The sequence below is a fragment of the Pseudoalteromonas sp. SG44-8 genome, from assembly GCF_014164125.1.
GTDB classification, from domain to species: domain Bacteria; phylum Pseudomonadota; class Gammaproteobacteria; order Enterobacterales; family Alteromonadaceae; genus Pseudoalteromonas; species Pseudoalteromonas rhizosphaerae.
Map to the genome: position 1 here is coordinate 1 of NZ_JACJEQ010000002.1, position 115,343 is coordinate 115,343.

The 115,343-nt window shown below is 40.3% G+C and carries 97 protein-coding genes, 1 tRNA gene and 2 pseudogenes (1 of these 100 running past the window's edge); 32 read left to right on the forward strand and 68 right to left on the reverse strand.

Translation table 11 applies throughout. The features are described 5' to 3' along the window. Positions 1–237 precede the first annotated feature (237 nt). Complete coding sequence (locus tag H5163_RS02325; RefSeq protein WP_182734213.1) at positions 238–1,092, forward strand: NaeI family type II restriction endonuclease; 855 nt, start codon at positions 238–240, stop codon at positions 1,090–1,092. Here H5163_RS02325 and H5163_RS02330 read toward each other — a convergent pair. The 10 genes from H5163_RS02330 to gyrA form a co-directional block, all read right to left on the reverse strand. Further along, positions 1,089–2,093: a DNA cytosine methyltransferase gene (locus H5163_RS02330; protein WP_182734215.1), complete on the reverse strand. Its 1,005-nt coding sequence runs from the start codon at positions 2,091–2,093 to the stop codon at positions 1,089–1,091. The two genes, H5163_RS02325 and H5163_RS02330, sit on opposite strands and share 4 nt — an antisense overlap. A gap of 485 nt (positions 2,094–2,578) precedes the next feature. Beyond that, positions 2,579–3,283, reverse strand: coding sequence for an orotidine-5'-phosphate decarboxylase (gene pyrF / locus H5163_RS02335; protein ID WP_182734217.1), 705 nt, complete (start codon positions 3,281–3,283; stop codon positions 2,579–2,581). 49 nt (positions 3,284–3,332) lie between these two features. Next, entirely contained in the window at positions 3,333–4,469 is a 1,137-nt protein-coding gene (gene lapB / locus H5163_RS02340) for a lipopolysaccharide assembly protein LapB (RefSeq protein WP_182734219.1), read from the reverse strand. Positions 4,470–4,471: 2 nt separating this feature from the next. Next, positions 4,472–4,753: a lipopolysaccharide assembly protein LapA domain-containing protein gene (locus H5163_RS02345; protein WP_016707217.1), complete on the reverse strand. Its 282-nt coding sequence runs from the start codon at positions 4,751–4,753 to the stop codon at positions 4,472–4,474. A 21-nt stretch (positions 4,754–4,774) separates the two neighbouring features. Further along, on the reverse strand, positions 4,775–5,062 hold the full coding sequence (gene ihfB / locus H5163_RS02350; protein ID WP_182734221.1) for an integration host factor subunit beta: 288 nt from the start codon (positions 5,060–5,062) through the stop codon (positions 4,775–4,777). A gap of 62 nt (positions 5,063–5,124) precedes the next feature. Further along, positions 5,125–6,792 carry a 30S ribosomal protein S1 gene (gene rpsA, locus H5163_RS02355; RefSeq protein WP_029216020.1) on the reverse strand — a complete coding sequence of 556 codons (1,668 nt, stop codon included), beginning with the start codon at positions 6,790–6,792 and terminating at the stop codon, positions 5,125–5,127. A 93-nt stretch (positions 6,793–6,885) separates the two neighbouring features. Next, positions 6,886–7,596, reverse strand: coding sequence for a (d)CMP kinase (cmk, locus tag H5163_RS02360; protein WP_182734223.1), 711 nt, complete (start codon positions 7,594–7,596; stop codon positions 6,886–6,888). A 107-nt stretch (positions 7,597–7,703) separates the two neighbouring features. Then, positions 7,704–8,981, reverse strand: a complete 1,278-nt coding sequence (aroA, locus tag H5163_RS02365) for a 3-phosphoshikimate 1-carboxyvinyltransferase (RefSeq protein ID WP_182717452.1) — start codon at positions 8,979–8,981, stop codon at positions 7,704–7,706. Further along, positions 8,981–10,063, reverse strand: a complete 1,083-nt coding sequence (serC, locus tag H5163_RS02370) for a 3-phosphoserine/phosphohydroxythreonine transaminase (RefSeq protein ID WP_182730601.1) — start codon at positions 10,061–10,063, stop codon at positions 8,981–8,983. Before serC ends, aroA begins: the two co-directional genes overlap by 1 nt. A 113-nt stretch (positions 10,064–10,176) precedes the next feature. Beyond that, positions 10,177–12,876 (reverse strand): DNA topoisomerase (ATP-hydrolyzing) subunit A, encoded by a 2,700-nt coding sequence (gene gyrA / locus H5163_RS02375; RefSeq protein ID WP_182734225.1) that lies wholly within the window; start codon positions 12,874–12,876, stop codon positions 10,177–10,179. Between the two features lie 179 nt (positions 12,877–13,055). Between gyrA and ubiG the strand changes: the two genes are divergently transcribed. The 5 genes from ubiG (at position 13,056) to yfaE (ending at position 18,605) form a co-directional block, all read left to right on the forward strand. After that, complete coding sequence (gene ubiG / locus H5163_RS02380; protein ID WP_145233215.1) at positions 13,056–13,766, forward strand: bifunctional 2-polyprenyl-6-hydroxyphenol methylase/3-demethylubiquinol 3-O-methyltransferase UbiG; 711 nt, start codon at positions 13,056–13,058, stop codon at positions 13,764–13,766. Beyond that, positions 13,766–14,449, forward strand: a complete 684-nt coding sequence (locus H5163_RS02385; RefSeq protein WP_182730603.1) for an HAD family hydrolase — start codon at positions 13,766–13,768, stop codon at positions 14,447–14,449. Before ubiG ends, H5163_RS02385 begins: the two co-directional genes overlap by 1 nt. A gap of 401 nt (positions 14,450–14,850) precedes the next feature. Beyond that, positions 14,851–17,133 carry a class 1a ribonucleoside-diphosphate reductase subunit alpha gene (gene nrdA / locus H5163_RS02390; protein ID WP_145233211.1) on the forward strand — a complete coding sequence of 761 codons (2,283 nt, stop codon included), beginning with the start codon at positions 14,851–14,853 and terminating at the stop codon, positions 17,131–17,133. 69 nt (positions 17,134–17,202) lie between these two features. Beyond that, on the forward strand, positions 17,203–18,333 hold the full coding sequence (gene nrdB / locus H5163_RS02395) for a class Ia ribonucleoside-diphosphate reductase subunit beta (RefSeq protein ID WP_145233209.1): 1,131 nt from the start codon (positions 17,203–17,205) through the stop codon (positions 18,331–18,333). Beyond that, positions 18,333–18,605 carry a class I ribonucleotide reductase maintenance protein YfaE gene (yfaE, locus tag H5163_RS02400; protein WP_145233207.1) on the forward strand — a complete coding sequence of 91 codons (273 nt, stop codon included), beginning with the start codon at positions 18,333–18,335 and terminating at the stop codon, positions 18,603–18,605. The genes nrdB and yfaE overlap by 1 nt, the downstream gene beginning before the upstream one ends. 4 nt (positions 18,606–18,609) lie before the next feature. Here yfaE and H5163_RS02405 read toward each other — a convergent pair whose 3' ends face one another. Next, positions 18,610–19,137 (reverse strand): YaeQ family protein, encoded by a 528-nt coding sequence (locus tag H5163_RS02405; protein ID WP_182717449.1) that lies wholly within the window; start codon positions 19,135–19,137, stop codon positions 18,610–18,612. Between the two features lie 150 nt (positions 19,138–19,287). Between H5163_RS02405 and H5163_RS02410 the strand changes: the two genes are divergently transcribed. Beyond that, the gene (locus H5163_RS02410; protein WP_182734227.1) at positions 19,288–21,672 is read left to right on the forward strand and encodes a TonB-dependent receptor domain-containing protein; all 2,385 of its coding nucleotides are present in this window, start codon (positions 19,288–19,290) and stop codon (positions 21,670–21,672) included. Between the two features lie 70 nt (positions 21,673–21,742). On the opposite strand, the gene H5163_RS02415 is transcribed toward H5163_RS02410, so the two are convergent. The 7 genes from H5163_RS02415 to H5163_RS02445 all read right to left on the reverse strand — a co-directional run bounded on the left by H5163_RS02415 (position 21,743) and on the right by H5163_RS02445 (position 27,039). Continuing rightward, complete coding sequence (locus H5163_RS02415; protein ID WP_149982493.1) at positions 21,743–22,360, reverse strand: FKBP-type peptidyl-prolyl cis-trans isomerase; 618 nt, start codon at positions 22,358–22,360, stop codon at positions 21,743–21,745. 104 nt (positions 22,361–22,464) lie between these two features. Further along, positions 22,465–22,851: a hypothetical protein gene (locus H5163_RS02420; protein ID WP_179959208.1), complete on the reverse strand. Its 387-nt coding sequence runs from the start codon at positions 22,849–22,851 to the stop codon at positions 22,465–22,467. A 49-nt stretch (positions 22,852–22,900) separates the two neighbouring features. Next, positions 22,901–22,991, reverse strand: a tRNA-Ser gene (locus H5163_RS02425). Positions 22,992–23,092: 101 nt separating this feature from the next. Continuing rightward, positions 23,093–23,470, reverse strand: coding sequence for a hypothetical protein (locus H5163_RS02430; protein ID WP_145233198.1), 378 nt, complete (start codon positions 23,468–23,470; stop codon positions 23,093–23,095). Positions 23,471–23,672: 202 nt separating this feature from the next. Continuing rightward, the gene (locus tag H5163_RS02435; protein ID WP_145233196.1) at positions 23,673–24,221 is read right to left on the reverse strand and encodes an NAD(P)H nitroreductase; all 549 of its coding nucleotides are present in this window, start codon (positions 24,219–24,221) and stop codon (positions 23,673–23,675) included. A gap of 114 nt (positions 24,222–24,335) precedes the next feature. After that, complete coding sequence (locus H5163_RS02440; protein ID WP_149982495.1) at positions 24,336–25,013, reverse strand: DoxX family protein; 678 nt, start codon at positions 25,011–25,013, stop codon at positions 24,336–24,338. Positions 25,014–25,077: 64 nt separating this feature from the next. Then, positions 25,078–27,039: an FAD-dependent oxidoreductase gene (locus tag H5163_RS02445; RefSeq protein ID WP_145233192.1), complete on the reverse strand. Its 1,962-nt coding sequence runs from the start codon at positions 27,037–27,039 to the stop codon at positions 25,078–25,080. 218 nt (positions 27,040–27,257) lie between these two features. Here H5163_RS02445 and sppA point away from each other — a divergent pair, with 218 nt between their 5' ends. Continuing rightward, the gene (gene sppA, locus H5163_RS02450) at positions 27,258–29,123 is read left to right on the forward strand and encodes a signal peptide peptidase SppA (RefSeq protein WP_145233189.1); all 1,866 of its coding nucleotides are present in this window, start codon (positions 27,258–27,260) and stop codon (positions 29,121–29,123) included. A gap of 70 nt (positions 29,124–29,193) precedes the next feature. Then, on the forward strand, positions 29,194–30,204 hold the full coding sequence (gene ansA, locus H5163_RS02455; protein WP_182730605.1) for an asparaginase: 1,011 nt from the start codon (positions 29,194–29,196) through the stop codon (positions 30,202–30,204). Positions 30,205–30,290: 86 nt separating this feature from the next. On the opposite strand, the gene gndA is transcribed toward ansA, so the two are convergent. Beyond that, on the reverse strand, positions 30,291–31,664 hold the full coding sequence (gene gndA / locus H5163_RS02460) for an NADP-dependent phosphogluconate dehydrogenase (RefSeq protein ID WP_145233185.1): 1,374 nt from the start codon (positions 31,662–31,664) through the stop codon (positions 30,291–30,293). A 404-nt stretch (positions 31,665–32,068) separates the two neighbouring features. On the opposite strand from gndA, the gene pyk reads away from it, so the two are divergent. After that, entirely contained in the window at positions 32,069–33,505 is a 1,437-nt protein-coding gene (pyk, locus tag H5163_RS02465) for a pyruvate kinase (protein WP_182730606.1), read from the forward strand. A 105-nt stretch (positions 33,506–33,610) separates the two neighbouring features. Here pyk and H5163_RS02470 read toward each other — a convergent pair whose 3' ends face one another. From H5163_RS02470 to thrS, 6 genes are all read right to left on the reverse strand, one after another. Continuing rightward, positions 33,611–34,435 (reverse strand): LytTR family DNA-binding domain-containing protein, encoded by an 825-nt coding sequence (locus H5163_RS02470; protein ID WP_145233180.1) that lies wholly within the window; start codon positions 34,433–34,435, stop codon positions 33,611–33,613. Beyond that, the gene (locus H5163_RS02475; RefSeq protein WP_145233178.1) at positions 34,432–35,505 is read right to left on the reverse strand and encodes a sensor histidine kinase; all 1,074 of its coding nucleotides are present in this window, start codon (positions 35,503–35,505) and stop codon (positions 34,432–34,434) included. Before H5163_RS02475 ends, H5163_RS02470 begins: the two co-directional genes overlap by 4 nt. Before the next feature lie 173 nt (positions 35,506–35,678). Next, on the reverse strand, positions 35,679–36,041 hold the full coding sequence (gene rplT, locus H5163_RS02480; RefSeq protein ID WP_008110477.1) for a 50S ribosomal protein L20: 363 nt from the start codon (positions 36,039–36,041) through the stop codon (positions 35,679–35,681). Positions 36,042–36,056: 15 nt separating this feature from the next. Further along, positions 36,057–36,257, reverse strand: coding sequence for a 50S ribosomal protein L35 (gene rpmI / locus H5163_RS02485; protein ID WP_004587840.1), 201 nt, complete (start codon positions 36,255–36,257; stop codon positions 36,057–36,059). Positions 36,258–36,465: 208 nt separating this feature from the next. Continuing rightward, a complete protein-coding gene (infC, locus tag H5163_RS02490; protein WP_145233176.1) occupies positions 36,466–37,029 on the reverse strand; it encodes a translation initiation factor IF-3 in 564 nt (187 codons plus the stop codon). 59 nt (positions 37,030–37,088) lie between these two features. Next, positions 37,089–38,999, reverse strand: a complete 1,911-nt coding sequence (gene thrS, locus H5163_RS02495) for a threonine--tRNA ligase (protein ID WP_182734229.1) — start codon at positions 38,997–38,999, stop codon at positions 37,089–37,091. 258 nt (positions 39,000–39,257) lie between these two features. On the opposite strand from thrS, the gene H5163_RS02500 reads away from it, so the two are divergent. The 3 genes from H5163_RS02500 to H5163_RS02510 all read left to right on the forward strand — a co-directional run bounded on the left by H5163_RS02500 (position 39,258) and on the right by H5163_RS02510 (position 42,730). Next, positions 39,258–40,271 (forward strand): endonuclease/exonuclease/phosphatase family protein, encoded by a 1,014-nt coding sequence (locus tag H5163_RS02500; RefSeq protein WP_182734231.1) that lies wholly within the window; start codon positions 39,258–39,260, stop codon positions 40,269–40,271. Between the two features lie 66 nt (positions 40,272–40,337). Further along, complete coding sequence (locus tag H5163_RS02505; RefSeq protein WP_145233170.1) at positions 40,338–40,784, forward strand: DUF3010 family protein; 447 nt, start codon at positions 40,338–40,340, stop codon at positions 40,782–40,784. Between the two features lie 200 nt (positions 40,785–40,984). After that, complete coding sequence (locus H5163_RS02510) at positions 40,985–42,730, forward strand: AMP-binding protein (protein ID WP_182730608.1); 1,746 nt, start codon at positions 40,985–40,987, stop codon at positions 42,728–42,730. A gap of 82 nt (positions 42,731–42,812) precedes the next feature. Here H5163_RS02510 and H5163_RS02515 read toward each other — a convergent pair whose 3' ends face one another. From H5163_RS02515 to H5163_RS02535, 5 genes are all read right to left on the reverse strand, one after another. Beyond that, the gene (locus H5163_RS02515; protein WP_182730609.1) at positions 42,813–43,742 is read right to left on the reverse strand and encodes an alpha-E domain-containing protein; all 930 of its coding nucleotides are present in this window, start codon (positions 43,740–43,742) and stop codon (positions 42,813–42,815) included. 1 nt (position 43,743) lies between these two features. After that, on the reverse strand, positions 43,744–45,198 hold the full coding sequence (locus H5163_RS02520) for a circularly permuted type 2 ATP-grasp protein (RefSeq protein ID WP_145233167.1): 1,455 nt from the start codon (positions 45,196–45,198) through the stop codon (positions 43,744–43,746). A gap of 43 nt (positions 45,199–45,241) precedes the next feature. After that, on the reverse strand, positions 45,242–46,120 hold the full coding sequence (locus H5163_RS02525; RefSeq protein WP_145233166.1) for a transglutaminase family protein: 879 nt from the start codon (positions 46,118–46,120) through the stop codon (positions 45,242–45,244). Further along, a complete protein-coding gene (locus tag H5163_RS02530) occupies positions 46,117–48,636 on the reverse strand; it encodes a circularly permuted type 2 ATP-grasp protein (RefSeq protein ID WP_182734233.1) in 2,520 nt (839 codons plus the stop codon). Before H5163_RS02530 ends, H5163_RS02525 begins: the two co-directional genes overlap by 4 nt. A gap of 146 nt (positions 48,637–48,782) precedes the next feature. Next, complete coding sequence (locus tag H5163_RS02535) at positions 48,783–52,094, reverse strand: DUF2126 domain-containing protein (protein ID WP_145233164.1); 3,312 nt, start codon at positions 52,092–52,094, stop codon at positions 48,783–48,785. Between the two features lie 575 nt (positions 52,095–52,669). Between H5163_RS02535 and H5163_RS02540 the strand changes: the two genes are divergently transcribed. Together H5163_RS02540 and H5163_RS02545 are read left to right on the forward strand one after the other, a co-directional pair. Further along, a complete protein-coding gene (locus H5163_RS02540) occupies positions 52,670–53,470 on the forward strand; it encodes an SHOCT domain-containing protein (protein ID WP_149982508.1) in 801 nt (266 codons plus the stop codon). Positions 53,471–53,598: 128 nt separating this feature from the next. Then, the gene (locus H5163_RS02545; protein ID WP_182734235.1) at positions 53,599–54,774 is read left to right on the forward strand and encodes a putative zinc-binding metallopeptidase; all 1,176 of its coding nucleotides are present in this window, start codon (positions 53,599–53,601) and stop codon (positions 54,772–54,774) included. A gap of 147 nt (positions 54,775–54,921) precedes the next feature. Here the strand turns inward: H5163_RS02545 and H5163_RS02550 are convergent, their stop codons facing one another. The 5 genes from H5163_RS02550 to H5163_RS02570 form a co-directional block, all read right to left on the reverse strand. Then, positions 54,922–55,392 (reverse strand): hypothetical protein, encoded by a 471-nt coding sequence (locus tag H5163_RS02550; protein WP_182717431.1) that lies wholly within the window; start codon positions 55,390–55,392, stop codon positions 54,922–54,924. Between the two features lie 14 nt (positions 55,393–55,406). Then, positions 55,407–55,838, reverse strand: a complete 432-nt coding sequence (locus tag H5163_RS02555; protein WP_149982511.1) for a hypothetical protein — start codon at positions 55,836–55,838, stop codon at positions 55,407–55,409. Between the two features lie 216 nt (positions 55,839–56,054). Then, a complete protein-coding gene (locus H5163_RS02560; RefSeq protein WP_182734237.1) occupies positions 56,055–57,452 on the reverse strand; it encodes a M28 family peptidase in 1,398 nt (465 codons plus the stop codon). A gap of 203 nt (positions 57,453–57,655) precedes the next feature. Beyond that, positions 57,656–59,008, reverse strand: a complete 1,353-nt coding sequence (gene gdhA / locus H5163_RS02565) for an NADP-specific glutamate dehydrogenase (RefSeq protein WP_182734238.1) — start codon at positions 59,006–59,008, stop codon at positions 57,656–57,658. Between the two features lie 334 nt (positions 59,009–59,342). Next, positions 59,343–59,816 (reverse strand): DUF1456 family protein, encoded by a 474-nt coding sequence (locus H5163_RS02570; protein WP_182734358.1) that lies wholly within the window; start codon positions 59,814–59,816, stop codon positions 59,343–59,345. Positions 59,817–59,951: 135 nt separating this feature from the next. On the opposite strand from H5163_RS02570, the gene H5163_RS02575 reads away from it, so the two are divergent. Next, positions 59,952–60,716: a spermidine synthase gene (locus tag H5163_RS02575; protein WP_182734240.1), complete on the forward strand. Its 765-nt coding sequence runs from the start codon at positions 59,952–59,954 to the stop codon at positions 60,714–60,716. Here the strand turns inward: H5163_RS02575 and H5163_RS02580 are convergent. The 5 genes from H5163_RS02580 to H5163_RS02600 all read right to left on the reverse strand — a co-directional run bounded on the left by H5163_RS02580 (position 60,713) and on the right by H5163_RS02600 (position 65,405). Further along, entirely contained in the window at positions 60,713–61,246 is a 534-nt protein-coding gene (locus H5163_RS02580; protein ID WP_182717426.1) for a DUF924 family protein, read from the reverse strand. The two genes, H5163_RS02575 and H5163_RS02580, sit on opposite strands and share 4 nt — an antisense overlap. 9 nt (positions 61,247–61,255) lie before the next feature. After that, positions 61,256–62,500 (reverse strand): lipoprotein-releasing ABC transporter permease subunit, encoded by a 1,245-nt coding sequence (locus H5163_RS02585; protein ID WP_145233155.1) that lies wholly within the window; start codon positions 62,498–62,500, stop codon positions 61,256–61,258. Then, positions 62,490–63,188, reverse strand: coding sequence for a lipoprotein-releasing ABC transporter ATP-binding protein LolD (gene lolD / locus H5163_RS02590; RefSeq protein WP_145233154.1), 699 nt, complete (start codon positions 63,186–63,188; stop codon positions 62,490–62,492). Before lolD ends, H5163_RS02585 begins: the two co-directional genes overlap by 11 nt. After that, the gene (locus tag H5163_RS02595; RefSeq protein WP_145233153.1) at positions 63,181–64,398 is read right to left on the reverse strand and encodes a lipoprotein-releasing ABC transporter permease subunit; all 1,218 of its coding nucleotides are present in this window, start codon (positions 64,396–64,398) and stop codon (positions 63,181–63,183) included. The genes lolD and H5163_RS02595 overlap by 8 nt, the downstream gene beginning before the upstream one ends. 137 nt (positions 64,399–64,535) lie before the next feature. Next, on the reverse strand, positions 64,536–65,405 hold the full coding sequence (locus H5163_RS02600) for a LysR family transcriptional regulator (protein WP_182734242.1): 870 nt from the start codon (positions 65,403–65,405) through the stop codon (positions 64,536–64,538). Between the two features lie 117 nt (positions 65,406–65,522). Between H5163_RS02600 and H5163_RS02605 the strand changes: the two genes are divergently transcribed. Both H5163_RS02605 and fghA read left to right on the forward strand, forming a co-directional pair. Beyond that, positions 65,523–66,644 carry an S-(hydroxymethyl)glutathione dehydrogenase/class III alcohol dehydrogenase gene (locus H5163_RS02605; protein WP_182734244.1) on the forward strand — a complete coding sequence of 374 codons (1,122 nt, stop codon included), beginning with the start codon at positions 65,523–65,525 and terminating at the stop codon, positions 66,642–66,644. A gap of 59 nt (positions 66,645–66,703) precedes the next feature. After that, a complete protein-coding gene (fghA, locus tag H5163_RS02610; protein ID WP_182730618.1) occupies positions 66,704–67,546 on the forward strand; it encodes an S-formylglutathione hydrolase in 843 nt (280 codons plus the stop codon). On the opposite strand, the gene H5163_RS02615 is transcribed toward fghA, so the two are convergent. From H5163_RS02615 to H5163_RS02650, 8 genes are all read right to left on the reverse strand, one after another. Continuing rightward, positions 67,500–67,883 (reverse strand): hypothetical protein, encoded by a 384-nt coding sequence (locus H5163_RS02615; protein WP_182734246.1) that lies wholly within the window; start codon positions 67,881–67,883, stop codon positions 67,500–67,502. The genes fghA and H5163_RS02615 overlap by 47 nt on opposite strands. A 210-nt stretch (positions 67,884–68,093) precedes the next feature. Then, the gene (locus tag H5163_RS02620) at positions 68,094–69,605 is read right to left on the reverse strand and encodes a BCCT family transporter (protein WP_257326090.1); all 1,512 of its coding nucleotides are present in this window, start codon (positions 69,603–69,605) and stop codon (positions 68,094–68,096) included. A gap of 222 nt (positions 69,606–69,827) precedes the next feature. After that, a complete protein-coding gene (locus tag H5163_RS02625; RefSeq protein WP_145233148.1) occupies positions 69,828–71,441 on the reverse strand; it encodes an ABC-F family ATPase in 1,614 nt (537 codons plus the stop codon). A gap of 268 nt (positions 71,442–71,709) precedes the next feature. Next, positions 71,710–73,266, reverse strand: coding sequence for a SulP family inorganic anion transporter (locus tag H5163_RS02630; protein ID WP_145233147.1), 1,557 nt, complete (start codon positions 73,264–73,266; stop codon positions 71,710–71,712). 123 nt (positions 73,267–73,389) lie between these two features. Beyond that, positions 73,390–73,848 carry an Lrp/AsnC family transcriptional regulator gene (locus tag H5163_RS02635; protein ID WP_016707271.1) on the reverse strand — a complete coding sequence of 153 codons (459 nt, stop codon included), beginning with the start codon at positions 73,846–73,848 and terminating at the stop codon, positions 73,390–73,392. An 89-nt stretch (positions 73,849–73,937) separates the two neighbouring features. Continuing rightward, entirely contained in the window at positions 73,938–74,579 is a 642-nt protein-coding gene (locus H5163_RS02640) for an MBL fold metallo-hydrolase (protein ID WP_182734248.1), read from the reverse strand. Positions 74,580–74,582: 3 nt separating this feature from the next. Beyond that, on the reverse strand, positions 74,583–76,385 hold the full coding sequence (locus H5163_RS02645; protein WP_182734250.1) for a M14 family metallopeptidase: 1,803 nt from the start codon (positions 76,383–76,385) through the stop codon (positions 74,583–74,585). Positions 76,386–76,570: 185 nt separating this feature from the next. Further along, complete coding sequence (locus H5163_RS02650) at positions 76,571–78,478, reverse strand: beta-ketoacyl synthase (protein ID WP_182734252.1); 1,908 nt, start codon at positions 78,476–78,478, stop codon at positions 76,571–76,573. 126 nt (positions 78,479–78,604) lie between these two features. On the opposite strand from H5163_RS02650, the gene H5163_RS02655 reads away from it, so the two are divergent. Next, positions 78,605–79,615 (forward strand): GlxA family transcriptional regulator, encoded by a 1,011-nt coding sequence (locus tag H5163_RS02655; RefSeq protein ID WP_145233143.1) that lies wholly within the window; start codon positions 78,605–78,607, stop codon positions 79,613–79,615. A gap of 665 nt (positions 79,616–80,280) precedes the next feature. Here the strand turns inward: H5163_RS02655 and H5163_RS02660 are convergent. Next, positions 80,281–80,520: a hypothetical protein gene (locus H5163_RS02660; RefSeq protein WP_182734253.1), complete on the reverse strand. Its 240-nt coding sequence runs from the start codon at positions 80,518–80,520 to the stop codon at positions 80,281–80,283. 363 nt (positions 80,521–80,883) lie between these two features. Here H5163_RS02660 and H5163_RS02665 point away from each other — a divergent pair, with 363 nt between their 5' ends. Next, positions 80,884–82,116 carry an EAL domain-containing protein gene (locus H5163_RS02665; RefSeq protein WP_182734255.1) on the forward strand — a complete coding sequence of 411 codons (1,233 nt, stop codon included), beginning with the start codon at positions 80,884–80,886 and terminating at the stop codon, positions 82,114–82,116. An 11-nt stretch (positions 82,117–82,127) separates the two neighbouring features. Here the strand turns inward: H5163_RS02665 and H5163_RS02670 are convergent, their stop codons facing one another. The 6 genes from H5163_RS02670 to H5163_RS02695 all read right to left on the reverse strand — a co-directional run bounded on the left by H5163_RS02670 (position 82,128) and on the right by H5163_RS02695 (position 87,562). Continuing rightward, complete coding sequence (locus tag H5163_RS02670; protein ID WP_145233140.1) at positions 82,128–82,640, reverse strand: MgtC/SapB family protein; 513 nt, start codon at positions 82,638–82,640, stop codon at positions 82,128–82,130. A 14-nt stretch (positions 82,641–82,654) separates the two neighbouring features. Continuing rightward, positions 82,655–83,761 (reverse strand): ribosomal protein S18-alanine N-acetyltransferase, encoded by a 1,107-nt coding sequence (rimI, locus tag H5163_RS02675; protein ID WP_145233139.1) that lies wholly within the window; start codon positions 83,759–83,761, stop codon positions 82,655–82,657. Continuing rightward, positions 83,761–85,155: a RimK family protein gene (locus H5163_RS02680; RefSeq protein WP_145233138.1), complete on the reverse strand. Its 1,395-nt coding sequence runs from the start codon at positions 85,153–85,155 to the stop codon at positions 83,761–83,763. Before H5163_RS02680 ends, rimI begins: the two co-directional genes overlap by 1 nt. 257 nt (positions 85,156–85,412) lie before the next feature. Beyond that, positions 85,413–85,889: a GreA/GreB family elongation factor gene (locus H5163_RS02685; protein WP_145233137.1), complete on the reverse strand. Its 477-nt coding sequence runs from the start codon at positions 85,887–85,889 to the stop codon at positions 85,413–85,415. A 205-nt stretch (positions 85,890–86,094) separates the two neighbouring features. Beyond that, entirely contained in the window at positions 86,095–86,763 is a 669-nt protein-coding gene (locus H5163_RS02690) for a DUF2987 domain-containing protein (protein ID WP_145233136.1), read from the reverse strand. Further along, positions 86,756–87,562, reverse strand: a complete 807-nt coding sequence (locus tag H5163_RS02695) for a glucosaminidase domain-containing protein (protein ID WP_182734257.1) — start codon at positions 87,560–87,562, stop codon at positions 86,756–86,758. The genes H5163_RS02690 and H5163_RS02695 overlap by 8 nt, the downstream gene beginning before the upstream one ends. A 176-nt stretch (positions 87,563–87,738) precedes the next feature. On the opposite strand from H5163_RS02695, the gene H5163_RS02700 reads away from it, so the two are divergent. Further along, positions 87,739–89,028: an anti-phage deoxyguanosine triphosphatase gene (locus tag H5163_RS02700; protein WP_145233134.1), complete on the forward strand. Its 1,290-nt coding sequence runs from the start codon at positions 87,739–87,741 to the stop codon at positions 89,026–89,028. 85 nt (positions 89,029–89,113) lie between these two features. Here H5163_RS02700 and H5163_RS02705 read toward each other — a convergent pair whose 3' ends face one another. Then, positions 89,114–91,276 (reverse strand): prolyl oligopeptidase family protein, encoded by a 2,163-nt coding sequence (locus H5163_RS02705; RefSeq protein WP_182734259.1) that lies wholly within the window; start codon positions 91,274–91,276, stop codon positions 89,114–89,116. 152 nt (positions 91,277–91,428) lie between these two features. Between H5163_RS02705 and H5163_RS02710 the strand changes: the two genes are divergently transcribed. The 7 genes from H5163_RS02710 (at position 91,429) to H5163_RS02740 (ending at position 99,081) form a co-directional block, all read left to right on the forward strand. Further along, a complete protein-coding gene (locus tag H5163_RS02710; protein WP_145233132.1) occupies positions 91,429–91,740 on the forward strand; it encodes a DUF962 domain-containing protein in 312 nt (103 codons plus the stop codon). A gap of 113 nt (positions 91,741–91,853) precedes the next feature. Then, a complete protein-coding gene (locus H5163_RS02715) occupies positions 91,854–93,701 on the forward strand; it encodes an ABC transporter ATP-binding protein (RefSeq protein WP_182734261.1) in 1,848 nt (615 codons plus the stop codon). Positions 93,702–94,276: 575 nt separating this feature from the next. Continuing rightward, positions 94,277–95,377 carry a tRNA 2-thiouridine(34) synthase MnmA gene (gene mnmA, locus H5163_RS02720; protein ID WP_145233130.1) on the forward strand — a complete coding sequence of 367 codons (1,101 nt, stop codon included), beginning with the start codon at positions 94,277–94,279 and terminating at the stop codon, positions 95,375–95,377. Further along, complete coding sequence (hflD, locus tag H5163_RS02725; protein ID WP_149982535.1) at positions 95,377–95,979, forward strand: high frequency lysogenization protein HflD; 603 nt, start codon at positions 95,377–95,379, stop codon at positions 95,977–95,979. The genes mnmA and hflD overlap by 1 nt, the downstream gene beginning before the upstream one ends. A 32-nt stretch (positions 95,980–96,011) precedes the next feature. Further along, positions 96,012–97,382, forward strand: a complete 1,371-nt coding sequence (gene purB, locus H5163_RS02730; RefSeq protein ID WP_145233128.1) for an adenylosuccinate lyase — start codon at positions 96,012–96,014, stop codon at positions 97,380–97,382. An 82-nt stretch (positions 97,383–97,464) separates the two neighbouring features. Further along, a complete protein-coding gene (locus H5163_RS02735) occupies positions 97,465–98,610 on the forward strand; it encodes a cupin domain-containing protein (protein WP_182730630.1) in 1,146 nt (381 codons plus the stop codon). Positions 98,611–98,622: 12 nt separating this feature from the next. Then, on the forward strand, positions 98,623–99,081 hold the full coding sequence (locus tag H5163_RS02740) for a GNAT family N-acetyltransferase (RefSeq protein ID WP_145233126.1): 459 nt from the start codon (positions 98,623–98,625) through the stop codon (positions 99,079–99,081). Between the two features lie 178 nt (positions 99,082–99,259). On the opposite strand, the gene H5163_RS02745 is transcribed toward H5163_RS02740, so the two are convergent. From H5163_RS02745 to H5163_RS02765, 5 genes are all read right to left on the reverse strand, one after another. Next, positions 99,260–99,715 carry a DUF4826 family protein gene (locus tag H5163_RS02745; protein WP_220493027.1) on the reverse strand — a complete coding sequence of 152 codons (456 nt, stop codon included), beginning with the start codon at positions 99,713–99,715 and terminating at the stop codon, positions 99,260–99,262. Positions 99,716–99,942: 227 nt separating this feature from the next. Continuing rightward, complete coding sequence (locus H5163_RS02750; protein ID WP_145233125.1) at positions 99,943–100,734, reverse strand: SDR family oxidoreductase; 792 nt, start codon at positions 100,732–100,734, stop codon at positions 99,943–99,945. Positions 100,735–100,753: 19 nt separating this feature from the next. Further along, the gene (locus H5163_RS02755; RefSeq protein WP_145233124.1) at positions 100,754–101,257 is read right to left on the reverse strand and encodes a DUF962 domain-containing protein; all 504 of its coding nucleotides are present in this window, start codon (positions 101,255–101,257) and stop codon (positions 100,754–100,756) included. A gap of 89 nt (positions 101,258–101,346) precedes the next feature. Beyond that, positions 101,347–101,766, reverse strand: a complete 420-nt coding sequence (locus tag H5163_RS02760; RefSeq protein WP_145233123.1) for a hypothetical protein — start codon at positions 101,764–101,766, stop codon at positions 101,347–101,349. A gap of 82 nt (positions 101,767–101,848) precedes the next feature. Beyond that, positions 101,849–102,523, reverse strand: a complete 675-nt coding sequence (locus H5163_RS02765) for a Crp/Fnr family transcriptional regulator (protein WP_182734263.1) — start codon at positions 102,521–102,523, stop codon at positions 101,849–101,851. Between the two features lie 51 nt (positions 102,524–102,574). Between H5163_RS02765 and H5163_RS02770 the strand changes: the two genes are divergently transcribed. Further along, positions 102,575–103,885 carry an amidohydrolase gene (locus H5163_RS02770; protein WP_145233121.1) on the forward strand — a complete coding sequence of 437 codons (1,311 nt, stop codon included), beginning with the start codon at positions 102,575–102,577 and terminating at the stop codon, positions 103,883–103,885. Positions 103,886–103,992: 107 nt separating this feature from the next. Here H5163_RS02770 and H5163_RS02775 read toward each other — a convergent pair whose 3' ends face one another. Continuing rightward, positions 103,993–105,879, reverse strand: a complete 1,887-nt coding sequence (locus tag H5163_RS02775; protein WP_182734265.1) for a M61 family metallopeptidase — start codon at positions 105,877–105,879, stop codon at positions 103,993–103,995. A gap of 386 nt (positions 105,880–106,265) precedes the next feature. On the opposite strand from H5163_RS02775, the gene H5163_RS02780 reads away from it, so the two are divergent. After that, on the forward strand, positions 106,266–106,895 hold the full coding sequence (locus tag H5163_RS02780) for a trimeric intracellular cation channel family protein (protein WP_149982542.1): 630 nt from the start codon (positions 106,266–106,268) through the stop codon (positions 106,893–106,895). 4 nt (positions 106,896–106,899) lie between these two features. Here the strand turns inward: H5163_RS02780 and H5163_RS02785 are convergent. Then, a pseudogene (locus H5163_RS02785) lies at positions 106,900–107,117 on the reverse strand (ClbS/DfsB family four-helix bundle protein); the annotation flags it as partial. Here H5163_RS02785 and H5163_RS21220 point away from each other — a divergent pair. Beyond that, positions 107,114–107,344: pseudogene (locus tag H5163_RS21220) on the forward strand (EamA family transporter); the annotation flags it as partial. The pseudogenes H5163_RS02785 and H5163_RS21220 overlap by 4 nt on opposite strands. A gap of 47 nt (positions 107,345–107,391) precedes the next feature. Here the strand turns inward: H5163_RS21220 and H5163_RS02790 are convergent. Further along, positions 107,392–107,811: an MAPEG family protein gene (locus H5163_RS02790; RefSeq protein WP_182734267.1), complete on the reverse strand. Its 420-nt coding sequence runs from the start codon at positions 107,809–107,811 to the stop codon at positions 107,392–107,394. Between the two features lie 279 nt (positions 107,812–108,090). Between H5163_RS02790 and H5163_RS02795 the strand changes: the two genes are divergently transcribed. After that, entirely contained in the window at positions 108,091–109,257 is a 1,167-nt protein-coding gene (locus tag H5163_RS02795; protein ID WP_182734269.1) for a DUF3103 family protein, read from the forward strand. A 130-nt stretch (positions 109,258–109,387) separates the two neighbouring features. Here H5163_RS02795 and H5163_RS02800 read toward each other — a convergent pair whose 3' ends face one another. The 4 genes from H5163_RS02800 to H5163_RS02815 form a co-directional block, all read right to left on the reverse strand. Further along, the gene (locus H5163_RS02800; protein ID WP_182734271.1) at positions 109,388–110,509 is read right to left on the reverse strand and encodes an ABC transporter permease; all 1,122 of its coding nucleotides are present in this window, start codon (positions 110,507–110,509) and stop codon (positions 109,388–109,390) included. A gap of 2 nt (positions 110,510–110,511) precedes the next feature. Continuing rightward, complete coding sequence (gene rbbA, locus H5163_RS02805; RefSeq protein ID WP_182734272.1) at positions 110,512–113,313, reverse strand: ribosome-associated ATPase/putative transporter RbbA; 2,802 nt, start codon at positions 113,311–113,313, stop codon at positions 110,512–110,514. Further along, a complete protein-coding gene (locus tag H5163_RS02810; protein WP_182734274.1) occupies positions 113,313–114,317 on the reverse strand; it encodes an HlyD family secretion protein in 1,005 nt (334 codons plus the stop codon). Before H5163_RS02810 ends, rbbA begins: the two co-directional genes overlap by 1 nt. A 356-nt stretch (positions 114,318–114,673) precedes the next feature. Beyond that, positions 114,674–115,343 carry the 3' portion of an endonuclease/exonuclease/phosphatase family protein gene (locus H5163_RS02815; RefSeq protein ID WP_182734276.1) on the reverse strand. The gene runs 344 nt beyond the window's last position, so only the last 670 of its 1,014 coding nucleotides appear in the window; its start codon lies beyond the right edge, outside the window; it ends in the stop codon at positions 114,674–114,676.

The window sequence follows — 115,343 nt, forward strand, 5'->3', positions numbered from 1 at the left end:
TCCTCCAGACTATCTCTCGCGATTTAGCCCTTGCCATTCGCTAGTAGTTATCGTTTAATAACAGTATGTTATTTAAACGGTGATCTTCCTACAGAGGACTTTCACCTCATAAGTCAATGCCCATGTCGGGCGTACACAAGGCGCTGCTACGGAAAATTTACTCGCTAGCGCTCCTAAATTTCCGCAGAGCGCGGCGTTAAGTGCTATGAGCATATTAATCATTTATGAGGCCATTTTTTGTTAAGTTTAAATGAAAAATCATATCTAGAAGGGTATTTAGCTAATTATCCTGATAACTCAATTTTAAAAAATATTTACAGTTTCTTCGTAAGTTTTCCAAATGATGATTCAGATTTAGAAGTTATTATAGGTGACATTCTCCGAAGCTCTCTTGATGAGGTTATCGATATGCCTCGTACAAACAGATTTAGTCTTCAGGAGTTAGAAAAGACAGAAAAAACATATATTGGAACAAAAGTTGAAATCGTTTTTCGTGATACTTTTTTGCTTAATAAAGGGAAAAAACTAGATCTTTTAGTAGAAGGCAAAGAAGTAGATGTAAAAAATACGATTGGCACAAATTGGACTATACCAAGTGAAGCCGTTGACGAAATATGTGTTTTGTTGCAAACAAACGACGATAAATCATCCTTTTGCATTGGACTCATTATTTGTCGTGACCGAGTTCTAAATCAAGGAAGAAATAGAGATGGAAAGCGCACAATTTCAAAGAGTGGGAAAAATGAAATACTCTGGCTAGTGGAAAATGGAAAGTTACCGAAGAACTTTTTTTTACACATGGATGAAGGACTACGAGAAGAGGTATTACAGCCAAAAGGTGGTGCTACAAGATTAGCAAATCTATTTAGAAGTTTTCAAAATGAAATTATTACTCGAAGGTTGGTTGAGTGCGTAGCGCGACAAAAAGACTATATGAAAAGAATTAGGGGAAATGGTGGAGCTAGAGATATATTAGCCCCTGAGGAGCTAATGATTCTATGGGGTGGGAATCTCGAAGATAAAGAAAAATTAAAGTCGCTTGGCTTTAAAGGACTGACCAAAGAACATTTTGTCTGTATAAAAAAGAGCTAAGCAACTTTTTTGCAAGCTGCGCTTTGAAGTGCATCCAATATTGACTTCCCAATATGCTCAGCAACTGGAGGGGGAAACGCATTGCCAACCTGCCTGTATGCAGGGGTTTTTTTACCGACAAATTCCCACCAATCTGGAAAGCCTTGAATGCGGGCAGCCATTCTAACTGTCAGTAAAGGCATATTTTCGTAACCTTCTTTATTTTTGTACCCTGTAAAACCTTTTTCAGGTGGCTCATTGCCAACAATATGCCCATTAACATGCAACTCTTGCCAAGCTTTCTTGGCTCTTGAAGGGCCAAGATCCGGTCCACCGTGCTTTTTAGAGCCACCAACTAAAGTTGGGGCGATCTTATTTGCTTTTTTCTTCCATTCATTTGCACCTTCCCAACCTTTAGAAGCCATTAAATCATACAAAGCTTCACCTACGGTTGGAGGTGTAATTATTTTAGTAGGCCATTTGAAAAAATCTGCATATTGCGTCTTTAAGGCAACTAACGTCACTCTAGGTCTTAATTGAGGAACGCCATAATCAGAAGAGTTGTGTAATTTCCAAAATGTTTTATACCCTAATTCTTTTAATTTTTGATTTAAACTGCTTCGGTATTCGTCAAATTTAGGATCTAAAAGTCCAGAAACATTTTCAATCATGACTGCTTTAGGATCTGTTTTCTCAACAATTTTCATTGCTGCCGGAAATAAATCTCTTTCATCATCTTTTCCTAATTGCTTACCTGCCTTAGAAAATGGCGGGCAAGGTACTCCTCCGGCGACTAGATCAATTCCCTTATATTTGTCAGCTTCATGTTCTGCAAAGTGTTCAACACATCCTTCAATAATATTTTCCCAACCTAATGAGTGTGTTAAGTTGTTATACTCCAAGGTTTTACAGGCAGCCTTTTCAATCTCAATCAGCAACTTATGCTTGAAGCCAGCATTGTGTAGACCTAAAGCTTGACCGCCAGCTCCAGCGCATATTTCTAATGATGTGTATTGATACATAAAACAAACTTCTCGACCACTGATTTTATATACAGTATAGGTGTGTTATTTAAATTTTGGAAACATTATTTTAAGTGATTTATATAAATTAGTATATGAATAGTGCGCACTTAATCGGGTAGCCGGAGGTCTCTAAGCTCCAGCACTCATACCACCCTTCATGCGCTTTTTATTAGTAGGAAGTGCCATGGGCGGTTCATCTCCCGTAATGAATATTGATCCAAATATCTCTCAATGACACTAAACCTTGTGACGCTAAATAGTCATTGCCTAGCGCAATGTTAATTCCTTTTGTTTTTGAATGGGAAATGGGGTCGCGTCTTGCCTTTTGACACATTGTGTTTTGAATGACCGCAACTGACATATTTCAGCCTATTCATCGCCAAGTTATTAAGTTTGTATACCTAGAAACAAAAAGAGCAAAGTAAATACTTTGCTCTTTGTTCTTTGTTCTTTGTATTAGTACTAATTAAAATAACGCTTGTTTATTTTATCGAGTCATTAATTTCTTTAAGAATCGCGACTGGGTCTGCGGCTTGCGTAATTGGGCGGCCAACAACTAAATAATCGCTGCCATCTTCAATTGCTTGCTTTGGTGTCATGATACGTTTTTGATCTCCTGCATCACTGCCTGCTGGGCGAATGCCTGGGGTCACTAGTTTAAAATCTTCACCTAGCTCTGCTTTTAATTTTTTTGCTTCTTGCGCTGAGCACACGACCCCGTCAAGGCCTGACTCTTTTGCAAGTTTTGCTAAATAAATCACTTGCTCTTCTGGTGTTTTATCAACACCTAAACGCTTTAGCTCGTTATCATCCATACTGGTTAAAACGGTAACGGCAATTAATAATGGCGCTTTATCACCAAATTGCTCAAGCGCTTGTTTGGCTTTAGTCATCATTTCAACACCGCCACTGGCGTGAACATTAACCATCCAAACACCCATTTTGGCCGCGGCAGTAACCGCTTTGGCAACCGTATTTGGAATATCATGAAACTTTAAATCTAAGAATACGTCAAAGCCAAGGTCAATTAATTCTTTTACAAAAGCAGGTCCAAAATAGGTAAACATTTCTTTGCCTACTTTTAAACGACATGTATCAGGCGATAATTGCTTTACAAAGTTTAAAGCGGTTTGCTGATCATCGTAATCGAGGGCGATAAGAACTTTTTTTGAATGTTCGAGAGACATAACTTTCCTAAAACTGATTGTAGAAGTAAGTGAATATTTTTATAGAAAACTAAAAACCGTCTAAACCACGGCTCGGTACTATGGTTTCCCAATGTTTGCACGAAGGACAAACCCAATAAATTGTATGACTGGTAAAGCCACAGTGTTGGCACTGAAAATCTGGCTTGGTCGCAATATAAGATGTGACCAGTTTATCTATTTGGTCTAGTACATCTTTAATATCATTATTTTGTTTTGCTAATAGCTGTAATAAAAAACTAAAGCCACGAATTGTCGGCTGACGTTTTAAACTATCAGTTAAAAATTTAATTGCTTGTTCGATATGCCCTTGCTCAAGTAATGCTTGGCAATGTTTTATTTTTATTAGCACCCCACCCTTATCAAGTAGCTGCTGTAATAATTCATGAAATTGGTGGGTTAGGTTTAATTGCTCATAACTGTGAGCTAAATCATCTATAAACAAGGGGGCAAAAAAAGTGAAACTACAGATCAGCTCACGCCAATAATAAATTGCTTTTACGTAATCTTCTTTTGCAAATGCTGATTTACCTAATTCATATAATGGGCGGATCGCTTTATGATTTAGGCTAATGGCTTTGCGCATAATTTGCGGATCATTGCTAAGCAATGCAGCTTCACAATAAAAGTTAGCAATGGCTTTGAAATGTTGCGGCTTTGAAAATAAATCACTGTGTGCTTCGAACATATTGATACCCTTTTCCCATTCGCGTGTTTGCGAATATAAATTAAGTATCGGCTCTAATGCATCACTGTGGTTGGCTTTTACTAACCACACTAAATGTTCTTCGGCGCCATCAAGCAAACCCGCCATAATATAATCTTCAGCAAGTTCAAGGCGACTAGCAGCAGCTTGTTGTTCATTAAGGCTTGGGTGTTTGAGCAGTAATTCGTGGATTTTTATTGCACGATCTAATTCACCTCGGCGGCGAAACATCGTTGCTAATGTAGAATAATGTTCAACAGAGTCAGCGGCGACTTCAAGCAAGTTGATTAAGTGCTCAAGGCCTTGATCTTCCTCTCTGTCGAGTAAAAACTTTAAGCCTTTACTGTATTCAGATGTGATCTGACGATTAAGTTGATGAGCTTGGTTTTTAGCGCTATTTTTACCCATGATCCAGCCATAACCAGCCGCAACAGGTAAAAGTAAAAACAAAAGCTCAATCATAGTTAGGTGTCTTTATTAGCAACAAGCTTATTATTATCTTTTTCAGGCGCTAATTTTTTTTTCAAACGATAGTTTTGCCACTTTAATTGCGAAAACAATTTAAAGCTAATAAAACAACCAATTGCTACACCTAAAGCAAAGCAGATACTTATTATCATTGCGAGGGGTAAAGTATTGCTGGCAATAATATAATTTATTTGCACTAACTGTGGATTTTGCGAACCAAGTACAAATGCAAAAATTAAGCATATTGCTACCAGGATAATTTTTAATACCCTAAACAAGTAACTACTCCAACTAAGTAACTAGGCAATGATCGCGTTTACGCGATCTCGTAACTCTTTGCCTGGTTTAAAATGTGGTACGTGCTTACCTTCTAACTCAACCGTGTCGCCAGTCTTTGGATTACGACCTGTGCGAGGTGAACGAAAGTGTAATGAGAAACTACCAAAGCCACGGATTTCAATACGATCTGAGCTTGATAATGAGCCGGCCATTTGTTCAAGAATTTCTTTAACAGCATTCTCAACATCTTTCACAGGTACATGCGCGTGTTGCTCGGCTAATTGTTCTATCAATTCTGACTTAGTCATAACGTTTCCTTAAAAAGAGATAAAGGAAGGGCAACACTGCCCTTCCAATTAAGACTGATTAATTAGTCTTTTTGTGCATTTGCGAATGCAGCTGCCATTGCGTTTTCGAACACTGGCTCTTCTTTCTTAAGCTTTTCTAGTACTTCTTTCTCTTCTGCTTCGAAAAGAGCTTTAACTGAAAGGCTTAAAGTGCGGTTCTTACGATCAACACCAACATATTTCACTTCAATTTCGTCGCCTACAGAAACAACAGTAGTTGCATCTTCAACGCGCTCTTGAGCGATATCAGCTACACGGATGTAACCTTCAACGCCTTCGATAAGTTCAACAGTTGCGCCTTTCGCATCAACTTCTGTCACTTTACCTTTAACAATAGCACCTTTTTTGTTTGCATCAAGGTAGTTATTGAATGGGTCAGCTTCGATTTGCTTAACACCTAGAGAGATACGTTCACGCTCTGGGTCAACTTGCAATACGATAGCAGTGATTTCGTCGCCTTTCTTGAATTCACGTACAGCGTCTTCGCCAGGTGTATTCCAAGAAATGTCTGAAAGGTGTACAAGACCGTCAATACCACCGTCAAGACCGATAAAGATACCGAAGTCAGTGATTGATTTGATCTTACCAGTAACTTGATCGCCTTTGTTTTGTAGACGAGCAAATTCTTGCCAAGGATTAGCAATACATTGCTTAAGACCAAGTGAAATACGACGACGTTCTTCGTCGATTTCAAGAACCATAACTTCAACAGTGTCGCCTAAGCTAACAACTTTAGAAGGATGGATGTTCTTGTTAGTCCAATCCATTTCAGAAACGTGTACTAGACCTTCTACGCCTTCTTCGATTTCTACGAAGCAACCGTAATCTGTAAGGTTAGTTACACGACCAGAAAGTTTAGAACCTTCTGGGTAACGACCAGCGATAGCTGCCCATGGATCTTCACCAAGCTGTTTAAGGCCTAGAGATACACGAGTTTTATCTTTGTCGAATTTAAGAACTTTAACTGCGATTTCGTCGCCAACATTAACGATTTCTGAAGGGTGCTTAACACGCTTCCACGCCATATCAGTAATGTGTAGTAGACCATCAACACCACCAAGGTCAACGAACGCACCGTAGTCAGTAAGGTTCTTAACGATACCTTTAACTTCTTGACCTTCAACAAGGTTAGCAAGAAGCTCTTCACGTTCTTGTGAGTTTTCAGATTCGATAACTGCACGACGTGAAACAACAACGTTGTTACGTTTTTGATCAAGCTTGATTACTTTAAATTCAAGCTCTTTGCCTTCAAGGTGAGTTGTGTCACGTACTGGACGAACATCAACAAGTGAACCAGGTAGGAAAGCACGGATTGAATCAACTTCAACAGTGAAACCGCCTTTAACTTTACCGTTGATAACACCAGTAACAGTCTCTTGCTCTTCACATGCTTTCTCAAGACGGATCCACGCTTCGTGACGCTTCGCTTTCTCACGAGAAAGGATAGTTTCACCGAAACCGTCTTCAATTGCATCTAGTGCAACATCTACTTCGTCGCCAACAGCAACTTCTAGTTCACCAGCAGCATTTTTGAACTGCTCTGCAGGGATAGCACTTTCTGATTTAAGACCAGCATCTACAAGTACAATGTTGTTCTCGATAGAGATAACTGTACCTTTAACGATAGAGCCTTGCTCTGCTTCAAAACCCTTTAAGCTTTCTTCAAATAACTGCGCAAAATTTTCTGACATACGAATATACGTCTCATATATTATTACCAATAAGCAACCATGCTGCATGGGGTTGTTAAAATAGCACTGGCATCCTGCTGGCGCATAAATAGTTTATCGTCGCTTTGGAAGTTTACCTTCGACAATCGCTGCATCTAATAAAGTCATAACCTTATCAAACACTTGCTGTGCATTAAGCTCGCTAGTATCGAGTTCAATAGCATCGTCAGCTGGTACAAGCGGCGCAACAGCACGATTCATATCGCGGTCATCACGTGCTTGAATATCTTCTAATAGACCACTTAGTGTAACATCAAGACCGCGTTCATTCAACTCAACAAAACGTCGGCGCGCGCGTTCATCTGCACTAGCGGTTAAATAAATTTTTAATGGAGCATCTTGGAACACCACAGTGCCCATATCGCGGCCATCGGCTATTAGCCCATTTTCAGTTCGAAATGCACGTTGGCGCCGTAATAATGCTTCTCTTACGCGCGGTAAAGCTGCTACTTTTGAAGCGGCAGCTCCTACTTCTTCATTTCGAATTGTTGTTGATACATCTTCACCTTCCAGAATAACCTTTCCAGCGTTAGTTTGACTATCAACTAAAAACTGCACATCTAAGTTAGCAGCTAAAGGCACCAATGCCTCTTCGTTGTCTAGTGCAATTTGGTGATGAAGTGCTGCTAGTGCTAATACGCGATAAATCGCGCCACTATCCAGTACATCCCACCCTAATTTATCGGCTAACAAGCGACAAACAGTTCCTTTACCTGAACCACTTGGGCCATCAACGGTGATCACGGGCATTAATAACGCCTGCATTTAAACCTCCTGCAATGCACACCAAAATAAAACTGCGACATTATACGTTACTTAATTAAATATATCCGCTTTTTGTATGTAACTTTTTATATTTCAACTTTAGTCATTTATTGACTAACTGATGCTAGTACATTGAAAAATGTTGGAAATGTCTTGTATGTACACTTAGGATCATTGATAGTTATTGGCTTGCCGCCTACCGCTACCATGGCAAAACACATCGCAATACGGTGGTCGTCATAGGTATCAATAGCCACATCGTTAAAGTGTTTTGGCGGTGTTATTTCGATGAAATCTTCACCTTCAATAACCTCTGCACCGACTTTACGCAGCTCCGTCGCCATTGCATGTAAGCGATCAGTTTCTTTTACGCGCCAGTTATAGATATTACGAATAGCGGTTGGACCATCTGCAAATAACGCCACTGTCGCAAGGGTCATCGCCGCATCAGGAATAGCATTGGCATCGATATCAACACCTTTTAATTCGCCTTTACGTACCACTAAGCGCTCGTCATACCAATCTATTTTAGCACCGACCTGCTCCATCACTTTTGCAAAGCCGATATCGCCTTGCACAGATTTTGCACCTACACCTTTGATCTCGATTTCACCACCGGCAATTGCCGCCGCAGCGACAAAGTAAGATGCACTTGATGCATCCCCTTCAACCATAATACGCTCAACAGCTTGGTATTGCTGCGCACCTTTTACAGTAAAGGTTTTATAGTTATCGTGAGTTACCGATATGCCAAAGCGAGCCATTACATCTAAGGTAATATCAATATACGGTTTAGATACCAGCGTACCCTTAATTGTAATGCACGTATCGCCATTAAATAACGGCGCAGCCATTAATAATGCGGTAAGAAATTGGCTCGAAATACTGCCATCAATTGCAACGTTGCCGCCATTAATTTGCCCACCAACAATTTTAAGTGGCGGATAGTCTTTATTTTTTAAATAACTAACATCCCCACCGAGCGCTTGTAATGCATCAACTAGGTGACCAATTGGACGTTCCTCCATACGTGGCTCGCCAATTAGTTCATAGTTTCCCTTCACCGCTGCTAATACCGCAGTCAGTGGACGATACGCGGTGCCTGCATTACCTAAAAACAATGGCTCAGCTGGAGTTAAAAACTGCCCGCCAACACCTTTTACAGTGGCTACAGTTTTATCATCATTAAGACTGACATCAACGCCCAATAATTTTAATGCACCAAGCATATGGCGAATATCATCACTGTCTAATAAATTTTCTACAACCGTTGTGCCTTGCGCAAGTGCCGCTAACAGTAAAATACGATTTGATAAACTTTTTGAGCCAGGTAAGGTAACACTGCCATTTACTAGATTGATTGGCTCTAAGCGTAACTGCTCCATTAACTGTGCTCCTTGGCAAATTTCGCCATAAAGTCAACTAACGCTTGTACACCGGCAAGTGGCATGGCGTTGTAAATACTCGCACGCATACCGCCAACAATACGGTGACCTTCAAGTGCAAGTAAGCCAGCTTCTTTTGCTTGGGCTAAAAACTGTGCATTTAAGCTTTCATCATTGAGCCAAAAAGGCACATTCATACGTGAACGACAATGCTTAGCAACCTTATTACTATAAAACGGTGATTCATCAATAAAGCCATATAGCAGTTCGGCTTTTGCTATATTTTGCTGTTCCATGGCTTTAACACCACCGTTTTGCTCAAGCCAGTCAAATACTTCTGCCGCTAAATACCAAGCAAAAGTAGGTGGCGTGTTATACATGCTGCCTTGTTTTACTTCGAGTGCGTAATCAAATATACCTGGCTTTGCAACCCCTTCACGCTCAAGCAACGTTTTACGAATGATCACAATGGCAAGGCCTGATGGACCAATATTCTTTTGTGCACCAGCGTAAATTAAATCAAACTGATCAACATCAAATTCACGCGATAAAATAGTTGATGACATGTCTGCAACGATCGGCGCTGTTGGGTGACTTGGTACATCAAACACTTCAATGCCATCAATGGTTTCATTTGGGCAATAGTGGATGTATGAAGGATCGGCTGGAAATTGCCACTCACTAACTGGTTTGATAGAAAATTGCTCATTTGTGTCATTACGGACATCAAGCTCAGTGACGGTAGTAAATTTGACCGCTTCGTCAACCGCACCTTTAGACCACACACCATTTTCACAATATACGGCGTCTTTACCTGCTTGGTGCAAGTTCAGTGGCACTGCAGCAAATTGGCCTCGACCACCGCCATGCATAAACAGCACTTCAAATTCATCGCTGATATTCATTAACCGGCGCAAGCTTGCTTCACATTGTGCCGTTAATGCTAAAAATTCTTTACTACGGTGACTGATCTCCATCACCGATACACCTAAATCTTGCCAATCAAGAAATTCTTTTTGTGCTTTTTCCATCACAGCTGGCGGTAACATTGCAGGCCCAGCACAAAAATTATATATACTCATTACCTTTCCTCATTCCAGTAATTTAACAATTGTTTTTAATTGCTAATTTTAACAATTAATTTTTTGATTTTTATAGTAAAAAAAAGCGGCCGAAGCCGCTTTAATGATTAATGTTATGCCTCTGGAGGATTATCCCCAGCGTCATCATTAACAGTGTCGACTAGTTCAACGCTTTCACCTTCGATAATAGCGTTAAGCTCATCGATTTCGATCTCTTCGATACGTTGTAAACCAACTACTTGCTCTTCGTCAATAGTTCTTATCAAAATAACACCTTGGGTATTTCGCCCAACGGTAGAAACTTCATTAACGCGAGTTCGCACTAGAGTACCTCTATTAGAGATAATCATGATTTCATCGTTATCGTCAACTTGTACAGCACCAACTACAGCACCGTTACGCTCACTTACTTTGATTGATACCACACCTTGAGTCGCACGACTCTTAGCAGGGTAGTCACTGAGCAATGTACGCTTACCGTAGCCGTTTTCTGTCACGGTTAAGATAGCACCATTCGTCTTAGGTACAATTAATGATACAACACGTTGCCCTTCAGGCATCTTAATACCACGAACACCTGTTGCAGTTCGGCCCATCTGACGAACACCCTTGAACTTGATTTCCGGGTTACCGTTTTCATCAAGTACTGGGTTGCCATTTTCATCTAAAACAGGTGATTCTTCTGCTTCTTTAAAGCGAACAACTTTACCAGCATCAGTAAACAACATGATTTCGTTGCTACCATCAGTGATATCGACACCAATCAAGCTATCACCGTCGTTTAAGTTAACGGCAATAATACCGCTAGCACGTTGACGGCTATACGCAGTCAATGGTGTTTTCTTCACGGTACCGAATGCAGTTGCCATAAAGATGTATTTATTTTCTTCATACTCACGTACTGGCAAGATAGCCGTAATACGTTCGTCTGCTTCAAGCGGCAATAAGTTTACAATTGGCTTACCACGGGCTGCACGACTGGCAAGTGGTAATTGATACACTTTAAGCCAATATAAGCGACCCGCCGTTGAGAAACAAAGAATCGTGTCGTGAGTATTAGCAACTAGTAGACGTTCAATGAAATCTTCATCTTTCATCTTGGTTGCTGATTTACCTTTACCACCACGGCGCTGTGCTTCGTAGTCAGACAATGGCTGATACTTCACATACCCTTCGTGAGATAGGGTTACTACTACGTCTTCTTCTGTGATCAAGTCTTCAAGACTAATATCATGAGCCGCGGCATTAATTTCAGTACGACGTTCGTCGCCGTATTGCTCTTTAATTTCAACTAACTCATCGCGGATAACTTCCATTAAACGCTCAGGATTAGCAAGAATATATAAAAGCTCGGCAATTAAATCTAATAACGTTTGGTATTCGCTTAGAATCTTTTCATGTTCAAGACCAGTAAGCTTGTGTAAGCGTAAATCTAGAATTGCTTGGGCTTGTTGCTCAGAAATATAATACTGACCATCACGAATGCCTAAGTCATCCGCTAACCAATCTGGACGGGCAACATTTGCTTCACCGGCTTTTTCAAGCATGGCTTTTACATTACCTAATTCCCACGGGCGGCTAGCAAGTGCTACTTTAGCTTCAGCTGGCGTTGGTGAGTTACGAATAAGCTCGATAATTGGGTCAATGTTAGCAAGTGCAATTGCTAAGCCTTCAAGCATGTGTGCACGATCGCGGGCTTTACGTAGGTCAAATACCGTACGACGGGTCACTACTTCACGGCGGTGAATGATGAATTCTTCAAGCATTTCTTTTAAGTTGAAACACTTAGGCTGGTTATTGATCAACGCAACCATGTTCATACCAAACACAGTTTGTAACTGAGTTTGTGCATAAAGGTTGTTTAAGATCACTTCGCCTACGTCACCACGTTTGATCTCGATAACGATACGCATACCGTCTTTATCTGATTCATCACGTAATGCACTAATGCCTTCAATCTTCTTATCTTTAACAAGCTCAGCAATCTTTTCGATTAAGCGGGCTTTATTTACTTGATAAGGGATCTCGTGAACGATGATCGTTTCACGATGGGTTTTTTCGTCAACTTCAATTTCCGCACGTGCACGCATGTACACTTTGCCACGGCCAGTTAAATAGGCTTGTTCAATGCCTTTTTTACCGTTGATAATTGCCGCAGTTGGAAAATCTGGGCCCGGAATATAATCCATTAGTTCATGAATGGTTAATTCAGGGTTTTGAATAAGTGCTAAACAGCCATTCACAACTTCAGTTAAGTTATGAGGAGGAATGTTCGTCGCCATACCTACCGCAATACCCGATGAACCGTTCACTAATAAGTTAGGAACTTTGGTCGGTAATACGTCAGGAATTTGCTCTGTACCATCATAGTTAGGTACAAAATCAACAGTCTCTTTTTCAAGATCAGCCAAAAGCTCATGAGACATTTTCGCCATACGGACTTCGGTATAACGCATTGCTGCTGCTGAGTCACCATCAACTGAACCAAAGTTACCTTGGCCGTCAACTAACATATAACGTAAAGAGAATGGCTGGGCCATACGTACGATTGTGTCATACACCGCACTGTCGCCATGGGGATGGTATTTACCAATTACATCACCAACCACACGGGCTGATTTTTTGTAAGGCTTATTCCAATCATTATTAAGCTCGTTCATAGCAAACAAAACGCGGCGGTGAACAGGTTTTAAACCATCACGTACGTCTGGTAGTGCTCGTCCTACAATTACGCTCATTGCGTAATCTAAATAGGAGTTTTTTAACTCGTCTTCAATATTGACTGGCAGAATTTCATTGGCGAAATCAGTCATTTGATATCACATTCCTTCAGTATTGACCCACGAAAGTGCCACATATGGGCGCTTGCGGGGATTTAGTTATTATTACCAAGTCATGCTACCACAATTAATTTAGATTTACAGGCGCTAAATCTTTGCGATTTATTAATTTACCCCTATATAATGGCCTGAGATTGACGAGGAAGTTTTTTATGACCGAACATCAGAATGTAGATAGTGCAGAAATTGCAAAGTTTGAAGCCATCGCTGAGCGTTGGTGGGATCGTGAAGGCGAATTTAAACCCCTTCATGAAATTAATCCATTAAGATTAGATTTTATTGCCGACAAGGCCAAAGGCTTATTCGACAAAGAGACTCTCGATGTCGGCTGTGGTGGCGGTATATTGAGTGAAAGTATGGCGCGAATGGGCGCACATGTGACTGGTATTGATATGGGTCAAGAGCCGTTAACCGTTGCGAAACTACACAGTTTAGAAACCGGTGTAAACGTTGACTATATAAAAATACCTGCCGAACAGTATGCCAGCGAACACCCTGCCCGCTTTGATACTATTACTTGTATGGAAATGTTAGAGCATGTGCCAGACCCTGCATCTATCATTCATGCAGTAGCAGAATTAGCGAAACCTGGTGCCGATGTATTTTTCTCCACATTAAACAAAACCCCAAAAGCATATTTGTACGCAATTATCGGGGCGGAAAAATTATTGAAGATGGTGCCTGATGGAACCCATGATCACAAAAAGTTTATCAAACCAGCACAACTCATTGCATGGGCAGAACAAGCAGGCCTCAAAGTACGTGCTAGTGCGGGATTGAGTTATAACCCTTTATCAAAGCAGTACAGCTTAAATACCGATGTAAGCGTTAATTATATTCTGCATTTTGAGAAACTAGCGTAATGGCTGGTTTTAACACAGCAACCCCCGCAATTGATTACGACGCCTTTATTTTTGATTTAGACGGTACATTACTCGATACCGCAGATGATTTAGGGGCTGCGCTAAATTACGTACTCGCTGATCATAACCAACCATCAGTAACCGCTGATATATATCGTCCTGCAGCTTCTAACGGTGCAATGGCGCTGCTTGCAGCTGGATTTGGTCAGCAATGGCACGATCACCCAAATCAAGCTGACTTACGCCAGCAGCTATTAACGGCCTACGCAGATAATATTGCCACCCATAGTCAATGCTTTACTGGAATTGCACAATTATTGATCGCGCTTGATCAACAACAGATCAAATGGGGGATCATGACTAATAAACCTGAGTTTTTGACTATTCCATTAGTTGCTGCAATTGCTGAACTCAAAGATGCACAGGCAATTGTCAGTGGTGACACCCTCGATATCGCTAAACCATCCCCTTTACCTTTACTGCATACAGCCCAACTGTTAGATGTTGATCCGAATCGTTGTTTGTATATCGGTGATGCGCAGCGTGACATAATTGCAGCCAAGGCTGCAAACATGCACAGCGCTGCTGCGTTGTGGGGCTACATCCCTAGTGAAGCTGAGGCATTGAGTTGGCAAGCCGATTTTAATTGGCAATCACCTATTGATGCATTTAACCATATATAGTGCCATGTTAAATTTTAACCACTACATATTGTGATCGTGTTACTTTTTGCACATTGTTTGTTGATAAAAAAAGCAGCCAAAATTTATTTTTAAAATGCGTAAATTTAATCGATCATCAGTTGATTTTTATAAATTTCATTTTAATCAGATGGTCAAAGGTTAATGGCTACTAACACAAGCGTGTTATCCCAACGTTATCCACAATTAGGGGCGTTTATGCCCCTTGCAAATGATCGCATACCACACTATCTTGTGATCTAGAATTTGATGAACACCAGATGTTGTGGCTAAATGTTATTCAATTAAATTCGCGCTAATACAATTTTATTGCAATAAAAAATTTATTTTAAGAAAAATGTGTCACTAAAAAATATTATATCCCAAGGAATACAGGCAAAACTATGAACCAACAGCTATCTGTAAGCAAACGTGACGGCCGTAAAGAGTCACTTGATTTAGATAAGATCCATCGCGTTATTGCTTGGGCCGCCGAAGGTCTAAATAATGTGTCTGTCTCACAAGTTGAGCTGAAATCGCACATCCAGTTTTATGATGGTATTCGTACTGAAGACATCCATGAAACCATCATCAAAGCGGCCGCTGATCAGATCTCTAAAGAGTCGCCTGATTATCAATATTTATCAGCCCGCTTAGCTGTATTCCATTTGCGTAAAAAAGCCTATGGTCAATTTGAGCCACCGCGCTTGTATGATCATATCGTTAAGTTAGTTGAAGATAAGCGTTACGATGCACACTTACTAGCTGACTACACAGAGCAAGAAATTGATCAACTGGATGAATACCTTGATCATGGACGTGATTTAAACTTCAGCTATGCTGCTGTTAAACAGCTTGAAGGTAAATATTTAGTACAAAACCGTGTTACGGGTGAAATTTATGAAAGCGCACAGTTTTTATATATTTTAGTTGCAGCAAGCTTGTTCTCTGATTACCCAAAAGAAACGCGTTTAGACTACATAAAGCGTTTTTACGATGCAGTGTCATTGTTCAAAATTTCATTACCTACGCCTATTATGGCGGGAGTTCGTACCCCTACGCGTCAATTCAGTTCATGTGTACTGATTGAATGCGGTGACAGCCTAGATTCAATTAATGCAACCTCATCAGCGATTGTAAAATACGTATCGCAACGTGCAGGTATTGGTATTAATGCTGGTCGTATTCGCGCACTAGGTAGCCCTATTCGCAATGGTGAAGCATACCACACTGGTTGTATCCCGTTTTATAAGCACTTTCAAACGGCCGTTAAAAGTTGTTCGCAAGGTGGTGTCCGTGGTGGCGCAGCAACCCTGTTCTATCCACTTTGGCATCTAGAAGTTGAAAACTTATTAGTGCTTAAAAACAACCGTGGTGTTGATGATAACCGCGTTCGTCACTTAGATTACGGTGTACAGTTTAATAAACTAATGTACTCACGTTTGATCAAAGATGATTACATCACATTATTCAGCCCGTCTGATGTGCCTGGTTTATATGATGCATTTTTTGAAGATCAAGATGAATTTGATCGTCTTTACGTACAATATGAACAAGACGAGTCAATTCGTAAAAAACGTATTAAAGCTATTGAGCTGTTTTCAATGTTTGCACAAGAGCGTGCTAGCACTGGCCGCATCTATTTACAAAACGTTGACCACTGTAATACACACAGCCCGTTCATTGCTAAAGTGGCACCAATTCGCCAATCTAACTTATGTTTAGAAATTGCATTGCCAACTAAACCACTTAACAATGTTAATGATGAAGAAGGTGAAATTGCACTGTGTACGCTGTCGGCCTTTAACTTAGGTGCGATTGAGTCACTGGATGAACTTGAAGAGCTTGCAGAACTTGCGGTACGTGCACTTGATAACTTACTGGATTTCCAAGACTACCCGGTGCCAGCAGCACATAATGCAACTATGGGCCGTCGTACACTAGGAATAGGCGTAATCAACTACGCATATTACCTTGCTAAAAATGGCAAACGTTATTCTGATGGCAGTGCCAATGCATTGACTCACAAAACATTTGAAGCAATTCAGTATTACCTAATGAAAGCCTCAAATGAACTGGCTAAAGAACGTGGTGCATGTCCTAAATTTAACGAAACAACGTATTCGCAAGGTATTATGCCAACCGATACGTACAAACGTGATTTGGATAAAATTTGTGATGAACCATTGCATTTAGATTGGGATACATTACGTGCCAATATTAAAGAGCATGGTATGCGTAACTCAACGTTATCTGCGTTGATGCCATCTGAGACATCGTCGCAAATTTCAAATGCAACTAATGGTATTGAACCACCACGTGGTCATATCAGTGTTAAAGCCAGTAAAGATGGTATTTTAAAACAAGTTGTACCTGAGTATGAACGCCTTAAAAATAATTATGAATTATTGTGGGATATCCCATCAAATAAAGGTTATTTAGAATTAGTGGGTATTATGCAAAAGTTTGTTGACCAAACAATTTCTGCCAATACTAACTACGATCCAAATAAGTTTGAAGGTGGTAAAGTACCAATGAAGGTCTTATTACAAGATTTACTGGGTGCTTACAAACTTGGCGTTAAAACCCTTTACTACCATAACACCCGTGATGGTGCATCTGATATGCAAGAAGATACACCAGAAGTGGAAGATGATGATTGTGCAGGCGGTGCGTGTAAAATCTAATCGGTAATAAATATAAATTGGAAGCGGGCTATACGCCCGCTTTGCCCTGTTCGTTTTTTGAGTGATCTTATGTCTTATACTACTTTTAGCCGAAACCATAATAACCAACTACAAGAACCGATGTTTTTCGGCCAAACCGTTAACGTATCGCGTTATGATCAACAGAAGTACCCTATTTTCGAAAAGCTAATTGAAAAACAACTATCGTTTTTTTGGCGTCCTGAAGAAGTCGATGTAAGTAAAGATCGGTTAGATTTTCAGGCCTTACCTGATCACGAAAAACATATATTTTTAAGTAACTTAAAATATCAAACCTTACTTGATAGTGTGCAAGGTCGCTCGCCTAATGTTGCGTTACTGCCAATTGTGTCGATCCCAGAACTTGAGACCTGGATTGAAACATGGGCATTTAGTGAAACAATCCATAGCCGTTCATATACACATATTATTCGTAACGTTACCCAAGCCCCTGAGCTTATTTTTGATGATATCGTTAGTAACGAAAAGATCAGTGAACGTGCTGATGCCGTAACTAAATATTACGATGAATTAATTAATAAAGTGGCTGTGTATAACTTATACGGTGAAGGTAAACATGAACTTAATGGCGAAACAGTTCATATCAGTTTATTTGAACTTAAAAAGCTTTTATACCTTGCAATGATGTCAGTGAATATCTTAGAAGCGATCCGTTTTTATGTCAGTTTTGCCTGTTCATTTGCGTTTGCAGAGCGAGAATTAATGGAAGGTAACGCTAAAATTATTAAGCTGATCGCCCGTGATGAAGCGCTTCATCTTTCTGGTACTCAGCATATTTTGAATATTATGCAAGATGGTAAAGACGATCCTGAAATGGCTATCGTAGCAGCCCAGTGTCGTGATGAAGCGATCAAGATGTTTGTTGATGCTGCTGAACAAGAAAAAGAATGGGCTGAATACCTGTTTAAAGATGGTTCAATGATTGGCTTAAACAAAGATATTTTATGCCAATACGTTGAGTACATTACTAATGCTCGTATGACTGCAGTTGGTTTACCAACACAGTTTAAAACCAGCAGTAACCCTATCCCATGGATCAATTCATGGTTGGTGTCAGACAATGTACAAGTTGCTCCACAAGAAGCGGAGATCAGCTCATACCTTGTAGGCCAAATTGACTCTCAAGTTAATGCCTCTGATTTCGGTGACTTCGATCTCTAATGACCAGCAACAAAACTGCAAAGATCCACTTTGCAGATAATAGCCAGTGTGTAGATTTTGACACTGGCTGTCATTCCCTTTTAGACTGCCTAGAACAACAGCAATATGAAATTCCTTTTCAGTGTAGAGAAGGATATTGTGGTGCCTGTAGAGCAACCCTAGTAGCAGGGCAAGTCACCTATAACGAAGAACCACTCGCCTTTGTACGTGATGGAGAAGTACTGCTGTGCTGCTGTAAACCCGATGGCAATATCACTCTCAATTTGAAGTAATTTGTTAATGCCAGTCAAACTGCTTTGTTTCATAGCAATGTATTTTATCACTGATCATTAAACTACTTTCATCTATGGTTACATCCCAATTTAAACTGCGTGTTAAATCCACCTGAATATCATCAATAAACTGCTGGTCAATCTCAATAATATGGCTATTATCAAATAACTTTAACCGTGACTGAGATTGCGTTAACCATTCACTATTGCCCGTTGTTAAAATTAATAATTCATCCACTTGCTTAGCGATCTTAACTAATTCATCAAGGTCAGGTTTATCAACACTTAACCAGGTTTTATAATGTTCATCCAACGCTTGAATTCCTACATCTGGCTGTAGTTTATCAGCAAGTTTATTAAGCACTGCATGGCTGTCATAAGATAAAATACAATAGCCTAATAGCTTTAAAACAAAATGCTCCAGTGTTTCATTTTTAGTCAACGCTGTGGTAAAAATTTCTTTGTGATTACGCTGATGACGCAGATCAGCTATGCTAAATCGTGCTTTAAAAATACGTGTTTTATCAGACATAATATTCACCAGTCTCGCCGTTACTCCTATTGAGTATAGCCCAATCTGATATAAGCACGTTTATTTTAAAAGTTATGGTATAACATTATTGATCAGCACAAATGATGGTGTTATATTATATCACAACATAATAGCAACAACGTAGTAACCATGATCCGACATTCATTAATATCAACTGCAATTATCACTGCTTTAAGCTCTTTTTCTGCTCATGCTGCGCTGGTAACTGGGCAAGTTTTTGACAATAACAAGCAACCACTCAGCTATGCCGATGTGCACGTACACGGTAAAGCACAGTCAATTAAAACTGACGAGAATGGCCGATTTAGTATTAATATTGATGCTAATAGCCAATTACATATTAGTAAAAATAATTTTGTTGATGCTAGAGTTCAAGTAACTGAAACCAGTTCTGCTCTAAATATCACGCTTGTACCTACGTCAGTTGAATCTGTCGTTGTGTATGCCTCTGCCCTGCATAAAAATAGCTTAGAGATGATTTCACCAGTGAGTGTACTCAGTGGTGATGAACTGCGCAATAAAGCAAAACCCACGTTAGGCGAAACGCTCAAAGGCCTCCCGGGTGTTAATGCCAGCTATTTTGGCCCTGTTTCATCTAGCCCTATAATCCGTGGCCTAGATGGCCCTCGCGTTAAAATCACCCAAAATGGCTTAGACAGCAGCGATGCGTCACGTATTGGCCCAGATCACGCAACATCGAATGACAGCCTAGCTGCAGAACAGATTGAAGTTTTGCGTGGCCCAGCTACGCTACTTTATGGCTCAGGCGCGATTGGTGGCGTAGTTAACGTAGTAGATAACCGCATTCCAACTGATAATATCGAGCAGTTAACTGGGGCTGTTGAATACAGCCATGACACGGTTTCAAATGCCAACACCTATGCTGCCAAGCTTGAGACGGGCCATAACAACTTTAACTTCCATTTTGACGGTACCAAACGCACTGGTGATGACTACCAAACTCCGCGTTTTAACTTACCTGAAGAAGAGCACGAAGATCATGAGGGTCATGACGAAGAAGAGCATGAAACAGCCACCTCGGTAAAAAATACCTTTATTGATAGCCAAACCGTTAACTTTGGTACTAGCTATGTAGGTGAGCATTTAACGCTAGGTGTTTCTTATGGCCGTATTGAAACCGACTACGGTATTCCAGCACATAGCCATGAACATGGCCATGATCACGAACACGAACACGACCATGATGAAGGCGAAGAAGAAGCCGTTTATGCGCGTGTAGAACAAGATCGCTGGCAAGGTTTGATGAGCTATGCATTACACAACAACTGGATTGAAACTATTAATTTACGTCTAGGTTATACTGATTATCGCCATGCTGAAATTGAAGATGGCGCGATCGGTACTATCTTTAGTAATGAAACCACTGAAGCACGTTTAAATATCGAGCATAAGTTAGGTAATTGGCATGGTATGGCTGGTTATCATTTTAGTGAATCTGATTATGATGCCGATGGTGAAGAAGCCTTCACACCCGCTAGCAAAACGACTACTCATGCATTATTTATCCTCGAAGAAAAACAGTTTGGCAACGTGACATTAGAATTAGGTGCGCGTATTGAAGATTATAATATTGATAGTAATGTCGGTGCTGCTGCGCATGACCATGAAGATGATCATACTGATGAACACGCCAATGAAATAACGCCTTACAGTAAAAGCTTTACTAATCTGAGCGCTTCAGCAGGCGCTATTTGGCAATATACACCCGGACAAAGTATTGCGCTGAGCGTGTCACACTCTGAACGCGCACCGTTATCAGCCGAGCTATTATCAAATGGTGTCCATATTGCAACTGGCACCTATGAGCTTGGTTTAGGCTACGCGATAGAAGACGGTGAAATTCACTTCGAACCTGAAAATATCAAACAAGAAACATCAACCAATATTGATTTTGGCTTTAGACGCTTTAGTGGCGATTTTGGTTATACGGTTAACTTTTTCTATAACGACATTGCCAATTTTTACTATCAGCAAAACACGGGGTTAATGTTTGATGAAGAGCACGGCCTTGAAGCTGCAGAGCCTGGCCACGATGATGGTATGGCTGTTTATCAATTTGTCAGTAAAAATGCGAAATTATACGGCATTGAATTTGATGCACATTATCAATTAAATTCAAATGCGATGGTAAAAGTATTTGGTGACTCAACCACTGCAAAACTTGCTGATGATGAAGGGTATTTACCGCGTATTCCAGCAAATAAGTTAGGTTCAGAATTTCAGTATAATATCAGTGATTGGCAGTTCAGCTTAACTGGCACACACTACTTTGAACAACGTGATATTACGGCTTATGAAACCGCAACTGATGGCTATACACTGTTCGATGCGCAAGCAAATTATCAATTAAGTGTCGGTCCGGTAGATACACAGTTTTATATCAACGTTGATAATATTACGGATGAACTGGGTTTTGTACATAGTTCATTTATTAAAGATGAAGCGCCACTTCCTGGGCGTAACTTTAGAATTGGTCTACGTGGTTATTTCTGATCTCAGTAAATAACCATAAAAAAGCCGCGCTAATAGTTATTAGCGCGGCTTTTTATTACTCAATTTCTAATTAAAGAATTTCGTGTAGCTCAACGTCAAATACCAGTGTTGAGAATGGTGCAATTGCAGCACCGGCACCACGTTCTCCATAAGCAAGCTCATGAGGAACATAGATACGCCATTTGGTGCCTTCAGGCATCATTTGTAATGCTTCAGTCCAGCCTTTGATCACGCCACCAACTGGAAACTCAGCAGGTTGACCACGCTCATAAGAGCTGTCAAATACAGTACCGTTGATAAGTGTACCGTGATAATCAACACGCACTGTTGACTCAGCAGTTGGCTTTTTGCCTTCACCTGTTGCTAGTACTTCATATTGAAGACCAGACTCAGTCACTGTGATTTCAGCACGTTTTGCATTTTCTTCTAAGAATGCAATGCCTTCAGCTGCAAGTACTTTCGCTTCTTCTTCACGACGTGCTTGGATTTCAGTGTTGATTTTTTCGAATGCAGCTTGGATCTCAGGGATCTCAACTTGGAAATCGCCGCCCACATACGCATCTTTCATGCCTGCAAATACTGAATTTAAGTTTAAACCTTCGAAAGGGTTAGCTTTAAGTTGCTCACCCATCTGTAGGCCAATACCGTAACTTGCTTTTTCAGCATCTGTAGTAAAATTATCTGACATAATATGTTTCACGTTTTGTTTATACCAAGCTTAATAACGCTGGTATCAGTTAAAAGACGCGCCTATGCTATCATAAAAAAAAGCCCTTTTGGGCTTCTTTAGAGCTAGTTTTTAGTGAGTTTTCGCTTTATTAAGCGCACAGCAAAAGTCAAGATTGGCAAGCTGATTAAAATACCAGCAAGTAATGGACGACTCAGTAATGCCTGCGTACCAACTAATAGCACCGGCACGACTAATAAACCGATACAACCAATAAATATTGCCGCAATTTCTGGCCAGTATTTATCATATTTAGTAATTAAATGCCCAGCTAATAGATTAAAGCCTAGGCAGTAAAGCATAGCTGTGAGCAATACATGCTCTGGTTGTGCATCCATCGCCATTTTAACGAGTAAGTTAATAGCACTGTGATAACAGTAGCCAAACACCGACCATAACAGTACGTGTTTTAGCACCCGTTGTGTGGTGTTTAATTGATTTTGCTGTGACATCTTAAACTCCAGATAGCAAAAAGCCGCCCATAAGGCGGCTTTTTAAATATGGTGGAGAGATAGGGATTTGAACCCTAGAGGGGCTATAAACCCCTGCCGGTTTTCAAGACCGGTGCATTCGACCACTCTGCCATCTCTCCGTACGGCGCGGATAATAGGGGTTAGCCGCCTTGTTGTAAAGCCCTAAAAGTAAAAAAGTTCAAATTAATCGTTACAATTACTCAAAGCGCTTAAAAATACATCAATAATACTGTTTTGGACGTTTCGCGACCCACGAACACAGTAAGCAGACTAATAAGCTAAAAGTTACAAAACTTAAGCTCTGAAAGATTAAATCAAAACGGTTTAGATCATCACTTGGTACAAGCACCAATACAAAAGCGGGTAAAATACTCACAAACAACACGTAACAACACACTTTAAACGCTCTACCAAAATCAAATCGTCTTGTGCGTTGCATCCACCACGCTAAGATAACCACAATAGCAGTTGATGAGATCGCTATTAAATGAGGAGTCTGTGTACTAAATGCTGTGTAAAGAGTGATAGCCGCACCAACAAAACCCCATAAGGACCACGTTAACCATTTTTCTTTTTCACGTAAAAATAAATTTCCCATTATCCTCGTCTTCTTGTTGTTATTCTAATTAAGACACTCCATACATTAACAAACTGCAGAAAAATAACAAACCATTGTATTGAGGGTTATTGCATCCAAGCGCTTCAGACAGCCAAGCTACCTAAAGATAATAACAAAGGTAGCCTTAATGCACTCTGACTGAAATAACACGACAAAGTTCCAATTAATTACGTTTTGGCAACTATAAGTTTGTGAAAAAGTGTTCTGGGCTATGACGAACAGCCTTTTTACAGTCCACTTCTGGAGTGCCTAAATACAGGTAACCGACAATCTCATCTTCATTATCAAGCTTTAACGCCGCTTTTACCGCCTCACTTTGCGCAAAGTAACCAGTACGCCAGACACCACCCAGTCCTTGCGCAAAAGCTGCTTGTTGCATAGCTAACACAGCACAACCAGCACTTTGTACTTGTTCTATACGCGGCACTTTTGGGTGCGCTTGATATTTGGCAATGGCAATGATTATCATCGGTGCACGCAGCGGTAACTCTTTGGCACGATTAATTACTTTTTCATCTTGTTGTTCTGCAACTGCACTTTGATAATAAATTTCGCCGAGTCGTTCTCGCGCATCTTCTGCAACAACAATAAATTGCCAAGGCGCAAGGCAACCATGATCAGGCACACGAAGCGCTGCTTGTTTAATAATATCAAGTTGACTGTTGTTTGGGGCAGGTGCAATCAGTCGAGGATCTGACTGACGAGTCAATAAAAGCTCAATAGCGTCCATAGCGATTCTCTAATTAAAAAAGAAACTAGCATAGCATTGATAGGGATTGCTGAGAAAGTTTGAAAGTTAGAAAGTTTGCGACGGGCGTCGCAAACTGACAGGTAGAGATTTAGATTATTCGAATCTTTTCCGTAACCAGTGATCAAGGCTAACAAAACGCCCACCGCCGGTAAAAAATAAACTCAATAACATCGCAAAATAAATTGCTGAAAACTCAATGCCATTATTCAAAATCGACGGTTTACCCTTTTCATAAAGGTAATCTGGGAAACCATGTTCTTGTACAAGTCCTCGAATTTTCTCAATACGTTCTTTTACTTCTCGGGAATTATCTAAACTTTCTTTTGCACCGGGGATCGCCAACCAATCAAGTACTTGTGCAGCACTAGTATCTGGATCTGTCGGCGCAATCGCAAACCAGCCATTGTGCCAATGTACAGAGGTTGCGGCAACGACCATAGTAAACATCAGCGGTATGCTAACCAGACGGGTTAATAAACCAACTAAGAGCAGCCAGCCACCGAGAAATTCACTCCAGCCAGCTAAAAAAGCCAGTAAATCTGGAAAAGGTAAGCCTAAACCCCAATCTGGGTTACCAAACCAAGCAACAACATCTGGAGAAGCTAAAAAGAATTCAAAAAAACCATTACCATTACCACTGATATTTAGCTTGTTATAACCTGCGATGATCATAACTGGCGCCAGTATCAGTCTAAATAGTAAAGCAGGGATACCATCAAAAATGGCTATTTTTTGTAGGGAAGTTTTATATAGTGTGATCAATGTATTCATCGTAGCAGTCTAGTCTTTTGAAATGTATTAAACAAAGACCGCTACGATTAAAAGTTTATTTCAGTTAAATTTTACGCGCGACCTGAAGCGCTTCATAAATAGCTCGTTTTGCATCAATTGCTGATGCTAATTTGGCCCCGCCAATTACATGTACTTTAGGATTATCGATTAACCCCGACATTAATTCGTTATTAGAGACTTGCCCGATACAAGCGATCACTGTATCAACAGGTAGCACCTGCTCCTCTCCTGCCACAGTAATTTTTAGACCTTGCTGATCAAAATGATGATACTGACAATCAGCGATCTGTTTTACACCATGTTGCTTTGCAACTTGACGATGTATCCAGCCCGTTGTTTTACCAAGCTCACTGCCAAAACGCCCGGCGCTGCGTTTTAGCATAAACAATTGACGATTATCTTTATCTGGACTTGGCTGACATTCAATTCCCCACTGCGATTTAAAATCAGCAATACTTTGATCTTTATGTTCACTTAAAAAAGCAACCATATCAAAGCCAATGCCGCCGGCACCTAAAATTGCAATCGATTGCCCTAATTCAACTTCACCACGAATAACTTCATCGTATGAAAAAACACGTTTATTATCCGCGCAGGTAAAGTTTGCCTCACGCGGGCGCACACCCGTTGCAAACACCACGTCATCGTATTGCTCAAGCATTTTATCGGTAAAAGGAGTATTGAGTGTTACCGTGACCTTTAGACGTTCAAGTTCATTAATAAAATAACGCAGGGTATGATTGAAATCTTCTTTACCAGGAATTCGCATCGCTAAATTAAATTGGCCGCCCATATCTGTATTTTTATCAATCAGCGTTACCGTATGGCCTTTTTGCGCTAAGTAACAACTGGCAGATAAGCCCGCAGGCCCAGCACCTACAACCAACACATTTTTAGCCTTGTTGGTCAGCTCAAGAGGATAATCTAGCTCAAACCCCGCTTGAGGATTCACTAAGCATGTTGCTCGTTTACCTTTAAATACATGATCTAAACAGCCCTGATTACAGCCGATACAAATATTAATGTGTTTACTTTGTTGTGCTTGATATTTATTAAAAAATTCTGGATCGGCTAATAGTGGTCGTGCCATCGAAATCAGATCGGCATCCCCTGCAGTTAAAATTTCATTGGCAATCTCGGGGGTATTAATACGATTTACAGCAATGACAGGAACCGATACCACTTCTTTTAAACGTTTTGAAGCTTCTTTAAATGCACCTGCTGGCACCATACTCGCAATAGTAGGCACTCGAGCTTCATGCCAGCCTATGCCGGTATTTAAAATATCAACTCCAGCCTGCTCTAATGCTTTGGCCTGGATAGTAACCTCTTCAGGTGTTGACCCATTCGGAATTAAATCCATCACCGATAATCGAAAGATAATTAAAAATTCTTTATTTACTTTGGCACGTACAGCTTTGACTATCTCTAACGCTAAACGCATACGGTTTTCTAAACTTCCACCGTATTCATCTGAGCGTTTATTGGTATGCGGTGCCATAAACTCATTAATCAAATAACCTTCTGAGCCCATCACTTCAACGCCATCGTAGCCTGCCTTTTGTGCTAAATAGGCGGAATGAGCAAAGTCTTTGATGGTTTTTTTTATTGCACTGAGCGACATTGCTTTGGGTTGATATGGGTTAATAGGTGCTTTAATTGCACTTGGTGCTTGATTAAATGGATGATACGCATAACGTCCAGCATGTAATAATTGTAAGCAAATCTTACCGCCGTGTTGATGGACAACATCAGTGTATGCACGGTGCTTAAACACATCATAATAGCTATTAAAAGACGATGAGATTGGGGTTAATTTGCCACGCAAATTAGGACTGTAGCCCCCCGTAATGAGCATCGCAGTACCACCTTTTGCGCGCGCTTCATAAAAAGCACGCAGTCGTTTTCGGTTATGCCATCCCTCTTCAAGCCCCGTGTGCATTGAGCCCATTACCAAACGGTTACGTAGCTGTGTGTGTTTCAATTGTAATTGTTGTTCTAACATCCTCTGCCCCAATGAACTGGTCTAACCTCTATACATTAGCCAATTTTGCTCGATTGGCAAGCAATAAGCAACAAAAGCGATAAATTAGTTAATATGTTCACATTCTCACGGTTAAAACCTCGCTCATAAATACTTAGTTACGATTTAACAGTTAAATTAATTTTTATTCTGAGCTAAGATGGTGACAGATATAAGTTGTACCAGACTAAGGATTTATTTTGATTGCAAAGCTATTTAAAGGACTGTGGGCAGGAATTAACTTTTCTCGTCGTTTAGTCCTCAATTTTTTATTTGTGTTACTTGTCATTCTTTTCATTGTTTCAATCACAAGTGATGACAATGAAATTAATGTTGCTGACACATCTGTGCTCAGGTTAAACCTCAATGGTCCAATCGTAGAGGAAAAAGTTTACGTTGATCCAATTGAATCTGCCATCAATGACGCAACACAGAGCAACGATGAGCCCGCTGAAATTTTACTTGATGATATTATCAATGTAATTGATCAAGCCACTGAAGATAAACGCATTAGTGTGATCTTGCTGGACTTACAAAAAATGCCTAGCGCGCATTTAAATAAATTAAAACAAATCACTCTAGCGTTAGAGCGGTTTAAAGCGAGCGGCAAAAAAGTAATTGCCTCTGGTTATTATTACTCACAAGCACAATATTATATTGCTGCGCACGCTGATGAAATATCTATGCACCCTTATGGTGGTGTAGAGATCCAAGGCTTTGGCATGTACCCGTTATATTTTAAAGATGCGCTTGAAAAACTCGGTATCACTCAGCATATTTTCCGTGTTGGTACATTTAAATCGGCTGTTGAACCGTTTATTCGTAACGATATGTCAGATGCAGCAAAAGAAGCTAATAATGTATGGCTAGGTGCATTGTGGAAAGAATACAAACAAGACGTTGCCGCTGTGCGCCCATTTGATGAAGCAAACTTTGATGAAACAATGGACGTTTTTCTGGCAAAAATGCAAGCAGTTAATGGCGATTCAGGTAAATATGCCCTTGAACATCAATGGGTTGATTCTTTAAAAACCAATCAACAAGTGCGTCAACAATTAATTACCTTAGTAGGCACTGAAGAAACAGGCAAAACCTTTAACCAAGTATCGTTTAAAGAATATCTCTCATTAGTTAAATCGCCGATTGAGTTTGATAACCCAATGACAGAAAAAGTCGCCGTTGTGGTTGCACGCGGTACTATCTCTGACGGCGAACGTAAAGCCGGTGAAATTGGTGGTGACTCTACAGCGGCTTTACTACGTAAAGCACGCTTAGATGATAAAGTAAAAGCGGTTGTACTGCGTATTGATTCTGGCGGTGGCAGTATGTTTGCCTCTGAAGTTATTCGTGCTGAAGTGCTTGCTCTTAAAGCAGCTGGTAAACCAGTGGTTGCTTCAATGAGCTCAGTAGCAGCTTCTGGCGGCTACTGGATTGCCTCTGCTGCCAACGAAATTTGGGCAGCGCCGAGCACAATTACCGGCTCAATTGGTGTATTTGGTAACTTTATGACCTTTGAAAACACCATGGCTAAATTAGGTGTTTATTCAGATGGCGTTGCCACAACTGAAATGGCTGGTCTATCAATCGCTCGCCCGCTTAATGAAAAAATGGCACAGGTTATTCAACTAAGTGTAGAAGATGCTTATCAACGCTTCTTAGAGGTTGTTGGTGAAGCACGAAATATGACCCCTGAGCAAGTTGACTCTATTGCACAAGGCCGTGTTTGGATTGCAAGCCAAGCGCAAGAGCTTGGCTTAGTTGACAAATTAGGCAATAAGCAAGACGCTATCAAAGCGGCAGCTGAACTGGCTAAGCTTGATTTTTATGAAGTTAAAACCATTAAGCAGAGTCTATCGGCGGAAGAGAAATTAATGCAGGATATTTTTGGAAATGCATCGATTAGATCGCTAATTGGCTCACAAAGTACGCTACAAAACGCACTCTCAAACCAAGCATCTATCAATGGTTTAGTTAAGCAATTAACAACTGAGGTTGAAGGTCTAAAAGATTACAACGATCCGCAAGGCATTTATGCCCGCTGCTTAGTGTGTAATATTTCGCAATAAATAGTGTATAGGCTGTAATCGCAGCAACTAACCGTTATACTAAGCCCAGTTTTTTTACTGGGCTTTTTTTATGAAACGTAAACGTATTTATATCGCATATACTGGCGGTACGATTGGGATGAAAAAATCGAGTCGAGGCTATATTCCCGCTGAAGGTTTTTTAACACAAACCGTAGAAAACAATGCCGAATTTAATCGTGATGAAATGCCCTTATTCGATATTCACGAGTATTGCCCGCTGATTGACTCATCAGACATGTCCCCTGCTCATTGGCAACTAATTGCTGATGATATTAAAAGTAAATACCAAGATTATGATGGCTTTGTCGTGCTTCATGGTACAGATACCATGGCGTATACCGCATCTGCTTTGTCCTTTATGTTTGAAAACTTAACAAAGCCAGTGATAGTGACAGGCTCGCAAATTCCACTGTCGCAATTGCGCTCTGATGGCCAAGTAAATTTACTTAATGCGATGTATTTAGCGGCTAATTATCCGATTGCTGAGGTTAGTCTATTTTTCAATAATCAATTATTTCGCGGCAATCGTGCAACTAAAGCACATGCCGATGGCTTTGATGCCTTTGCATCCCCTAACTTAGACCCACTTGCTCTCTCAGGTATTAATATTCAATTATTAAAAGGCCAGTTGAGCCCGTATGTTGAAAATGAGCTACAAGTCACCAACATCACGCCGCAACCTATTGGTGTTTTATACTTGTATCCAGGGATCAGTCATGCTGTAGTTAAAAGTCTGGTAAACGACAATATCAAAGCCCTCGTATTATTGAGCTTTGGTGTGGGCAATGCACCACAAGATCCAGACTTTTTAGAGATCCTCTCCAGCGCAAGTAAGCGCGGTATGGTTATCATCAATTTAACCCAGTGTTTAAAAGGGCATGTAAATATGGGCGGCTATGCAACTGGTAACGCATTACTTAACATTGGTGTGATCAGCGGTTACGATATGACCTTAGAGGCATGCTTAACTAAATTACACTACTTATTTAGCCAAAAGCTTGAAATTGAAACTATTCGCCATTTAATGCAAGACAACTTACGTGGTGAGTTAAGCAGATAAGCTGAGCGCTTTATAATAAAAACTATTTTTTTAAACTAAAAAGGCACGCTAATTAGCGTGCCTTTCATTTTAACTTATTGGCCTAATTAACGTACTTTCGCGTCAATCTCTACTAAATCAGTTAAATGACATACCTCACCACTATGAGTTTTAATGCCATGCTCACCAAAATAATCTCGCTGTGCTTGTACTAGATGACCATTGCTTGGTGTCGTCAACGTCGCAAAATACGTTTGCGTTGAGCTAAGTACCGGAAATGCTAATCCAGTCATCATTGCTTGACCTGTTATTTTACGCAGCGCTAATGACTCTTTTTCTAAAGTGTCGATAAACTCAACACCTTCAGCGATGTTATCTAAGTAATCAGCACGGATAATACAACCAGCACGCCATGTTTGCAGTGTTTTAGATAAATCGACTTTCCATTGATGTGCACGTGATGCACCTTTGATCAGCGCAAGGCCTTGACGATAAGCCAGTAAACTTGCAAACAAGAAGGCATCTTTAAGTTCATCTAAATCTAATTCAACCTGTGAAGTTGATTTAGCTGCATACGTCATTTCTTTCGCTGCATGTGTGTCACCAGTATTGGTTAAGTGACGCGCTTGCACAGCTGCAACCAATGAAGGAACGGCGATACCCAGTTCTAATGCATTTTGTGCCGTCCACAAACCCGTGCCTTTCGCGCCAACTTTATTATCAATCAAATCAACCAACGCTTCACCCGCATCGGTTTCTAACGATAAAATATGACTTGAGATAGATAATAAATAGCTATTGAGTGTGCCTTCAGACCATTGATTAAAAATCTCTGCAACTTCATGTGGAGTGCGGTTAGTGCCTAAGCGTAATAATTGATACATTTCTGCGATTAGTTGCATTAACGCATATTCAATTCCATTGTGCACCATTTTTACAAAGTGACCACTGGCTGATTGACCAACACGGGCAAAACACGATTCACCTTTGTAGCTTGCTGCTACTTTTTCAAACCATGGCTCAACGCGTTCCCAGCCGCCTTCTGAACCACTTGCCATCATCGCAGGACCATGACGCGCGCCTTCAGCACCGCCAGAAATCCCCATAGTGGCAAATTCAAATTTATTTTGATATTTTAGTTTACGAGTAATACCGTCTTTATAATTACTATTGCCACAATCGACGATAATATCGTCACAATCAACGCCTGCATCAACTAAATCGCTGCAAACTTTATCGACTAACTCACCCGCTGGCACTAATAACAAAATTGAGCGAGGCGGCGTTAACCGTTTTACCATATCACCTAAATCAGACACAATGTGCAGACGATCTGCCATGCCTTGTAATTTAGCACAGCTTAATAGCTCTTCGCCCGCGTCTGGGTTTTTATCATAAGCTACTAGCGTCATCCCTTGTTCAATCAAGTTGAGAGCAAGATTTTTACCCATAACGCCTAACCCTACTAATGCAACTTGCATTTAGTGTCCTCCTCGGTAACAACTATTGGTTAGTAAATGAAATAATACCGCGCGCATTATATACCCAAGCCACTTAAAATTGCGAGCCTAGACAACAGATACAACGCTTTGCGCAAGACAAACACGCAAGATACAGTGATTATATCAAACAACCGTTGCCTCGGGGCGATAAATTTTCCTGATATGGATTTCTGAGTCGAGCATTGACGAGACCTGACACCGGTGTCATAATGTGGTCATAATTTTTTTGTATAAAATAATGACAGCTTTACACGTTACCTTGATGTCAACGCGCTATTTGCTGTCAGTAAAAACTGTATTATGCGTGTCAGTTAAACTAACACCTATAAATAACGAAAAACCGTCAACCTGCTTACAACATCGTAAGCCTACAGGAGAATTTGATGCTTAGACGCACAAAAATAGTCGCGACCCTTGGACCTGCAACCGATCGAGATAACAACTTAGAAAAAATAATCCGTGCTGGTGCAAACGTAGTGCGTTTGAATTTCTCACACGGCATTGCACAAGATCACAAAGACCGTGCCCAAGCAGTGCGTGACATTGCCAAAAAACTAGGCAAGCACATTGCTATTTTAGCCGATTTACAAGGCCCAAAAATTCGTGTATCGACATTTAAAGATGGCAAAGTAACGCTACCTGTTGGTGCAAAATTTATTCTTGATGCAAAAATGGAAAAAGGCCTAGGCGATATCAACGCCGTAGGTATTGATTATAAAGAATTACCACAAGATGTTGCCCCTGGTGACTTACTACTTTTAAACGATGGTTTAATCCAATTAACAGTAGTAAATGTTGAAGGTCATTTAGTGCATACCACAGTAACTGTTGGTGGCGTGTTATCTAACAATAAAGGCATCAACCGCTTAGGTGGTGGTTTAACTGCTCCAGCCTTCACTGATAAAGATAAAGAAGATTTATTAACTGCAGCAGAAATTGATGTTGATTATATCGCAGTATCGTTCCCACGCAGTGGCGACGATATGCGTTATGTGCGTTCACTAGCTGAAGCTGCAGGCTCTAAAGCACAGCTTTTAGCTAAAATTGAGCGTGCTGAAGCCGTTGAAACGGTAGAAGCAGTTGATGATATTATCCTTGCTTCAGATGCGGTGATGGTTGCTCGTGGTGACTTAGGTGTTGAAATTGGTGATGCTGCCTTAATGGGTAAACAAAAACTCATTATCCGTCGTGCTCGCTCACTTAACCGTACCGTGATCACAGCAACACAAATGATGGAATCAATGATCGATAACCCAATGCCTACCCGTGCAGAAGTTATGGATGTTGCCAACGCAGTCCTTGATGGCACTGATGCGGTAATGCTTTCAGCTGAAACAGCGGCAGGCGATTACCCAGAAGAAACCGTGGCAACCATGGCGCGCGTTTGTTTAGGGGCAGAATCACAAAAAGAAACTCACGTTTCTAAACATCGCTTAGATAGTCGTTTCTCTTCTAATGCAGAATCAATTGCATTGTCAGCTATGTATGCGGCAAACCATTTAGATTCAGTAAAAGCGATTATTACTTTAACTGAATCAGGTAGCACAGCAAAACTGATGTCACGTATCAGCTCTGGCTTACCTATTTATTCATTGTCTCGTCATGCCAGTACGCTTGGTCAAACAGCATTATATCGTGGTGTTTACCCGGTATTCTTTGACTCAACACAATGTGAAAAAGATAACATGGTAAAAGATGCCCTTAACACACTTGTGAATGCGGGTTCATTACAATCTGGCGATACTGTGATCATCACTCATGGTGATGCTATGGAAACGATTGGTGCAACCAATACTATGAAAATTGTTACTGTTGCTTAATTAACGCAGTTATAAAAAAACGCGAGCCAAGGCTCGCGTTTTTTTATTTAAAACACATGGTTTAATTTACTTCGTTATATAACAGCTATTGAGCCCGTTTCTAAGTTAACTTGCTAACGCAGCTTTTACTTTATCGCGATAACTACGGCTTACTTTTAATTCTTGGCCGTTCTCAAGCACTAATAAATACTCACCACTTACCTGAGTTACAAGCTTGCTAATTTGTTTAGTATTTACAATCGCACTGCGATGGACACGTACAAATAGCTGAGGATCAAGTTCCTGTTCTAGTTCTTTCATAGTTTTTCGTAAAATATGCGTTTGACCATCTTGGCAATGTAAACACATATAGTCACCAGCGGCATCAACCCATTGAATTGTCGCTACAGGTACACGGATTATTTCACCCTGCTCTTTCACCGCTAAAGATTCTGGGTAACGGCGATCTGTTAATGTATCGCCAGTTGCCAGTTTTTTCAAAATCTCTTCACAATTATTACCAGTAATTCCAGCTACAAAACTCGCCAATTTCTTTTTATGGGCGTTGTCTTGTTGCGTCTTCAAGTAGGTATGCACTTTTTCTACCGCCTGTTTTAGTCTGTTGTCGTCGACTGGTTTAAGGATGTAATCTAAAGCATGGATCTCAAATGCTTTGACTGCGAACTGATCAAATGCGGTTACGAATACAATAGCAGGTAACGCTCTGACACTTTCACTGAGTGCTCTGGCAACCTCAAACCCATTCATTCCAGGCATTTGAATATCTAAAAAAACTAAATCTATTTTCCCTGCTTGGCATGCATCGATAGCCTCTTGACCAGAGTTACATAACTTAATGACTTCGATATCATCAAACTCCTCTAATCTTACCGCTAACCCTCTACGGGCTAATGGTTCATCATCGACAATCAGGGTCTTAATCTTGCTCATTTCTTCACAGCCTTCTCAAACGGAACGCGCAGATTCACTTTCAATCCACTTGGCGTATTATGTGATAACACAAACGAATAGTTATTTTCATACAAAGTTTTCAGGCGGTCTTTCGTATTTGCCACCCCTACCCCTTGTGAATTAACTAATTGGCCATTAAGTAATTCAGTACCGGGGCCATTATCGCCTACTTCCAATAATAGTTCATTAGCAAAAACTTGTGCTTTAATATCAATTACTCCCCCTTCGCTAAGATGAGCTATTGCATATTTAATCGCATTTTCGATGATCGGTTGCAATATTAAACTCGGCACTAATGCATTTTTTGCTTCATCACTGATTTGCACATTCACTTGCAACCGTTCATCAAAGCGTACTCGCTCTATTTCGAGATAAAGCATCAGTGCATGCAACTCTTGTTCAAGTGGGACTTTTTTTATCGGATCGGTATTGAGTGTATAACGTAAAAAGTCGCTCAACTTTGACACCATTAAATTAGCATCTTTATTCTCTTTTACCAAAATCAACGTAGATATAGCATTAAGAGTATTAAACAAAAAATGAGGATTTAATTGATAACGTAGCATTTTCAGTTGTGCTTCATGCGCCATCGTTGTTGCTTTAAGGGCTTTTTGGCGCTCACTTTGCAGTAGTTGATAATATTTAATGCCAAAGTACAAACCACTCCAACAAAGAATAATATAAACCGAATCTAAGCCTTGTTGCAGATAGTAAAACCATTCTGTAGGACGATAACCATGGCGATAAATCTCCCATAAATTAAATTTCTGTATTACCGCCCATAAAGTGCCTGTAATGTACGAAGCGCCGAACACTACTAACATTAAAACCCAAGGAGATGCATTCCAGGCTTTGCGATACATATAGCGCAATGGCACAGTCATTAAACACCCGGCGTAAGCATTGAGTACGATCACAAATACATAAATATCGCGCATCTCAAAGACTTTTGAGCCAATGTAGTTAACAAGTGCATAACCGATCCAACCCGCAATCTGTAATACCCAGAAAAAGCGTTGGCGGTTATCAACTAAGGATTGCCAATTCAAAATAGTTAATTACCTCATTTATTTGTAATTATTATATAGCGTTAGCGCGGTTGGAATCACTACCGACTATCTCGCTTTTCACGAGCCTTACCGCAAATAACTGTTGGTGAAAACTTTATTTTAGCCACAAAAAAAGGAGCCATAGGCTCCTTTTTAATACTTATTTTAAAAGCTTAAGCTGCCGCTAGGCCTTCTTTAGCTTTTGCAACAAGCGCTGCGAATGCAACTTGGTCATAAACAGCGATATCTGCAAGGATCTTACGATCGATTTCTACAGATGTCTTTTTAAGACCATTGATAAAACGGCTGTAAGACAGACCATTTTGACGTGAAGCAGCATTGATACGTGCAATCCATAATTGACGGAAAGTACGTTTCTTCGCACGACGGTCACGGTAAGCGTATTGACCCGCTTTAGTAACAGCCTGGAAAGCTACGCGGTAAACACGTGAACGTGCTCCGTAGTAACCTTTTGCTTGTTTTAAAACTTTTTTGTGACGTGCACGTGCGACAACGCCGCGTTTAACTCTTGCCATTTCTAAAAACCCCTATTAAGCGAATGGTAACATACGTGAAACTAGACCATGGTCGTTCTTATGAACCATCATCTTAGGACGTAGGTGTAACTTACGCTTAGAAGTTTTCTTAGTCAGAATGTGACGAAGATGCGCTTGTTTACGCTTGAAACCGCCAGAAGCAGTCTTTTTGAAACGCTTAGCCGCGCCTCTGTGACTTTTTAGCTTATAAGCCATTGCAATAACTCCAAATGTATTGCTTTAAAATTAGTAAGCAGGCGTGAGATATATTGCTATAGCTCCACTTTTAGGCCTAACTTACTGCCATATTCCGGTGAAAACCCAACATAAATGCTGCAGTTTTACTTTATTACCGGTTAGCACAGGTGAATATTTGCATATTACTTGGTGACCTGAGCTAAATTCGCTGCGTATCTTAGCTTGTTTATTGCTTTTTAGCAACAGGTGCCATCATCATAACCATTTGGCGACCTTCAACACGATTAGGGAAAGACTCAACAACTGCAAGCTCTTCCAAATCGCCTTTGATACGGTTTAATAATTCTATACCAATTTCTTGGTGGGCCATTTCACGACCACGGAAGCGGATGGTAATCTTAGCTTTATCGCCACCTTCTAAGAACTTACGTAAGTTGCGAAGCTTAACCTGATAATCACCTTCATCCGTGCCAGGACGGAATTTGATTTCTTTTATCTGGATTTGCTTTTGCTTCTTCTTCTGCTCTTTTAGTTCTTTGCTTTTTTCAAAGATGAACTTACCGTAGTCCATGATTCTACAAACAGGCGGCTCAGCATTTGGGCTAATCTCTACTAGATCAACACCAGCGGCATCAGCCATAGTTTGCGCGTCTTTTAATGACTGAATTCCAGCTTGCTCGCCTTCAATGTCAATTAAGCGAACTTCTTGAGCTGTAATTTCTTCGTTAATACGATTTTTTTGGGCTGTTTGTTGCCCTTTCTTGCCGCCTCTAATAGTACGTTCCTCCAAGAATATCAAATAATAAGCGTGTAGTTAGCAATTAAATGTATGCCCTACACGCAGAGTTTTTATAGTCGATTTTTAATTTCTTCGCTAATTTTAGCGACAAATTCATCAACATTAAATTTGCCCAAGTCTTCACCTGTGCGGGTACGTACAGCTACTTCTTGTTGTTCAACTTCTTTATCACCAACAACAAGTAAATATGGGATACGTTTTAATGTGTGTTCACGGATTTTAAAGCCAATCTTCTCATTTCTCAAGTCAGCAGCGGCTCTAATTCCAAGTTTATTTAATTTTTGTACAATTTCCTGCACATAAGCAGCTTGTTTATCAGTGATATTCATAATCACTACTTGCTTTGGTGCAAGCCAAGTCGGGAATAAACCCGCGTACTCTTCTGTAAGAATACCGATAAAGCGCTCGATAGAGCCCAATATTGCACGGTGTATCATAACAGGTGTACGACGTTCGTTGTTTTCAGCAACATAAGTTGCCCCTAAACGCCCTGGTAATGCAAAATCTAGTTGCACTGTACCACACTGCCACGCTCTGTCTAAGCAATCGTACAAAGTAAATTCAATTTTTGGACCATAGAAAGCACCTTCACCCGGTAAATAATCAAATTCGATGTTATTTGCTTTCAGTGCATCAGCTAATGCAAGCTCTGCTTTGTCCCACATATGATCTTCGCCAATACGCTGTTCAGGGCGTGTTGACAGCTTCACCACAATTTTTTCAAAGCCGAATGTTTCGTACGTATCGTAAACCATTTGGATACACGCTGATACTTCATCCATGATTTGCTCTTCAGTACAGAAGATATGGGCATCATCCTGAGTAAAGCCACGTACGCGCATTAGACCATGAAGTGCGCCTGACGGCTCGTTGCGATGACAACAACCAAATTCAGCCATACGCAGTGGAAGATCACGGTACGATTTTAAACCTTGATTAAAGATCTGTACGTGACCTGGGCAGTTCATTGGTTTGATTGCGTATTCACGCTTTTCAGATTCAGTGGTAAACATTGCTTCTGAATACTTTTCCCAGTGACCTGATTTTTCCCATAAAGAACGATCCATCATCATTGGACCTTTTACTTCTTCGTACTGGTACTCGCGTAACTTTTCACGCACAAACTCTTCAAGTTCACGGTAAATGCTCCAACCATCGTTGTGCCAAAACACCATGCCTGGCGCTTCTTCTTGCCAATGCCATAAATCAAGTGCTTTACCAATACGACGGTGATCACGTTTCTCGGCTTCTTCTAAACGTTGTAAGTAGGCTTTAAGTTGCTTTTTATCGCCCCATGCAGTGCCATAAATACGCTGCAACATTTTATTATCTGAATCGCCACGCCAGTAGGCACCGGCTACTTTCATTATTTTGAAATGTTGGCAAAAACGCATATTCGGTACGTGTGGACCACGACACATATCGATATATTCTTCGTGGTGATATAATCCTGGACGGTCATCTTTAGCGATGTTTTCGTCAAGGATTTGAATTTTGTACATTTCGCCGCGCGCTGCAAATGCATCACGGGCTTCTTGCCAGCTTACGGTTTTCTTAATCACGTCGTAGTTTGTTTTAGCAAGTTGCAACATGCGCTTTTCAATAGCTTCTAAGTCATCTTGACTTAATGAATGTTCCATATCGATATCATAGTAAAAACCATTATCAATCGTTGGACCAATTGCCATTTTTGCATCAGGAAACAGTTGCTTAACTGCATGACCTATCAAGTGAGCACATGAGTGACGAATTATTTCTAAGCCGTCATCATCTTTTGCGGTGATGATTTCAAGACGAGAATCGTCAGAAATTAAATCACAGGCATCAACACGAGTGCCATTAACACGACCAGCGATAGTGGCTTTTGCTAAGCCTGGGCCGATATCATTGGCTACATCAAGTGTACTTACAGGGTTTTCAAAACTACGCTGACTGCCGTCAGGAAGAGTAATAACTGGCATTATAAGTCCTTACTACAGTGGTGACGCCTACAATGCATCACATGTATTTATTAAATTAAAATGAATAACTCGACAACGCTTTTACGAATAAGCATTGTTAATTTTAACCGTATTTGGTTAATGTATTTGTTGAGTCTTAGCAAACACAAGCGGTTATTGTCGCGTTTGGAGCCACTAAATACAAGTATTTAGCCAGACAAATTGACAAATAACCCTCGCATTTCATACTTAATTTAATTTCAGCTGTTGGATAACCTAATGACGACGTCTAATCGTATCCGTTTTGCCACTTTAAATTTACTTAATTTTACGGCGCCACCTTATTCTTTTTATCAATTACATGAACGTTACAACGCAACGCAATGGCGGCAAAAACAGCAATTTATCACTGACTTTCTACAGCAAAGTCAAGCAACGGTTGTTGCTTTCCAAGAGGTGTTTAGCCCTAAAGAATTGGCCATTTTGTGTAAAGAGCAAGGCTATGACTATTTTGCTACTGTAGCCAGTCCACGCAGTGATCATCTCTATCCACAGGTATTATTTAACCCTGTGGTGGCGATTGCCGCGAAAATCCCTTTTCAAGCATGCCACGAACTCACCCCTTGCCCAGAACTACTTGAGTACTTAAATAATCAAAATGAATTTAAATTTAATCGCACACCTATTAAATGCAGTTTTGATGTACCTGAATTTGGTGATTTAACCTGCTATGTGGTGCACTTTAAATCGCAACGGGTGCATTCAATGGCGCATATTTTAAACATTCATAATCAAGACGATCCCTTATTAAATCTATTACAACAAACCGTTGGCATGATGCAATCGCAAATATCACGCTCACTGGAAGCTTCGATTGTTTATTATGATGCGCTAAAAACCCAGCGTGAAAAAAACTGTGCAACATTAGTAATGGGGGATTTTAACGACAATATTGACAGCCCTGCGCTGTCATTCATGACCCAAGGATTTCACCCTACTCGTTGCGAGCCCTGTTTAGAGCTTGAACAACCCATTGTAGGATTAACTGATTCGTTTGAATTAAGCAGTGAATCGGCAAATGGTAAAGTAAAACCAGCAACACATTACTATCAAGGTCGTGGCAATGTGCTTGATTATATTTTGACCTCAGGACACTTTAATACTGATTGTGCATTATCGCGGATAAAATCGTTGCACTATCTAAGCTTTGATAAACACTTAAATCCAAACCAAATTGATGAAGATATCTGCGTAAGCGACCACAGTGGCATTGGGATTGAAATCGGTTTTTAAAATGCACTGTTTTTAAGGCGTTTAATTGATATAATGCTGCCCAAATTAGTTATTTAGAGAATGACAATGAGAACATGCGGTGTAGAAATTACCGGTAGTGACGTACTACTGTGTATTTTAACAAAAGATAACGATGTATTTGATATACGAGATATTCGCCAAACTCGCTTTACCTTAGGTAATGGTAATGACACTGAAGTAATGCGTAAATTCCAATTTGATTTTGCGAAACTTATGCAGGACTATCAAATTGACTCAGTTGCTATTCGTCAACGTGCGCCTAAAGGTAAATTTGCCGGTAGTGCGAACGGTTTCAAAATGGAAACTGCAATTCAATTGATCCCTGAGCTGAGTGTTTATTTATTCAGTACAACCGAGATCAAAGAACAATTAAAACGTAATCCTATTCCTATTGATTTCGCTGAAACGGGGCTTAAAAAGTACCAAGAAAATGCGTTTGTAAATGCATATGTACATTTAATGAAAAAAACCTACCGCAGCGAAGAGCTTTAATTTTCAATTAGAGTTAAATTTATAATCAGATACTACGCTAGTGTGTACTGCAATGTTTTTTTGTAGCTACAGCTAGCGTTTTTTATTGCCTAATATTTATCATTTTTATTACTACATTGGTCGTATAGCGCTTTCATTTGTCGACAATCTGTGTTTTTCTAACTGAGTAGACTCTCACAACATTGACACGGAGACCGTACATGCAAATAAGTAACAATAATACAACTGCAACCGATGCGAATAAAACAGTCAAAGATACAGCTGGCTTAGAGCATAGCTACTATAAAGGAGCACAAAGCCCAGCATTGATCAATAAAACCATAGGTGATTACTTCGACTCCATTGTCGACAATAATCCAGACCACCCTGCGATAGTGCTGCATCATCAAAACATTCGTTTAAGCTATAAAGAATATCAGCAGCAGATCAACCAGCTGGCAATGGGGTTACTGGCTTTAGGTGTAAAACCAGGTGATCGTGTTGGTATCTGGTCACCAAACAACCTTGAGTGGTGCTTAACCCAATTTGCGACCGCCAAAATTGGCGCAATCATGGTCTGTATTAACCCAGCGTATCGTCCAAACGAACTACAATTTGCACTAAATTCAGTCGAGTGTTCAACTCTTATAACCGCTTCAAGTTTCAAAGCCAGTAATTACCTAGGCATGCTTAATGAATTACTGCCCGAACTTGCCGCTGCAAAAGCTGGGCAACTGCAGGCAAAAAATCTCCCCTATTTAAAAAATATTATTCGCATTGGTGATGAGCCTGCCGCAGGCATGTTTAGTTTTAGTCAAGTTATGACAATGCCAACGGCCGCCCACCGCGTTGAGCTCAACGCCATTGGTGCAACTTTGCAACCAGATCAAGATATCAACATTCAGTTTACCTCCGGCACAACAGGCAATCCTAAAGGCGCTACGCTCTCCCATAAAAACATTTTAAATAATGGTTTTCTTATGGCTAATGCAATGCGCTTAACTGCAGATGATAAGCTGTGTATTCCAGTGCCGTTATATCACTGTTTTGGAATGGTATTAGGTAATTTAGTATGTATAAGTAAAGGAGCTACGGCAGTATTTCCAGGAGATTCTTTTGATCCAACAATCACGCTTGAGGTGGTTGAAAAAGAACGCTGTACTGCACTGCATGGCGTACCTACGATGTTTATTGCTGAACTAGAACTAAAAGATTTTGCTCGTTTTGACTTATCCAGTTTACGTACGGGTATCATGGCAGGCTCGACGTGTCCTGAGCAAGTAATGCGTAAAGTACAATCGCTGATGCATATGAATGAAGTTGTTATCGGTTACGGCCAAACGGAATGTAGTCCCATTAATAATGCCACGGAGATTGACTCATCCATTGAAAAACAAGTTACTACCGTCGGCCGCGCGCTGGCGCATACAGAAGTAAAAATTATTGACGAAGTAGGTAATATACAAAAAATAGGGCTTGCTGGCGAAGTATGCAGCCGTGGTGCGGGTATTATGCGTTGCTATTGGAATGATGAAGAAAAAACCGCCGCAACTATCGATAAAGAAGGCTGGCTACACTCTGGTGATTTAGGTGTAATGGATGCGGAAGGTTTTGTTGCAATAGTGGGCAGAATTAAAGATATGATCATTCGTGGTGGCGAAAATATCTACCCGCGCGAAATTGAAGAAGTACTTTACACTTACCCTGGCGTGCAAGATGCTGCTATTTTTGGCATCAGTGACGACAAGTACGGCGAAGAAGTATGTGCTTGGGTACAGCCTAAAGATGATGCCGTGTTAACAGAGCAAGAAATTCGCAGCTTCTTAAAAGATAAATTAGCTTATTTTAAAATACCAAAACACATTCAATTTGTTGAAAGTTACCCTATGACGGTTACCGGAAAACTACAAAAGTTTAAAATGCGCGAACAAATGCAAGCACAATTAAAAGACAACGCGTTTTCATAATTAGCCAAAGCTCACGTTAGTTAATAACGCCCAATGTAATTTAAAACCTTGGGCGTATTATAAGATTAATAGCTTAACAGGCCTATTCTGGCGGTTTTAAAAAATACGTTTGCGCTAATGCATTATGAATGCCCGCTAATTCAATTTGGATTTGATCCATATAATTGTGTAAGTAGCCATTTTTAAGCGCTCTTACATCTTCAGCTTTCAATTGTTTTACCACTGCATCTATTAAATTTATAATCTCTGTAGAGTTTGGCAAAGGTGAAATCAGCGTTTTCAGCTCTATTAAGCAAAACAAAATTGACCGTGGAAATACTTCACTGTGCATCACGAATTCTAATACATCAGCACGTTGCACACGTACGCTCATCTCTTGTCGATACATTTGATAAGCACTAAGCGAGCGCAATAAGCTGATCCACTGAATATTTTCATAAGGTTTTGCTTCATCGCTGGTGATCAACGTCTCTGAACGAATGTCTAATATCCGTGACGTCATATCAGCACGTTCTATTAACGACCCAAAGCGGATAAACGTAAAACCATGATCATGGTTAATAGTCGCATCTAAAGCACCAAATATTTGATGGGCTGATTCGATGATTTTCTTTAGATAAGCAAATCGGCCACGCTTAGCAAGCCCTTCTTTTTGATTATCTTTTACATAGTAATAAAGGGAGTTAATTTCTTCCCATACATCGCGAGGCATTACGTCTCGGATCGTTCGAGCGCTCTCTCTAGCATAGATAATAGAATTTAAAATAGACGAGCCATTATCACTACCTACAAGTAAATAACGCAGCGCTTTTTGCTCTGTGTAATCAGCGTGTTTATCTTCATACGCCTGACGCGCGCCAATAATATCTATTAATGGCTCCCAGCCTGTACATACGCCTTTAGGTAAATCCAACATCAGCATGTTGTTGACATTAATTAACCGTGCAACATTTTCTGCACGTTCAACGTAACGAGCTACCCAATATAAAGTTTCACCTACTCTTGATAACATATTATTTAGCCTCTTCGTCAACAATCCAGGTATCTTTACTACCACCGCCTTGAGATGAATTTACCACTAATGAACCTTTCACCATCGCAACACGAGTAAGGCCACCAGTAGTGATCTGTGTGTCTTTACCTGACGATAATATAAACGGTCTCAAGTCAACGTGACGTCCATCAGGCTCTGTCCCGTCAAGGGTGGGAACCGTAGACAAATCAAGAGTTGGTTGCGCTACCCAATTCCGTGGATCGGCTTTTATTTGTGCAATGGTTGCTTGTTGCTCTTTTTTAGTCGATTTAGGACCAATCAATAAACCATAGCCACCCGACTCGTTTGCAGGTTTGACAACTAGTTTATCGATATTTTTAATAACATAATCACATTCTTTAGGATCTAAACACTTATAGGTTGGCACATTTTCTATCTTGGGTTCTTCATCCAAGTAATATTTTATGATGTCAGGTACATAGGCATAAACCACCTTATCATCCGCAACCCCTGCACCGGGTGCATTGACTAACGCCACATTACCTTTCGACCATGCTCGCATTAAACCGGGTACACCTAATTGTGATTCAGGTAAAAAAGCTTCGGGATCTAAGAATAAATCGTCGATGCGTCGATAAATTACATCAACGCGTTGCAAGCCTGTAATTGTGCGCATATAGACACAGTCGTCTTTTTCGACTACTAAATCACGCCCCTCTACTAATTCACAGCCCATCTCTTGAGCAAGGTAACAATGTTCAAAATAGGCGGAGTTAAATACACCGGGTGTTAATACCACTACTTCAGGCTTATCGTCTGGACGAGGTGACATTGCTGCCAACATATCAAACAGTTGTGAAGGATAATCATCAACTGGTAAGATCGACACTTGTTCGAATAACTCAGGGAAAACACGTTTCATCACAGAGCGGTTCTCAAGCATATAAGACACCCCAGACGGCACGCGTAAGTTATCTTCGAGTACAAACATAGTGCCATTTCCATCGCGCACTAAATCGGAGCCGCAGATATGCGCCCATATATTATTTGGCGGAGTAATTCCAACACATTGAGAGCGAAAGTTAACTGATTTTTCGAGTAAGCCTTTTGGAAAAATACCGTCTTTTATTATTTTTTGATCATGGTATAAATCATTTATAAACAGATTCAACGCTTCTACACGCTGTTTTAAACCTACCTCAATAGTTTGCCATTCTTTTTTACCAATAGTGCGCGGAATAATGTCAAACGGCCACGCTCTATCGATCATATTGCCTTCATTATAAACTGTAAACGTAATGCCCATTTCTTTTATGGCAAGATCTGCAACAGCTCTGGCTTTAACTAATTCTTCTTTTGATAAGCTAGAAAAAAACTGTGCTAACTGTTTACCGTGCGTTCGAATATTTCCTTGTGCGTCTATTAATTCATCAAAAAAGCCATTTGTTTGATATGCTTTCCAGTCAATTTTCATACATCCTTCCGCCTTATCCATTATTAATATTGAGTTGTTTTAATCACTCCAATCGAATCATATCAACCGCTACATCAAGCAATTGTGTACCGCCACCAAAAACCACGCCTTTCAAAGGAGTGACATCAGAAAAATCACGGCCAACAGCAAGTGTTATATGCTGCTCATTAGGCATAACATTGTTTGTTGGATCAAAGTCTACCCAACCAAACCTTGGCACAAACACAGAAAACCATGCATGGGTCGCATCTGCACCTGCTAACTTTTCTTCACCCTCGGGAGGCATTGTTTCTATATACCCGCTAACATAACGTGCTGCTAAACCAATACTGCGTAAGCACGCTATCGCAAAATGTGCAAAATCTTGGCAAACGCCCCTTTTTTGTGCAAAAACAACACTCAAAGGCGTACTAATCGTAGTAAAACCGGGATCATACTGAAACTCATGAAAAATCCGTGCCATGAGATCTTTACAGCCACAAATCAAGCTAATATCAGCTAAAAATGACGTTAAAGCGTATTCCTTTATACCCTGTACAAAAGGAGTATATTGAGATGGCAAAATAAACTCCGATGTTTTTAACAGCTGATATGTATTTGGCTTTGCGACGATATCGCGAGCCTCTTGCCAAGGCATATCAGTGTCGACGAGGTTAATATTTGCACTTAATAAAAGTTCCACTTCACTGGTCATAGTCACTTTCAGTTTTTTATGCTGTGTGGCTATTTCAAACGCGGTCACTTTATTATCAAAATAATCCGTAAATTCTTGTAGATAATTTGCCGGCGGCTCAATATCTATGCGACTACTGTGGCATATCTGAGCACGATTTGTTTTTGGTGTTAACCGTGCTTGGTTTTGGCACAAGCTAACAAAATCGGCATAACTGTAAGTTGTGGAATGCTTTATTTTATATTTCACGATTGAGCTTGCTCAATATTAGTCCAATTCAATTTATTCGCCGTTTGTGTATGAGAAAAATACTGCAATAATAATACATCACAAAAGGTATTTAAGTTCAGGCGAATATTATGGTTAAACTCGATTAACTGTTTACGAACTCCAGCGTCCGTCCTTTGCAGGTAATCTTTTTCTGTGACGTAGCAACTCGTTTTAGAAAGTAAAATTGCTTTTTCATGTGCTGCTATCACTCCCTGTCTACGTTTAGTCGGTAAATGCTTGCATAACTGGTTTATTTGCTCTAACTGAAAAAGTAATGAGCGAGGGTATTCTGCATCCAGTAATAACAGCTCAAGCCCAGTACCTATACTTTGATACATTCTATAGCGACGTTTATGGGTCACTAAGCTAACTTGACTACTCAAAACCGCTTCGAGTAAACCAAGCTCTTCAGCTTGCTCGAGTTCTTGCGTTAATAATGCCCCTGTTAATGAGGTGATTTGTAAGCTGCGCTCAATCCTGCGACCCATCTCAAGTAAAAACCAGCCATTGCTGTTTGGCATACAATCCACTAACGAGCCATTAAAGGCCATTATCAAACCAATCACTTTATCTAAAATACTTTGCATCGCTCGTGATGAAATGTTGATATTGATATGCTTTAGCACTTTAACTTGCTCATTGATTTCATCAATAATACGACGACTATCATGAGACAATAATTCTTGGATCTGTACTGATGCATTCGCTAAATAATTTAACGTATTTATTATGCTACCCGCGCGTAGCTCATCAGCGAGTAAAGCAAACGCTGTTTGCTTAGACACTGCGCTATCAAATTCTTCAAGCTTGATGGCTTGCTCTACATAAGGGTAAACAATATGCTGAGCGCTGATAGCAGCCAACAAACGAGCAACAGTACTGCGGCGTATTAAATCTGGATAAATAGCCAACTCAGTGTAACGATCAATAAAGATACGTAATATTCTTATGGTATTTTCACAGCGCTCTAAATAACGACCGAGCCAAAATAAATGTTCTGCAGTACGACTTGATATAACCCCTTCAAGTAAGCTTACATCCATTCTTTTTTTAATTGGTGTTGGTACACTTTGCTCAGTTAAATCAATATCTTTACTGGTATTTATCCAAGTATCTTTGAGCCAACCAGCGCCCTTAGCGTTAGCACTATTTTGATAAGAGAAACACAGTGCCGATGGCAGCACTTCGATGCCATTTTCTGTGGTTAATACATAACACCTAAATACCACAGGTTTTGCAATTAACTTACCGTCATCCCAAAATGGTGCGCTACTAAATGCGGGTTTATCTTGAAAATAATAATCGCTAGGTTGCTTAGTTATAAGTTGTTTAATCTTATCCGCGTCTAAATGGCCATCAAGTGTTAGTTTAGGATCTTTATAACTACCAAACACTAACTGTGACCAATCCGATGATTTAACATCTTCAATGCTGTGGTACTTAGGGCAATCTAGTAATAATGGTTGTTGTAAAAGTTGCTCTGATAGCTGGGCTAAATTACATTGTATTGCTGGTGATGAGAGTACCCCGCTACCAAAAGGATTTAATACTTTTACTGAGCCCTCACGTACAGCTTGTAATAAGCCTGGAATACCATGTAACGAGTATTGTGTTTGTTCAAGTGAATCGATACTTTGATCTGGGATCCAACGTAAAATCACATTGATTTTCCCCAACCCTTGTAATGACTTTAAACACACTTCGCCATTACGCACTGTTAAATCAGCGCTTTGCACTAAAGTATAGCCAAAGTAAGTAGATAGAAACGCATGCTCGTTATAATTTGGATCATCGATCCCTTGAGTTAAAATAACAATGCGAGGATCATCCATATAATGAATAAACTCGTTAATGCCTTCTTGAAACAAATTTAAAAACTCTTTAATTTGTTGCACGTTGCATTCAGCAAACTCTTCAGCCATAACGCGCCTAGCTATAATGCGGTTTTTTAGCAATAGCCCTAGACCTAACGGACATTGGCAATGATCAGCTAAGACTTTAAATTCACCCGATGGTGCGCGATACACATCAACCGCTGTAAAAAAAAGTTTTAGCTCATCACTTGGTAAGCTAAATCCTTCACGTAAGTAATGACTATCTTGGTACAGCTGCTGCGGTGATATTTGCCCACTCAAAAGCAGCTTTTGCTCAGAATAAACATCTTGTTGGATCTTATTAAGTAATAAAGTTCGCTGTTTTATGCCTTGCTCTAACGTATTCCAATCTGCTCGAGAAAACATAAAAGGCAGTGGATCGAAGTGCCACTGTTGATTACTCTCACTTTTAATATTGCCATTTTGCAAAAGTTGCGTAATTTCAATGGCACGACTACTTACATCTTCAGCGGTTAAACTTGCTAAACGATTAAATAAAGTATCCCAATGCTCAGGGTTTAAGCCACTGTGATCCGCCAATTCATCATGACCGTGGCGTTTATCAAGGTATAAAGACAACCAATTAGGCAGCTCTGGCATCGTATTATTATTAATGTACAAGCTAAAAGCGCTCCGCTATAAAAAGTAAACTATCATTCTAGTTCAATTTGTTGGTAATTGTATTAACAAAAGCGTCTGTTAAATAATGACTCTACTTTGCGTAATGTCAAAGTGGAGTCATACAATTAACAACCCAAAAAGATGATTTATTTGAACTTAGGTTGTCTCCTTAAATCGAGCGTATTAGGGTAATCTGAATTAGTATTTTCTTCATCGGGAACAACAAATTCACTCACCGATTGTGCTGATTCAAAGCTTCGTGTCGCAGCCGATGGGCTCCAACTAGGCTGATCAGATGCTAATAATGATGGTGTGTGACCATGCTCCCAAAATCGTGCAACCCTTCGCCCTTCAGCTTCAAATGCATTAACGGGTAATGTTTCTGGATTTCGCCCACCAGCATGACTAACATGGTAGACAAAACCACCCATTGAGCGGCCTTCCCAGGTATCGATCAGATCAAATACTAACGGTGCATGTACACCAATTGTAGGATGCAGCGCTGTTGGTGGCTGCCATGCACGGTAACGGATCCCGGCAACCATTTCATCTTTCGCTTTGCCTTTAACAATTTTAAGCGGCACGCGTCGGCCATTACACGTAACGATATAGCGGTCACTCATTGTGCCAATTACTTTGATTTGCACGCGTTCTAATGACGAATCAACATACCGAGCAGTACCAGATGCACTGGCTTCTTCACCCAGTACATGCCACGGTTCAATCGCGGTTCTAAGCTCTAACGTCACATCATCGAGTTCTCGGGTGCCGCAAACAGGGAACCTAAACTCAAAAAATGGGTTTAGCCAACTTACTTGGAATGCAAAACCAGCTTGCTGCAGATCTCTAACAACCTCAGCTAAATCATTTTCAACATACTGAGGTAATAAAAATTTATCATGTAATTCGGTGCCCCAACGGATCAACGGTTTGTGATAAGGCTTTTTCCAAAACCAAGCTAATAAAGTCCGTAATAACAACATTTGCACTAAACTCATTTGTGAGTGAGGTGGCATTTCAAACCCCCTAAACTCGACAATACCTAGTCGTCCTGTTGCTGAATCGGGTGAATATAGCTTATCAATACAAAACTCCGCCCTGTGTGTATTACCTGTTAAATCAACAAGTAAGTTGCGTAACAAACGATCAACGAGCCATGGCTCAGGCACTTCCCCTTCAGGCATATGTGAAAATGCGATTTCAAGCTCATAGAGCAACTCATCACGTGCTTCATCCACACGAGGTGCTTGGCTTGTAGGGCCGATAAATAAACCTGAAAATAAATAAGATAATCCAGGATGGTGCTGCCAATAAGTAATAAAACTTCTTAAAATATCTGGGCGGCGTAAGAACGGGCTTTGCTGCGGCGTTTCACCACCTAAAGTGACATGATTACCACCCCCAGTGCCGGTATGACGACCGTCCGCCATAAACTTATCTGTTCCTAAACGTGCTTGTTTGGCTAGATCGTAAAGTGTCGTTGTTCTATCTACCAATTGCTGCCATGACGAAGATGGGTGGATGTTCACTTCAATGACACCTGGATCAGGTGTCACGGCGTATTTTTCTACACGACTATCTTTAGGCGGGCTATAGCCTTCAATAACAACTGGGATTTGCAGGGCTTTTGCGGTGCTTTCAATCGCATTTAATAGCGACATATAATGTTCAAAATGGCTCGTTGGGGGCATAAAGATGTACAACCGCCCTTCTCTTACTTCCAATGCCATTGCGGTTTTGATCATCTGTTGACCAATAAAGCCTTTTTGCAGTTTTTTAGCTTTTGTAAAGTTATCTGGAATATCAAACGGATCTCGCTCAATAATGTTGCTTGTCCACTCAAGGCTATCAAGCGGTAATCTATAACCAAGGGGTGATTCACCTGGTAATAAAAAACAGTATTCGCGTTTAAATTCCCATTTGCATGACTGCCAGCAATGTTTCGCTTGATTAAACTGCAGCGGCAATGCATAACCAACAGGCTTTTCAATACCTTGTTCCATTTTAGCTAAAAAGCCTTTACGGCTCATTGCACTAAGAAGTTCAGGCTGTTTAGGCCCCACCTCTTTGGGTAACGATGCCTCTTGCCATAAATGATATAAAATATCTTCATAGGCTGTAGTGATAGCCTTGGTTTCAAGGCCTATTTCTGCACATAGCTGTTCTGTAAAACGCTTGGTATCTGTGTGGTCTAATTTATAATCTTTATTCGGATCAGCTAATAAACTGGCATCTTGCCACAAAGCTTCACCGTCTTTTCGCCAATAACATGCATATTGCCAGCGAGGCAGTGACTCTCCCGGATACCATTTACCTTGCCCATAATGTGTAAAGCCACCTTTGGTATATGCTTTGTTCATCGCAATAAATAAGCTTTGTGCTAGCACTCGTTTTTCTTTACCGTCGGCTTCTGTGTTCCATTGGGGATGTTCCATATCATCAATAGAAATAAACGTCGGCTCACCGCCCATTGTTAAATGAACACCTTCCTTAACATATACATCATCAACTTGCTGACCCAAGCGGTTTATTGCAGCCCATTGTGTTTCTGAATATGGCTTTGTAACGCGAGGGTCTTCATGTACGCGCGTTACTTTGTTATAAAAACTAAATTCTGATTCGCACTTATCTATGCCACCAGAGACAGGTGCTGCTGAGCTAGGTTCAGGTGTGCACGCAAGCGGAATATGGCCTTCGCCAGCAAATAAGCCGGAGGTAGGATCAAGCCCGATCCAACCTGCGCCTGGAATATATACTTCAGTCCATGCGTGTAAATCAGTAAAATCTTCATCAGGACCACTTGGGCCATCAAGTGATTTTTGATCTGATGTAAGTTGGATTAAATAACCAGATACAAAACGAGCAGCCAAACCTAAATGACGAAACAGTTGTACTAACAACCACGCAGAATCTCGACATGAACCGGTTTTTTTTGTGATGGTTTCGTTCGCCGTTTGAACTCCAGGCTCTAAACGAATGCCGTAGCCAACAAGATTATAAATTGACTGATTGACCGCAACTAAAAAATCAACACTTCTGATTGGTTTTTCCGGACGTAACGAATCAATCAATTCTAAAAACTTAGGACTCGCCTTACGTTTTTTTAAATAGGGATTAAGCTCAGCCTTTGCGACTTTATCGTATTCAAATGGAAACTCTTCAGCATATTCTTCTAAAAAGAAATCAAACGGATTAATTACCGTCATTTCAGCCACTAAATCAACAGTAAAACTAAACTCAGTTGTGGGGCTATTAAATACCACTCTTGCCTGATAATTACCAAAAGGGTCTTGCTGCCAATTGATGTAATGATCTTCCGGCACTATTTTTAATGAATAGCTTTTAATTTTAGTTCGGCTATGCGGTGCTGGACGTAAGCGGAAAATATGCGGCCCCATATTTACTGGGCGGTCGTACTTGTATTGAGTATGGTGCGCTATACCAACAGTAATTGTCATCGATTAATCCCTCTTTAATTTTTTGTATAGCCATTTAAGTATAACTTACTACTACCTGCCTGCTATTTAAGCAATATACATTCCATATAGATTACATAATAAAATTAGGCTGTTAGCCTATATATTGGTCACTATTGACTGTTTAGAATCAAAGAGCGAGCGCTGTGAAGAATTATTTGGTGCGACATTCGCACCAAATTAGCACAAAGCTAAGTATTAAAAATCACACAGCGCTTATTATTTTATGTAATTCACCAATAAAGCATGCCTGTTTTTTCTAGCGATTAAATAGAAAAAAGTCCCAATTAATCACAACACCAGTTAAATGCTTCGCTAAAACGAACTTAAAAAATAGTTCACAATAAAACCACGATTAAGCTTCTTAACAGTGTTATAGTAGTTTGATTTTTAATCGCCCTGAAAGCCAAACTAGCAAGCTTAGTGTCTTTAAACAAGCAATGTTGGCATTTTATTTTGCTAATTTATTATTAGCATCAATGCTTAAGGTAGATTGTTCACAGTTAGATCATGACGTAATACACATCCCGCCTATCTTCATATTAAGGACTCTATTTATGCAAACATTAACAAACATTGGTGACAACTTGGTTAAAGGAATATCTGCCCGCTATGGTTTAAGTTATGAGGCAGTAGTACATATGTTAGTTGCAGTAAATAATGGCGGCGGTTCAATGGCGCAGTTTAATTGCCCAGAGCTTGGCGGCTCAGGTCAATGGATGCGCGGTGGAATGACAATGGTAGGAGACATGTTCAATAATGGCTTGAAAAACACCGTTGATAACTTATGTAACGAACTTGCCACTATTTTAGCAAACAACCAAGTTTTCCCCGTCATTCCTGCCGGTACTTTAGGTAGCAACCAGTGGTGGCCAGTTAATCTAGGTAATCCATCGAGTACCGGTTCACAAAACAACACCCGTTATGCTGTTTTTCCTAATCGCTTAGCCATTGAAAAAAATGGTCAGGTCACACTCTATGATACGCTCGATCACCAGATCGGGGGAGTAAGCCAGCAACAAGGCAACGATATATCGCTTACCTTTAGTAGCCAGTGGGGAAACATTAGCGTAAATAGTTTGCCAGTGATTGCTGATGATAGCTTCACTCAGACACATTCAAGTCACAATACCAACTTTGCCCAATCAACAGACTTTGCAAAACAACAGCAATCCCCCCCTGAGACAGGCTCAAATGATAAAATGATGAGTAGCGAGTCGACAGCTATTAATGCTTCGCAATACTCAGTGAATGAAACCCTCGACATTATTGAAAAATTAGCACAATTACGTGATTTAGGCGCACTCACTGATGCTGAGTTTAATGAGAAAAAATCAGATTTATTGCAACGAATTTAACGGCAAGTAATCTCAGGCTTAGTAATTTTATAATTTGCTAACTTTATAATTTGTTAGCAATATAGCTAATGTAAGTCTGTTCACTGAATAATTTGTCATTGTATTTATCAACGGATACGGTAAAAAATATGAAAACGTTTAAATGTAACTGCAAAGATAATCAAATATTGTTTTTTGAAAGTAGTCACTGCCTTGCCTGTGGCAAAACTGTTGGTATTGATGACAATTTTAACCTTGTAGAACCCTACGAATTTAATGACACAACGGGCTTATATTACAAAGCGTCAGCCCCTGATGTGCCCTATCAAAAATGTGATAACAATGCACACTATAAGGCATGCAATGGCATGGTTGATATCGACAGTTTTGTACCAGCGCCAGACACAGAAGAAGTGCTGTGTTTCGCATGTCGGTTTAATGAAACAATCCCAGATCTAAGTATTAATCAACACATTCCACTTTGGACCAAAATGGAAACAGCAAAACGCCGAGCATTGTATACACTTAAAGCGCTTTCTTTACCATTAAATAACCTCAGCCAAGATGCCGAAGGTGGCCTTAGTTTTGATTTTATAACCGACCGCAGTGTTAATGACCATTTCGTGACTAAATTAGCAGGTCAAGAAAATGTTTTTACTGGCCATAACTGCGGCCATATTACAATTAATTTGGCTGAAGCTGATGATGTCGCTCGCTCACAAACAAAGCATGCTATGGGTGAGCGCTATCGCACTTTGCTTGGTCATTTTCGTCATGAGTTAGGGCATTATTATTTTGACCAGTTAATTGCAAATTCACCGCAAAAACATGCTTTATGTAAACAATATTTTGGCGATGATTCTTTAGATTACCAACAAGCGATTGATGCCCATTATAAAAATGGCGCTCCTGCTAATTGGCATGAAAACTATATTAGTGAATACGCCACCATGCACCCTTTTGAAGACTGGGCAGAAACTTGGGCGCACTACATGCATATTATTGATACTTTAGAGACAGCAAAAAATTTCTCTATTACCGGTTCTACACTCGGTAATGAATTTGAAGTTGAGGACACTGATGAGTTAAGGCTACCGCAAAACTCGTATTACTTTAATAGCCAAACATCAATCGCAGTAATGTTGGATAGCTGGATGGAATTTTCGATTATTTTAAATTCGTTAAATCGCAGCATGGGCTTAGCTGATGCTTATCCATTTGTTTTAACACAGGCGGTACGCACTAAGCTTTCGTTTGTTCATCACGCGATCCATAACAGGCTTAACCTTATGCCTGATTTAAATACAACAGCTGAGAACACATAACAACAGCTTTGATAATGTAATTTCGGCAAATGCTCTATCCGGATTAACAGCACTGACACAGATAACAAACCGCAGTACGTTATCAGCCAGCTAACACAACACATCCGCTAATGAGTATGACCTGTATTGCGTTATAAACTTTTGGTATTACAAACTAAAGCTTGCCTGATACTTAGTTGAAATTAATCGTACTCGTTCAAATGGCCAATGCTCAGCGAGCCAATGTAAGATGCATAACCGTAAGGTATTATTTAATTCCTGACTATCATTACGTAGCCAAAAAGTAATCTCACTATCGAATTCATTGTTCACCCCAGGATCAATATACACTGAGCCTAGGCAGCGTGTTTTTTTCGGGTTTAATATCGCATAAGCAAATGCTTTTTTTTCGTTAAACTCTGCGGCATGTTGAGCTAAGCTTTGACGATTCTCTTCAAGGGTCATATCGGCTTTTGGCCAATCAGGCTTGGGGGCGAATATACCTTTTAACTGCGGCACACTTGACATTACAGCAGTAAAATCAAGCTCGACTACCTGCTCATTTAATGGAGTAAAATAAAACGCAGTTGTTTGCAGCGCTTCTGGGGGGTTAAAATCCGTCGATACAAATAAAGACATTGCTTCCTTCCTTGCTAATATTTAACTGATAAAACCAGCCATTGTTGTTTTAATCCTATAAAATGAAAGCCGCCAATCAGTAAACAAATGATCGAGCTGCAAAGCCAAAACATCTCACTGCGTCCTAGCGGATTAGTCATTAAATATAATCCTGCAATACCGCGAAATAAATAAATCGCAGTTACCACAACTAACACAAAGCGTATGAAAGGTAGCTGTTTGAACAAACCCGCGGCTGAAAAAGCATATAACGACCAAACGCTTAATACAAAAGCGATGAAGAAAGTGATCAGCGAAGGCGTCAACTTGCCCTGCTCTGCGAGCATTGCCATGTGCTCACCAGCACCGAAAAAGCGATACCACGGCGCACCAAAAACAATACAACCAAGGTGAGCGAGTGCGGCTAAAGCACTCAAGCTGCCTGCAATCAGCAAAAATAGGTTCATACACTGTCAACTAATTCACATTTAACTCCACCATAATACGAAAAAGCCATTAACTTCAAGTATTCACTGAAATTATTGTATAAAAAGTGTACTCCCATAAACTAAGGTCAACATAAAATACAACTATTGCTGTTCAATTGCGAAGTCCGCTACTAAATTGTCTTGCCTGATATTCAAGCGCAACTGTAATTACGCTTGAATATCAGACGCTATACATTACTTTAGTGTTTGCTCAAACGCACCTACATCGCCAGGGAAAACCACCGGTGATTCAATACCGTCTTTATTAACCGCAGCAACGCCAAAATAATAATTATCAATGACTACATTTTTAAGAGTCGCTTCACTTACATCACCCACATAGCGGCTAAACTGCCATTGTGGTTCACTCGTATAACGCCAATAGAGTCTGTACCCCGTGGTCGTTTTATCATTATTTTTTTGCCATTTTAAAGTCGTACTAGGTTGCACAGCACCTGATATTTCAACGTTATTAGGTGGTGCCGGTGCCCATGCCATTGACGCTAAACTTACCGCATTAAGCGCTGTTAATTTTGCGGTATAATCAAAATCAACGCCATCAATGGTATCACCATAAACAATACCATCCTCAGTGCGTAAGTCTTGATGTTGATGGTTATAATTTTCGTTCGTTTCCATTACCCTTACAGCAGCATAACCCATGTCGTTAAACGGGCGATGATGTCCTCCTCGACCAAAGCGATCGAGTCGATAAACTAACAATGTGTCAAGATTGGGAATATAGCGATCGGCAATGGTATCGATATAACGGGCTAAATTACGACTAGCTGAATCGACCTCGCCACCGGTAAAACGGCGTTTATGCGCTTGCTCTTTGGTTTCGATAACCCGCGTACCTTCAGAGAAAATACGTGCAGTCGTGTTATCAGTAACGCCATTAATACCAGTAATATTACCAATCATGTCATTATTGAGTACACCGTGTACTTGCCAGCCTTGCTTTTGTGCATAGTCGGCTAAAATTTTACCACCAAAAAGTCCTTGCTCTTCGCCTGAAAGCGCGGCATAAACAATTGAGCCATTAAATTTATATTTAGATAACACGCGAGCTGATTCAATCACCCCAGCAACACCCGATGCATTATCATTCGCCCCTGGTGCGTCGCTGGTAAAATCCATTACATCGCTGACCCGTGAATCAATATCGCCCGACATCATCACCATCCGGTTTGGCTGATCAGTACCGCGTTGAATAGCAATAATATTCACCACTTCAACAGGATTTGGAATACGCTTTTCGCCAGAAATGGTATCTTTAACTTCTATTACTTCTAAACAGCCACCGCATTGCTGAGAAATTTTCTCAAACTCAGCCTTGATCCAACGCCGAGCTGCACCAATTCCTCGGGTGTTTGATTTCGTTTCTGATAACGTATGACGAGTGCCAAAATCAACAAGTGTTTGAATATCACTGCCAATACGTGTTGCTGAAACATCAGTGGCAATATCATGAAGCTTGGTTTGATCTTGATAATTTAGCTCAGCGGCCAAGGTGCTTGTTGAAATAAACAATGTAGTTATTAAAATAGCGGGCTTGAGGGTCGATAGCTGATAGGTTTTATGATCAGACATAGTGTTGATGCTCTTTATTATTTGATAAATATACAATACGTGAGCAGTTACCTGCTGCAAATAATTTTGAGACCAACACCTGTTTAACTCGTTCAATCACTGATTGGTTAGATAAACGGGATAATAATCGCGGTATGAACAAATATACGTCAATAAAAAACCCACCAATATAGTGGGCTTATGCATAGTAAAACTATCGTATGTTAAACAACACCTTGCTCAATCATAGCATCTGCTACACGACGAAAAGCAGCAATATTAGCACCTAACACTAAATTACCAGGTTGATCAAATTCAGCGGCTGTATTACTTGCAGTATCAAAGATATTTTTCATTATTTGTTGCAGCTTAGTATCGACCTCTTCGAACGTCCACATTTGCATACTGGCATTTTGCGCCATTTCTAATTGGCTCGTCGCAACACCACCCGCATTAGCTGCTTTGCCAGGGCCATAGGCTATTTTAGCAGCAAGCAACACATCGACCGCTTCTTTAGTACTTGGCATATTTGCGCCTTCACAAACTAATATACAGCCATTGCTTATTAACGTTCGCGCATCAGCTTCAGTTAACTCATTTTGCGTCGCACAGGGAAAAGCAGCATCAGCAACAAAACGCCATACCGCATGTCCATCACTTGGGTAATCTGCACAAGCAATATACTTCGCATCGCTGTGGGTTTCTAAATAGACAGCTAAACTTTCACGCGCACCTTCTTTAAGCTTTTTAACAAGTGCAACATCAATACCTGATTCATGATACAGCGTACCGCTTGAATCACTGCAAGTGATAGGTGTTGCCTCTAATTGATAAAGTTTTTCCATCGCGTAAATTGCCACGTTCCCGGCACCAGAAACTAAACAGCGCTTACCTTTAAGTGAGTCATCATTGTCTTGCAACATGTAATTGGCAAAATAAACAGCGCCATATCCTGTCGCTTCTTTTCGAGCCAATGATCCACCCCACAATAAACTTTTGCCGGTAAACGCACCGTCGTAACGTCCGGTCAACCGTTTATATTGACCAAACATATAGCCTATTTCGCGTGCCCCAACGCCAATATCACCCGCAGGCACATCGGTGGTTGGGCCGATATGACGATACAACTCGTTGATAAATGATTGGCAAAAACGCATTATTTCGCTGTCAGAGCGGCCCTTAGGATCAAAGTTTGCGCCGCCTTTACCACCACCAATCGGTAAGCCAGTTAACGCATTTTTAAAAATTTGCTCAAACCCTAAAAATTTTATGATGCTGGCATTTACACTTGGATGGAAACGTAAACCACCTTTGTATGGACCTAAGCTTGAGTTAAATTCAATTCGATAGCCTTTATTGACATGAATGTTACCGTCATCATCAACCCAAGGGACTCTAAACATAATTTGACGTTCAGGTTCAACTAGACGTTGAATAATCGCATTCTTTTGATAGTCGGCTGAGTTTTCAAGAATAGATTCAAGTGATTCAAGCACTTCTTCAACGGCTTGATAAAATTCGCATTGTGCTGGGCTAGTTTGTTTTAAATGTGCAATGGTATCATGGATATAATTCATAATTATTCTTCCGTGTTAAAAGTTATGCTTGTCTCAGATGTTAAAATAGACGTGATCAAGTTTATGGGTCATCTAGTTAAGAGCCTTAAAAATTGTAATATTTTTAACACTGTAACATGATAAACCTATATATTTAACGTTCGATAACGTGAATTATTTTTGAGTTGATACGCAAGAGCAACAATTAACGCTCATTAAAAAAGAATATAAATTTATGAAATATGAATAAATAAAGATTTAAATACTAACGCAGAGAGCAGCTTAAAACACCGATGCTTAAAGTGGGGTTAAAAATCATATCCGTACGATATAAATACGGATATGAACACGTAAATTATTCGCCGCTTGCCTCTGGACGAAGTTGTAGCTGTAAACCAGTTAAAAAGTTACGTAATATTTGGTCATTACATACACGATAATGCTTGTTATCGGCTTTACGAGAAAATGCACTTAACTCATGCTTACTCAAACTAAAATCAATTAAGGCAAGGACATCGATCACGTCTTCCGTTTTCATATTTAATGCGATACGTAATTTCATTAAAATAATATTATTATTTAATTTACTTTCTGGCGCTGGTTGCTCACCGTCGCGCTTACCGCGCTTTGTATTAATAAAACCATTTAGAAAAATGGCAAACTCAGTATCACTTGGATCTACGTAACCCTCTTCCCCTTCTCTGGTTAGCCAACCAATCACTTGTTGTTGAGTCACGTCATGATCTGCTGCAGCAAAAATTTCAATCATGGTAGTATCAGCTAAATTAAAGGTATAGCGAAGGCGGCGTAAAATATCATTATTAGTCAAAGTAAATTCCAGAGTAAGATAAGACAACCAAGCAGGTATTGCTGGCTTATGAGTAGCCATACAGTTTAGCAGAGTTAACAAGGCCACCCTATTGATTTTTTGTTTTGCTCAACATCCCCATTATGAAGGAACGGCATGATTGATTTAACGCCATTTACTACCGATGCATACCTAGTAGCAACAATCCAAAGTAAGCAAGACACGCTAAAGATTTTTGAAAATGCTGATTATCGTTGGCTTACACTCGGGGATGAGCCAACTTTACAAGGTGTAATGGAAAAGTCACAACCGCAGCAAGTATGTAATCCGGTAAATCAAGCTATGCTGCTATTTTTGCTTTGTAGCGAGCCCTCCTCACAGATATTAAATTTAGGTTTAGGCAGCGGTTGTTTTGAACGAGCAGTGACTAATAAAGCCGGATTTGAATTAACGACTGTCGAAATTAATCCGAATGTAATTAAAGCAGCTAAGCAGTATTTTTTCCTCAATGACAACAATCATATTGTAGCGCAATGCGCTGAACAATTTATTGCTCAAAGTAGCCGCAAATTTGATGTGATTTTAATTGATGTTTTTAGTGGTAAATCGCAGCCAGCATTTTTACAAAAACAGGCATTTTTGTGCGACTGTCATGCTCGACTTAGCACATACGGTAAGATCTGCATCAACTTTACTGCAAAAAATAAACAACAATTAATCGCTCTACTAACGACACTTCGAAGTCTATTCAGTCATATTGTGGTGATTGAATTTAACCAATATAAAAATATTGTGCTGATCGCCAGTGAGCAACGCCTTGATGCTATTAATATTGAACAGATAAAACTGCACAACGATTTTAGCTCGCCTGATTTAGCTGCTGAAATTAAACAATTATTTTATATACCTAAGCTTGATTAAAATTGCGAGCCTGGTTGAGCTAAAAACGCAACTTCCTCGGCGCTCGACTGACGCCCTAAAATAGTATTTCGGTGTGGGTAGCGACCAAACTGATCGATAATATTTTTATGGGCAAGTTCATAATCTTCATTACTCAAACCTTTAAATAATACCATCGCCTGTTGGTGTATAAAGCTCGATTCGCTGTGCATAAACGGCATATAAAAAAACACCCGCTGCTCAACAGGTAATAATTGATCAAAGCCTTTTTCGATTGCCAACTGTGCCAATGTTAACGCTTGCGGATCTTGACTAAACGCGTGAGGGGTATCCCGGTAAATATTACGAGAAAACTGATCAAGCACAATCACTTCAGCTAATGCACCTAAGGCAGTCACTCGCCAAGACGCATACTCGCCTTTTGTAATAGCTATCAACAGATCACTAAATGTATCTCGTATCTTAATATCTGTAGCATCAGATTTTTTATACCAACCAGATGGACCAAGTTCATCAAACCAATAATCAATTACTACTTGATAACTAAACATAAATTTCCCTTAGTTGCCTAATACCTTGGCTGGATCCACTCTTGTTGCCTGCCATGCAGGGTAAATAGTGGCTAATACTGCCAACACAAAAGTTACAATAACAGTGATCACAATATCTTGCCATACCAGCTTACTGGGTAAAAACTCAATAAAATACACCCCTTCCAGCGGGTTTGAGCCTAACAACTGACTCAGTAGGGTAAAAAGCTCACTGATGTTCAGCGCCAGTATCACACCTATAAATGAGCCCAGTACCACGCCAATAAATGCTTGGCTAAGTCCTTGTAAAATAAAGGTCGCTAATATCGTACTGTCTTTAGCGCCCATGGTTTTTAATATCGCTATGTTGGCCTGTTTTTCACGTACTTCCATCACTAATGACGAAACAATATTAAAACTTGCCACCGCAATGATTAAAAAAACCACAATATAAACAATGGTTCTGACCATTTGTATATCTTGGTATAAGCTACCTTGGGTTCTAAACCAGCTAGAGATATAAACATAATCATCAATTGTTTGGCCAACCCGTAGCGCAATTTGGTGCGCTTGAAAAACATCGGTTACTGCTAAGCGAAGCCCTGTTACTTGCAGTGGTTCATAACCAAGTACTGATTGCGCCTTACTGAGATGGATGAAGGCAGCAGAACTATCAATAGGGCCACCCATTTCAATAATACCCGCAAGGGTTAAAGTGACCCTTTTGGGTGCTAAAATCTCAGTACTTATCTCGTTAACTTGCGGGATCAATAAGGTAATTAACTCCCCTTGCTTAACACCTAATTGTTTAACAATTTGTTGGCCTAAAATAATTTCGTCTTCGCTTATTTGGCTGACCAACTTGCCATGGGTAAACTGATTAACCGCCGATACGTCACTTTCTAGAGCAGGATCAACCCCTCGCACTTCAACCGCTTTTAGTTCACTTTTGTATTGCGCCATACCATTGACACTAATAAAAGGTGCTGCACCGGTTACGCCACGTTGCTCTGAGAGCTTTTGAACTTTATCCGGCCAGTTATCAATTGGACGATTAGGCGCAACATATTCAACTTGTGGCACAACGCTTAATAAGCGATGTACTAGTTGTTGTTCAAAGCCATTGATCACCGACAAAGCAACAATTAACACTGCAACGCCGAGTAAAATACCAATGGTTGACGCTTTGGCAATAAAACTAACAAAGCCATTTTTTTCATCGCTGCTGCCGGAGCTTGCTCTAAAACGTTTACTTAAATAGGCACTAAGCAACATGGCTGGCCTCTTTAATTGCCAATTTCCCATCATCAAGGTAAGCAATTTTACCCAGCTTATCGGCTAATTCTAAGTCGTGCGTCACCACTACAAAACTGGTATTCAAACTGCTATTAAGCTCTTTGATCAAATCGTAAATTTTAATCGCATTTTGTTTGTCTAAGTTACCTGTTGGCTCATCGGCCAATACTAAATCAGGTTCGCTCACCAATGCCCGCGCAATTGCCACACGTTGACGCTCTCCACCAGAGAGCATTGATGGTTTATGGCTACTACGGTGCGATAGCCCTACTTTATCGAGCATTACGAGGGCTTTAGCATTGGCTTTTTTAGCGCTGAGACCTTTGATCAAAAGCGGCATCGCAACATTTTCTAACGCGTTAAACTCCATTAATAAATGATGGAACTGATAAATAAACCCTAAATGCTCATTACGAAATTTTGCTTGCTCAGCACGTGATAGCTTAGCAACTTGTTGACCTTTAATTTTTGCCACACCGGCACTTTGTGAATCCAAAGTCCCCAAAATGTGCAGTAAAGTACTTTTACCAGAACCAGAGCTGCCAACGATAGCCAGCATCTCACCTTGTTGTAAGGTTAAATCAACCCCTTTTAAAACCTCAACGTGATTTTCACCATCTTGATACACTTTACTTAACTGTTCACATTGGATAACTAAATCATTCATAGCGCAATACCTCTGCTGGGCTAACATTGGCAGCTTTACGCGCCGGATATAAAGTGGCTAAAAAGCTCATGGTAATACTGCCTACGGCAATCAGCGATAAGCTCATTACGTCAAATTTTACTGGTAAGGCAATCCCTGTTAACAAGTTTAAACCTATGCCTGCCAGCACTTCGTTGATATAAGCACTGAGTAATAAGCCAAGGGCTGCACCGATACTGGTGCCAATCAAACCATTGTACAAACCTTGGATCATAAATACTTGCTGCACTTGAGCCGGCGTTAAGCCAAGCGTTTGTAAAATAGCCACTTCACTTTGTTTTTCGCTCACCATCATGGTCAACGCAGAGACAATATTAAATACCGCAACTAATACAATCAGCGCCAGCAGCATCGACATAATGCGTTTTTCCATTGCGACTGCTGCAAACAAAGTACCTTGTGACTGGCGCCAATCGGTGACTGTATGTTGACTTAAAATTGCACTAGCTGAAGCGCTAAAGGCATCTAGTTGAAAAGGATCGTTCAGTGAAATACTCAAATTAGGAGCACTAGTTTGAGGCAACTTTAATACCCGTTGTAGCGATTCGCCACTAGTAAAAGCAAGTCCCATATCAATTTCAGAACCTGTTTCATAAATGGCAGCAACGGTGAACAAACGTTGGCTTGGTACGCGACCTAAAGGTGTATAGGTTGACGCATTAGGCATGATCACACGCACTTTATCACCTAAACCAATTCCCAGTTTACGTGTTAAATAACGACTAACCGCAATGTGATAGCGCGATGTCATGACTGTTTGCCAATTACCTTGAATAACTTTATCGCTGATTTTATAAAGCGATGCGTTATCGTCGTACAAACCTTGCAATAGCACGCCATGTAAATCGCGATTGGTTTGTAAAATGGCTTCACCATGGCGATACAAACTCGCTCTTTTCACAAATTTGGACGCAACAATGGTATCTTGCAGCTGGATCATTTGTGCTTGAGTTTGTCCATCAGACGCAATTTCAACATGAGGAATGAGGCCCAACATATTGGTTTTAAGGTTATTTTCAAAACCATTCATCACTGAGCTGACAGTAAATAATGCCATTAAACCAATGGCGATACCGGCAATGGAGAAAAACGAAATAAAAGAGATAAATGCGTTCCCTTTCGAGGAGCGACTGTATCTCAGCCCGATAAACAGGCTAACAGGTTGAAACATAATTATTTATGGTCACATTTAATGCCAATTCAGCGCTCATACTAGCATAAATAAAGCGCCATTGGGTATGCGCAAAAGTGTAAAAATTCATGACAAATCAACTGCTGTATCAAAATTAAGCCGCTTTATTTAAACTTTTAGTTTAGAGATTTAATAAGGTGATCGAGTAATGCTCTGACATTGGTCGCAACAAATTGTCGCGGAGGATACACTCCCCATACACCTTCTGGTTTTGGCTGATTATTGGTTAAAATAGGCACTAAATCACCCGTGGCTAAATCACTCTCAATGTAGTAGTTTGGCACTTGTATGATGCCAAGACCCTTTTTAGCTGCATCAGCTAACGCCCAGCCACTATTACACTGTAACCGCCCCGCAATTTTGATATGTTTATCATGCCCTTGCTCGCACACCCGCCAATAACTGCTGTTACCGACTAAGCATTGATGGTGCTGTAATTCAGCTAATGTGTGAGGTTCGCCAAAACGGGCTAAATAGGCTTTTGAGCAACAAATTACAAAATGACGTGCACTTAAGCGTCGTGCTTTTAAGCTAGAGTCTTTTAAATGACCAAGGCGAATAGCTAAGTCAAAGCCGCCCTCAAGTAAATTTTCTTGTTCATTGCTCAGCGCCATCACCACTTCTACATCAGGGTGCAGTTGCATAAAAGTATGCACTGCTGGCATCACGAAGCTTTCGCCATACATAACCGGAGCTGTGAGTTTAATTTTACCTTTAGGAGCATTTTGCTGTTGTGCTAATAACGCGGTGGCGTCGTCCATTGCATGCTGTAAATGTTTTGTTTGATGTAAAAAGACTTCGCCTTCTTTAGTCAGTACAACTTTACGGGTAGTACGCGTTAATAATTGGGTATTTAAGCGCTGCTCTAATTGCGTTACATGGCGGCTTATGTGCGCAACGGATACCCCTAATGCGGTTGCAGCGCGGGTAAAGCTGCCTTCTTCACCGACTGCGATAAATTCGTCTATGCCTAACCAACGACTCATTATTACCATACTGTAAAAGTGTTTTATTAAAATGAAGATTAACATTATTTGAGAAACAAATAAAATAGCGTTATTGTTTTCAAGTCATCTTCGTATTTAACCAGCAAGAGAGTTACTATGTCTGAATTTATAAAATCAAAAGCCGCAATTGCTTGGGGTCCAAATCAACCACTATCTGTAGAAGAAGTGGATGTAATGATGCCTAAAAAAGGCGAAGTAATGGTAAAAATTACTGCTACGGGCGTATGTCACACCGATGCATTTACATTATCAGGTGCCGATCCTGAAGGGATTTTCCCAGCCATTTTAGGGCATGAAGGCGCTGGTATTGTTTATGCTATCGGCGAAGGCGTAACCAGTGTTGCTGTAGGCGATCATGTTATTCCTTTATATACTGCAGAATGCGGTGTATGTAAAATGTGTACTTCAGGCAAAACAAACTTGTGTTCCGCTGTACGTGAAACGCAAGGTAAAGGCTTAATGCCAGACGGCACGACTCGCTTTTTCAAAGATGGCCAACCAATTTATCACTACATGGGCACATCAACCTTTTCTGAATATACGGTACTGCCAGAGATCTCACTGGCTAAAGTAAACAAAGCAGCATCACTTGAAGAAATTTGCTTACTAGGCTGTGGTGTTACAACTGGTATGGGCGCGGTCACAAACACTGCAAAAGTTCAAGCAGGCGATACCGTTGCTATCTTTGGTTTAGGTGGTATTGGTTTATCAGCAATTATCGGCGCGAAAATGGCTGGTGCCTCGCGTATTATCGGTATTGATATCAACACATCTAAGTTTGATCTAGCCACTAAATTAGGTGCCACAGACTTGATCAATCCAAAAGATTTCGATAAGCCTATTCAAGAAGTTATTGTCGAGATGACCGATGGTGGCGTTGATTTCTCATTTGAGTGTATAGGCAATGTTGATGTCATGCGCTCAGCCCTTGAATGTTGTCATAAAGGTTGGGGGGAATCGGTGATCATTGGTGTTGCTGGTGCAGGACAAGAAATTTCAACTCGCCCATTCCAGCTAGTCACTGGCCGCGTCTGGCGTGGTAGCGCATTTGGTGGGGTTAAAGGTCGTTCACAACTACCTGAGATTGTTGAACGTTACATGGCTGGCGAATTTGCATTAAATGACTTTATCACTCATACCATGGGTCTTGAAGACATAAACGACGCGTTTGATTTAATGCATGAAGGCAAAAGTATTCGTACTGTGATCCACTACTAATATTAAAAATACAGATACCACATAGGGTGTAAGCTATGTGGTATTTTAGCGAGGAATCCATGTTAGATAATTTAAGCGCCACAAAAGTTAGCGGTGGCTGGCACAAGCAATACAGCCATACATCTACAAGCACCCATTGCCCAATGCGGTTTGCTATTTTCTTGCCACCCGGTGCCAGCCAAACTAATAAAGTACCGGTGCTGTATTGGTTATCAGGCTTAACCTGTACGGATGAAAATTTTATGCAAAAAGCAGGTGCATTTAAAAAAGCGGCAGCGCTTGGTATTGCTATCGTTGCACCTGATACCAGTCCTCGTGGCGACACTGTGCCAGACCAAGACAGTTATGATTTTGGCCAAGGCGCAGGGTTTTATTTAAACGCCACCCAAGCCCCCTATAACACGCACTATAATATGTATGATTATGTGGTAAATGAATTGCCTTCGCTAATTGAACAGCACTTTCCCGTGACTGATAAAAAAGCGATTAGCGGGCATTCTATGGGGGGGCACGGTGCGTTGATGATTGCATTGCGCAATCCAAAAAGTTACACCAGTGTTTCTGCTTTTAGCCCAATCACTAACCCTATTGACTGTCCTTGGGGGCAAAAAGCGTTTAGTCAGTACTTAGGAGATGATCAATCACAATGGGCCAATTACGATAGCTGTGAACTAATGAAAAAGGCACACAGTAACGAATTTTTACCAATGCGTATTGACCAAGGTGATGCCGATAATTTTTTAGTCGAGCAACTAAAACCAGACAACCTAACTGCAGTAGCAAAGCAAGTTAATTACCCGCTAACGTTGAATATGCACGCAGGCTACGATCATAGTTACTTTTTTATCAGCAGCTTTATCGACGAACACTTATCATTTCATCAAGTGTATCTTCAGCGTTAATTGTATCCTCTACTGTGAGGTTGTCAGTCGTTACTTCCTCACATTGTTGTATTGATTTAGTTATTCTTTTGCATACCAGAGTAGGCTCTGAGCTTTCTTGCACTAACCCCACTAAAAAACGATCTACTTCGATGCCTAAGTCCGCAAATGACAAAGTCTGTTCATGACTAAAGTAAGTATTATCTTGAGGCGATACATGTGCGGGGGCCTGCGCTAAATCAGCATCATAATTTGTATCCGCTTTTGAATAAATAACTCCATCAACTAATACACCCGCTACAGTGCACGCGGTTAGTAATTGGCTGACAAGTAAAACGCTAATAAAGTGCTTGAACATAAATTTAATCCTTTATATCCCATTGCTTAAATGCGTGAGTTATTATTTAACTACCTCGAATGAGCCAGTTTTTAATAGCATTAGTATTGCTTAGTGGTTGTATCTGGAATACCCACTATAAACGAACAAGTATAAAACACTGTAAGTGAATGACAATAAAGTAATTAAAAGTTTAAACTAGCTCGATCATAGCAACAGTAATAGGTTTAACTACTCTTGTAACTCCTTCATAAACTCTTTTACAAATCCTATAAGCTGCAAAATAAAAATAAACAAAAAAGGCACTGCACCAATAATTGCAATACTACGGTTAAGTAATTCATTATTTTGTAATAACAATACCCAGCTACTTAGAGCTAAAGTAAAAGACCACACATACAAACTAAATCGATGACTGCTTTTTGTCCCCGCTAAATTACGGATCACTAAAATTGCAGAATCTGCCGAAGTAGCAACAAAAATCAGTAATAATAATAAGCTCGACCAAATAAGCACACCTCCTTGCCAACCTAACTGCTTAAAAAATACAAATAAGCCTTGTGTATAATCAGTTTTAATAGCGGCCATAATGCCACTACTATGGCCGCTATCCCAAGCAATAGCAGATCCCGAAAAAACACTAAACCAAATTAAAGTGACGAAAGTTGGCACAATTACTACGCCAACAATGTATTGCCAAACTGGCCGACCTTGACTTATTTTAGCTAAAAAAACCCCAACAAAAGGTCCCCACGCTAACCACCAAAAATAATAATTATACGTCCAACTATTAGCCCAAGCAGGATCATTTAGTTGACTTGATAATTGCCATGTCCCTGTCACTAATAAGTGGCTATAAAATTTAACGCCACTGATCGCCACATCTATAATCGGTTGTAGTGGTACCATCATGATGAGCCAAATAAGTACTCCAAATGCTAAAAAAACATTAAATTGACTGAGTGTTTGAATACCCTTTTTTAATCCTAAGCGCGCAGATAAGCTAAACAACAGCGCTAATAACATAATAATAATCAAACCAACTAACCAAGGCGAGTTAATGCCAAGCTCAAGCTCAATCCCTTTTCGTAGTAATAATGTTGAATTTGCAATCGTGCCAACTACACCAAAAAAAATAGCTAAAATGGCCACTAACTGGATCACGTATTTACACTTTAGCTGCCCTTCGCGACTTAAAAATGAAGTTGTTACACTCAACACCGGAGCACTTATATCTCCCGCTTTGCCACTGTTATGGCTCAAACCACCTAAGACTAAGCCAAATACTGCGTAGAGTGCCCATGCATGAGCGCCCCAGTTTACTAACGTAATAGCCAATGCAGCACCTTGTCTATCAGGGTAAAGACTTTGCTTTAATGGCGGTTGCAATACGTGCATGGCTGGCTCAGCTACGCCCCAAAAAATTAAACCCGATCCCATTCCTGCAGCAAATAACATTGACAACCAACCAAAAGTTGAAAACTCGACAGATGTATGCTCTCCACCTATTTTACGTTGTCCGAGAGGGCTAATAGCCAGCACAATAACGCTTATCAATAAAAAATTAACTAACAGAAAAAATGGTCCACCCAACACTGATAATGCATTAATGATCAGTGGTTGAATATGCGCGGTGAGCATATCAGGAAATAATAGAGCCCCGCTAACAAATAGCACACACAAGGTGAGCGCTAGTTTTTCAAGATTCGACACTAATTTAGGAATACGAGCTTTAATTACCACATAGATACCTTAAAAATTATACTAATTAAATCGGTTTTATCAGCGCTAACGTTACGACGCTTTAAAGCTACACCAAAGCAACTTTTTAATTTTACATAATTTAGACACAAAAAAACCGGCCGCAGCCGGTTTTCTGATACTTAATACCAATTATATTGATTTACAGAGCTCTTGAACTCGCTTGCATGATCATGCATTTAATAAAACTGAGATCAATAAACTTTACTTTGCAGCCAAAAGCTTCGCTTGCTCTTGTTGGCTTGCCATAAATTCGTTAAAGGTGCCGTGGAAATTAACCACTTCTTTGTCACGAATATCAATAATACGAGTTGCCAATGATGAAACAAACTCACGGTCATGGCTGACAAAAATCAGCGTACCTTCAAAGCCTTTTAATGCATTATTAAGCGCTTCAATGGCTTCCATATCCATGTGGTTTGTCGGTTCGTCCATCACCAAAACATTTACGTCTTGCATCATTAATTTGCCAAACAATAGGCGATTTTTCTCACCACCTGAGCAGTTTTTAGCTTTTTTATTCGCATCATCCGCAGTAAACAATAACCGACCTAACATGCCACGCACCATTAAATCGTTATGCTTGGCTGTACGCCACTGTGACATCCAATCAAACAAGGTTAAATCGTTATCAAAGTCTTTACTACTATCTTGCGGACAATAGCCAATCGATGCATTTTCTGACCATTTTACAACACCGTGATTAGCTTCAAGTTCACCCACTAAACAGCGAATAAAGGTTGATTTACCAACACCGTTTTCACCAATAATCGCAAGTTTTGAACCCGCTTCTAAAATCAGCTCGCCGCCTTCAAACAATACTTCACCGTCAAAACCATGGCCAAAGTCTTCTAAGATCAATGCTTGGCGGTGCATCTTTTTACCTTCATCAAAATACAATGACGGCGCCATTCGGCTTGACGACTTCACTTCATCTAAGCTGATTTTATCCATGCGTTTAGCACGTGAACTCGCTTGTTTTGCTTTTGACGCATTAGCACCAAAGCGGTTAACGAAATCTTGTAACTCTTCAATTTCAGATTGCTTTTTAGCATTACCAGCAAGTAATTGATCACGAATAAGTGTTGATGCTTCAATGTATTTTTCGTAGTTACCTGGGTAAATACGCAGCTCACCGTAATCAATATCAGCCATATGAGTACATACCGCATTAAGAAAATAGCGGTCATGAGAAATAATGATCATGGTACATTTACGCTGGTTAAGTTCGTGCTCTAACCAGCTAATGGTATGAATATCCAAGTTATTGGTTGGCTCATCCAGTAATAAAATATCAGGGTTAGCAAACAAGGCTTGCGCAAGTAAGACGCGCAGCTTCCAGCCTGGGGCTACTTGTGACATTAGACCAAAATGAAATTCTTCTTCAATACCCGCTTTTAATAAAATATCACCCGCGCGGCTTTCTGCACTGTAACCATCCATTTCAGCAAAAACGCTTTCAAGCTCAGCGACTTTCATACCATCTTCTTCACTCATTTCTGGCAGTGAATAAATACGTTCACGTTCTTGCTTTATTTTCCATAATGCAACGTCACCCATGATCACAGTATCAACCACTGAGTATTGCTCAAATGCAAACTGATCTTGGCTTAAGTTACCGACTTTCAGTCCTGGGCCAATTGATACGTTACCTGATGTTGGCACTAATGAGCCATTGAGGATTTTCATGAAGGTTGACTTACCGCATCCATTGGCGCCAATTAAGCCATAACGATTACCGTTACTAAATTTAGCGGAGATATTTTCGAACAAGGGTTCGGCACCAAACTGCATGGTGATATTAGCGGTAGAGATCAAAATGAATTTCCTAAGCAAATACTGACAAGTACACTGTTCGCTGAATAAGGAAAAGTTAATACAGGCAATAAGACGGTATAAAGAGGCCGCGAATTATACAGGCACTAGCTGCACTAGTCGAGCTTAGTCTCAATAATTGACTCACCGAGCACTGGTTTTTATGTGACTTAAATAAATTTTAATGTCATCTACGGTTTCAGCCAATGATTTGTTCGATAGCAACAAAAAAGCGAAGGCAGTGCCTTCGCTTTTTTATCAAACGTCTCGTTTAAGCAAGTTTGTCTGAAGCAACTTTATAAGTTGGATCTTCTATTACATTAACTTCTACTAAGTCGCGCGCTTTATGTAATAACTGTATACAGTCTGGGCTCAAGTGGCGTAAATGCAACTGCTTACCTGCCTTGGTGTATTTATCAGCTAAAGTATCAATTGCTTCAATGGCACTGTGATCTGCCACTCGGCTGTATTTAAATTCGATGATAACGTCTTTAGGGTCATTTTTAACATCAAACAACTCCGCGAACTTTTTCACTGAGCCAAAAAATAATGGGCCGTGTAGTTCGTAGACTTTAGAACCTTCTTCATCAATGTAGTTTGTAGTAAAAATATGTTTAGCATGTTGCCATGCAAATACTAAGGCTGACACAATCACACCCACACATACTGCAATTGCTAAGTCAGTTATCACCGTTACACCCGATACTAATACAATGACAAAAGCATCTGATTTTGGGACGCGTTTCATCATTTTGAAACTCGCCCATTCAAAGGTGCCTAATACCACCATAAACATCACGCCAACCAATGCTGCCAGCGGCACCATTTCAATCAAACTGGCGGCAAAAATAATGAATGCTAGGAGCATTAATGCTGCTGTAATACCAGATAAACGCGAACGACCACCTGAGTTAATGTTGATCATTGATTGACCAATCATCGCGCAGCCCCCCATCGCACCAAAGAAACCACAGGTAACATTTGCAGCGCCTTGACCAATGCATTCTTTATTGCTGTGACCACGGGTTTCTGTGATTTCATCAATCAGGCTAAGGGTTAATAGTGATTCAATTAAACCAATTGCCGCTAAAATAAGTGCATAAGGTAAAATAATTTTCAGTGTTTCAAAGGTAAATGGCACCATTGGAATGTGAAATTGTGGTAAACCACCAGCAATAGTTGCCGCACTGTCACCAGTCATATCTTTTAAGAAATCAAGTACTGTACGCGCTTCTAAATCAAATCCGATAACAATGGCGGTTACAGTAACAATAGCGACTAATGTTGATGGCACAGCTGTAGTCAACTTTGGCAAAAAGTGAATAATAGCCATCGTTAAAGCGACTAATCCTAGCATGATCATCATCGGCGTGCCTGTCATCCACTGCATGCCACCTTGACCATCGGACACCTTAAATTGACCTAGTTGCGCTAAGAAGATGACAATCGCTAAACCATTTACAAACCCAAGCATCACCGGATGCGGAACCATACGAATAAACTTACCGAGCTTAAACACCCCTGCTAGTATTTGCAGTATCCCCATCAGCAATACAGTCGCGAAGAGATACTCAACCCCATGATCTAGCACTAAACTTACCATAACAACGGCAAGTGCACCGGTTGCACCGGAGATCATACCTGGGCGGCCGCCAAAAATAGCGGTGATCAAGCCAACAATAAATGCTGCATATAAACCAACTAAAGGCTCTACATTTGCAACAAACGCAAATGCAACAGCTTCAGGAACGAGCGCTAGGGCAACCGTTATACCTGATAAGATATCGTTTTTAGCAGAGCTCGGCGCCTTGCTTAATAAGTTAAACATTGAATTCCTCTTCGGGGTGTGGGATCAAAAAAGCGCTGAATTCTAACAAATTAAGCTAAGGTTAACAATTGCAGTAAGAGGAACATGCTAACGCCTTTATAGCGCTAGCATGATTAGATACGATTAAAGTGGCAGCGATGTACTGCGTTTGACACAAGTCATAGTGACATTTGAGTGAACTTCTTGAACAAATTCAAGATTCAATAAATTATCACGAACAAACTGTTCATAGCCTTCAATGCCTTTAGAAATGATCCGCAACATAAAGTCCATAGTGCCAGCCATACTGTAACATTCTGTTACTTCATCATAACTTAGGATAAGTCGTTCAAACTCAGCTAAATTTGTACGGCCATGATTTGATAAACGAACATGAGCGTACACTAGCATATCAAAGCCGAGCTTTTTCTCATCCAATAAGGCAACTTTGCCTTTGATGTAACCATCTTGCTCAAGCTTAGCAATACGACGCCAACAAGGTGATTGAGATAAACCGACTTTATCAGCAATATCAGCGGTCGAAAGACTTGCATCTTGCTGTAACAGTGCCAAAATTTGGCGGTCAACATGATTTAGAGACATTTTATTTCTTATTTATTTTACTAAATTGGTTAAATTATACATTGGTTTATAGGTTGAGTCTTGTACTTTTATGCATTTATTATGCGCAACTAACCAAATTTACCACTTGTAAATGGATTCGATATGCGCTCAGTCAGCACTTTAGTGTCAGGTCCATGCCCAGATAGAATTCGCGTTTCATCAGGCAGTGTCAAAATTTGATTTTTAATCGAGTCAAGTAACTGCTGGGCATCCCCTTTAGGGAAGTCTGTACGCCCTACTGAGCCTTTAAAAATAACATCACCCACTATCACTAACTGATGTGTTGCTTCATAAAATACAATATGCCCAGGCGTGTGGCCCGGACAATGACGAATGTCAAATCGCAATTGACCCAATGTAAACGTATCACCATGACTTAACCAATGCTGAGGATGAAAAGGCGCAATTGGTGCAAAGCCAAACATTTGCGCTTGCATAGGTAATGCATCAAACCAAAACAATTCGTCTTTTTGTGGCCCGACAATATCAACAGAAAAATGCTCAGCAAGTACTTTTGCCGCACCGACATGATCAAGATGGCCATGGGTGAGTAAAATACACTGCAAGCTTAACTGATGCTTGGCAAGCTCAGTAATGATTTTATCAGCGTCGCCACCTGGGTCGATAACCGCTGCGTGGCGTGTTTGTTTACAAATAACCACTCGGCAATTTTGTGCAAAAGCGGTCACCGGTACGGTAATTATTTCCATATGTTAATTCTTTATTTGCGGTTTAGTGTCAAATGTCATCAGCACAGGATACTTTAAATAAGCTTGATCATAAAATGGCGTATGCTCATAGAGCCAGTTTAATCGTGCTTGTGCATCTTTAGCAAAAGCGGCATCCTCACGAATTTTTTTATCAAACTCAAGTGCAAGTGCCGGTTTATCTTTGAGCATATGGCGAGCATACGGCGCTAATGCATAGTTTTCCATGTACTCAGTACGTTGAAAAATCGTATTAAACTCACCCCACGCAAAAAATGAATCCGGTGCTTTGGGGTGTAAAAGATGGGCAACTAACTCACCGAAAGGTTGAGCAGTTTCAACTTTAGACCAACCGATCAGAGACTTTTCTGGTACATCGACAAAATCAAAATCTGCGTTTACTCTAAAACGTCCTTCAAACGGTGCTTTATCAAATTCATGCTTTGTTACTACCGCGACTTTTAAATTAGTTACCAGCTCATCACTGCTCACGTTTTCTACTGTAATACCATGTAATTTGAGTTTTTCGACAATGTCTGGATACGCAGGTGGAATATAAAATGTACTTGGTACGGTGATCACGGTTTTTGCGTCCTTCTGCCAGTAAATAGGCAACGCATCATAGTGCTGTTTTTCGCCTAAATACTTTACTTCCATCTGGCCACTCAAGGCGCTTTTACTGCGCGAATATTTGATCCCTGCAAATGCGATAGTGTTTGGCTCTTTTGCATAACTGCGTTCAACAATAAGCTGGCTTGGCACAAAAGCTCGTTCTTTTTCAACCGCTTCGGTTAATTGATGATGATGTTGCGCCAATGCTGAAATAGCCCCATCTAAAAATACATAGGTGCCAAGTACACGTTGTTTATACGGTTTTAATGAATGATTTTCGACAAGAATTGTGGGTAACGATCTTAAATCCCCCCAACCATTCGAATAACGAGGCGTGGCAACCCAGCCCGCTAAGCCTTTTTTAAACTCGCGCTTATCCATTACAAATACCAGCGGCCCAGGTATATGGCCTTGCTCTTGTAATTTTGTGTCGATGATAGGTTTAAAATAATTATTGAGCGCATCTGACACACTTGGCGATTCACTGGCAAATACGGGGTTGTACCCGTAAGTTACATCGTATTGATAATCTGCACCGTCAGTCACATGCACATCGATATATAAATCTGGGTTAAACTGCTTGATCACCTTTAATACACCACGTACTTCCGGCGTATCTAGTTTGGTGAAATCACGATTTAAATTTAAATTATTAGCATTGGTTCTAAAGCCCATTTCAACTGGCCCACGCTGGTTTATGCGATTAAACTGACTACTACGCTCATGGCCATCAACATTTAAAATAGGAATAAATAAGATGTTCACTTGGCTTAAAATATCTCGACGTTTACCGGTTGCAATATCGCGTAGCAACATAAACATCGCATCTTTACCGTCAATTTCGCCGGCATGAATTCCCGCTTGAATAAAAATAGTCGGCTTGGCGTTTTGCATTAACTGCGAAGGTGTAAATGCGCCATCTTCGCTTGCTACCATCATGTTGATCGCACGGCCACTGGCACTATGTGCAATAGTTTGCACTTGGAATTGGGTAGGGTTTGCTGCAACAAGACGATCTACAAAGGCCATAGTTTGCTGATAATTTGGTGACTTTAGCCCTTCGCTTAGTTCGAAATCAGTGGTTAATGGGCCTTTTTGTTGTATCAGTGCCAAACTTTGACCTTGCCATGGCAACAATGGCGGTAAATGGCTATCTAATGTAACACTGGCACTTAACAATAATAAACTGGCGATCATAGGACTCTCAAACGTTGGCCTCTTTAATAGCTTGAAATTATAACAAGGATAAATGACAGATCGCGTAAACTGCGGTGATTCAACAAAAAAATGCAGCCAATGACAATTTAAAAACTTTATAGGGCTAATTTTCACGCATTAAAAAAGGCGCTATAAAAGCGCCTTGCCACTCAAGAATAATGTGCTTAAAACATATCTTGATAAGGATTCGTTTTACTAAATGCAATGGCTTTATCAAAACCGGGAATATGCATGTCGGTATCAGAAATGACAATTTCATCTTCATCAATCATGCCATCACCAAAGCGATAGATTAGCTCATATTGTCCTAAGTCAGCTTGTTGCTGATAATTAGTCTGAGCAGCTGTAACGGTTTGATTGCTCAATGCATATGCATCCATCACCGCACTACCATGGCGTTTTGCTAACATTTTCATGGTCACCATGGGTGACAAAACAGTGGCTGTGGCATTATTTCCGCCAAAGCCTTTTGAATTAATAAAAGCAATATCCATGTCTTCGCATTGATAATGCTCAGTACGAATATCTAAATACTGGTTATGCACATCCTTGGCCACTTTATCTATGGTGGTAATACCCGGCATAATATTATGTGCAAATACACCCAGCGCCATCGCTAATTGGTCGCCACTAGCTGGCGCAATTGTGTGCCCTACATACGCTTTTGGTGCTGCTACTTTCCAATTATCAATGGCAAACGTTTGTGCCACCTTATGATAAATTAATGACTCTGTTACGCGGTTTTGCGGTGTGCTTGAACCATGCGCTAAAATAAAGCTACGTTGTTGTAATGCTTCTTTACCTAATAAGCTCGTGGCTAATGCCGCTGACTTCGCCATGGTTATATAATTACCCGGTCCCGGTGATGTAATTGATTTTTTAACACCATCAGCATTTACAAATACATCAGGCACGCAGCCTAGAATGTCTGCACCCAACTCCAGTGCTAACGCATCATCCATTAGAATCGCTACTTGTGCGCCTTCACCTAAAGTAAAGCCACAATTTTCGCCAAATGGGCGGCTACTTTTACGATAATCAGGCTCATCATCATTGCTTAAGTTATCCAAGCGGCGTAAACCTTCAATATTCGCCAGCGCACTCATATTACCAAAGCCTTCAACAACTTCAGGAGTAATTGCGCATTCAACACTTGCCACAATAGCAACACGTGTACGCCCTGCTTGTATATCGTTTACTGCAGCGCGCAAGTTATATAAAAATGTTGCACACGCGCCTGAAGTTGAAAACGTAGTGCCTACATTGCCCGTCACATAGGCATTAATAAAATCGGTCGACATTGTATTTAAGCCAAGCGCTAACTGCTTGGTGCTGACGCGATCACCTTGCTGGCGCGCTTTTACTAAACCACCTAAGCCCTTGTCATCCATTTGACCAATAACCGACGCTGAATAAGTGCCAATTTTATCAGGCTCAACACTATTCATAATGTGTTGCCAATCAAGTCCGGTTGATTTAATCGCGTCAGTAGCAGCAAAAATAGTGGCTTGTAAACCACGTGGCTGGTAGCGACTGTTGTACATAATAGACGGATCAAACCCTGTTGGTAGTTGCCCAGCCGATTTAATCGGATTATCGCGAGTAGAATCATGTTTAATATCAAACTGAGCCGCAATGGTTACTTTTACTTTTTTATTTTCAAGCTCTTCTACTTGCCAACTTGCAGGGACCGGCGAAGGTAAATCTCGACGACGTGTCTCAAACACAATGGCGCTTTCATCTGACGCGGTTAACGTCATTTTTTGCTGCCACGGTGTTGCATCGACATCAAAATGCTCTTTTTCAATTTTACGAATTAACGTACCGGCAATAATTTGCTCACCAAAGCGTGCTTCTATGTCGCTTTGCTCAACAGTATTGCCTTGTAAATCTTGCAGTTGCCCATTCACAAGACTCACTAAATTCATTAAGGTGGCGAGGCCTAAAAATGTTTCTTGGCGGGCTTGAGTATCTAAGTTATTTAACACGATACGACGATAACCTTGATGAAAAGAAGTACGGCCTGCGGCGTTAATTCCACCCATGCCGATAATAACGGGTAATGCTGTCATAATTTACCTTGAGAAAACGTGTTATAGGAGAAGCTTGCAGTTTAGATGGATTTAATTATCAACATTGTGCTTAAATAGCCAAATAATGAGCCTATGAGGCCAAATTAAACTGGTCGGAGCAATTAAATGGACAACAACTTGGTACTTAGCCCTTTGCAAATAAGTATTTTGGTATACCAGCACTTATTGATCACCAGTGTCACCTTGCCAATTGAAATGCTCAGAGCCGGTGAGGCGTACGCCAAGGGGCATATAAACAGCGGAACTTTTCGGCCATTAACGATTAATTTAATCGCTGAGGACAACGAACCTATCAAAAATCGCAGCGGCTTAGCAATATTACCGGATCACACTTACAGCACAGCACCTTACAGTGACTTGATTATTGTGCCCGGTATTTGGCGCAATCCTCGCCCTGTTGTCAGAGCAAACTCTGGGTTAGTTCAGTGGCTTGCCAGTAGCTGGCAAACGGGTAGCTCAATCATTGGCGTGGGTACTGGCAATTGCTTAGTCGCTGAAGCTAAGTTATTAAATGGTCACCCCGCTACCACTCATTGGCATTATGCAGAACAATTTAAACGCGACTACCCACAAGTGCTGCTCAAGCCTGATTTTTTTATCACCCAATCTGAGCGCTTATACAGTGTGGCAAGTCTAAATGCCTTAGCAGATGTGATCGTGCATATTATTAGCCAATACTACGGACAGGCCGCCGCTCAGCATGTTGAGCGCAACTTTTCTCACGAAATTAGGAAACCTTACGAAGATCAGCGCTACCTTGAAGGCGCCGTTGATCGGCATCCAGATGAACTCATCGCGCAAATTCAATTTTGGTTAAAAAACAACTTAACCACAGAACAAAGTTTAACAGAGGTCGCTCAACTATTTAGTTTGAGTTACCGCTCTTTTACCCGCCGTTTTCGCATTGCGACCAACCAAAGCCCCATTGAATATTGGCAGCAATTACGCGTACAAACAGCCAAAGAGCTACTTGCATCATCTAACTTATCAATTCAGGAGGTTGCTTTAGAGGTGGGTTACAATGATCAAGGTCATTTAACCCGCGTGTTTAAGAAAGTGCTCTCGCAAACGCCTAGCGAGTATCGAAAAGTGGTTAGAAGAAAGTTATTTGGTTAATAAGTTGGCGGGGTGTTATTTTTAAACAATTAAACCTTTTAGATAGCAAAATATACAGTGCGAGTTAAACATGAGCATCGACGTTTAACGCGCATCATTTATCATCGCTGTCGATTTGAGTACGCCTTTCAAATACTAGCTTTAATGCTGCGTCCATTTCTTTAATAAAGTCATCCTTAAATGGAAATTTTTCTGATGGTGCTTTCAAATAACCAATGTGAGCAGTTCGCTTGAAAATAATTCTGTCTTGCTGAAGTTGACTCAAATCAACAAAAGGATGGCTTTGCTTTAATGCCTGATAAAATGGCCCATTTGTCGTTGATATAACAGTCGATTCTATTTTTAGCCAGCTTCAAAATATTTGATAATGTATCTTTATTTTCCCATATTTTTATTTTGTTTTGCTCCATGGCAGTGTTCAATGCTTGATCGAATAAAAGATACCCTGCATTGATACCAACATTAATCGGCTTTAATGGATATTCTGTGTTTTCAATCTTGAGTAAGCTTGAGTTTGGATTACAAAAAGCTTGTATTACTTCTTCATGCAGCGGCTCTGAGTAAGGCCAAATAAAACTGCGCCCTTGCACATTTTTATAAGGAGGTAGTAAGGCAAAGTCCTCTCCTCGTCTAAGTGCGTCAACACCGCGCTTCCAAGGTACTGGTTACAACTCTATAATATATTTTTCACTGATCAAATCGGCAGCTTGACGAACTACATCAACATATAAGCCCACTAACTCACCGTCTTTAAGGTAAGAATATGGGGGATAACTATCATCGACTAATATCACAACACGATAGCTTGGTTTGGCCACTACCTGTATTGTAAAAAAGAAAGCAAACAGCAGAAATACAATTCTTTTCGGCCCATTCCACTGTATTATTTGCCAACTCGATTCCATTAAACAACACCTAAATAAATAATCACTGGTTATTAGCGCAGTCAGATTCATATTTTTTACAAATCTTACCATCCCCAAATATTATACCTACTGAAACGCTAAAATAACAAAAGCATAAGGCTTACTCTTATTATTACGATAAGCGTACGACAAGGACCATCTAAGTGCCGGACTTTCTAGGCCATTAACGACCGATTTAATCGCGCAGGACTGCAAATCTATAAACGAGCTAGTCCCTCCCTGAATTATAGATAGAGAAAACTGAACTAAGCAGCAAATAAAATCAAACGCTAATTAGACGTTTATATCTATATAAATTATAGTAATAGCATTAAAAGTGCTAAAAAATCACATGGAGGCGCCATGACGGCAAATTTTAGCGATGTGCTTTTGGATCAAAAAGATAATTCGTCAATCGATGCTAAATTGACAAATTTGCTGGGATTAGTGCGCAAACATTTAAATATGGATGTTGCTTTTATTTCAGAGTTTATTAACGATGAACGCGTTTTCAAAGTTGTCGATAATCCATCAGCAAATAAAACGGTTAAAGTGGGCAATTCCGATCCTATTAATGAAACATATTGCCATAAAATCACTGAGAAACAGCTTAGCCCTATTATTACCAATTCAAAAATAAATCCAATTACTCAAATAATGCCAGTAACCGACAAGTTAAACATAGGCGCTTATATTGGTGTGCCTATCAATCTTTCAAATGGTAAATTATATGGTACGTTTTGTTGTTACAAATCGCATCATGATGAAAGCTTAAACGAGCGGGACTTGTCTTTTTTAAACATGATCTCTGAAATTGCAACTGGATTAATTGAAAAAAACCTGCATAACACTGCATTGCATTGCCAAACCAAATTAGCAATTGATGAGGTTATTGCAACCAACAGTATAAGTATTTATTTTCAGCCTATTTTTAATCTATTTAGTAATGAAATTGCGGGCTTTGAATCACTGTCACGCTTTTTTACCAAACCTTATAAAACACCTGATCTCTGGTTTAAAGAGGCAACAGATGTGGGCCTAGGTGAATCTCTGGAAATGCTGGCGATAAAAAACAGCCTCGCCTATATTGCGCAATTTAATGACACCACTTATATCGCCATTAATTGTTCACCATCCCATATACTATCGGGTGCACTTGAATATACTCTGCAAGGAGCCGATTGTTCAAGGTTGGTATTAGAAATAACTGAACATTCACCAATATCAGACTATACAGTAATGCGAGCTGCATTAGCGCCACTGCGAAAAAAAGGGCTACGTTTGGCTATTGATGATGTAGGTGCTGGCTTTTCGTCGTTTCAACATATTTTAGAACTGGAAGCCGACATTATTAAATTAGATATCAGCCTTACTCAAAATATAAATAAAGACAATCGTAAGTTTTTACTGGCCAAGGCACTTTGTGGCTTTGCTAAAGCAATAGACTGTTCGATTGTTGCCGAAGGCATTGAAACGCAAGCAGAGCTTAACGCATTAAGAAAATTAAATGTTGATAATGTGCAAGGTTACTTTATTGGCCGCCCAGCTCCTATTGAAGATGCATTGAGCTATCAAAGCATGACTTTATCAACATAAAAACGCCACTCTTAGTGGCGTTCTGATTCGTTAATTTCTTTTCGATAGTATCGTTTGTGATAACTTTTAACTTTAGCGTGTACACCTTTACTTAAGCTTTTAAACTTAGCTTCAAGGACATCTACACCATATAAAATGCCCACCACTAAAATGGATAGTTTAATAGCTGCCAATAAATTATCGGTTGCAATCACTACACCAATAGATGCCAAAACCCAGATAGTTGCCGCAGATGTTACCCCAACCACAGCGCCATCTTTAGCGAGCATCACTCCAGCACCTAAAAAGCCGATGCCAGTAATAATTTGACCAACCACGCGCGAGTGGTCAATCACATCACCATGGAGCATAAACGCCGTGGCTAAAAACAAATAAGTACCTAATATAATCAGTACTGAGGTTCTTATTCCTACTGGTTTGCCACGTAACTGGCGTTCCATACCAATCAAAGCGCCACAAAATGCAGCACTTCCTATTGCCGACCACGAATAGGGGGCGATATCTACTAATTCAAAAAAAGTCACTCAAAATCCTAAAATTACTGCATGTGTATAGCCAGTGCCGTACTCAAACGAGAACTACCGAAACTGGCCATTTTTAAAAAGTCACTCTTAGCGATGGGTACGTGTTGACAATCAATCGCCAGCTGTTTATCGCTTTCACAAAAAGGGTCATGGACATATAGACAATGCTCATCTAAATGCGTTACACACACCCAATGCGGTGACTTTTTACCATCAAAGCGATACGTACTGATCAATAGCACCACGGCCATTTTGGCTGCTAACCAGCGCTCTATGTGCTCAAGGGTTAAGTCTTGATACTTCACATCTAGTTTGTGATTAATTGCCTCAACCACAAATTGATTATGAACCGTGTGTAAAATTGCTTTCTTCTTATCACTTCTTACGCCATCAACAAACAATGTATCACGTGTATTAATAATCACATCGGCTGTAAAACCGCGTTTATTGGCAGCTAAAGCAAGTCCTAATGGATGACAACCACCATGACCAGAGGTCATAAAAATAGTGGTTGCTTCACGCCAAATATCAAGCTCATTCACTTGTGAAATAATCGCTTTTTTTATTGATGACATTGCCATTAATAATGCCGCTGGCCCGCAAGTAAATTCGGTTGTTTGCTGATACCAAGGCGTTTCACGCGAAAACTCAAGCTCATTGGTTTTACGAATGTTTTTTTGCATCCGCAAGGCATCACTATGATCATCATAATAGTCACTGTATTGCCCAAATACCCGATAGCCAAGCTTTTCATAAAGTGCGATTGCAGCTTTATTATTTACCGCCACTTCAAGACGCATAAATAACCGTCCGCGTTCAGCCGTTGCTCTTTCTAGCGCTTTCAAAAGCTGCTGAGCAACGCCTTTTCCTTGTGCATTTGGTGCAACTGCTAGCGAATATAAACGTGCTAAACGAGTGCCTTTATGGCACCACACTAAGCCATAGCCGAGTAACTGTTGTTCTGACTCTGCAACCATTAAAATACCATGCTTGGCTGCAATCCAGCGCTTAAAGCTACGCGCACTTAATCTATCTTGATTAAAACTTTGCTGCTCTATCTCAAGTAACGCTTTTAAATCGCTATCTGTGGCAGCGCGAACTGCCACACTATGCTCGGTCATTAACTTCGACCTCGTGCTTCGAGGCGTTGTTTAAATTCTTCCATAATGATCATATAAAGTTCATCACCTAAGTAACCATCTTCTACTTTATGGTCAATACTTGGGTTATCGTTTACTTCAAGCACATATGCACGGCCTTGATGTTCTTTAACATCCACACCATAGAGCCCTTTGCCCACAGTTTTACATGCTTTTAATGCCGCATCTAAAACTGCTTTTGGCAACTCAAAAGTAGGCAGTGTTTCAAAACCACCAGAGAAAAACCGTTTTGCATCATGATTATAAATTTGCCAATGATTGCGAGCCATTAAATAACGGCATGCATAGATAGCACGACCATTTAAAACTCCTACTCGCCAATCGTATTCTGTGTACATATATTCTTGGGCTAGAACTAAAGCGCTAAATTCAAATAACTCAGCCAATTTTGCTGCCAGCTCATTGCGATCAGTTACTTTGTAGACACCTTTTGAAAACGACCCTTCAGGCATTTTAAGCACTAATGGGTAAGTAAATGCCTCTTCAAGCTGACTGATGGTTTCATCACTTTGATCAGCTACTACCAAGGTTTTTAAGCTCGGTACTTTTTGATAATTAAACGCATCATGTAAATACACTTTATTACAACAGCGTAAAATAGACTCAGCATCATCAATCACCACTAATCCTAGGCTCTGCGCCTTACTTGCCAGACGGTAAGTTGGGTGGTCAATTGCAGTTGTTTGGCGAATAAATAGCGCATCAAACTGAGCGATATTGTCTATTTCTTCAAAACTGAGCGCTTGAGCATAGATACCATGTTTAGCTGCCGCTTTAATAAAACGGGCTATTGCATCTTTATCGCTTGGTGGCACTTTTTCATTGTGATCAACTAAAATAGCCATATCCCAGCGGTAACGTTTTTGCGAACTGCTTATACGCCACTGTGTTTGCGTAAACTCAGTTAATTTAGCAACAAAGTCTTGATGCTGCTGAGTATTAAGCGACGCCAATGAACCTTGCTGTAACAGCCCGGCTTCATCTACAAATAAAATAGGCGCTGGATATTGTTTAAATACCGCTTTTGCTGCTTTGTTTTGTAGTTCATTTACTGCATGCCCAAAGTATAAGGCATCATCGAGATGGCCAACATTAAGCATCAAAGTTTGGCCATTACGTAGCGCATTAATCGTTTTTACGCTTGGCAATACTTGATGTTTACGTGCCTCAGCAAGTAATGAGCAATAATAGCCTTTACTCAAGTATTGGCTTGAGTCGCATAGATTAATAATGCGCGTTTTTGGCTCATTATGCTTTGGATAATCTCGTAAGTAGGTATTGAAGGTAATTACGTTTTCGAATGAGTGAGCAAGTGCCTGCTCGTTGTTATCAACCACAATCAAGGTTTTAAACACGACTTTTCCTAAAATAAGTCAAAATACAAATGTAAGAGTGAATATAAATAGAAACACCCATACTGCTAAGTCATCGTTGTGCAACACGTGTACTTAACAGGATGGGTGCTTTAGATTCAGCTACTGCTTAATCTACAGGTGATTTATAAAGGGTTTTTCGCTACCTTTCCAACGAGTAATTTTTAGCGTTAAGATAAGTAAATTTAATCAACCACAGTAAGATCAAAAAAAGCTGGTTAAAGCTCCTTTCAGCATCACTAACTTATTGAAATAATTTCTAATAACGTGGATTTATTCGCTATTGTAAAACTAAACTCATCACCTTGTTGCTTATCCATCAGTAATTGACCTAATGGTGACAGTGGTGTGAGAACATACACTGTAGTGTCTTTTATTTTAATGCTTAAACCACCAGAAAGTGGCCCTAAAAAATACCATTTTAGATTTTCGTCTTCATCGCAGATACAGACCAGCGAACCAATGGCAACTTTACTTGATACAGCGATTTTAAATGCCTTTTCAAACTCGATAATACTCAAATGGCAGTCATTCACACGCTGTGCTTGCCCTTGCGCTAAATAGGCAGCTTCTAGGCCTAATGTATCGTATTTATTTTCAGCAATATTTTCTTCATGAGTGGCGGTGTCATGGGCTGTCTTTGCAGCAGCCTGCGCGGTACTAAGTTGCGCCTCTAAAGCAAAACGCAGGCATTCAATCACATGGGTTTTATTCATATCTAAGGAATTATTTTAAATCTATAATGACTGTATTTTAACGTGCTTTGGGCTGCGTGTAACTCAATTGGCTAAAAACAAGGTTATTCATAGGCATTGATTAGTAAATATGGAAGGATATTTTTTAATTACTCTTGATTACTCTTGATTAGTAATAACATAAATCAAGCGCTGCTGTTAACAGCGCTTACTCAACTGTTTTTTACTACTTAGCAATCCATGGCGTTACTTTTAGTAATGGCACCGGCACAGTAAATGCTGTTTTATCGTCTTCCCACTGCTCAGTAACACTGACATGACAAATTGCTCCTTGGCAATCAAAAGCAGGATCGGCAATCGTCACTGGCTCTGCAAAAGTCAGCACCACACCTTGTTGTTCAGGCAATAAAAAGCTCATCAGTTTGCTAACAAAAAATCCCGACAGATCCGATAATAATTCATCAAACTCATCATTAAGCTGATACAACTGGTGTTTATTTAAATTACTATTATTAAACTCACGCGCCTCAATTTGCAGTTTTAACTGGCAATCATGGTTTTCATTTTGAGGCTCGATAACCACCACAGCTTTATTTGTATCAAGTTGTTTATCAAAAGGAAGTAAAAGCTGAGCATGCTCAGTATAATTAAGTGAAAATTCCTCTCGCTCAGTAATAATGCGCCCGGTTTTAATTAAACATTCGTCATTACTGGCAATGTCGGTGATGTAAAAATTGACCTGAGCAAATTGAAAATCACCTTTATTGACGACTTTTAAACGATCATAAAAGCCATCATAGGAAACCACAAACTCTTTTGCTTGCACAGTAAACGTTGCTATTAGTACAACGGCTAATGCCATAATATGACTGATACTACGTACTGGGTTATTCATCAAAGTAAGCTCTATTTTGGTTGATCATTTGATTTAATTCTTCGATATACGCTTCACCACGCTCGGAATAGGAGATTAATCCGTAACTTAGCTTAGTCGCTGAAATTGGCTTTTCTTGTAAACGCAAATCGGCGCGGATACTACGTAACTCTTTATAAGCTGCATGGGTATTAATATTTTTAAAATAAGAAGTCACGGCTGCTCGCACAGATTTAAATGCCGCCACTTCATGGTCTGCACCAGTATTACGACGATTAGGCACCATACCGCAGCCTTTGCTATAACACCACTGACCAAAAAAGTTTAATCCTATTCGAGCAAATCGAGACGTTCCCCATGCTGATTCGTTTGCCGCTTGCATCAGCGCTAGCTCTTTAGGAATAATATCAACTCGACGTAATGCCTGACGCAAAGACAAACTATCAATCGTTTCTGGTAATTTATAGCTATTTAAAATCGTTTTAACTTGCTTAGTTTGCGTGCGACTTAATGGCTTATCGTATTGCACCGTCATCAATGCAATCTCCAGCGTTGCCCGTTGCTGCAGGATTTTTTTATTTTCAGCCTCAACATGCGGCCGAATAAAGTTAAAAAAAGCATGTTTTTTTTCTTTTACATCACTAAAGCCGTTAAAATCAGGAAGCTTAACGTTATGTAATGGCTTTTCTTTCTTTTTGACTGGTGGCTTGATTAAGGCTGTTTCGCCCTCAATAGTTGAATTCGACCTTTCTATAAATGGGTAACTCAATGCCCAAATAAAAAATAGGCTAACGATTAAACGAAATAGATACTTAAGCATGTATTCTCTCAAAAAAACTAATGTTTATGCATGGTATATCCACACGCATCTGACCATTCATTATACCTAAGCACTCCAATAAAGGCGAATATACCCATTTGAAGGATTTATAATCTATAAAAATCGGCTACAATTAAGCGCATAAAAACGCTAAAGAAGTTACCGGATACCCATTAATGAAATTAGACTGGCAAAGCCGCATAATAAATCAAAACAAGTTTCGCCCTAATGACAATCGCTCAGCATGGCAAGTAGACCGCTCCCGGATAATCCATGCAGCTGCATTTAGACGTTTACAAGCTAAAACTCAGATAATGGGGATTGGCCTAAATGATTTTCATCGTACACGATTAACCCATTCTTTAGAGGTATCGCAAATTGGCAGTGGTTTACTTCGTCATTTAGAGAAACAACACCCTGACTTCACACATTTTCCCGACCCTAGTTTGCTTGAGACGCTTTGTTTGGCCCATGATATAGGCCATCCTCCTTATGGTCATGGCGGTGAAATTGCCCTTAACTACATGATGCGTGAACATGGTGGTTTTGAAGGCAATGCACAAACACTGCGCATTGTTTCAAGACTTGAACCATACAGTGATGGTCATGGTATGAACTTAACGCGCCGTACTTTGCTTGGCTTTATAAAATACCCGGCTTTTATTGATGACTTGTGGCACACCATCCCACATCATGATCCGCAACGTGCATTTATAAAAGCTGACGACTGGCGCCCAGCAAAAGGTTTATACAAGGATGATAAAGCGACCTTTGACTGGATTGTAGCGCCTTTATCTGACGCTGATAAACAACGCTTAGGCGATTTTAAGGCCGTCGATGAGTTTAGATCTAAAACCAGTTTTAAATCCCTTGATGCGGCCATTATGGAACTTGCCGACGATATCGCTTATGCCGTACATGACCTTGAAGACGCAATTGCAACAGAGCAAATCACCCTAAAAGAGTGGCAAAATCATGCCTTACCCGCACTTGAGCTTGTGCAATGTGAGTGGCTTAGCGACAGTAACTTAACCGAGCGGCTATTTTTAGGTAGCGAAGCACAACGTAAAGATGTGATTGGGGAATTAGTAAACTTATTTATTACTCAATCATCCATTGTGCACACAGAACTTGAGTTTGAAAATCCAATTTTAAATTACACCGTTGAATTACCGCACAGTTATCAGCATTTACTTGAGACGTTAAAGTCATTTATTTATCAACGACTCATTCGTGCTTCACATATGCAGCAAATTGAGTTTAAAGGACAAAAATTAATTATTGAATTATTTGAAGCATTTGCCTGCGAACCATTACGACTATTACCTGAAACCACAGCAAATGTGTTTCGCCTAGCACAACAACAAAATGGTAATACACACAGAGTAATTTGTGATTATTTAAGTGGTATGACTGACGAATATGCGTTTAAAACACACCAACGCCTTTTTTCAAGTAATAGCTAATTAATACTCTTGCGTTGCAAAGTTCCACTGCGCAACCTTAAAAACACCGAAACAATCGCTTCGGTGTTTTATTTATATTATTCAATTACAGTGATTTGATACCCATGTTATAAAGGGTGAAACCGTAAATATCTGCATATTGATCAATAATTTTACTGGTTGGTGTACCTGCACCATGACCCGCATTAGTTTCAATACGGATAAGGTATGGATTGTTCCCTGCACCTTTGGCTTGTAGCTCCGCTGCAAACTTATAAGAGTGAGCTGGCACCACACGGTCATCGTGATCGCCTGTGGTGATCAAGGTCGCTGGGTATTTAACCCCAGCTTTTACATTATGAACTGGCGAGTAGCCTTTTAAGTAATCAAACATTTCTTTACTTTGCTCACTCGTACCATAGTCATATGCCCAGCCAGCTCCGGCGGTAAAAGTGTGATACCGTAACATATCAAGTACGCCTACTGCAGGTAGTGCGACTTTAAATAACTCAGGGCGCTGAGTCATGACCGCGCCAACTAATAAACCGCCATTTGAACCACCGCGAACGGCTAGGTAATCACTTGATGTGTATTTCTCTGCGTTTAAATACTCAGCAGCAGCTATAAAATCATCAAATACATTTTGCTTTTTAAGTTGTGTACCCGCATCATGCCACTGTTTACCGTATTCACCGCCACCACGAATATTAGCCACGGCGTAGACACCCCCTTGCTCAAGCCACGCAGCAATGGTTGAACTAAAGCTTGGCGTCATGCTGGCATTAAAACCGCCATAACCATATAGAATAGTTGGGTTAGTACCATCACGTTTTAAATCTTTTCTATAGGAGATGATCATCGGTACTTTAGTACCATCTTTTGAACTATAAAATACTTGTTCAGAAGTATATGCAGCAGAATCAAACTGCGCCCCAGATTTACGGTAAACGTCTGAGTTACCAGTATTTACATCAAACGCATAGGTATTGCCCGGCGTTGTGTAATTAGCGAATGAATAATAAAGCGTACTACTTTCTTTTTTACCACTGAAACCACGAGCGGTACCCACACCGGGTAAACTAATTTCACGAACTAACTTGCCAGCTTTGTCATATTGTTGCACTTTAGAAATGGCATCAACCATGTATTTTGCAAAAAAGAAATCCCCCCCTTTAGACATACTCAATACATTATCTGTTTCTGGGATCAAATCTTGCCAATACTCAACAGTTGGGTTTGTGGCGTCTACCGTCACTACTTTCTTATTCGGCGCATTTAAGTTTGTTACTAAAAATAACTTACTGCCGTCGTTATCTAAAACGTAAGTGTCTGAATCTGTATTATCAAGCACTGTGACAAGTTTGCTGTCTGGCTTGGTTAAATCTTTAATAAACAGTTTATTACCAGATGTTGAAACACTAGCAGAAATCAATAAGTAGCGATTATCACGCGTTACCGAGGCACCAATATAGCGATGTTTTTGTTCCTCAGAGCCGCCATATATAAGTTCATCGGTTGTTTGTGCAGTTCCTAATTTATGGTAATACACTTTGTGTTGATCAGTTTTTGCCGAGAGTTCACTGCCTTTAGGTTTATCGTAGCTTGAGTAATAAAAACCATCGTTGCCAACCCAAGCAATACCACTGAACTTTATATCGATTAATGCACTTTCAATTTGCTCTTTACTTTGCGTATCAATAATAATGACTTTACGCCAATCACTGCCACCTTCAGAGATCTGATAAGCTGCTAGCGAACCATCTTCAGAGAAAGTCAGACCAGACATTGAAGTTGTACCATCTTCGCTAAACTTATTTGGATCGAGGAAAACCTCTGCTTCGCCCTTGCCTTTACTACGATAAAGTACATATTGGTTCTGTAGGCCATCATTTTTATAAAAGTAGGTGTATTCACCTTCAGTAAATGGAGCCGTTACTTTTTCGTAATTCATTAGCTTTTCAAGGCTGGCTTTTAATTTATCCCGGTACGGGATATTTTCAAGATATGAAAAAGTCAGTTCATTTTGTGTTTTAACCCACTTAGCTGTATCACTGCTCATATCATCTTCTAACCAACGGTATGGATCAGCCACTTTCTCGTCAAAGTACTGATCAACCACAGTCCCTTTTTTTGTTTCTGGGTAAGTGATAGATTGGTTAGCAGTTATCGGTGCTGCTGCATTATTTTGATTGTTTGTTGATATTGATGTCGATTCAGAACAACCCCAAAGCGCAACTAACACCGCGCAAGTAATGGCTTTTTTTAACATGATTATGATCTTTTAATTATTTGTTAGACTCATAACGGTATAAATTTGTCGTAAGTATGTCTAGTAGTATGAGATCAAAGCGCCTAATATCTGTAAAGAAATGTAAAACTAAATATTTAAAACCAGTCAATAGCATTAACAAGATATGTGATATGAAAAATACACCAGAATTTACTAGCTTTAAAAAGTTTTACCCATACTACTTACAAGAACATAAAAATATTACCTGCAAACGGTTACATTTTTTTGGTAGCTCTTTGGTGCTTATTATCGTTTTGTATGTGCTGTATAGCCAACAATTTATGCTGTTGTGGTTGCTACCCATTATTGGTTATGGTTTTGCCTGGGTTGGTCATTTCTTCTTTGAGAAAAACCGCCCTGCTACGTTCAAATACCCGTTTTATAGCTTATGGGCAGACTGGGTGATGTTTAAAGATATGCTGATTGGCAAAATAAAATGGTAGTCACTGTTGTTTTGTAATAACCGACAAACAAACAAAAAGATCATTATGCAAACCTGTTTTTGTCGCTTTTCAGTGATATAGTTAACGCCATTTTTGCTATTCAAGATATTAAAATGTATCGATTATTTGAGCGGATGATCAAGCCGTTTCCCGAACAAAAGCCAACCCAGCCTCCTGCGACGCTATTTGCATTTTGTCGTCACTACACTAAAGGTATGGAAGTCTCGCTATTTTTTATGTCGCTAAGCGCAGCATTGCTCGCGATTTTAGAAGTATCACTGTTTAGCTATATGGGCCAGCTTGTTGATTGGCTAAGTATCTACACCCCTGAAACATTATTTGTTGAGCAAAAATCTGAACTCATAAAAATGGCGATAGTGCTACTTGTTGTCCTACCTATCGTGGTGTTTTTTCATTCTGCGATATTGCACCAAGCCTTGTTAGGTAATTACCCGATGTCAATTCGTTGGTTAGCACATCGCTATTTGCTTCGCCAAAGTGTGAGCTTTTACCAAAATGAATTTGCAGGGCGCATCGCCACCAAAGTAATGCAAACATCCCTCGCGGTGCGTGAAACCGTGATGAAACTACTTGATGTATTAATGTATATCGTGGTTTATTTTGGCGCTATGGTGTTTTTAGTAGCCGAAGCCGATTGGCGCTTAATGCTTCCTTTGCTTGTATGGTTAGCTCTGTATATTTTGATCCAAATGTACTATGTACCTAAGCTCAAAAAAGTGGCTAGCTCGCAAGCAGACGCTCGCTCTGAGATGACCGGCCGAATAGTTGACAGTTACACTAATATTTCGACTATTAAATTGTTCTCATATACCCAACGTGAAGAGCAGTACGCAAAAGACAGCATGGATGTTTTTTTACAACCTGTGTATAAGCAAATGCGCTTAGTTACCAGTTTAAATTTTGCCATTCAAACGCTTAACTACTTTTTAGTATTTAGTGTTGCGGCATTATCTTTGTATTTATGGACTCTGAGCGCCATTAGTGCCGGCGCAATTGCAATTGCGGTAAGCTTAGCACTGCGTTTAAATGGCATGGCACAGTGGATCATGTGGGAAATTAGTGGCTTGTTTGAAAACATCGGCACTGTCGCTGATGGTATGAAAACGTTATCAAACCCAATTGAAGTCGATGATCTGCCTGATGCCAGCACATTAAGTGTAACCACAGGTGCAATTGACTTTAATAATGTGCATTTTAACTACGGTAAAGCCGCAAACGAAACGAATCGCGGCGCTGTTATCAATGGCTTAAATCTCAATATCAAAGCCGGAGAGAAAATAGGTCTTGTTGGTCGCTCTGGCGCTGGTAAGTCAACACTCGTTAATTTGTTGCTACGTTTTTACGATATTGATAGCGGTAGTATCAACATCGACGGCCAAGATATCTCAAAAGTGAGTCAAGAAAGCCTGCGTAAGTACATTGCGATGGTTACCCAAGATACTTCTTTACTGCATCGGACAGTCAAAGAAAATATCCTTTATGGCCGCCCAGATGCCAGCGATGAAGAAATGATGAAAGCGGCTAAACAAGCCAAAGCGCTAGAGTTTATTGATGACCTTGAAGATAGCAAAGGCAACAAAGGTTTTGCAGCCCAAGTGGGTGAGCGCGGCGTAAAACTCTCTGGAGGTCAACGCCAACGTATCGCCATTGCTCGGGTGCTGCTGAAAAACGCCCCGATATTAATTTTAGATGAAGCCACCAGCGCGCTCGATTCTGAAGTTGAAGCGGCTATTCAAGCTAGTCTTGATGATTTAATGACCGGTAAAACCGTCATTGCCATCGCGCATCGACTATCCACTATTGCACAAATGGACCGGCTCATCGTACTTGATGAGGGCGGCATTGTAGAGCAAGGTAGCCATGAAGAACTGCTGGCACAAAATGGTATTTATGCCGCGTTGTGGACACACCAAACCGGTGGGTTTATTGGTGTAGAATAATTTTTACCTAGCCATAACGCCCTAGTTAAGTTTCAAAATCCAAGCGCTGTTTTTTGAAACTTAACCAGCCAAGTGTCATTACAAAAAACTTCATCGTTTTTAATACAACTTAAAAACCACACCTTCCCTGCCAATTTGGCTACGAAACTGTTCCCTACAAAACTCATATCTTGGGTGGCTTGGCTGTCTATATACCCAAACCACCTCAAGATGCGAGTTTCAGTTGGAATTAAAAGCGATTTAGTAAAGGCATTGATTGCAAGTAATAGTGGTTCTATTGTTAAAATCAATAACGCAGTATAAATCGCTTTTAAACCAACCCGTTGGGCGTTTCACAGGCACTTACTCTCAGCGTTGTTACTTATTAAAAGGGACTGCCATTGTTGCAAAGTAACGCCTTGATATTAAGCACCTGTGAAACGCTGAATTCTGCATCTTGAGGTGGTTTGGGTATACTGCTATAATCGCGGCCTTTCATAGCCTGCGTAATTTGTCAGAGTGTCTCCTTTTAGCTCTATAATACGCGTATGCGCTAGTAGTTTAAATGACAGCAACCTGTATAAGCGAAATTATCCATGAGCGAAAATAGTCACATTAAAGTCATCGTTGGCATGTCCGGCGGTGTTGATTCTTCTGTATCAGCTTATTTATTAAAACAACAAGGCTATCAAGTTGAAGGCCTGTTTATGAAAAACTGGGAAGAAGATGATAATGATGAATATTGCGCTGCTGCCGACGATTTAAAAGACGCGCAAGCAGTCTGTGACAAGCTGGGGATTGAACTACACACAGTTAATTTTGCCGCAGAATATTGGGATAACGTATTTGAGTACTTTCTTGCTGAATATAAAGCAGGCCGTACGCCAAATCCTGACATCATGTGTAATAAAGAAATCAAATTCAAAGCTTTTTTAGAATTTGCAGCAACGGCGCTTGGCGCTGACTTTATAGCCACGGGCCATTATGTACGCCGTGAATTACGCGATGATAAATACGTTATGTGTCGTGGTCTTGATGATAACAAAGATCAAAGCTACTTTTTATACACATTAAGTCATGAACATATTGCACAAACGCTGTTCCCAGTTGGTGATATTGCCAAACCTGAAGTGCGCCGCATTGCTGAAGAACAAGACTTAATTACCCACGATAAAAAAGACAGTACCGGTATTTGCTTTATCGGTGAGCGTAAGTTTAAAGACTTCCTACAAAAATTCTTACCTGCACAACCGGGTGTTATTGAAGACACAGACGGTAACAACGTTGGTGAACACGAAGGCTTGATGTATCACACTCTCGGTCAACGTAAAGGTTTGCTAATTGGTGGCATGAAAGAAGGCTCTGGCGAACCATGGTATGTAGTAGATAAAGACTTAGAACGCAACGTATTGATTGTTGGTCAAGGTAAAGACCATCCGCGTCTTTACAGCAATGGACTAAATGCCAACCAATTACACTGGGTTGATCGTGTTGGGCCAAAAGGTACCACCCGCTGCACGGTAAAAACTCGCTATCGTCAAGAAGACCTAAACTGTACGCTGCTCGTTGGCGATGATGGTTTTGCCCGAGTATTATTTGATGAACCACAAAAAGCAGTAACCCCAGGACAATCTGCGGTATTTTATGCCAACGAAATATGTTTAGGTGGCGGTATTATTGATTCGGTGATCAAATAATGAATGAACACCAAGTCATGGCATTAGCAGCCATGTGCCAAGTTGCTAAACAAGTTCAAAAAATAGCGCAGTACGGCAGTAGCAACGATTACGAATTAGAAAAACTATTAACCAGTATTGTACAAACCTCCCCTGATTCACCCAGTGATGTGTATCAAGGCACTGAGAATCTAAGAGATGGTTATAAAATCTTACTTGATCAACTCAGTGCAGGTGAAAAGAAAGATGTTGAAATCGTCAAATACGTTGGCGGTTTAATGCAACTTGAGCGTGCACTGAGCGCAAAAGCAAGTAGCTTAGCAGAGCTTGGTAAAAGCATTGATGATATCAAGCGACGTCTTGATCACTTTGCTATTACTGATGACACTGTTATTACGGCTCTTGCCGATATTTATTCAAAGGTGCTTAGCCCCCTAGGGCACCGAATTCAGGTTTATGGCAAGCCTGACTTACTAAAACAGCAATTAGTACAACACAAAATACGTGCATTATTATTAGCAGGTATTCGCAGTGCAGTATTATGGCGACAAATGGGCGGTAAACGCCGTCACTTTTTCTTTGCGAAAAGAAGAATTATCGCCATTGCTAAAAACCATATTTAATTATCGTTCAAAACTAAAATTTAGGAGTTATTATGGAGCTTTCAGCGTTAACAGCTATCTCTCCGGTGGATGGTCGCTACGGCAGCAAAACCACTGAACTACGCAGTATTTTCAGCGAATTTGGCTTGATAAAATACCGTGTAACAGTCGAAGTTCGTTGGTTACAAGCCCTTGCAGCAGCTGATGCGATCAAAGAAGTACCGGCATTTAGCGACGAAGCCAATGCTTTACTTAACGCGATTGTTGATAACTTCAGCGAAGCCGATGCGCAACGTGTAAAAGATATCGAGCGTACTACAAACCACGATGTTAAAGCCGTTGAATACTTATTAAAAGAAAAAGTAGCTGACAACGCCGAGTTACATGCAATTAATGAATTTATTCACTTTGCATGTACATCAGAAGACATCAATAACCTGTCTCACGGTTTAATGCTCACTGAAGCACGTAACGAAGTATTACTTCCTTACTGTGATCAACTACTTAATGCAATTAAAGAAAAAGCCATTGAGTACAAAGCAGTACCAATGATGACACGTACTCACGGTCAACCTGCAACACCTTCAACTATGGGCAAAGAATTTGCCAACGTATATATGCGTTTAAAGCGTCAACGTGACCAAATTGCACAAGTTGAAATGCTAGGTAAAATCAACGGTGCTGTAGGTAACTACAATGCTCACCTCAGTGCCTACCCTGATTACGATTGGCACAATCATGCTGAGCAATTTGTAACTAGCCTAGGGTTAACATTCAACCCATTTACAACGCAAATTGAACCGCATGACTACATTGCCGAGTTATTTGATGCGATTGCTCGCTTTAACACTATCTTGTTAGATTTTGACCGTGATGCATGGGGCTATATAGCGCTAAATCACTTTAAACAAAAAACCATTGCGGGTGAAATTGGTTCATCAACTATGCCACATAAAGTTAACCCGATTGATTTTGAAAACTCAGAAGGTAACTTAGGTCTAGCAAATGCTATTTTCGCTCACCTAGCGCAAAAGCTGCCGGTATCTCGCTGGCAACGTGACCTTACTGACTCAACAGTACTGCGTAACTTAGGTGTTGGTATGGGTTATGCGCTAATTGCATACCAATCAACCCTAAAAGGTGTAAGCAAGTTAGAAGTAAACGAGCAACGTTTACTTGACGAGTTAGATCAGAACTGGGAACTGCTAGCAGAGCCAATTCAGACGGTAATGCGTAAATACGGTATCGAAAAACCATACGAAAAGCTAAAAGATTTAACCCGTGGTAAACGTGTAAATCAAGAGATCATGGCTGACTTCATCGATGGTTTAGAGTTACCGGAAGAAGCAAAAGTAGAAATGAAAAAACTAACACCGGCTAACTATATTGGTCGTGCTGTCGAGTTTATCGACAACCTAGTTTAAGCTTTCTGCGACAACTTATTTTATATACACTATAAAGCGAAAGGCTCTTGCCTTTCGCTTTTTTCATTTTAATGGGCGCAGCATGTATCAATTAACGATTAACGACTTATCCGAGCAAGACTTTCTAACACAGTATTGGCAAAAAAAACCGCTCTTGATCAAGCAAGGGTTTACAGACTTTGCCGACCCGCTTGATGCTAATGAGCTTGCCGGTCTTGCCATGGAAGAGAGCATTGAATCGCGTATTATCACTAATCATGATAATGACTGGCAAGCGCATCATGGCCCATTTGAAGATTTTGAATTACTAACCGAGCAACATTCTACCCTACTCGTACAAGCAGTCGATCATTGGCATCCTAATGCTGCGCAGCTGCTGGAACCATTTCGGTTTATTCCTAATTGGCGTATTGATGACCTAATGATCAGCTTTTCAACGCCTGGGGGTGGAGTCGGTCCGCATTTAGATCAATACGACGTATTTATTATTCAAGGTGAAGGCAAGCGTCATTGGCGTGTCGGTATGCCAGATAATAAACTAAAACAATTTGCACAAAATAAAAGTTTATTACAAGTTGAACAATTTCCAGCCGTGATTGATTGCATCCTAGAACCTGGCGATATTTTATACATCCCGCCGGGCTGCCCACATGAAGGTTATGCTGTAGAAAACGCATTAAACTACTCGATCGGATTTCGTGCACCAAATCAACGCGATTTATTATCAAACTTTGCTGATCACATTATTGATAAAGAAGCGGGAAATAGCCGTTATCAAGACCCTGCAATAACACTGCGCGATTCTAAAGGTGAGATCCAAGCTTGCGAAGTCGAAAACATTAAACTATTAATGCAAGCGGCCCTAAATGACGACGCATTACTTAAATCTTGGTTAGGTAATACACTTAGTCAACCTAAGCATGAAATGGATTTAATGCCGCCAGAAGATTTATTTAATAGTGAACAAATAGCTGAGCTATTGAATGATGATGATGTGATTTTTGAGCGCCTCGGTGGCACCCGTGCATTGTATCAAGTTTTTGAAAATGAAATACTTCTCAGCGTAAATGGTGAAAACTACCCACTCCCTGTTAGTGACTTAACTGCGGTTAAATTACTCACTGACCATACTATGGTGACAGCAGAGCAACTAAATAGTTCAAAAAATAGTTTAGTTTTTATACAAACCTTTACTACACTAATTAATGAGGGGATTTGGTTTTGCTAGGAGTGTGTTTGTATGGGCTATCATATCAACAAGGTAGAATGGGATATAGGCAAGGAGTTACTACAACAGATCAGAGAGCGGGTATTTGTATGTGAACTACATATTCCCAAACATATCGAGTTTGATAATCTTGATAGATATGCTCATCATATACTGGTAACAGATGACAGCCAAGGCCCAGTTGCAACAGGCCGATTATGTAGCGATGGCCTTATTGGCCGTATTGCGGTGCTGCCAGAGCACCGTAATCGCTCCGTCTATCGTTCATTGCTGAATTATATTGTTGAGCTTGCACAACAGCAGGGTTGTGATTGCGTCAGCATTAATTGTATTTTAAATGAGGTAGAACGATTTAAACGTAATGGCTTTGAACAACAAGGTTGTGTGTTTATGGAAGCAGGTATTCCACGGCTTCGTATGCAATGCCCCATTAATAAATTCAATACGAAACCATTTACACTGGTGCATTGATAAAAATTTATTAAAAATGGCCATCCTAGCGAGTTAAAAACCACCAATTTAACGCAATGGGCATTAAAAAAGCGAACATATTAATGTGTAACTCCACATAACACGTTCGCTTTTTTAATTTTTAAAGCTGTTCTTTATATTAAAATCTTTAAGTTAAAATTATAAATAAGCTTTCAGGTCAATTAACTTCGTTTGCCCACAGCTCTTCTTTTTCGTACATTTCATAAATACCATGCGCACGATTAATTAGTAGGTTTGCAAAATCAACTTTAGTTTTATCGTGTCCACCGGTTTGCATAATTTGATCTGCTTTTAACTGCCATTGCAGAGAAAAATATCGCAGCGCATCACGCGCATTTTCGGCAACTGATGCTAACGCATGATCAGTTGGTAAGCGACCGGTGATAACCCAATAACTTTTACCGTCTTGGCCTTTAAACTTCCATAGGGCACATAACGGAGCGATAAAGCGGCTTTCTTTTTCTAGCAAAGTTTTTGGCATTACGCCCTTCTCTGCTAAATGCTTTTGTGCATTTTGAAAACACTCACGTTGCCATGCAATACTTTGCTGCTTTGCTTGTTCTTGTTCTTCTGGTGTTAATTCTTTAAGTTGTTTTTGTTCCACAGTATTCATCACTCGTTTACATCATTTTAGCTACTTTAAGTGCATATAATTATCGGTGCAAGTATAAAAGACCAATTCCAGCGAGATCATAAGCGATCGCCTGTTTTTTCTACATTCTAACCCATCGTTCTACGCACAACTGTTTACTAATACTGCAAAAAAATCAATTTATAGCTAATTTATAAACTATAAAGCCGCTGTTAATGCATACCAGCACGGTATTATTCATCGTTTGTTTAACGATAATTCTTTTTCGCTGTCATACGATTAAAAAAACTAGGAAAGAAACGTTTTATAGTCGGAGCCCAGCCACTGATCCCCTCGCCAACCACCACTTCATCTTTACGTTTAGCTATTGCACTGACCATTTGCTTCACAGCAGCCGTTACATCCATACCATTTTCAATGGAGTGTTCAGCCTTATTTTGCGCAATACCATGTTCATTAAGTGAATTATGAGCAATAGCCGTTTTTATAGAGCCTGGGCAGATAGTCAAACAATGAATGTTTTTATCGGCCACTTCAGCTCGCAAACAATCCATAAAACCAACGACTGCATATTTAGAGCCTGAGTAACCGGTTCTGAATTTAGAGCCAACTTTACCTGCGACACTACTGATTGATACTACACAGCCGCCGCCATTTTTAACCATACTCGGTAATACCGCTTTAGTTAGCGCAATCAAACCAAAATAGTTAACTTCCATAAGTTGACGATACACAATAAAGTCATTTTCTAAAAACAAACTACGCTGCGACACGCCACCATTATTAATTAAAATATCAACGTTACCAATCGTAGCCATACTATTTGCAACATACTCAAGTACCCGCTCAGGTTGTGATAAATCAAGAGGTATTACTTTGTGTTGTCCAGCCGGTAACTCGCTACAAAGTTGATTTAGTTTATCTGCACTTCTGGCTGATAAAATAATATTAGCGCCTAAGTGTGCTAACTGTATCGCTAACTCTTTACCAATACCTGATGATGCCCCGGTGATCCACACCGTTTTATTATTAAAGTTCATGCTCTACCTATGATTATTATTAAGGCTTTGTAGGACCCGCAATGTCTGTGATCTGTTGCTCGAGTTGTTTATATAGTCCGAGTAAAAAAAGCGCCTCAACAAGCACAAATAATGGCCCAATGATAAGCCCAATTAAGTCATCAACAAAAGCTGGTTTTTTACCTTCAAAATAATGCCCAATAAACTGTAAAACCCAGCCAAAAATAAAAACACCTATACTAACAGCTAACCAGCTAGTAAAACTAAGTGATGCAATTGGCGCAGCCGCTATACTCATTACTACTAAAATAACAGCCATTATCAAACCTAGTGAGACATTAAGCAGTAAATAATAAATCACAGTAGCTAACACAAAAACATGAGCGCCATTGATAACATGATCAGCAACCGGTAAATAAATACGCGCTAATAAACACAATACAGCGTATACAATGAGTGGAATACCAAAAAAGTGTGTGAGTACATTGCGTTTTGAACGGTGATATAGGCCATAATTGCCCAGTTGTTGTTGCAGTGTTTTCATTTTCTTTACTTTATATAATTATCTTATTATTTACTTTAGCAGTTAACACAACGTAACAATGTCTTCTAGCCGACATTTGTAAAATCCACTTATACAAATGCGCTTATGATTTTACCTTTATCGTGATCCGGAGTTTTAGATTGTAACTCACGGCCTTTTTGATATTCTTGTCCAAGCATTTTTTGTAACGATTCCATTTGTTTTGCTAATTCGTCATTCCCCCCTCCCTGCTCTTGTATTTTTTCTGTCAGCTTTTCAATCGCGGCCTTAAGTTCAGCTATTTTATCTTTATCAACACCTAATCGTTGATAAATAAGCGCTTCATTTGCTTTTTCTAAAAAGTCTTTTCCATATAAAGGGTTTTTAGGGCTGCTAACAGTATTAGCTTGGCTATTTATTGCCGTTTCTGGCAATTCGGTTGCCGCTTTAGGATGGCTTATGCTTTTCGCTTGCACAGGAGGGTTATAAGGTTCTGTCCGGTACTGATTATTAAATATTAGTGAGCTCATTGCTTCAAATCCATTGATAGTTTTATTTTATAAAGCAAATTTAAGGCCAATGTACTTATATCAGGTAAAAATAATAACGCAGCTAATGTACAAGTAAAGCCAGCTGTTGTTTATCAAGAATTTCTATACGCTGGTAATGCAGGGAAATAAGCTTTTTTTCACTTAATAACTGCAAGATTTGATTAATAGTTTGACGAGTTAAATAGGTCATATCTGCGAGTTGTTGCTGCGATAACATAATAGTAGCGGTATTACTGGGCAGCGACATGGTTGCCATCATAACCAGCCGTTTGCAGACTTTTTGCTGGGCAGTTAATAAAGCATGATCTTCTAATGAAGTGAACAGCAGCCGCATTTTTTGTGAAAGTAAAACACCAAAATCATGCCAGTAAATAGGCGTGATTGACAATAATTGTATCAGTGCCCGATGCGGTACATGTAGCAATCGAGCGGGTGTTTGTGCATAAACATCGTGGGTACGCAAACCACCATCAAATAAAGCAACTTCACCAAACCAAATAGCGGGATCTATAAAACTCAGTACCGCTTCTTTACCTTCTCCATTTACTCCACTAACTCGCATAACTCCATTAACAACAGCGTATAAACCCGCATTTTCATCTCCTCTTAAAAATAATGCTTCACCCGCATCGAGTTTAATTACTTTTGCATGTAACAATAGCTGGTGTTGAAATTCTTTAGAGCGGCTACTAAACCAATTTCCTTGGTTAACTATCGCACGGTCCTGTTCATTCATATCGGTTTACTCTACATTAGTTTTAATAATCAAATAATAAAAGGGATCATTATGTTACACAAAGTTATTTACAGCGGCTTATTGCTAAGTACGTTATCTGCACCAAGTTTTGCAGCAGCTCCTGATCAACAGCTCAACAAGAATCTAAAAAAAGCTAACCACAGTGTAAGTGAAAAAGTGATCACTTGGCGACGCCATCTTCACCAATACCCAGAGCTTAGTAACCGCGAATTTGAAACGGCTAAATACATTACTAAACATTTAAAAGCACTGGGGCTCGAAGTACAAACTGGGATAGCCCATACGGGTGTAGTTGCTAAACTCAAAGGTGGTAAAAAAGGCCCTTTAGTGGCGCTGCGTGCCGATATGGACGCCTTGCCTGTCACTGAGCAAGTTGATTTACCGTTTGCTTCAACTCAGACCTCAACCTACCGTGGTAATGAAGTCGGTGTTATGCACGCCTGCGGCCATGATAACCATGTCGCTATTCTAATGGCTGTAGCTGAATCGTTGGCTAAAATTCAAGATGACTTAGCGGGTGATGTATTATTTGTCTTTCAACCAGCTGAAGAAGGTGCCCCAGAAGGTGAAGAAGGCGGTGCTGAACTCATGCTAAAAGAAGGCTTATTTAAAGAAAAACCTGACGCCGTGTTTGGTTTACATGTAACCAGTTCATTAAACACAGGCCAAATTGGCTTCCGTGAAGGCCCGCTTATGGCCAGTGAAGATTCATTTACAATTAATGTACAAGGCCGCCAAACTCATGGTTCACGACCATGGAATGGTGTTGATCCGATTGTGGCATCATCACAAATAATTATGGCCACACAAACAATTTCATCTCGCCAAGTTGATGTTACTAAAGCGCCGTCAGTTATTTCGTTTGGTGCTATTAATGGCGGCGTACGTTCCAATATCATTCCGGATAGTGTCGAGTTAATTGGCACTATTCGCACCTTTGACCAAGCAATGCGCGCTGATATCAAAAAGCGTTTAGTGAAAACAGCTGAAATGGTCGCTGAATCCGGTGGTGCTAAAGCTGATGTACATATCGACCACGGCTACCCTGTCACCGTAAACGATGTAAAACTCACGCAAAAAATGACGCCAACACTAACTAAAGTTGCTGGGGCTGAGAATATCATTACCACTGATTTGATCACCGGCGCTGAAGATTTCAGCTATTACGCTTTAGAAACTCCTGGATTGTTTTTCTTTTTAGGTGTTACCCCACAAGGTCAAGATGCAAAAACGGCAGCAAGTAATCATTCACCACAGTTTTTCGCTGACGAGCAAGCACTGCAATTAGGCGTGAATGCGATGACGCAGTTAGTTGTGGATTACTTTGCAATGAAAAAATAACCAGAACTTCAACGTACATGCTAAATCATAATCGGTTAGCATAAAATAAATATACCCACACTCTGTGGGTATATTTAAAAGTATTGATAAACCTACGCGGATTTATTTTATCGTGCGGTTAGTAGCTGTGATAAATAGTCAGGCTTACCTTCAATACGTTCAAGGTGAGGATATTTAAGGCCATCATGATAATCGATCTGGATTTCACTGTACTGATCAAAGTTTTTCACCAAGAGCTTAATTGGCGCTTTTGAGCCTTTAGCATCCGTCACTGCATCTTTGAGTGCATCAGCACTAAACTGAGTATTATTAACGGCAACAATTTGCATACTTGGCGCAAGACCCGCATTAAATGCAGGGCTATCCCATAATACGTCACGCATTTTGCCTTCTTTATTTACCGAGAAGCCCAGAGAATAAATTAAATCAGTTGATTTATAGCGGCTTTCAATTGCTTTAATGCCCTCAGAGGCTTTATCGTTATAGGTCAATTTCCAACCTTGGTCTTCCAGTGATTTAGATAAGTTAACATGGCCTTTTAAACGCGAATTAATAAAGTCATCCCATTGATACTTTTCAATACCATTAAGCGTGTTAATCACATCATCAAATTTGTAGGTCAACACATTCCAATCACCCGGGTTTACGCCAAAAAAGTTGTGGGCAAAATCATCTAATGAATGACTGTTGTTACTCAATTCACGTAATTTTGCATCAACCGCAAACCAAATTAATTCTCCACCAGAGTAATAGTCTTCGCTCATTTGATAACTACGATAAGGCAAAGATGAACGCTGAGCGATAGTTGGATCGTTGGTTGTATCTAAAATATTACGCCATGCCATGCCAGGTCGGCCTTGGTCGTAGGTTGCACCTAAACGAGCTAGCATATCCATCGCATTTTCTTGGCTCCAAAGTCCTGAACGAGCCGCAATGACTTGCCCCCAAAACTGTGTTTGCCCTTCATATACCCATAAACCATTAGCTTCTTTAACTTGGTTATAGGTCGGTGTCCATAATGCGTCAGGGCGACGATACTTACCATTCCATGAATGATTAAATTCGTGTGCTAATAAATCGCGACCGACCCATGACTTATCCCAGTCAGTAAAATAATTTTCTTTCGCGCTATTTTCACTTGAGCGATGATGTTCCATGCCGATACCGCCTAACTTATCTGTCAGGGCAAGTAAAAAGTCATAATGATCAAAGTGATGTGCACCATAAAGCGCATACATTTGTTGAATAAGCTCACGGTGTGCTGTTAACCCTTCTGCACTGATCTCAAGATCTTTTTCTTTATCGGCAAAGACATTTAAGAACACCGGAGTATCTGCATTTGGGTTTAAATCAACACGCTTATAGTGGCTACCGGCAAACATTGGCGAGTCTACAAGGTTTTCAAAATCAATTCCCTCAAAGGTAACTGTATTGCCTTTTTGCGAAGACTTTTCAAGTGCAGTAGCAAACTGCCACCCTTTTGGTAACGTTACACTCGGTTGAAATTTAATTTTACGGCTATAGTGCCCAGCAGGGTAAAGCGCTACTGTATCCCATTGTAAATTGAGCATTTCTGGCGTCATCATAACGCGCCCTTGCTCTGAACTTTGTGGTGACAAGAATTGATATTCAACATGCAACTCACGTACACCTTTAGGAACTTTAAGATTAAAAGCATATACGTTGCCAGGATCTCGTTGCCATTCGATCACTTTACCTTTTGCTGACATTTTCAATCCAGCCAACTGACTTATTGGTCCAACTGGTGAGTGATGTCCAGGTATCCATTGCGGATAAAGCAAAGTCATTTCACCAGCATTAACAGGGATAGTTTCGTTTATTTTAAAAATACGATGAGCTAGATCTGTGGCATCAACCGCTATTTTTATAGTGCCGGAATATGGGGTATCAGTCGGATTTGGAACATCAGCAAACGCTGGAAGCATAAAGCCCATAACAGAGCTGAGGGCAGCAGCAAAAACATGTTTATTCACTTACTTCTCCAATTAGAGAGGCGCAAAGCACGCGCATTAGATTGGTATTGTCCTAGTAATTTGAGTGCAAAACACTCGGCAACCTCCCTTTAATTTCAGAAATTTCTGAAACAATCAACATCCGTTATAACTATAACAACAGCTAATAGCAATGATTTATGGACGAACAACCATTTAATGCGTTCAATTTATTTGCGCTTTAAGTCAATTTATAGTGCCGAATTTAGCTGTATCAGCGCTTATTTGCATTCTTGTACTGAGAATATAAGAGCGCTGCAAGCACTGTTTTAAAACTTAATCATGCACAATACCTATGTTCAGGCTAAATAAATCATCAGTACGCTATTCTAATAGGCTACTTTTTTGGTAATGGTATGGAGACCACAATGGCATCTGACTATTTTCATTTGTTAAATTTGATCGGGGTAGCGTTTTTTGCCATCTCAGGTACTCTAATGGGCCATGAAAAAAACATAGGAGGTTTTGGTGTTGTGGTTGTCGCGTCAGTGACAGCGCTCGGCGGCGGCACACTGCGCGACGTATTATTAAACCACCCAGTATTTTGGATAGCCGAACCGGATTATTTATACGCAACATACAGCGCCATATTTATCGCCGTAATATTTATTCGTCATTTACCTCACGTATCAAACTATTACATGTTGCTGGTCGATGCTTTGGGCATGGCAATTTTTAATATTGTTGGCATTGAAAAGTCCTTAATCGAAGGCACTACGATGATTGTGGCTATTACTATGGGCATGACCACAGGCATCTTTGGTGGTCTAATGCGCGATGTAATATGCCGTGAAGTCCCCCTTGTCATGCGCGAAGAGCTCTACTCCACCGCGTGCCTATCTGGTGGCTTAACTTATGCCACACTGTTTCTATTAGAAGTACCTTATGTTTGGTGTATTTTAGGCGCACTCTTTATTACCGTATTTTTACGGCTCGGTTCCCTACACTGGGGATGGCAACCAAATATATTTAGAAAAAGGTCGGTTAGAAAACAATAGTTTGCTATGTGAAGTTCCGATTAAAACGCCGAACTTTTGTACGTACCTTTTTCATCGATGATGACGTATTAAACTGAATCTTACATCCCAATGTCCATTTTTCGTACCAGGTTACACCATAAAATTCATAGTTATTTAAGCTGAAATAAGCAAGAGTATATCGTTTGCCTTAAATTCAAGCTCCATAAGTAGATCATCGTATTTCCAGTCTCGATACTCTTGTTATTGGGTCAGGATTTGCTTTGTGAAGTCAGCCATTTATAGGTGGAAATATGATACTTTTAGGCACCTTGTCTTATTTTACCCCTATTTTCTCCACTGTGTTTGCCTCTATTAACTTATCCGTTGCTTTAGCTGACTATTTTTTACAAGGTGTTGTACTCGTGACTATTGGGTCGTTAATTTGCTTTTGGGTTACCCGCACAAAAAAACCTGTAGTAGATAACTAAATGTAAAAGCGAAAAGCAAATAACGCTTTTCGCTTTATCAGGTTTTATTAGTTGGCTAATCTTAGCCCTAGCATCACCAGCATAACTAGATTCGCAATTACGCCAATCAAAAAGAAGTAGCTACGCGGGCTGGGGTTTTTCTCTGTGGCAATTGCGTAATACAGTACCATATGATTTAAACGTGCAATGACGTAAACCCAAATACAGATTGCAAAAACCGAACTGTGGTAATTAATCACAAAGGCAAATAAAACCGTTCCTATAAATAACGCGCTGTTTTCTAATGTGTTATGAAAGGTGCGATGCGCTCTAAATATAAAACTCTCATGAGATAGGTCTTTATCAATTTTTCCTGGCACAGCGCCAGGCTGTTTGGCTTTACTAAACGTCGCCACTGCCCACTGTACTAACACCATAATTAAATATAAATAAAATGCTATAAACGCTGAATGTGCTATATCGGTCATTGCTTAATCCTTTGTGTTGGTATTAGAGTAGTAGTTATAGCAACTATCAAGCCACATATAAGCCACTGATATATATAGAAATTACTTTTTAGTAAAATGATTTTTTGTAATAGATTCATTCTTTATATAAAACTTACTCTATAACAGCGGCTTGGTATTTTTTGCAGCCTAAGCGCAACCACAAAAACAATACTAATTACTTACTTTATAAATTTTGTTTGATTATTTATTCTAAGTATTGTTTTATATCGTTACTGATAACGGAACGGTAAAATAAATATGATGAATAAAATAACCAAATGCTTGGCAACCTTAGCTCTATTGAACTGTGTATCAGCGCCCGCTTTTTCAGCTCAATATGAAATCGAAAAAGGTGAAAACTTTTCTAAGTTGGCGCAATACAAAGACGTAACCACCATTAAACGCAATTTCGCAAAACAAATAGCGCTTAATTACAGTGTATTAAACGCTGATCTTAAACAAACGCTAAGCCAATATAAACTGGTTTTGAATGCGGACCAGCTACCGTCTTTAGGCATGCACACACAACAAAATACTCGTTTAGCAAACAGCGCGTTACAACAACTTAAAGGTTTACCACAAAACACCGGTAGTTTGTTACAAGTGCGTTTGGCAAGTGACACAATGCTTAGCGCTTGGCAGCAAGGCGAACGCCCTTTATTTGCATTTGCACCTGCTGGTGACGATTCGCAATGGAGCGAGATTGAAGCCTTCGATCAGTTTGGTGACATTCACTATCTTAGTGTTGATCAAATGCCGACCCAACCTGTATTTATTGTCGAATTAGATCAACAAAAAGTACAAGATGCGGGTATTGCAGTAATGAGAGGAATTTTATCTGCTAACAAATTCAGTAAAACCACGGTTAGTCCACAAAACCAGTTAAGCAATGAACAACCCCTGCAAACCAGTGTATTGAAAAAAATACGCTTAGAAGATGACAAAGAACCTTGGATCTCAGGTGGTGCTGAAATTTATGCCATTGTAACGGGTATCGACCCCACCCGAGATGAACCAATATTAGATATCGTTGATTTACCTTATTTAGATCATGACAAAACCGATTACAGCCCTAATCAGGTTTTAATTCATTGGCAGCGTTATCGTTGGCAAGCGGTCGATTTACTCTTAATGGAACAAGATGACAACACCAACTATAAAACTCTAGCAATAAAATTATTAGAAATATCAGAGCAAGTAATGGCGAGCATTCCTGATTTACAAGCGCAAGGTTATGCCATTATCCCTAAGCTGACCAATGAACTACTAAAAGCAATGCCGGATGAATGGTTTACTAATAATGACGATTATGTTGATGTTTTTTACACGCTGTTTGAAAACAAAGACTATCAAGAATATAAAGGAGCAAGCAGTAATGCGACCATTACGCTGTCTCCTTTAGAAATTAACCCAAGACTAAACTAAGTCATCCCCATTCGCTTAATTATTATTGCGGATGGTATCTTCAGTAGCCACCCATTAGCGCTTTAACGTTAACGGGTGGCTTTATCTTAAACAGCCACTTTTTTGAAAACACGCGTTATATTTTAATACCCTAACCTTGCGCCACTGATTTACGAAAGCGCATTAATGCAACAGTAAAAAACACACTGCCAATAACAGTTAATGCTAAAAAGTAAGGCCAAACTACATCCCACCCTGCCCCTCGGTATAAAATAGCTTGAGCAAATTTTACAAAATGCGTTGTTGGCGCCAATAACATAATATTTTGCACTACCTCAGGCATACTTTCACGCGGCGTAACACCGCCAGAGAGCATTTGTAATGGTAATAAAATTAAGATCATCAGTAACCCGAGTTGCGGCATGGTGCGCGCCTGCGTTCCTAACAATATACCCAGCGATGTGGTCGCAAATAAATGAATAGCAACGCCAAATAAAAATAAGCCCGCCGAGCCATGAATAGGCACTTGTAACAAACCTTCGATCACAATAAATAATGAAAACGTAGTCAGTAATAAAATCACTAACCCATTGGCCCAAATTTTCGCCATCACTATTTCAAAGGGGCTTAATGGCATAACTAATAAATGCTCTAATGTGCCGTGTTCGCGTTCACGGATCACCGCGGCGCCAGTTAAAATAATCGAAATCATTGTGATCACGTTCATTAATTCCATCACGCTACCAAACCATACACTTGTCATATTTGGGTTAAACATAATGTGCGCCGATTGCTTTATTGGCAGTGAATAAACGGTTCGATAACCTTGCACAAACTCATTTACTTCGCCGTTAATGATGGTTTGAATATAGTTATCACCAATAAATGCTTGCGACATACGCGTAGCATCTATATTTACTTGAATCGTAGGTTGCTTAGCTGCAAGTACATCACGCTCAAAATAAGGCGGGATATTAAGCACAAAAGTATAACGGCCATTATCCATAGCTGAGTCAACATCGCTTGATGAAATACTGTCTGGCGTTTTAAAGTAAGGCTCATAAAAGGCATTAATAATACGCTTAGATAATTGCGATTGGTCGTGATCAACAACTGCAATCGGCGCATTATTTAACTCTATCGACGTGGCTGAAGCCACCACATAAATCAATCCAGTAAAAGCAAAAAAAACGAATAGCAACAAAACCTTATCACGCCATAAACTACGCAACTCTTTAATACCTAAATTAACAATGTTTCCGCGACGTTGCATGGCTATTTGTCCTGCTTTGGAAGTAAAAATACACTGGCCAGAGTCAGCACGGGTATAAAAGCGAATAAAGGCAGTAGCTGGGCTGATAAATCAGAAAAATTAAGCGCTTTATTAAAGACTCCCCGACACGCCTCTAAAAAGTAGGTGGTCGGAAACAGTTTACCAATAATAGCGCCAAACCCTTCTAAGGAAGAAACAGGGTCAATTAGCCCACAAAAGTTAACGGCAATCATCAACACAACCACCGTAGTGGCTGCCAGTGCTGAAATTTGTGTTTTTGTAAAAGCCGAAATTAACAGCCCAACTCCGGTAGTCGCTGTAACGTATAATAATGCAGCCAAACTAAGCGCCCAAAAGCTGCCTTTTAGCGCCACACCAAACACAGTAATAGCAAGTGCGACTAGGCCAAAAAAGCTGATCATACTCACTAAAATGTAAGGCAGCTGTTTGCCAATAATAAATTCCAGCCGATTAACCGGTGTTACATATAAGTTTATGATTGAACCCAACTCTTTTTCTCGTACTACGCCAAGCGCCATCAATATCGCAGGAATAAATACCAATAGTAGTGGAATAACCGCCGGCACCATGGCCTCAATGCTTTTAAAATCTTGGTTATAACGATAGCGAGATTCAATATTAGCTGGCACTAAGTTGGGTATCTGCGCATAAGTGCGCAAAGATAAGTTGGTTAAATAGCTGTAATACACGCCGCTCATATAACCATTAATCGTTTCTGCCCTAAACGGCATAGAACCATCAATCCACACTACAATTTCAGGCTTACGGCCGCGTTTAAATTGCTGACCAAAGTTAGGTGGAATTTCAACGGCCACGCTTAACTCACCACTGCGCATTCGTTTATTAAGTTCTTGCGGGCTTTTAATATCTACTTTTTGAATAAAGTAACGTGAACCTGCCATATTTTGAATGTAGTTGCGGCTCTCGGGCGATTGGTCTTGATCTAGTACCGCAAAACTTAAATCTTCAACATCAAATGTAATGCCGTAACCTAAAATAAACAGTAAAATTATTGAGCCCAGTAAAGCAAACGTTAGGCGAATAGGATCGCGCCATAACTCTAGCGTTTCGCGATGCGCATAACCAAATAGCCGCAACAAACTAAATGCGGGGTTGGTGTTATTTTTACGAGTAGCGGGCGCTTTAGCCAATGCTTTGGGTTTATCAGTTATCGATGCTTGTAACGCCGAGCTTGCTCCGGCTGCATTTACCGCTTCTTCTAAATATGCAATAAAAGCAGCTTCTAATGTGTCGGTATTACGCGCTCGGCACAGTGCAGCTGGCGTATCGCTGGCAAGTATTTTACCTGCATGCATTAACGAAATTCTATCGCAACGAGCCGCTTCATCCATAAAGTGAGTCGAAATAAAAATAGTCACGCCTTGTTCGCGCGAAAGCTCAATGAGTAACTGCCAAAAGTCATCCCTTGCAACGGGGTCTACACCCGATGTGGGCTCATCAAGTATGAGCATTTCAGGGCTATGTACTACCGCAACAGCAAGCGATAAACGCTGGCGAATACCTAGGGGCAAATCGGTAGGAAAATCGTCACTGTATTTTTTAAGGTTAAACCGAGTAATTAAATCTTTAACGCGCGGCTCTATTTTCTCTGCGGGTAAGTGAAATAAACGAGCATGTAATACCAAGTTTTGCTTCACTGTAAGCTCGTTATAAAGCGAAAACGCTTGCGACATAAAACCAACGCGTTTGCGGCTTTCGATGTTATTGGCATCGACCTTTTCACCAAACAATTTTGCTTCGCCACTGGTTGTGGGTTGTAACCCGGTAAGCATTTTCATTGTGGTAGTTTTTCCACAGCCATTTGAGCCTAAAAAGCCAAAAATTTCACCTTGTTCAATACTCAAGCTCACCTTGTTAACAGCGGTAAAATCACCAAATGTTTTACATAATCCATTTGCTTCTATAGCGAACTGGGTTGTGTTTAAGTCTTGTTTACGAGGTGGCACAACTAACCGCTGATGATCATGACGTTTTTCTTCAGGAAGTAATGCTATAAACGCCTCATCAAGCGATTCTTTATTAGTTTGCGTTTTTAGGTTTTGTGGGCTGCCCGTACCGATTACTTTTCCATCGTCCATAGCGACTAGCCAATCAAAATCATCGGCTTCTTCCATGTAGGCGGTCGCAACCAGTACGCTCATCTGTGTATTTTCAGCGCGAATACTGTTTATTAATTGCCAAAATTGACGACGCGATAGCGGATCAACCCCGGTTGTTGGCTCATCTAAAATCAATAATTGAGGGTCATGGATCAGTGCGCAGCACAAACCGAGTTTTTGTTTCATCCCGCCAGAGAGCTTTTCTGCGGGGCGATCGGCAAATGCCTCTAAGCCTGTACTTTTTAAAAGGTTATTAATTCGTTGTTTGCGCTCTGCTTTATTTTGAGAAAAAAGGCGACCAAAAAAATCTATATTTTCAAACACAGAAAGTGTTGGGTACACATTTTTGCCAAGCCCTTGAGGCATGTAAGCAATGCGTGGCGACACCGTATTACGAAAACCACTGCTACGCATATTGCCGTTTAATACCTCAACCTCCCCCTCTTGAATCGCCCTTGCCCCCGCTATAAGTGCCAGCAAGCTTGATTTTCCTACGCCATCAGGGCCTATAAAACCAACCATTTTCCCGGCAGGTAATGAAATGCTAATGTTGTCCAGCACGCGATTATTAGCATAGCGATGACTCACCTTAGTAAGCGTAACTACACTTTCAAGAGGTGGCTGTTGCGCGTTTTTATCGGTGTTATTATTAGCGTTATCCATTATTCAGGTACTCGTACCTGTAACGACGTAGGCCAATTTTTTTCAGGTGCTAGCAACACATAAGCAAGCCCTGGCACCCCTGTTTTTACTTGTTTGATATGATCTTTTAATAACTGCGAGTCGAGCTTTACCTTAACCCTAAACATCAGTTTATCGCGCTCGTTTCGGGTTTCTACCGATTTAGGGGTAAATTGCGCCTGTGCAGATACAAACGTCACTTTAGCCGGCAATGTATACTCGGCAACAGCATCAATAACAATGCGCGCTTGTGAGCCTATTGTTACCTTGCCCGCTTGCGCTGTTGGTAAATATATACTCATATAAACATCGGTTAAATCTAATAAAGATAAAACCTTGCCACCACTGCCAAGCACTTCGCCAGGCTCAGCTAATCGATACAATATGCGTCCATTGATTGGTGCTGTTAGCGTGCTGTCGGCTATGTTGCTTTGTAATCGCTCAATACGTGCCTGCGCTGCTTCTATTTCAGCATCCGACTGCACAACTTTTACGTTTGCCGCGGTTAAAGCAGCTTGCGCAATAGCAGAGGTGGTTCGTTGTTGATCAACCACTTCTTTTGAAATATGGCCTTTTTCCAATAATTTTGCAGAGCGGCGCAATTCACTTTGTGCAAAATTAAGCTCACTTTTATGCTGCTCTACAATCGCTAATGCGTATTTACGAGACTCATTGGCAACACGAAGCCCCGCCTCAGCTTCACGTAACTGTGCGTTTAAATCATCAGTGTCAATAACCGCTAACGTTTGACCCGCTTTGACCATATCGCCTTCTTGCACCATAACGTCAACTAAGCGGCCCGGTAATTTTGTAGCAATATCGTACTCGGTCGCTTCAATTCGCCCATTTCCATAGGCAACACTATCAGGGAGTTGTTCAGCAAATGATGTAGGTTGCAAGGTTTGCCAAGCATACCAGCCAGCCCCGCCCACAATGACCAAAACAGCGAGTTTACTCAAAGATTTGAACGTTGATTTAATTGTCATGTGCTAAAACTCCATGTATGTAAAAAGTAATGTAAGTGGGGTAGTAATAAGGTAAAAATTTTTAGGATACAGCACGCTAATTGTTATATGAAAGCAACCCTGCTTTGTAAGTACAACAAGGGTAGTTGTAATAAGCGATTTAAACGAACTTAAAAATCCAGCATCACTAATCTACCACTATCACCGTTAAAAAAGATGATGTGGATCAATATAAATTAGAGTTAATGCACTAATTATTGGTGATTTTTTAAAACAACAGGATAAAAGAAAGGGAGAACATCAAGGCACCTACTGAGCGCCTTAATATTAATTATGTCAGCGGCAGATCCGCTTACAATTTATAGTAACAAAACCCGTCAAGACCTTAATGCTAAGCTAATCAATACCACGCCATGATCGGTGCTTAAATCATCACGCTCAAATTCAGGGTTAATTAAATGACGATCGTAAGTATGGTACTGGCTCACCTCAAAAAAGCTGTCGTCGTAACTTGAGTCAAACTCGCAAGATAACAAAATGTAGTCAAGCACTGAGCTGCTCGCGCCAAAATAATGGGTAGGCTTTCGCTTTAAATCCACTGTATTTTCATTATTTTGATTAGCCGAGTTTAATTGCGACTTTGCAAATAACTGCCACGCGTCGTTAAGGCAATATTTTACAAGGTAAGTTTTACTGTCAAACGTGGGGGCAAAACGCAGCGTATTTGTTAGTAAATGGCTTAAAACGCCATCGGCTAAGTCGTTATTAAAATCGCCCATTAAAACCATTGGGTTTTGTGCAGATTCACGGCGCGCAATGATGTCTATCATCAGTAATGTGGCTTCACTGCCGCGCTGAATAGTTGAGCCCCAACTCCCTGCTATATCGGCTTTTAATAGCTCGATAATATTTTTTTCGGGTGTGAGGTCTTTGTTTTGCTCATCAAGCTCTATCATGGAGCGCTTAGACTTAAAATGCACCACATAACAATCCGTGTTGCCGATATGCGGTAAGGTTATTGTAGCTCTAAGCACCTTTCGGCTAAAT

Excerpts from the sequence above, each read along its gene's own strand:
- H5163_RS02330 (WP_182734215.1), bottom strand. The coding sequence starts at position 2,093 with ATGTATCAATACACATCATTAGAAATATGCGCTGGAGCTGGCGGTCAA.
- pyrF (WP_182734217.1), bottom strand. The coding sequence starts at position 3,283 with ATGTCTCTCGAACATTCAAAAAAAGTTCTTATCGCCCTCGATTACGAT.
- lapB (WP_182734219.1), bottom strand. The coding sequence starts at position 4,469 with ATGATTGAGCTTTTGTTTTTACTTTTACCTGTTGCGGCTGGTTATGGC.
- ihfB (WP_182734221.1), bottom strand. The coding sequence starts at position 5,062 with ATGACTAAGTCAGAATTGATAGAACAATTAGCCGAGCAACACGCGCAT.
- rpsA (WP_029216020.1), bottom strand. The coding sequence starts at position 6,792 with ATGTCAGAAAATTTTGCGCAGTTATTTGAAGAAAGCTTAAAGGGTTTT.
- cmk (WP_182734223.1), bottom strand. The coding sequence starts at position 7,596 with ATGCAGGCGTTATTAATGCCCGTGATCACCGTTGATGGCCCAAGTGGT.
- aroA (WP_182717452.1), bottom strand. The coding sequence starts at position 8,981 with ATGGAGCAGTTACGCTTAGAGCCAATCAATCTAGTAAATGGCAGTGTT.
- serC (WP_182730601.1), bottom strand. The coding sequence starts at position 10,063 with ATGAGTATATATAATTTTTGTGCTGGGCCTGCAATGTTACCGCCAGCT.
- gyrA (WP_182734225.1), bottom strand. The coding sequence starts at position 12,876 with ATGACTGATTTCGCCAATGAAATTCTGCCAGTCAATATTGAAGACGAG.
- ubiG (WP_145233215.1), top strand. The coding sequence starts at position 13,056 with ATGACCGAACATCAGAATGTAGATAGTGCAGAAATTGCAAAGTTTGAA.
- H5163_RS02385 (WP_182730603.1), top strand. The coding sequence starts at position 13,766 with ATGGCTGGTTTTAACACAGCAACCCCCGCAATTGATTACGACGCCTTT.
- nrdA (WP_145233211.1), top strand. The coding sequence starts at position 14,851 with ATGAACCAACAGCTATCTGTAAGCAAACGTGACGGCCGTAAAGAGTCA.
- nrdB (WP_145233209.1), top strand. The coding sequence starts at position 17,203 with ATGTCTTATACTACTTTTAGCCGAAACCATAATAACCAACTACAAGAA.
- yfaE (WP_145233207.1), top strand. The coding sequence starts at position 18,333 with ATGACCAGCAACAAAACTGCAAAGATCCACTTTGCAGATAATAGCCAG.
- H5163_RS02405 (WP_182717449.1), bottom strand. The coding sequence starts at position 19,137 with ATGTCTGATAAAACACGTATTTTTAAAGCACGATTTAGCATAGCTGAT.
- H5163_RS02410 (WP_182734227.1), top strand. The coding sequence starts at position 19,288 with ATGATCCGACATTCATTAATATCAACTGCAATTATCACTGCTTTAAGC.
- H5163_RS02415 (WP_149982493.1), bottom strand. The coding sequence starts at position 22,360 with ATGTCAGATAATTTTACTACAGATGCTGAAAAAGCAAGTTACGGTATT.
- H5163_RS02420 (WP_179959208.1), bottom strand. The coding sequence starts at position 22,851 with ATGTCACAGCAAAATCAATTAAACACCACACAACGGGTGCTAAAACAC.
- H5163_RS02430 (WP_145233198.1), bottom strand. The coding sequence starts at position 23,470 with ATGGGAAATTTATTTTTACGTGAAAAAGAAAAATGGTTAACGTGGTCC.
- H5163_RS02435 (WP_145233196.1), bottom strand. The coding sequence starts at position 24,221 with ATGGACGCTATTGAGCTTTTATTGACTCGTCAGTCAGATCCTCGACTG.
- H5163_RS02440 (WP_149982495.1), bottom strand. The coding sequence starts at position 25,013 with ATGAATACATTGATCACACTATATAAAACTTCCCTACAAAAAATAGCC.
- H5163_RS02445 (WP_145233192.1), bottom strand. The coding sequence starts at position 27,039 with ATGTTAGAACAACAATTACAATTGAAACACACACAGCTACGTAACCGT.
- ansA (WP_182730605.1), top strand. The coding sequence starts at position 29,194 with ATGAAACGTAAACGTATTTATATCGCATATACTGGCGGTACGATTGGG.
- gndA (WP_145233185.1), bottom strand. The coding sequence starts at position 31,664 with ATGCAAGTTGCATTAGTAGGGTTAGGCGTTATGGGTAAAAATCTTGCT.
- pyk (WP_182730606.1), top strand. The coding sequence starts at position 32,069 with ATGCTTAGACGCACAAAAATAGTCGCGACCCTTGGACCTGCAACCGAT.
- H5163_RS02470 (WP_145233180.1), bottom strand. The coding sequence starts at position 34,435 with ATGAGCAAGATTAAGACCCTGATTGTCGATGATGAACCATTAGCCCGT.
- rplT (WP_008110477.1), bottom strand. The coding sequence starts at position 36,041 with ATGGCAAGAGTTAAACGCGGCGTTGTCGCACGTGCACGTCACAAAAAA.
- rpmI (WP_004587840.1), bottom strand. The coding sequence starts at position 36,257 with ATGGCTTATAAGCTAAAAAGTCACAGAGGCGCGGCTAAGCGTTTCAAA.
- thrS (WP_182734229.1), bottom strand. The coding sequence starts at position 38,999 with ATGCCAGTTATTACTCTTCCTGACGGCAGTCAGCGTAGTTTTGAAAAC.
- H5163_RS02500 (WP_182734231.1), top strand. The coding sequence starts at position 39,258 with ATGACGACGTCTAATCGTATCCGTTTTGCCACTTTAAATTTACTTAAT.
- H5163_RS02505 (WP_145233170.1), top strand. The coding sequence starts at position 40,338 with ATGAGAACATGCGGTGTAGAAATTACCGGTAGTGACGTACTACTGTGT.
- H5163_RS02510 (WP_182730608.1), top strand. The coding sequence starts at position 40,985 with ATGCAAATAAGTAACAATAATACAACTGCAACCGATGCGAATAAAACA.
- H5163_RS02515 (WP_182730609.1), bottom strand. The coding sequence starts at position 43,742 with ATGTTATCAAGAGTAGGTGAAACTTTATATTGGGTAGCTCGTTACGTT.
- H5163_RS02520 (WP_145233167.1), bottom strand. The coding sequence starts at position 45,198 with ATGAAAATTGACTGGAAAGCATATCAAACAAATGGCTTTTTTGATGAA.
- H5163_RS02535 (WP_145233164.1), bottom strand. The coding sequence starts at position 52,094 with ATGACAATTACTGTTGGTATAGCGCACCATACTCAATACAAGTACGAC.
- H5163_RS02540 (WP_149982508.1), top strand. The coding sequence starts at position 52,670 with ATGCAAACATTAACAAACATTGGTGACAACTTGGTTAAAGGAATATCT.
- H5163_RS02545 (WP_182734235.1), top strand. The coding sequence starts at position 53,599 with ATGAAAACGTTTAAATGTAACTGCAAAGATAATCAAATATTGTTTTTT.
- H5163_RS02550 (WP_182717431.1), bottom strand. The coding sequence starts at position 55,392 with ATGTCTTTATTTGTATCGACGGATTTTAACCCCCCAGAAGCGCTGCAA.
- H5163_RS02555 (WP_149982511.1), bottom strand. The coding sequence starts at position 55,838 with ATGAACCTATTTTTGCTGATTGCAGGCAGCTTGAGTGCTTTAGCCGCA.
- H5163_RS02560 (WP_182734237.1), bottom strand. The coding sequence starts at position 57,452 with ATGTCTGATCATAAAACCTATCAGCTATCGACCCTCAAGCCCGCTATT.
- gdhA (WP_182734238.1), bottom strand. The coding sequence starts at position 59,008 with ATGAATTATATCCATGATACCATTGCACATTTAAAACAAACTAGCCCA.
- H5163_RS02575 (WP_182734240.1), top strand. The coding sequence starts at position 59,952 with ATGATTGATTTAACGCCATTTACTACCGATGCATACCTAGTAGCAACA.
- H5163_RS02580 (WP_182717426.1), bottom strand. The coding sequence starts at position 61,246 with ATGTTTAGTTATCAAGTAGTAATTGATTATTGGTTTGATGAACTTGGT.
- H5163_RS02585 (WP_145233155.1), bottom strand. The coding sequence starts at position 62,500 with ATGTTGCTTAGTGCCTATTTAAGTAAACGTTTTAGAGCAAGCTCCGGC.
- lolD (WP_145233154.1), bottom strand. The coding sequence starts at position 63,188 with ATGAATGATTTAGTTATCCAATGTGAACAGTTAAGTAAAGTGTATCAA.
- H5163_RS02595 (WP_145233153.1), bottom strand. The coding sequence starts at position 64,398 with ATGTTTCAACCTGTTAGCCTGTTTATCGGGCTGAGATACAGTCGCTCC.
- H5163_RS02600 (WP_182734242.1), bottom strand. The coding sequence starts at position 65,405 with ATGAGTCGTTGGTTAGGCATAGACGAATTTATCGCAGTCGGTGAAGAA.
- H5163_RS02605 (WP_182734244.1), top strand. The coding sequence starts at position 65,523 with ATGTCTGAATTTATAAAATCAAAAGCCGCAATTGCTTGGGGTCCAAAT.
- fghA (WP_182730618.1), top strand. The coding sequence starts at position 66,704 with ATGTTAGATAATTTAAGCGCCACAAAAGTTAGCGGTGGCTGGCACAAG.
- H5163_RS02615 (WP_182734246.1), bottom strand. The coding sequence starts at position 67,883 with ATGTTCAAGCACTTTATTAGCGTTTTACTTGTCAGCCAATTACTAACC.
- H5163_RS02630 (WP_145233147.1), bottom strand. The coding sequence starts at position 73,266 with ATGTTTAACTTATTAAGCAAGGCGCCGAGCTCTGCTAAAAACGATATC.
- H5163_RS02635 (WP_016707271.1), bottom strand. The coding sequence starts at position 73,848 with ATGTCTCTAAATCATGTTGACCGCCAAATTTTGGCACTGTTACAGCAA.
- H5163_RS02640 (WP_182734248.1), bottom strand. The coding sequence starts at position 74,579 with ATGGAAATAATTACCGTACCGGTGACCGCTTTTGCACAAAATTGCCGA.
- H5163_RS02645 (WP_182734250.1), bottom strand. The coding sequence starts at position 76,385 with ATGATCGCCAGTTTATTATTGTTAAGTGCCAGTGTTACATTAGATAGC.
- H5163_RS02650 (WP_182734252.1), bottom strand. The coding sequence starts at position 78,478 with ATGACAGCATTACCCGTTATTATCGGCATGGGTGGAATTAACGCCGCA.
- H5163_RS02655 (WP_145233143.1), top strand. The coding sequence starts at position 78,605 with ATGGACAACAACTTGGTACTTAGCCCTTTGCAAATAAGTATTTTGGTA.
- H5163_RS02660 (WP_182734253.1), bottom strand. The coding sequence starts at position 80,520 with ATGGAATCGAGTTGGCAAATAATACAGTGGAATGGGCCGAAAAGAATT.
- H5163_RS02665 (WP_182734255.1), top strand. The coding sequence starts at position 80,884 with ATGACGGCAAATTTTAGCGATGTGCTTTTGGATCAAAAAGATAATTCG.
- rimI (WP_145233139.1), bottom strand. The coding sequence starts at position 83,761 with ATGACCGAGCATAGTGTGGCAGTTCGCGCTGCCACAGATAGCGATTTA.
- H5163_RS02685 (WP_145233137.1), bottom strand. The coding sequence starts at position 85,889 with ATGAATAAAACCCATGTGATTGAATGCCTGCGTTTTGCTTTAGAGGCG.
- H5163_RS02690 (WP_145233136.1), bottom strand. The coding sequence starts at position 86,763 with ATGAATAACCCAGTACGTAGTATCAGTCATATTATGGCATTAGCCGTT.
- H5163_RS02695 (WP_182734257.1), bottom strand. The coding sequence starts at position 87,562 with ATGCTTAAGTATCTATTTCGTTTAATCGTTAGCCTATTTTTTATTTGG.
- H5163_RS02700 (WP_145233134.1), top strand. The coding sequence starts at position 87,739 with ATGAAATTAGACTGGCAAAGCCGCATAATAAATCAAAACAAGTTTCGC.
- H5163_RS02705 (WP_182734259.1), bottom strand. The coding sequence starts at position 91,276 with ATGTTAAAAAAAGCCATTACTTGCGCGGTGTTAGTTGCGCTTTGGGGT.
- H5163_RS02710 (WP_145233132.1), top strand. The coding sequence starts at position 91,429 with ATGAAAAATACACCAGAATTTACTAGCTTTAAAAAGTTTTACCCATAC.
- H5163_RS02715 (WP_182734261.1), top strand. The coding sequence starts at position 91,854 with ATGTATCGATTATTTGAGCGGATGATCAAGCCGTTTCCCGAACAAAAG.
- mnmA (WP_145233130.1), top strand. The coding sequence starts at position 94,277 with ATGAGCGAAAATAGTCACATTAAAGTCATCGTTGGCATGTCCGGCGGT.
- hflD (WP_149982535.1), top strand. The coding sequence starts at position 95,377 with ATGAATGAACACCAAGTCATGGCATTAGCAGCCATGTGCCAAGTTGCT.
- purB (WP_145233128.1), top strand. The coding sequence starts at position 96,012 with ATGGAGCTTTCAGCGTTAACAGCTATCTCTCCGGTGGATGGTCGCTAC.
- H5163_RS02735 (WP_182730630.1), top strand. The coding sequence starts at position 97,465 with ATGTATCAATTAACGATTAACGACTTATCCGAGCAAGACTTTCTAACA.
- H5163_RS02740 (WP_145233126.1), top strand. The coding sequence starts at position 98,623 with ATGGGCTATCATATCAACAAGGTAGAATGGGATATAGGCAAGGAGTTA.
- H5163_RS02745 (WP_220493027.1), bottom strand. The coding sequence starts at position 99,715 with ATGAATACTGTGGAACAAAAACAACTTAAAGAATTAACACCAGAAGAA.
- H5163_RS02750 (WP_145233125.1), bottom strand. The coding sequence starts at position 100,734 with ATGAACTTTAATAATAAAACGGTGTGGATCACCGGGGCATCATCAGGT.
- H5163_RS02755 (WP_145233124.1), bottom strand. The coding sequence starts at position 101,257 with ATGAAAACACTGCAACAACAACTGGGCAATTATGGCCTATATCACCGT.
- H5163_RS02760 (WP_145233123.1), bottom strand. The coding sequence starts at position 101,766 with ATGAGCTCACTAATATTTAATAATCAGTACCGGACAGAACCTTATAAC.
- H5163_RS02765 (WP_182734263.1), bottom strand. The coding sequence starts at position 102,523 with ATGAATGAACAGGACCGTGCGATAGTTAACCAAGGAAATTGGTTTAGT.
- H5163_RS02770 (WP_145233121.1), top strand. The coding sequence starts at position 102,575 with ATGTTACACAAAGTTATTTACAGCGGCTTATTGCTAAGTACGTTATCT.
- H5163_RS02780 (WP_149982542.1), top strand. The coding sequence starts at position 106,266 with ATGGCATCTGACTATTTTCATTTGTTAAATTTGATCGGGGTAGCGTTT.
- H5163_RS02790 (WP_182734267.1), bottom strand. The coding sequence starts at position 107,811 with ATGACCGATATAGCACATTCAGCGTTTATAGCATTTTATTTATATTTA.
- H5163_RS02795 (WP_182734269.1), top strand. The coding sequence starts at position 108,091 with ATGATGAATAAAATAACCAAATGCTTGGCAACCTTAGCTCTATTGAAC.
- H5163_RS02800 (WP_182734271.1), bottom strand. The coding sequence starts at position 110,509 with ATGCAACGTCGCGGAAACATTGTTAATTTAGGTATTAAAGAGTTGCGT.
- rbbA (WP_182734272.1), bottom strand. The coding sequence starts at position 113,313 with ATGGATAACGCTAATAATAACACCGATAAAAACGCGCAACAGCCACCT.
- H5163_RS02810 (WP_182734274.1), bottom strand. The coding sequence starts at position 114,317 with ATGACAATTAAATCAACGTTCAAATCTTTGAGTAAACTCGCTGTTTTG.